Raw genomic sequence first — 111,759 nt, 5'->3', positions numbered from 1 at the left:
ACTCGACCGTCCGGCTGGCGCTCGGGTTCTACGGCCACAACCAGACTGTGAGCGCCGCCAAGGCCGCGGACGAGCTTGGCTGGACGATGCGCCCGGTCCGGGAGACCATTGTGGACGCCGCGGAAAGCCTGATCCGCCACGGGGTCGTCACCGCCAAGGGAGACCCGCGCCCGTCTACAGTGGACGGATCGTCGCTCCCTCAGCGGTCCAGGCGTTGATCCCGCCCCGTCACCGTGCTGGCGGCGCCGTCCCCAGCAGGGGAGAGGTGTCGATGTACCTGACCTGGTAGATGCGGCTGGTGAACTTCCAGCCTTCGGGTGTGCGCCGGTATTCGTCGTGGTACAGCGCGTAGTTCTGGTGCGAACTGCCGTCGCGCAGGCGGCCGAGCTCCGAGACGTAGGTGCGGCCGGACGCGGTGTCGCCGTCCACCCGGATCGAGCCGGCGTGCGTGTTCTGGATGAAAACCTCCCAGAACCCCTGCGCCCGCTCGACTCCGGCGCGGATGTCCGCCCGGCCGGTGAACTCGAGCCCGGCATCGGGGATCTGCCACGTGCCGTCTTCGGTGAACAGCGCCGTGAAGCGGTCGAAGTCGCGCATCGTCGCCGCGTCGGTGAACTCGCCACGCAGCGCGTCGATCTCGAAACGGTCCGCAATGGACTGGAAGTCGGTCATCGGTTTTCTCCTCGTCACATCGAATACGGGCCGAAGCGGCCCCACGCCACGACCGCGCCCAGCGCGAGCAGCACCAGCGTCACGACGATCCCCTGGGTCTCGCGGCGCCGAAGGTGGGTGAAGCACGCGCCCGCCATCAGCAGCGCCACGCCGATGGCGGCGAGCGGCACCAGCACCTCGGCGATCCCGAGCGCGGCGGGCAGGATCAACCCGATCGCGCCCAGCACTTCGAGCGCGCCGATGAGCCGGAGGGTGCCGGGGCCGAAATCCTTGCTGGAGGCGGCGAGTTTTTCCTTGGGCTGCGCCAGTTTCGTGGCGCCGCTGGCGAGGAACACGGCGCCCAGCAGGCCGGCGATGATCCACAGCGTGATGTTCATGGTTTTCCCGTTCGCTGGAGGGTGTCGTTCTCGGCGATATGACGAAGCGGCCCGCCGTAATGTGAGGCGCCGTGCCGCCCTCACAAACCGGTGCGGTGTTTCGTCGGACCGGTGCTGGGCAGTGCTGAGCAAAAGGGAGTCTGCGGGATGAGCGGTCAACCGGAACCAGGCCTGGACGTGATCATGAGCGAGCGGCGTCAGCTCATCAATCTCGCGTACCGGCTGCTCGGTTCACTGGCCGAGGCCGAGGACGTGGTGCAGGAGACCTACGCCCGTTGGTACGCGATGACCCGGGCACAGCAGGAAGCCATCGAGACGCCCGGCGCCTGGCTGACGAAGGTCGCCAGCCGGATCTGCCTCGACCTGCTCGGCTCGGCACGCGCCCGGCGTGAGCGCTATGTCGGCGAATGGCTGCCGGAGCCGTTGCCCGAACGCACGGACGTCAGCGTGGCCGACCCGGCCGACCGGGTCACCCTCGACGAGTCGATCAGCATGGCCTTCCTCGTCATGCTCGATTCGATGACCCCCGCCGAGCGGGTCGCGTTCATCCTGCATGACGTGTTCCGCTATCCCTTCAAGGAAGTCGCCGACATCGTCGGCCGCACCCCGGCGGCCTGCCGCCAGCTGGCTTCGTCGGCCCGGCGCCGCGTCCGCGAAGGGCGGACTCCGACGGAGCCGCGCGCCGACCTCGTCCGGGAGTTCAAGCGGGCCTGGGAAAGTCAGGACATCAACGCGCTCATCGGCCTGCTCGACCCGGACGTGACAGCGGTCGGCGATGGCGGCGGCCTCGTCAACGCCGCACTGCGCCCGGTGACCGGCCGCGACCAGGTGGCGGACTACTTCGCGATGCTGAGCGGGCTGGCCACCCATGCGACCATCGAGGAACGGCTGGTCAACGGCAGGCCGGGCCTGGTGTCGCGGCAGGACGACGACATCACCGTGCTGGCTTTCGACTTCGTCGGCGATCGCATCACCCGCATCTGGGCGGTGCGCAACCCGGAGAAGCTCCGGCCCTGGCTGCCAGGCTGATACGCCCGTTTCAGTGCCCGTGGAAGGCTTCGGCGAGCCACCACGAGCCGCCGTCGTCGGTGATCTTCGCGTCGATCACCAGCGGGGCGTCCCGTGGCCCGTCGAGCCATTCCCCGACGGCGGCGAGATCCGCGACCGTGCGCACGGTGACGCCGGTGCACCCGAACCCGCGTCCGATGGCGGCGATGTCGGTCGGCGGGAACCGCACTGTGGCGTGGTTGCCGCGGAAATGGTGCACCTCGGCGCCGTATGCGGCGTCGTTGTAGACGATCACGACGAGCGGGAGGTGGAGCCGGACGGCGGTCTCCAGATCGGCGACGGCCATGTGGAACCCGCCGTCGCCGAGCGCGGCGACGGGAAGCCGGTCCGGCTGGGCCAGCGCGGCGCCGAGCGCCGTGGCGAGGCCGAGCCCGATCGACTGGAATGCTTGCGTGAAACAGAAACCGCGCTCGTCCGGCACTCGCAGGTAGGCGCTGGGGTAGCCCATGAAGTTCCCGGAATCGACCGAGACGACGCGCTCCGCCGGGAGAATCCGGTCCAGTTCGGCGCTGAGCGTCCGCGGGTCGATCTGCGTTTCGGTGGACTCGTCGGTGTACTCGGCCGGTGACCAGCGAGCCCTGGCCGCGATCTCGTCGCGCAGCCCGGGGGAGCGGTAGCCGTCCGCGCGTTGGCCGAGCCTGCCGAGTACGGCGGATGCGGTGAGCCCGCTGTCGCCGAGCACGCCGACGTCGATCGGCCGCTGTTCACCGAGCGCGCGCTGCTCGACGTCAACCTGGGCCAGGCGTGTGCCGGGGCCGATCAGCTTGCCCTGCTTGGTGGTCCACCGGTTCAGCGCGCAACCCCAGCCGACGATCAGGTCGGCTCCGGTGATCAGTTCCGCGGTCAGGGGCGAGGCGAAGCCACCGGAAATCCCCAGCGACCACGGGTTGTCGTGGAACAGTCCGTTGGCGACCGCCGACGTGGCCAGCAACGCGCCACAGGCGTAGGCCAACGCGCCGATTTCGGCGGCCGCGCCGCGCGCCCCACGCCCGGCGATGAACACCGGGCGTTCGGCGGCGCGGATCAGGTCGGCCAGCGCGGCCACGCCGTCCTGGTCCGGTTCGACGGCGGGAGCGGGCTGGACCGACACCGTGCCGGGCTCGGGTGCCTGCATCGCCTGGACGTCGAGCGGCAGGTTCAGCACCACCGTCCGGCGCTCGTGCAACGCCGTGCGGTAGGCGTGCAGCGTCTCGGCCACGGCTGTCTCGGGGGAGCGGACGCGGTGTGAGAGCGCGCCGACCGAGCGCACGAGCGCGTCCTGGTCGATGCGGAAGTTGTTCAGGGGATCGGATTCCGGCGTGTCCGCGGTGAGCACGAGCATCGGGGTGCGGCTCTTGGCGGCCTCGCCGATCCCGGTCATCGCGTTGGTCAGCCCGCAGCCCTGGTGGGTGGACACGATGGTCACCCGGCCGCTCATCCGCGCGTACGCGTCGGCCGCGGTCGCCGCCGCGCATTCGTGCCGGGTGGCGTAGAACTCCACCCCGCCGGCCCGCAAAGCGTTGGTGACGTGGAAGTTTCCGCTGCCGATGACCCCGAAGACCGGGCCGGCGCCCAAACGCGCCAGCACCGTCCCGGTCAGCTCCGCGACCAGCACGCTCACACCGCCCGTTCCACCAGTGCGTAAACCCGCGCCGGACTGCCCGAACCGCCCACGATCGGCAGCGGCGACACGACGAGCAGCGCACCCGTCGGCGGCACCAGCGCGAGGTTCCGCAATTGCGTCAGGCCACATTTCCCGGCACCGAGAATCCGGTCGTGGCAAGGGAAAATCGGGTCCAGCTCGGCGGCACGGCCGGCGTCGGTGCCCACCGTCTCGACCCCGAACCCGGCGATGGGGGCCTGCTCGGCCAGCCACTGGGCACAGTCCGGCGAGACACCGGGCGTGTGCGACGCGCCGTCGGCCACGTTGAGGAACTCGTCCTGGCTCGCGGAGCGGGTGTCCCAGCCGGTGCGGTAGAGCAGCCAGCCGCCTTCCGGGAGCGGCCCGTGCTCGGCCTCCCACGCCTGCACGTGCTCGATCTCCAGCAGGAAGTCCGGGTTCCCGGCGACCTCGCCGGACGCGTCGAGTACGGCGGCCGGCGCGACCAGTGTGCGCAACGGGATCTGGTCGACGCTGGCCCCGTCCTTGCCGGACAGCCAGTGGTTCGGCGCGTCGACGTGCGTGCCGACGTGTTCGCCGGTGTGGATGTCGTTCCAGTACCAGCGCGGCCCGCGGTCGTCGTACCGGCTGATCTCTTCCAGCCGGAAGTTCCTGGTGTTCGCGAACGGCGGCGGCAGCTGCAGAATCGGGGTGGACTCCGACAGTGGCGCGGTCAGGTCCACCACCTCCACCCGCTCGTCGCGCAACGCGGTCAGGAGTTCGGGCAGTACGGGCACGGTGACCTCCTCGGCACTCGGACCCCGCACTCTATAGCCGGTGACCGCGCTCTCCCAGCACGCTGCGTCGGCACCGCCGGCCATGGGCACCCGGGTGATGAATCGTGCAAGGCGGGTCACTTCGATTGACGCAGTGACAGCGGCGCCCGTACTGTCAGCTCCGCGTGACGGTTCCGGGAAGCTGGTGAGAATCCAGCACGGTCGCGCCACTGTGAGCCCGCGTAGCCGGGCGAGTCAGGTCCAGGAGCCGTCACGATGCCCAACTCGAAACGGGACGCGTGATCCCTGAAGGAGGCTTTCCAGCCATGACTGCCATCCCCGCTGACTCCACCACCGCCACCCCGGTCGTCCTGCCGGTGACGAAGGCGGTGCTGTGGCTCGCCGGAACCGTGTTCCTGGCGCTGGCGCTCTACTACTTCATCGGCGTCGACCAGGGTGCCGTGTCGGTGTTCGGCAGTGACACGCACATCCACGAGTTCGTGCACGACGCGCGCCACTTCCTCGGCTTCCCCTGCCACTGATCCGCGGGGAGAAAACCGAACATGGAAACGAAACTGATCCTGCGCGGCGTGCTCGCGGGCGCGCTGGCAGGGCTGCTCGCGTTCGTCTTCGCGCGCGTTTTCGCCGAATCGCCGATCCAGGCCGGGATCGACTACGAATCCGGGCGGGAAGCCGCCGAGCACGCGCTGGAGAACGAGGCGGCACACGAGCACGCGGAGCTGTTCAGCCGCGCGGTCCAGGGCAACCTTGGCATCGGGCTCGGCATGGTGCTGTTCGGCGTCGCGATGGGCGCGCTGTTCTCGGTCGTGTACGCGGTTTGCCTCGGCCGGACAGGCAAGTTGCGGCCGCGCCCGCTGGCGCTGCTCGTGGCCGGCGCCGGGTTCGCCGCCATCTACCTGGTGCCGTTCGTAAAGTACCCGGCGAACCCGCCGGGCATCGGCGGCTCGGACACGATCGGCGAGCGCGGCAGCACGTACCTGGTCATGGTGCTGGCGTCTGTCGTGTTCCTCGGCCTGGCCCTGTGGCTCGGCAGGCGACTGCAGCCGAAGCTGGGCAACTGGAACTCGACGCTGGTCGCGGGCGCGGCGTTCCTCGTCGCGATCGGCATCGTGATGGCGCTGCTGCCGTCGTTCGCCGAAACCCCGGAGCCGCTCCGGGACGAGGCCGGCGCGATCGCCTTCCCGGGATACCCGGCGGACGTGCTGTTCCAGTTCCGGCTGTACTCGGTTGGCGCGCAGATCGTGCTGTGGGGCGTGCTCGGGCTGGTCTTCGGCCCGCTGGCCGAGCGGCTGCTCACGAGCCGGAAGGTGGCCGGGGCGGCCGTCTGATGCTGGAATCGCTCGGCCCGTTCTTCGCGGTGGAAACCCATACCGCGGCACCGGGGGCGCCCTGGCGGGAGTTCCACGAACCGGACCTGACAGCGCGAGTGCGTGCGGTGCGGCGGCACCTGGCTCGTGACCGGCCCGAGGAGGCTGTGGAGCTGCGTGTCGCCGCCTCGGTCGCGCATCTCGGTCTGGCCGCGCGGCTGCTCTCGCCCGCGCTGGCGCTGAACGCGTCGTGCGGGCAGGTGCCGGCGGACGTGTGGTGGCAGGACGTGGTCGGCGGCGCAGTGCCGCTGTCGGTACGGCCGGTGACGGGGGAGCTGACCGTCAGGCTGCTCGACGGGCTCGGGGCGGCGGTCCGGCCGTTTTCCGTTTCGCCACAAGTGTTGTGGGGCAACGTCGCGTCCGCCGTCAACGGTGCCGTCACGATGATCGACGCCGCGGCCCCCGACTGGGCGGGTCGTGCCCGCGAACTGGCGGCGGAGCTGCTGGCGCGGCCGCCGTTGCGGGGTACGAGCACGGTCGTCGGCGGGCGGTTCCGGCGGCGCAGCTGCTGCCTCATCTACCGTGCCGCGCCTGGGGGAACGGGCCCCGTTTGCGGCGACTGTGTCCTGCAGGACGCGGTTAGCATGCGAAGGTGAGCAATGTCGAGCGTGATCCGGCGGAAGTGGTCTGCGTCGCGGGGGAGAACCCGGCCGCCGTGGAAATACTGGAGCCGCGCGAAGTTCCGCTCGGCGGGCCGCGCGCGCTGAAGGTGCGGCGCACGCTGCCGCAACGCAAACGCAGCCTGGTCGGCGCGTGGTGTTTCGTCGACTCCTACGGTCCGACGCCGTCGCTCGCCCCGCGCACGATGGACACCCCGCCGCATCCGCACACCGGATTGCAGACGGTGAGCTGGCTCTATGCGGGCCGGATCGAGCATCGCGATTCGGTCGGCACTCTCGCGCACATCACGCCCGGACAGGTGAACCTGATGACCGCGGGCGCCGGGATCCAGCATTCCGAGGTGTCCACGGCGGACGCCCGGCCGCTGCACGGGGTGCAGCTGTGGGTCGCGCTGCCGGACGAGCACCGGCACGTCGCCCCGTTCTTCGAGCATTACGTGCCGGAGCCCGTGCGGTTCGGCGACGCGACGCTGCGGGTGTTCGTCGGCGAACTGCTCGGCTCGAAGGCCACCGTGACCGGTTTCACGCGGCTGGTCGGCGCCCAGCTCGACCTGCCGGCCGGGGCGAGTGTCCGGCTGCCGATCGAGCGTGAGTTCGAGCACGGGCTGGTCGTCGACGCCGGTGCACCCACGTTGCAGGGCGTGCCGGTGCCGGCCGCGCGGCTCGGCGTCGTGGGTACCGGACTGTCCGAACTGGACATCGAGGCAGGCACGGAACCGTTGCGTGCCTTGCTGATCGGCGGCGAACCGCTCGGCGAGCGGATCGTGATGTGGTGGAACTTCGTCGGCCGCGACCACGACGAGATCGCCGCGCTGCGCGAGCAGTGGCAGGCCGAAGTGATCCACGGCGGCACCCACTCGGGGCGGTTCGGCCGCGTGGACGGCTACGACGGCGAGCCGCTGCCCGCGCCCACTCTGCCGAACGTTCGGCTACGTCCCAGAGACTGACCCTGTAACGTGTGCATATAAAGTAGAGGCATTGCAATATATGCAACGGAGGCGTGCGTAGGTGTCGCAGACAGTGGCCCGCGCGATCGAGATCATCGGGTTCGTCTCCCGGCAGCACCGTGCGCTGGGCGAGGTCGCCGACCACCTCGGCGTACACAAGTCCAGGGCGCTGCGGCTGTTGCAGACGTTGGAGGAGAACGGGTTCGTGCGGCGGGTACCCGAAGGCGGGTACGGCATGGGTTTCCAGCTCATCGCGCTCGGCCAGCTGGCGCTGGAGCAGGTGGAGGTGCGCTCGCTCGCGCAGCCGGTGCTGCGTCGGCTGCGCGAGGAGCACGGGCACACTGTGCACCTGGGTGAGCTGGCCGGCGACAGGATCGTCTACGTCGACAAGATCGACGGGCGCGGCACCGTCGCGATGGGCTCGCGGATCGGCCTGCCCGCGCGCACGCACACCGCCGCGGTGGCCAAGGTGATCACCGCGTGCCAGGACGAGGCCATCCGCGCGCGGATCCTCGACGCCGCGGAGTTCACCCGCTTCACGCCCGCGACGATCGTCGATCGCGCGGCGCTGGAACGGGAACTCGTGGCGACGCGCGAGCGCGGCTGGGCCGAGGACGACGGCGAGCACGAGGACTACATCAACTGCGTCGCACTGCCGATCTTCGACGCGCGCGGGCAGGTCACGCACGGGATTTCGGTCACCGCGCTGAAAGCCGTCGCGCCGTTGTCGCGGCTACGCGCGGAGATCGGGGATTTCCGTGCTGCCGCACAGGAAATATCGCAGAGCCTTGGGTGGCGAGGAGACGAACATGGACAGCGCTGAGTTCTTCGAACAGCGGCTCACCGGCAGCCCGGTGCTCGGGATCTTCCGGGGCTCGGGCCCGGCGGAGACGGTCGAGGCCTGCGAGCGGGCCTGGGATTTCGGCGTGGAGCTGGTCGAAATCCCGGTGCAGTCGCCGGACGCGATGCCGTCGCTGCGCGCGGCTTTGGAGGTGGCGCGGGCGAGGGGGAAGGCCGTCGGCGCGGGCACGGTGACCATGCTTTCGCAGCTGGCCGAGGTGCACGAACTGGGTGCGGCGTTCACCGTCGCGCCCGGGCTGCACCCCGAGGTGGCGGAGGAGTCCCGGCGGATCGGGCTCCCGCACCTGCCCGGAGTCGCGACGTCGACGGAGATCGCGTCGGCGCTCGCGCGAGGTTACACGTGGCTCAAGGCATTCCCGGCCGCGCAGCTCGGTTCGGAGTGGATCACCGCGCAGCTGGCGCCTTTCCCGACGGTGCGTTTCGTTGCGACGGGCGGGATCGGCGCGGCCAACGCCGCTGAGTTCCTGGCCGCGGGCTGCCGCGGTGTGGCCGTGGGTTCCGCGTTGTCGGACCCCGCTTCGCTGCCCGCCCTTCGTGCCGCCGTGTCCACTTAGGACTTACGGCATTCGGCAAGGTCGGTGTAGAGCGAAGCGCGGGAGATACCGAGCCGGGCCGCGATTTTCGGCGCCGCGCCACGGACCGCGAAGACGCCGCGCTCGTCGAGGGCCTTCAGCAGCGGCAGGCGTTCGCGGCGGCTCAGGGTGCCGACCGGCTTGCCGAGGGTGCGTTCCTCGGCCCGCACCACGGCTTCCACGACTTCGTCGAAGTCGTCGGTGAACGTGGTCGACGGGACCGGCGGCGCGGCCAGGCCCGCCAGCCCGGCCAGGTCCGCCAGCATGTCCCCGGCCTGCTGCAACGCCGTCACGTCGAGGTTCACGCACAACGCACCCACGAGGGCGCCGTCGTCGTCGCGCAGGGGGAGCGTGGACGATTTGACCGTGCGGCCCGAAGGCGTCCTCGTCACGTAGTTCAGCTCCGCCGTCGCGTCCTCGCCACGCGCCAGCATGCCCAGCCCGATCTCGCTGATCGCCCCGCCGAGGTGCCGCCCGGTGACGTCGCCGCCCACCGCGACCACGGACCGCTCGCCCAGCCGGTAGTCGTGCAGCACGACCTCGCACGAGCGCCCGAACGTCGCCGCGAGCCCCGGCACCACCTGTTTCAGCGCCTCGATCACATCCACCGGCTCACCATAGTGAACCGGTCAGGTCTCCAGCAGCGCCTTCAGCGCCGCCAGCCGCTCCTGCCACAACGCCTTCGACCGGGCCACGGCGGCGGTATCGGCGAGCTTTTCGTGCGCCAGCGCGACCTGTGCCTTCCCACCGCCTTTGGACACGAAGCCGACGGCGAGCCGCGTCCCGTCCGGCCAGTCCGCACGCCAGCTCTTCGGCGGTGTCGCTGTCCGGACCGTGGCGCCCGCATGCACGGCGTCGGCGGTGAACGCGTCGTACAACCGCTCGATCGACACGGCGACGGTTTTGCTCGCAGTGGCGGAAAAACCGCCGCCGCGCGCCTGGTTCGGCGCGCGCAGCCCGCGCGCCCGCTCGTATTCCACGGTCACGTGCTGCGCCCACCAGTTGCCGATGCCCTGCGTGCCCAGCCAGTCGACGATCTCGCCGTGCGAGCGTTCCGCGGCGCCCCACTCGTCGAGCGCCGCGAACCAGTCGTCCCAGTCGCGTCCCGTGCGTGCCCGAACCGTTGCCATCGCGATCACCTCACCGGAGTAGACCGCCCGTCGAGGGCAAAGTCATCGCCTCAGGCGGAACGCACGCGCAGCCCGTGGAAAGCGACCGTGGCGACCGTCTCCGCCAGCTCCTCCGCGGAGGCGCCGCCGCGCGGGCGGTACCACTCGATGAGCGAGTTCACCAGACCGAACAGCAGCCGCGCGGCGGTGGCCGGTTCGATGTCCGGCCGGAGATCGCCCTCGGCCACCGCGTCGGTGACCAGACCGGTCACGAAGTGGTCGAACTGCCGCCGCCGCGCCAGCGCGTCCCGCTCGACCTTCGTGTTCCCGCGCACCCGCAGCAGCAGCGTGACGAACGGCAGCCGCTCCACCAGTACCACCACACTGCCGCGCACGAGGTGCTCCAGCCGCTCCACGGCACGGCCGTCCATCGCGGCCAGCTTGTCCACCTCGCCGAACAGCCCGTCCAGCGCGCGGTTCACCGACAGCCGCAGCAGCTCCTGTTTGCTCGGCACGTGGTGGTAGATGGCGGATTTCGTGATCCCCAGCTTGCGCGAGAGATCCTCCATGCTCGTGCCGTCGTACCCGCGTTCGTTGAACAGCTTGACGGCGACCGTCAGCAGTGACTCGAGGTCGTAGCCCGGCCTGCCCCGGCGGGCTGGAGGTGCGCTCGTCATGATCCGAGTATCGCAAGCACGCTCAGGCGGGCGGGCGCCGGTCGATGACGCGGCGCATCTTCCCGACCGAACGTTCGAGCGTGCCGGGGTCGAGCACCTCCACCCCGACGTTCACCCCGACCCCGTCCTTGACCCGCACGGCGATCTCCGCGGCGGCGCTGCCACGGCGCTCCGCCGGGGTGTCCGAACGCGCCTCGACCAGCACGGTCAGCTGGTCCATCCGGTCCTCGCGGGTCAGCCGGAGCTGGAAGTGCGGGGCGAGCCCGCCGGTGGCGAGCACGATCTCCTCGATCTGGGTGGGGAACACGTTCACCCCGCGCAGGATGATCATGTCGTCGCTGCGCCCGGTCACCTTGTCCATCCGCCGGAACGCCGGCCGCGCGGTGCCGGGGCGCAGCGCGGTCAGGTCGCGGGTGCGGTACCGGATGACCGGCATCGCCTGTTTGGTCAGCGACGTGAACAGCAGCTCGCCGGTTTCGCCTTCGGGGAGCACGTTCTCGTCGACCGGGTCGATCACCTCGGGGTAGAAGTGGTCCTCCCAGATGTGCAGCCCGTCCTTGGTTTCCACGCATTCCTGCGCCACGCCGGGGCCCATCACCTCCGAGAGCCCGTAGATGTCCACCGCGTCGAGGTCCATCCGCTCCTCGATCTCCAGCCGCATCTGCTCGGTCCACGGTTCGGCGCCGAAGATGCCGACCTTCAGCGAACTGGCGCGCGGGTCGACGCCCTGGCGCTCGAACTCGTCCAGCAGCGTCAGCATGTACGACGGGGTCACCATGATGACCTCGGGCCGGAAGTCGGTGATGATCTGCACCTGCCGCGCGGTCATCCCGCCCGAGGCCGGAATCGCCGTGGCGCCGAGCTTTTCCACGCCGTAGTGTGCGCCGAGCCCGCCGGTGAACAGGCCGTACCCGTAGGCCACGTGCACCTTGTGCCCAGGGCGGCCGCCCGCCGCGAAGATCGAGCGCGCCATCACCGTGGCCCAGGTGTCGATGTCCCGCTCGGTGTACCCGACGACGGTGGGCTTGCCGGTGGTGCCGCTGGACGCGTGGATGCGGCGCAGCTGCTCCTGCGGCACGGCCAGCATGCCGAACGGATAGTAGTCGCGGAGGTCGTGTTTGGTGGTGTACGGGAACTTCGCCAGGTCGGCCAGCTCGCGGCAGTCCTCCGGGCGCACCCCGGCCTCGTCGAACTTCTTGCGGTAGCAGGGCACGTTCTCGTACGCGTGCTTGAGTGTCCACTGTAGACGTTCCAGCTGCCGGGCGCGGAGCTCGTCGACGCTGATCCGTTCGTCCGGCGACAGGTCGTCGGACGCCGGTGCGGTCCCCAGTCGCTTGGCGTGCGGCACTTCGCTGTGCGTGGTGGTCATCGGGGGACTCCTCAGTTCTTCGTGCGTTCGATGGTGCGGCTGCGGCCACGGAACTCGGCGATGACTGCCTCGCCGCGGCGCACGGTCACGTCGTAGATCCCGTTGCGGCCGTACCGGGTCCGCTCCTGCGCCTCGGCGATCAGCTCGTCGCCAAGGCGGGCGCTGGCCACGAACGAGACCTCCGCGCCGGAGGCGACGGTGACCGGTCCGTGGCTGTTGCAGGCACAGGCGAAGGCGGTGTCGGCCAGCAGGAACAGGTAGCCGCCATGGGCGATGCCGTGCCCGTTGACCATCTGGTCGGTGATCGTCATCCGGGCCGCGGCGCGTCCGCCGGACGCCTCCAGCAGCTCGATACCGAGCGCCTTGGAAGCGACGTCGTCGTCGAACATCGCCTGCGCCGCCGTGGACCGGGACACTCGTTCACCACCTTGTGACTGACCGAATGGACGGTTAATAAAGTGACCCTTCCGGCGGGCGCTGTCAAGGGCGGGCGACTTCCGTGATCCGCCCCGACGCGCTACCATGACTTCCTGAACGTTCGGTTGGTAATTATGAGGAGGATCGATGACGCTCCTGCGGAGCCATGTCAGCGGCAGCTGGCATACCGCCAGTGACGAAGGCACCCCGTTGCGCGATGCCGTCACCGGCGAGGAGGTCGCCCGGATCTCCTCCACCGGGGTGGACATGGCCGCCGCGCTGGACTACGGGCGCCGCGTCGGCGGGCCCGCCCTGCGGGAGCTGACCTTCCACCAGCGCGCCGCGCTGCTCAAGGCGCTGGCGTCGCACCTGCGCGAGCACCGCGAGGAGCTGTACGCGCTCTCGGCGCGTACAGGCGCCACGCTCGGCGATTCGAAGTTCGACGTCGACGGCGGGATCGGCGTGCTGTTCGCCTACTCCAGCAAGGGAAAGCGCGAACTGCCGAACGACACGGTGTACGTCGAGGGGGACGTGGAGCCCCTCGGCAAGGGCGGCACGTTCCTCGCCCAGCACATCGCGACCCCGCTGCGAGGCGTCGCGGTGCAGATCAACGCGTTCAACTTCCCGGTCTGGGGCCCGCTCGAGAAGTTCGCCCCCGCGTTCCTGGCCGGGGTGCCGAGCCTCGTGAAGCCCGCAAGCCAGACCGCGTACCTCACCGAGAAGCTCGTCGAGCTGATCATCGATTCCGGGCTGCTCCCGGACGGTTCGCTGCAGTTCGTCTGCGGCAGCGCGGGCGACCTGCTCGACCACGTCACGGGCCAGGATCTGGTGTCCTTCACCGGTTCCGCCTCCACCGCGCAGAAGCTGCGCGCGCACCCGGCGATCGTGCGCAACTCGGTCCGGTTCAACGCCGAGGCCGATTCGCTCAACTGCTCCATCCTCGGCCCGGACGCCAACCCCGGCACGCCCGAGTTCGATCTCTACGTCAAGCAGCTCGTCACCGAGATGACGGTGAAGGCCGGGCAGAAATGCACCGCGATCCGCCGCGCGTTCGTACCCGCCGAGCTGCTCGACGACGTCGCCGAAGCGGTCAGCGCGCGGCTGGCGAAGGTCGTGGTCGGCAACCCGTCCAGCGAAGGCGTGCGGATGGGCGCGCTGGCCAGCCTGGAACAGCGCGAAGAAGTGCGCCGTTCGCTGAAGGCGTTGCAGGCGGCGGGCAGCATCGTCTTCGGTGACCCGGAGCGCGTCGAGGTCACCGGTGCCGACGCCGAGCGCGGCGCGTTCATCTCGCCGATCCTGCTCAAGGGCGATCCCGAGCGCGCCGAGCCGCATGAGGTCGAAGCGTTCGGCCCGGTTTCCACGCTGCTGCCATACACGTCCGTCGAGCAGGTCATCGGCTACGCGGCCCGCGGCGAGGGCAGCCTCGCCGGTTCGATCGTCACTGGGGACACGGAGTTCGCGCGCGAGATAGTGCTCGGCGTCGCGCCGTGGCACGGCCGGCTCCTGGTACTCGACACCGACGACGCCAAGGAATCCACCGGGCACGGTTCGCCGATGCCGCAACTGGTCCACGGCGGTCCCGGCCGCGCCGGCGGCGGCGAGGAAATGGGTGGCATCCGGGGCGTGCTGCACCACATGCAGCGCACCGCCGTGCAGGCGAGCCCGCGCGTGCTTTCGGCCGTCACCGGCCGCTGGGTCGTCGGCGCGCCGCGCGCGGAGGGTGTGCACCCGTTCCGGAAGTCGTTGGCAGAACTGAAGATCGGCGACTCGGTGGTCGCGGGGCCGCGGCAGGTGACCAAGGCCGACGTCGACCACTTCGCCGAGTTCACCGGTGACACCTTCTACGCGCACACCGATCCCGAGGCGGCGGCCGCGAACCCGCTCTTCGGCGGCATCGTCGCGCACGGCTACCTGGTCGTGTCCTTCGCCGCCGGGCTGTTCGTCTCACCCGAGCCCGGCCCGGTGCTGGCCAACTACGGCCTGGAGAACCTGCGCTTCCTCACTCCGGTCAAACCGGGCGACGAGCTGACGGTGACGCTGACGTGCAAGCAGATCACGCCGCGGGAGAACGCCGACTACGGCGAGGTCCGCTGGGACGCCGACGTGACCAATGCCACCGGGGACTCGGTCGCCAAGTACGACGTGCTCACCCTGGTCAGCAAGGAGGACTCGTGACCTCGGCACTGTCCGAAAAGGACCTGCAAGCGCATTTCGAGCGCACCATCGAAAAGGACCAGCGCGTCGAGCCGCGGGACTGGGTGCCCGAGGGCTACCGCAGGACCATGATCCGGATGATCGCCCAGCACGCGCATTCGGAGATCATCGGCATGCAGCCGGAGGGCAACTGGATCACTCGCGCGCCTTCCTTGCGGCGCAAGGCGATCCTGCTGGCCAAGGTGCAGGACGAGGCCGGGCACGGGCTGTACCTGTACTCGGCGACCGAGACCCTTGGCGCCGATCGCGGTGACCTGACCGAACGGTTGGTCACCGGACGGCAGAAGTACTCCTCGATCTTCAACTACCCGACGCTGACCTTCGCCGACGTCGGCGTGATCGGCTGGCTGGTCGACGGTGCGGCGATCTGCAACCAGGTTCCGTTGTGCCGCAGCAGTTACGGGCCTTACGCGCGGGCGATGATCCGGATCTGCAAGGAGGAGTCCTTCCACCAGCGGCAGGGTTTCGAGCTGCTGATGACGATGATGCAGGGCACCGCGGCGCAGCGGGAGATGGTGCAGGAGGCGGTGAACCGCTGGTGGTGGCCGTCGCTGATGATGTTCGGCCCGCCCGACGGCGACTCGCCGAACACCGAGCAGTCCATGGCCTGGCGGATCAAACGGCACACCAACGACGAGCTGCGCCAGCGTTTCGTCGACATGTCGGTACCGCAGGCGGAGATCCTCGGTGTCACGTTCCCGGACCCGGACCTGAAGTGGAACGCCGAACGCGGTCACTACGACTTCGGCGAGGTCGACTGGAGCGAGTTCAAGCAGGTGGTCTCCGGCAACGGGCCGTGCAACGCCCAGCGCGTCGAGCACCGCCGTCAGGCACACGAGAACGGGGCGTGGGTTCGCGAAGCCGCGGCAGCGCACGCGCGGAAAGTGAAGGTGGCGGCATGACCGAATGGCCGTTGTACGAGGTGTTCGTGCGGGGCAAGCGCGGCCTCAACCACGTGCACGTGGGTTCGCTGCGCGCGGCGGACGACCAGATGGCCGTGCACAACGCCCGCGACCTGTACACCAGGCGCAACGAGGGCGTGAGCATCTGGGTGGTCAAGTCCGCGGACATCACCGCGTCCAGCCCGGACGAGAAGGACCCGTTCTTCGCGCCCAGCGCGGACAAGGTGTACCGGCACCCGACGTTCTACGAAATTCCCGACAACGTTCCCCACATGTGAGCTGACGATGTCCAGTCCTGATCTTTCTGCCAACGCCACTGAGACTCCTTACGCGGCGCTCGCCGACGCCCAGGACGACTCCCGCTGGGCGTTCGGCACCGGCTTCGCCGACCCACTGTCCGGAGTGGACACTTCGGTGCCGCCGGGGATGGCCGGTGCCGACCTGTCGACATATTGCCTCATGCTCGGTGACGACGCGCTGATCTTCTCCCACCGGCTCCAGGAGTGGTGCACCAACGCGCCCGAGCTGGAGGACGAGGTCGCGATCGCCAACATCGGACTGGACCTGCTCGGCCAGGCGAGGCTGTTGCTGGCCAGGGCGGGGAAGGCCGACGGCAGTGAGCGCTCCGAGGATTCCTACGCGTTCTTCCGCGCGGAGAACGAGTTCCGCAACGTGCGGCTCGCCGAGCTGCCGCGCGGGGACTTCGCCAGGCTGATCGCAGCGCTGCTGGTGTTCTCCACCTGGCGGCTGGCGTTGCTGCAGCGGCTGCGCGACTCCCGCGACCCGGTGCTGGCCGCGATCGCGGACAAGGGGATCAAGGAAGTCGCCTACCACCGCGATTACGCCGCGCAGTGGGCGGTCCGGCTCGGCGACGGCACCGAGTACTCGCATGAGCGGATGCGCGTCGGCCTGGAGGATGTCTGGCCCTACGTGGACGAGCTGTTCACGCCGCGGCCGGTCGAGCTGCGCGTCGGTGTGGATCCGTCCACGCTGCGCGCGGAGTTCGACGAAGTGCTCGCCCAGGTGCTGTCGGCGGCAACGCTGCAGGTGCCCGGAGTCCCGGCGCGCGCCGGGGTTTCCGGGCGCACCGGCCGCGACGGTGTGCACACCGAGGCCATGGGCTACCTGCTGGCGGAACTGCAGAGCGTGGCCCGCGCACATCCGGACGCGACATGGTGACCGCGCTCGAAGTCGCCGGCACGGTGACGGATCCGGAACTGCCCATGCTGACGCTGGCCGACCTCGGCGTGCTGCGCGAAGTGTCCGAAAAGGACGGACGAGTGGTCGTTTCGATCACCCCGACCTACACCGGCTGCCCGGCGATGGACACGATGCGGGACGACCTGGTGCACGCCCTGGAGCACGCCGGGTTCGGCGAGGTCGAGGTGCGCACCGTGCTGCGCCCGGCGTGGTCCAGCGACTGGATCACCGACGACGGCCGCCGCAAGCTCGCCGACGCGGGCATCGCCCCGCCAGGAAAAGCGCCGAGAGGTCCCATTCCGCTCCGCCTCGGGCCCGCGGTGCGCCGAATCGCCTGCCCGTTGTGCGGCTCGGCCGACACCGTGGCGGTGTCGGAATTCGGGCCCACCGCGTGCAAGGCGCTGCGCCGCTGCCGCGAATGCCACGAAACCTTCGAGCACGTCAAGGAGATCTGAGTTGACCACACGTGTGCGGGGCAGTTTCCACTCGCTCGCCGTCGCCGGGGTCGACCGGCTGTGCGACGACGCGGTCGCGGTCACCTTCGACGTGCCCCCCGAACTCGCCGGCAGCTACGACTTCCGCGCCGGCCAGTCCCTGACGCTGCGGCGCACCATCGATGGCCGCGAGGAACGCCGGTCGTACTCGATCTGCGCGCCGGAGGGCGCCAAGCCCCGCATCGGCGTGCGCGAGGTGCCGGACGGACTGTTCTCCAGCTGGCTGGTGCGGCAGGTGCGGCCCGGCGACGAGATCGAGGTCGGCACTCCGGCCGGCGCTTTCACCCCGGACAAGGCGCCGGGCCACCACGTACTGATCGCGGCCGGTTCGGGGATCACGCCGGTGCTGTCCATCGCGGCGACCGTGCTGCGCGAGGAAAAGACCACCGTCACCCTGCTCTACGGCAACCGCCGCACGGACACCGTGATGTTCGCCGACGAGCTGGCCGATCTGAAGGACCGCTACCCGGCCCGGCTGGAACTCGTGCACGTGCTTTCCCGCGAGCCGCGCGAGGCCGAGCTGTTCACCGGACGGCTGGACGCGGCGAAGCTGCGCGCGCTGATGGCCTTGTTCCCGGACGTGGCGGCGGTGGATCACTGGTGGCTGTGCGGTCCGTTCGGGATGGTCACCGAAGCGCGGGACCTGTTGCGGGACAACGGGGTCGGCGCGGAAAAGATCCACAAGGAACTGTTCTATGTGGACGATGTGTCGCCCGCGCCGGTGCGGCACGAAGAGGCCAAGGCCGAGGGGCTCACCAGCGAGGTGACGATCGTGCTCGACGGCCGGTCCACCACCACCGCCCAGCCGCGCGACCTGCCGATCCTCGACGGCGCCCAGCGGGCCAGGCCGGACCTGCCGTTCGCCTGCAAGGGCGGCGTGTGCGGCACCTGCCGGGCGAAGATCACCAGCGGCGAGGGGGACATGCGGCGGAACTTCGCACTCGAAGAAGCCGAAGTGGCGGCGGGCTTCGTGCTCACCTGCCAGACCCTGCCGGGCAGCCCGGCACTGACGGTCGACTACGACGCCTAGACGATCCGCCCGACGCCGGCGACACCCATCTGCCGGGACGCGTCCTCGTCGTCGGGCAGGTAGCTGGGGTCCTCCGGGCGCCAGTCGGGCAGTAACACCAGCCCCGGCGGGACCAGTTCCGCGTCACCGAAGAACTCACGCACCTGCGCCCGGCTGCGGATCGCGAGGTTCTCGGCCACCGAGCTGTTGTAGACCTTGTTCGTTTCCCGTTGCAGCGCCAGGCTCCGGTCGGAGTTTTCGGGCGGGGCCAGGTGGCTCAACGCGAAGTAGCTGCCCGGCACGAGCCGCGAAGTGTAGCGCCGCACGACTTCCAGCGCTTCGGCGTCGTCGGTGACGAAATGCAGCACGGACACCATCAGCACCGCCACCGGCTTGCCGAAATCGAGCAGCCCGCTCACCTCGGGGCTGTCCAACACCGCATCGGGTTCACGCAGATCCGCGTGCAGGACCCGGGTGTCCGCGTCACCGGCCAGGATCTCCCTGCCGAACGCGACCGCATCCTCCTCGTAGTCGACATACACCACCCGCGAACCGGGCGCGTCGGCCTGCGCGATCTCGTGCACGTTGCCCGCGGTCGGGATTCCCGAGCCCAGATCGAGGAACTGCCGGACCCCGGCACCGGTCAGGAAACGCACGGCCCGTTGCAGGAACTCGCGGTTGTAGCGGGCGACGAGCGTGGCGAGCGGGAACGAGCGCAACGTCTGTGCCCCGGCCGCCCTGTCGACGGGGTAGTTGTGCGTTCCACCAAGCATGTAGTCGTACACGCGGGCGGCGGTCGCCACCGTCGGGTCGGAGGCGTGCGGGCCGTGCGGCCTCGAATCAGGCTCGGTAGGCATGGTTTCGCTCCCTGCTCGTGCGGCCGTAGTCGCGGTTCACGTCACGCAGGAACCGCCGCGTGCGTTCGGGGTCGAGGCCGGCGCCGCTGGCGCTGCGCCAAAGGTCTTCGTAGGCATGGATGTCCTCGTTGGAGGTGAGTCGTCCGCCGACCCTGGTGAACACGAAATCGAGGTGCTGCTGGAAATCGCTGATCAGGATGGGCGCGCCGAGGCGCAGTAGGACGAACCGCTCCAGCAGCCCGGCGGCCGAGGAACCCGGCCGCATCCGGAACGGCACGACCTGCAGCGTGAGGTTCGGCAGCCGGGACAACTCGATCAGGTACTTCAGTTGCTCGTGCATCACCTCGTCGTTGCCCCGCACGCGGCGCACGCAGGATTCGCTGAGTACGACGTAGATCTCCGCCCGTCGGCCGGGCCGGAACACCTTTTCCCGCCGGGCCCGCACGGCTTGGACGGCGGCGTCCACGATGGCGGGCGAGGTCGTCATGCCGAACTCCGCGCGCACATAGGATTCGCACTGCAGGAGGCCGGGCAGCTGCTCGCTGCTCACGATCCGGATCTGTTCGGCGTCCTCCTCCAGATCGATGTACGGCCACAGTTCCTTGGGGTAGTGCGCGCGATACCCGTGCCAGCGGCCGCGCTGGGAAGTGCCTTCGCACAGCTGCGACGCGAGCCGCACCGTGGCCGGGTCGACCACTTCGTAGATCTCCAGCAGTGTGGTCAGATCCCGTTGGTCGAGCGAACTGTTGCCGTTTTCCAGCCTGGTCAGCTTGTTCTGCACGGCACGGGTGCGTGGCCAGAGCAGCCGGCCGACCTCTTCCTGCGTCATCGACCGGTTTTCGCGCAGATGCTTGAGGAGCGCCGCGAGCTGGAAGCGGCGTCCCGTCGGGGTTCCTGCCACCGGGGGTGCGTTCACCTGAGTTCTTTCGGTCGCTGGCTGACCTCTACCCGATGCTGCCTTCGAAACTAGGGGCAGACTCGCCGGCAAGGCAAGTCCGTTCCGGGTGCGGGCCCGGTGAAAAACTGTCCGGCAATCGGTGGAATTCGCCTCTGCTTCGCCAAAAGTGGCTCCCCGCCCCGGTTGGCGGTAAGCGGGGCGTTCGCCGGGTTACGCTGAGCCGTGCTCAGCCAATTCCGGCCACGCACCTTGCGATGGCGGGTCTATCTGCTTGTCGGTGCGCTGCTGGTGCTGGTGCTCGTCACAGCGACGGCGGCGACGCTGACGTGGCTGCACGCCAGCGACATCGGCGCGAACGTGCGGATGGTGTTCCGGCCTGCCCAGCAGTCGGTCGCCGCGCTGAGCAAAAGCTACGTGGACATGGAATCGGGCGAACGCGGTTTTCTGCTCACCCGGAACGAAGAATTCCTCCAGCCGTACGTCGAAGGCGAATCGGATGCCGCCCGGCAGACAGAGACACTTCGCACGCTGCTGGCCGGAGAGCCGGTTTCGCTCGGCCTGCTGGACGAAGTCGACGCGGCGTTCGCCCAGTGGCTGAACGGTTCCGCGGCACCGGAGGTCGCCGAAGCCCGCGCCGGCCCTGCCGATCCGGTGGACCTCTCGGCAGATCTGGCCGACAGCAAACAGCGTTTCGACGTGCTGCGCGCGCGGACGACGGCGCTGCAGTCCCGGATCGGCGATCTGACCGCGGCCGGGCTGGAGTCCTCGACCAGTGCACAGGCCACCGCCCGCACGGTCACGATCTCGTGCGCGGCACTCGCGCTGTTGCTCGGCGCGGCGACGATCTTGATCCTGCGCCGTTCGTTCGCCGCCCCGCTCACCCGGCTGGTCGAACAGGTGCGCCGGGTCGCCGACGGGGAGCTGGAGACGACGGTGGACGCCACCGGGCCTGCCGAACTGGCCGAGCTGGGGCGCGCTGTGGAGACCATGCGGGTGCGCACCCGCGCCGAAATCGACCTCACCGCGGAGAAGACCGAGCAGCTGGTCCGGCTGGAGGAAGCCGACCGGCTCGCCCGTGAACTGGGCGACACGGTGATCAAACGACTGTTCGCGATCGGGCTGAAGACTGTTCGCGATCGGGCTGAACCTGCAGTCCGGGGCGGCCCGGCATCCCAGCGCACGGGTGTTGCTCACCCGCACCATCGACGACCTCGACCAGGCCATCAACCGGCTGCGCGCCGCGCTGTACGGCAGGATCCCGCAGGCCGAGTCGCTCGGCGTCGCGGTGCAGAACCTCGTCGACGACCTGGAGGCCCGGCACGGCGTGGTGCCCGAGCTGCTGCTGGCCGGCGACCTCGACCACGACCTGCCGGACTGGGTGGCCGCCGAGGTGCCCGGGGTGCTGGGCGACGCGCTGCGCGCGGTGATGCCCACCGATTCGGCCGGGCCGATCGAGATCTGCCTGACCAGGGACGACTCGCGGATCCGGCTACGGGTGAGCGCGCCGGCCACCGGAAACGGCCTGGACCGGCAGATCGCCGCCGAACTGCTGGAGCGGGCCCTGTTGCATGCCGGCGGCAGCGAGGCCGGTCACGAAGAGGAGCGGGTCGTCATCCACTGGTGGGTGCCGGTGTAACCGAAAGCGGCAAGCCGGCGCAGCAGCTCGGGCCCGGCCGGGAACTCCGGTGGCGTGATCATCCCGGGCTGCTTGTCGGCCAGCAGCTCGTCGACGAACTGCGCCACCTGGTGCGGCGCGGGCACCGGATCGATGCCGAGATAGGCCACCACGATCAGGTCCTCGCCGCAGTGCGTCTCGATCGCCGCGGCCCAGCCGCGGGTGTCCTCCCAGATCAGCGCGAGATCGCGGTCGGGGAAACCGGGCAGCCGCGCTTCGAGCGCGAGGTAGCCGGTTGCCGGGCGATCCATCGAGCAGCAGGTGGAATCCGGAGGTACGCCGAGCGCTTCGGCCGTGGCGGCGAGGTACGCCCGCAGAGCCGATTCCGCCGCGTCCCATCCGTGTATGTCCACGCCTGCCCCTTGCTTCCCGTCGTCGATTGCCCGGACGGAGTACCCCCGATACGGCGATCCAATCGCGGTTCTTGGAGTATCTTCGTTCTTCGGTAAACCTGAAAATACGAGGTCGCGAGTTCATGAGTACCAAAGTGAGCGCGGAGGAGACCCGCCGGAAGCGGCGGCTGGCCGCCGGCATCAAGGAGTCGCTGCGCGAGCTGAACATCCAGCTGTCGCTGCTGAACCACCAGGTGGGCGGCCATGCCCGGCTCAAGGACGTCGACCTCGACTGCCTGGATCTGATTACCCGGCACGGGCCGCTCGGGCCCAGCGCGCTGGCCCGGCTGGCGGGGCTGCATCCGGCCACGATCACCGGCATCCTCGACCGGTTGGAGCGCGACGGCTGGGTGGCCAGGGACCGCGACCCGGAGGACCGGCGCGCGGTGCTCGTGCGCGCGCTGCCCGATCGGGCCGGTGAGCTGTTTCGGCTCTACGCGGGCATGAACGGCGAAATGGACGACATCTGCGCCGGTTACGACGAGGCCGAACTCGGGCTCTTGGCGGATTTCCTGGGCCGCGTGTCGGACGCGAGCCGCCGCTCCAGCGCGCGGCTCGCGGAAGGCTGAGCGGGCCTCAGTCCAGGACGAGCGGCTCCAGGAGTCGATGGCCATTGCGCAGCGCCTGTTCGACCGGCTCCGGCGGCCCGGGTTTCCGTGCGCGGCCGGGGCCGGGACGGTATTCCACCTCGGCGGGTCCGGGGAGCCTGCGGCACTTGGCGCAGAAGCCGCCGGCCTCCAGCAGGCTGCCGCATTCCGCGTGCAGGTAGTACGAGCGCGGGCCGTCGGGGGAGAGGTTCTCGTTGCCCCACCGGTTCAGCGCGTGCAGCGCGGGCCAGAGGTCCAGACCTTTCTCGGAGACCAGGTACTCGTGCCGCCCCGCGCGGTACTCGTGCCGTTCCAGCACACCTGCCTCGACGAGGGTCTCCAGGCGGGCGGTGAGCACCGCCTTCGGGATGCCGAGGTGCCGCTGGAAGTCGCTGAACCGGCGTAGCCCGAGGAAGCAGTCGCGCAGCAGCAACAACGTCCATCGCTCGCCGATGACCTCCAGGGTGCGGGCGATCGAGCACTCCTGGGTGGCGTAGTCGGACTTGAGGGCCATGCGACCAGGATAACCTTCGGTTCAATGAACGAACCAACTCGTGCTACCGTCGCCACATGGTTCATTCACCAGACCGAGTGGTGTCGGTCGCCGCGTTCGGCACTTTCCTGGCGATGATGAGCTTCACCGCGCCACTGGTCACGGCGCAGCGGACCGCGGCCGACTTCGGCGCCGGGGCGTCCGGGCAGACGTGGCTGCTCAGCTCGATGAGCCTCGGCCTCACCGTCGCGATGCTCACCTGCGGCACACTCGGCGACGACTACGGCCGTCGTCGCGTGTTCGTCGCCGGGACCGGGGTTTTCGTTGTGGCGTCAGCGGTTTCCGCGCTCGCGCCGTCCGTGGCGGTGTTCGTCGTGGCGCGGGTGCTGGTGGGGGCCGGCGCCGCCGCGATGATGGCGTGCGGCCTGTCGATGCTGGGTCACGCGCTCCCGCCGGGCCCCGGTCGCGCCCGCGCGAGCGCGTTGTGGGGCGCGAGTATGGGCGTGGGCCTGGCGATCGGCCCGGTGCTGGCCGCGCTGTGCGCGCGGTATCTGGACTGGCGGATCGTGTACTGGGTATATGCGGCGCTCGGCGTCGTGCTGGTGTTGCTGGCCCGGGCGCTGCTGTCGGAGTCGACCTCGGGACGGCGCAGCCGGATCGACGTGCCCGGGGTGGTCCTGCTGGCGGCGGGCCTGACGTGCGTGCTCGCCGGATTGACCGAGGGGCGCGGCGGGTGGCTTTCGCCGGAGGTGCTGGGGTTACTGGTGGTGGGAGTGCTGGCGCTCGGCGGATTCCTCGTCGCGGAGCGGCGCTCGAAGGCGCCGATGGTCGATCTCTCACTGTTCCGCCGCCCGGCGTTACTGTCCGCGACAGCGGTCGGTTTCGCGTCCGGGGCGGGGATAAACGCGCTCATGTCGTATCTGCCGTCGCTGCTGCAACGTGGTCTTGGCTATTCGACACTCGCCACCGCGGGCCTCCTGCTCGCGTGGTCGGCGCCGAGCGTGCTGACCTCGTTCGCGGCGCGGTACCTGAACCCGGGTTTCCCGCCGAGGGCGCGGATGGCGGTGGGGCTGGTGCTGATCGCGGCCGGGCTGCTGGTCACCGGCGGGTTGTCGGACGGGGAGCTGTGCACCGGGCTGATCGTGGCCGGTGTCGGCACCGGGCTGGTCAACGCGACGATCGGCGGTGAGGCGGTCACGAGCGTGCCGCCGGAGCGGTCGGGGATGGGGAGCGGGATCAACAACACCAGCCGGTACCTCGGTGCCGCCGTCGGAGTGACCGTGGTGTTCGTGCTCGGTGTACACAGTGGACACTCAGGCTGGGCGGCGTCGGTGATCCTCGGCGCCGCGGTCTCCCTGGCGGGCGCGCTGGCGGTCGTGACGCTCCGTCCGGTGCGGGAAGTGGTGTGATGCGGGTGTTTCCGGACCTGGCGCGGGCCAGGCTTTCGTAGCGCGCCGACCTCTCGGACTCGGCCGATCCCACGTGGACGCCCGCCTGGCTCAAGCAGGCCTCGATCCCGCGCCGTCTTCCTGCGCGCCCCGAATCACCTCTCGGCTCGCCCCAGCCGCCTGCCGTCTTGGCCCGGCCGCCTCCTGGATCCCCCAATCGCCTCCCGGCCGGCCGCAACCGCCTCCCACCTCGCCAAATCCGCCTGCCGTCTTGCCCCAATCACCTGCCTCCTTGCCCGAATCGCCGCCTCCCCACTCACCCCAGCCATCCCTCCCAACTCACCCCAGCCACCTCCCCACTCACCCCGATCACCTCCCGACTCACCCCCGGCCCCCTTCCGCCCCACCCTTGCGCCCCTACACCCGCCCACGTATATTCGCAGACGAGTATTCGCGAGCGAGGTGAGCGACGATGGCGAAACGGCGCAAGGTGGGCAACCTGCTGGCACTCGCCGTGCTGTCCACGGTCGTACAGCGGCCGATGCATCCCTACGAAATGGCGTCCATCCTGCGCGAACGCGGCAAGGACCGAGACATGCCGTTCAAATGGGGCTCGCTCTACACGGTCGTCGGCAACCTGGAAAAGCACGGGATGCTCGAAGCCGCCGAGAGCCGCCGCGAGGGTGGCCGCCCCGAGCGCACGGTCTACCGGATCACCGACGCCGGCCGCGCGGAGCTGGTCGACTGGACGCGTGAGCTGGTCGGCTCCCCCGAGCCGGAGCAGCCGCGGTTCCAGGCGGGTCTGTCCGTGGTCGCCATCCTCGCCCCGCCGGACGTGATCGGCCTGTTGCGGCAGCGCCTCGACGCGATCGGCGAACAGCTTGCGGCACAGCGGAAAATCCTCGCCGACGCCGGCGCCCAGATCCCGCGCCTGTTCCTCGTCGAGGACGAATACGAACTGGCCATGCGCGAGGCCGAGGCGAACTGGATCAAGGCCCTGCTCGGCGAACTGACCGAGGGCACCTTCCCAGGCCTGGACCAGTGGCAGGCCTACCACGACACCGGGCGGCTCCCGCCGGAGATGACGGAGATCGCCGAAAGGGGGAGCACGCCCGGGTAAGCGGGCCCCGGCGGAGGTGCGGCAACACCGCCGCCGAGGCCCTGATCACGCTCGAAACCGAACCCGCACGAGACGGCTCCCGGCCACGAGGTGGCACTCCCAAGATAACCGGGCAGCAGTCCGTCGGGCCGGTTCGGGTCAAACCGGATGAGGAGAAACCCATGACGGAAACCAGAACCGCGCTGATCATCGGCGGCGGTATAGCTGGCTCGGTGACGGCGATGGCGTTGCACAGGGCCGGGATCGAAGCCACGGTCTACGAGGCGTACGACTCGGCGGCCGATGGGGTCGGCGGCATGCTCGGGCTGGCGCCCAACGGGGTGCGGGCGCTGAGCGTCCTCGGCGCGGACGAGGCGGTGCGCGGAGTGGGCGACCCGGTCACGTCCATGATCATGCGGAGCTGGACCGGTAAGCGGCTCGCCGAGTTCGGCGGGCAGGGCGGGGCGCCGGTGTTCCACGCCGTGTGGCGCGCCGATCTCTACCGTGCGCTCAACGAGGAAGCCGCGCGGCGGGACCTGCCGACCGTGTACGGAAAGCGCTTACAGAAGGCCGGGGAAACCGCCGACGGAGTCGTCGCCACCTTCACCGACGGCACCACCGCGAGCGCCGACGTGCTCATCGGCGCGGACGGGATCCGTTCCACGGTAAGGAAGATAATCGACCCGAGTGCGCCGGAGCCCCGTTACAGCGGGCTGCTCGGGTTCGGCGGGCTCACCCGGACGAATCTGCCTTCCACCAACCATTCCATGCACATGATCTTCGGCAAACGCGCGTTCTTCGCGTACCAAGTGGACGAAGACGGCCGCACCGGCTGGTTCGCGAACCTGCCCCGGCGCGAGCCGCTCACCCGCGCCGAAGCACGAGCGACAGATGCCGCGGAGTGGCTGCGGATCATGGCGGACGTGTTCGCCAAGGACCGGATTCCGGCGCTGGAAATCCTCCGGAACGTCGACCCGGAGCAGCTGGTGAACGTGGGTGCGCTGGAGGATCTGCCGAAGGTGCCGGTGTGGAGCCGGGGCCGGATGGTGCTGGTGGGCGATTCCGCGCACGCGACTTCGCCCAGTTCCGGGCAGGGCGCTTCGCAGGCGATGGAAAGCGCTGTCCAGCTCGCGCGCTGCCTGCGTGATCTGCCGGTGCCGGAAGCGTTCGCGGCCTACGAGCAGCTGCGCCGGGAGCGGGTGGAACGGGTCATCGCCTCGGCAGAGAAGACGAACAGCGACAAGGCCGCCGGCCCGGTGGCGCGGGTGCTGCGGGACCTGCTGATGCCGGTCGCGATGAAACTGCTGGCGAAACCGGAGAAAATGGCCTGGCAGGTGGATTACACCATCGACTGGGACGCGCCGGTCGAGCGCGTGGCCCCGCTCGCAGCCGCGCACTGACGCGGAACCGCCCGCGGGAAAACGGTGCTTTCCCGCGGGCCGTTCCGCGTTTCACGGCTTGCGGGCGACGATCCCGCCGATGCAGTGGGCGGCGCCGCTCAGCGGCGAAAGCCGCGGGCCGTCCGGCCACCACTCGTCGCACGGCACCAGATCGGGCCCGGTCGTCGCGTTCGGCTTGATGATTTCCAGGCCGGGCAGCATGGCCACGATCTCGTCACGGGTGCGGAACCGGCCCGCGCCCATCGGACCCTGCACGAGAATGGCCTCGATCTTCTTCGCGATCTCGGTCAGTTCCGGGGTTTCGGGGTCGAGGAAATGCGAGAACACCACGTACGAACCCGAAGCGAGCGCGTCGATGTACTGCTGCATCACCGCCGGGCCGCCGTCGCCCTCCAGGTGGTGCAGGGTGCCGACGTGCAGCAGCACCGCCGGCTCCGACAGGTCGAGGTGCGCGCTGACGACCGGGTTCTTCAGCACCGTGGCCGGGTCGAAGATGTCGGCCTCGGTGATGTGGACGTTCTCGTTCTCCTCCAGCAGCGCGCGGCCGTGCGCCAGCACCACCGGGTCGTTGTCCACATAGACCACGCGGGCGTCCGGGTTGGTCCGCTGCACGATCTGGTGGGTGTTCTCCGCCGTCGGCAGCCCGGAACCGCAGTCGAGATACTGCTCGATCCTGGTCTGGGCGGACAGGAACCGGCAGGCGCGGTTGAGGAAGCCGCGGTTGCCGCGGGCGATGTCGACCGCCTCGGGCACCGCCTCGTTGATCTTGCGCATCACGACGCGGTCGACCTCGTAATGGTCCTTGCCACCGAGGAACCCGTCATAGATCCGCGCGATACTCGGTCTGGTCGGGTCCACTCCGACCGGAACCTGGCTCGGTGAATGGGTGGGCGGTGCACCGGACATTTGCGGCCTCGCAGAACGTGATGGGCGGCTGACCGACCCAGGGTAATGCTCCCCCTCCACCGCGTAAACGCGACAGTGCCTCAGTTCGGCAACGGCCGCTGTGGGTCGTGCCGGGCAGTAACATCGCCGACGTGTATTTCCGTGCGCACGATGGTGTTGAGCTGGCTTTTCGCGAGATCGGGGAGGGTCGGCCGGTTGTCCTCCTGCACGGTTACATTTCCACCGCACGAGTGAACTGGCTGACGCCCGGTCATGCGGCGAAACTCGCCGCCGGTGGTTTTCGCGTCATTCTGCCCGATCTGCGTGGGCACGGGGACAGCGCGAAACCGCACGACCCGGACGCGTATCCGCCCGATGTCCTCGCGGATGACGGGTTCGCGTTGCTCGAGCATCTCGAACTCACCGATTACGACCTGGCAGGCTATTCGCTCGGTGGCCGCACGGTAGTGCGCATGCTTGCCCGCGGCGCGCGCCCGGGCCGCGCGATCGTCGCCGGCATGGGGCTGAGCGGGATCACCGAGGTCGATCCGGCCGAGCGGTTCCGGCGTGTGCTGGCGAATCCCGGGATTTCCCGCCGTGGTTCGGCGGACTGGCGGGTCGACCGGTTTCTCCGTTCCGTCGGCGGGGATCCGGTGGCACTACTGCGCATTTTGGACACCGGAGTCGGCACCGCGGCCGATGACCTGGCGCGGATCGAAGCGCCGGTCCTGGTGGTGACGGGGGACGAGGATGCTTACCACGCCTCGGCTCCGGCACTCGCCGCGTCATTCGCGCACGGCGAAGCCGTAACCGTGGCGGGTGATCACATGAGCGCGGTGGCCAACCCGGAACTCGGCGCGGTGATGGCGGAGTTCTTGTCCCGCGTTACCTTTCGTAGTTTCTGATCAAGGAGCTGTGGTCGCCAGGTTCGGCATGACTGACGCCCCCAGTGGAAGGCATGATCCGGGAGGGTGGTGTCACCGAGCCTGGCGGCTCGATGCTCGACCGGCGACCACCCGCGACAAACGAATGGCATAGCACCTGACCGGCGTTTACGGGCTGTCTCCCGGCCTCGACATCGGTAAGGATGCCCATCACGCCGTCGGCCTGGATCCTGCGGGAAAGCGGTTGCACGACGGTCCGCTGCCCACCAGCGAACCCAGGTTGCGGGCATTGTCCGACAAGCTCGCGGTGCAGGGACCGCTGCTGGTCATGGTCGGTCAACCAGCCACAATCGGCGCGCTGCCGTCGCCCGCGCCGCCGGTCACCAGGTGGCTTATCTGCCCGGCCTGGCAATGCGCCGTATCGCCGACCTCTCCCCGGCAAGGCCAAGACCGACGCCCGGGACGCGTTCATCATCGCTGACGCGGCCCCTCGTTGCCGCACACGCTGCGCCCGGTCGACGTCGGTGACGAGACGCCGGCCGAGTTGGACGTACCGGTCGGATTCGACGACGATCTGGCCGGTGAGGCCACCCGGCTGGGCAACCGGATCCGCGGGCTGGTCGCTGGCGTTCACCCTGCCCTGGAACGCGCCATCGGACCCGCATCGCGCATCCGGCGGTGCTGGAGATCCTCTCCCGCTGCGGCGGCCCCACCGGCATCCGCAAAGCTGGACGCCGCAAGCTCACCACCATCGTTCCGGGCACCACGGCGGCGGACACCGTGCTGCCCCGCCTGGCCGACAGCCTGAAAACCGTTCCCCTGCAACGCAAACAGGTCGCTGCCGGAGTCGAGGAGATACTCGATGCGCACCCGCTTGCCGGGGTCCTGACCTCAATGCCCGGCATCGGAGTCAGGGCCACTGCCCGCATCTGCCTGGCCCGTCGCCGCTGCGACGTCCTGTTCGCGATGCTGCGCAAACAGACGCACTACCGGCACCCCGAACCCGCAACAGCACCCGCAGCGGCTTGACAACCACATAGGACCCCGCCGCTGTGTCGGGCAATCCCCGCCGCCCTGGTAGGCAAGCCCGCCGACCAAGCAGCCACCACTCCACTGGTGCCTGACCGCGCGCCACCTCGGTCGCCAACCCGCCACCGCAAAGCGTCAACAGGCCGACCAAGGCGTTAAACACCCTGCGGCGCAAGGCAACCACACCGCCCACCGCGGGCGTGGGGGACTCACGCCCGCGGCGGCAGGAGGACTACGCCGTCGTCGTCGGCGTAAAGGAAATCGCCGGGGTGGAACATGACGCCGCCGAAACCGACGGCGGCGTCCACGGTGCCGACGCCGCTTTTGGTGCTCTTGCGCGGGTTCGTGCCCAACGCCTTGATCCCGATCGCAAGCCCCGCCAGTACCGCGCTGTCCCGCACCGCCCCGTTGATCACCAGGCCGGCCCACCCGTTCTCCACCGCCGCGCCGGCGATCAGGTCGCCGGTCAGCGCGGTGTGCAGGGACCCACCGCCGTCGACAACGAGCACGGCCCCCTCGCCCGGGGTATTGAGCAACTCCCGAACCAGACCGTTGTCCTCATAACAGGACACGGTGCGAACCGGACCGGAGAAGGAACGATGCAGGCCGAACTGACGGAACTGGGTGTCGCACACCCGGAGCTTGTCCCCGTGCTCGTCCACCAGATCCGCTGTGCTGAAAGAACTCGTCACCGGGCCATCATGCCTCACACCCGCGCTCCGCCAAGGTGTCCGTCCACACAGGAGCTCTACGCCGGCAACCCGAAAAGCTCCCGGTACAGGGCGATCCTCAGGTCGGCGCCCTTCAACTGTGACGTCTGCTCCGGGCCGAAAATCCCGTGCTCGGCGCTGTAAGACGCGCCACCGGAGGGCCCCAGCGGCAGTGAGATTCCCGGGGGTCCCGGCCGGTAGGTGCGCAACTCGGTCCCGCCCGCGATGAGGGTCGCGATGTTGTCCGCCACCACCACGGCGTGCTCGCCGGCGGCCTTCGCCATCTTCGGCTCGGCGATCGCGGTCAGGTCCCCGAGCGCGAACACGCGTTCCTGGCCCGGCAGCCGTAGCTCGTCGGTGACCTCCACCTGGCCGTTCGGCCGGCGCGCGGACGCCAAGGGGCCGGCAAGGTAATCGCTGACGGGGGAGACGCCGTAGCAGCGGAACCAGATGTCCGCGGTCACTTCACGGCCCTGTGTGGTTCGCACTGTGAAGGACTTCGCCTCGCCTGGCTCCGAGGGCGGGTGCTCGGCGAGCCCGGCGCCGGTCAGCGCTTCCACGCCTAGCGCGGCCAACTGATCGCGCAACTCCGTACGGAACTCGTCGGGGTAAGCGCCGGCCAGGATGTCCTCCGCCGGGTCGACAACCGTCACCGCCTTCTCCGGCCACGCTGCCTTGATCTCACCGGCAAGCTCCAGCCCGGCCGGCCCGGCGCCGAGCAACAGGACGCTTTCGGCCCGCGTCAACGCGTCGTGCGTGGCCCGGATCTTGGCCTTCGCGGCCGCGCTGTCGAACACATCGATCTTCGCCGGAAAGGGGTAGCTGGAACCAGACGCGAGCACCAGGTAATCCGTGCCGAGCACCTCGCCCGAGGCCAGGGTCACCGAATCGGCGTCAGCCGCGAGGGCCCTGTCGCGCACCACTCGGCCGGCAGTCAGCAAGCCGTCGTAAGGGAGGAAGATCCGGTCCGTCCACTGTGGATCGACCAATGCGCGTAGCGCCGCGACCGTGTGCACGAACGTGTCCCGTGGCTCGACGAGCACCACGTCGGCCACCTTGTCGAGCTGTTTTGCCGCCGCCACCCCGCCGTAACCGCCGCCGACGACCGTCACCGTGGCCATGACACCATCCTAGTTCGTAGTGGGCACTGTTCGTACTGCGAACCAAACTAGTTCGTAGTACGAAGGGTCGTCAAGTACACTCGGGCCATGACCACGGGCACCGACCTCGGCTTCGCCGCCGCGCTCGTCCGCATGACGCACTTCGTGCAGCGGGTGTTCGGCGAGGTCAGCCGCGAGCACGCACTCACCCCGCAGCAGGCGCAGCTGCTGTGTCAACTCGTCGCGGGCCCGGTCGGCATGAAGGACCTGGGGCATCGGCTGAACCTGGAGAAGTCCAGCCTCACCGGGCTGGTCGATCGGGTGGAGAAGCGCGGTCTCGTCGAGCGCGTCGACGACCCGGGCGACCGGCGTGCCTGTCGTATTCAGCTCACCGGTGAAGGCGCGAGCCTGGGTGTGAAGGTCCACGACCTCATCACGGCGCGGCTCGAAGAACTGGCAGGTGACGTCACCGCCGGCGACCGGAAACGGCTCGCGGCAACGATTTCCCGGCTACTCGCGGTGCAGGGCTGAGCCCGGCTCGTCGCGACAAGCGTGCCGTCCGTAGCCGTCGAATGTGAGGGTGCGACTCGGGGCGAGCGTCACGTGCCGGCGGGGGCGGATACGCCGGGGAACAACAGCATTCCCACCAAACCCGGCCACCACGGCGGCGTAGCGCGGGCCGCGCAACGCGAGCACCGTCGTCACGGCGACCACATCGGCGGCCGGAACCAGGACAGGGAGGGGACGCGGACGACAGCGAGGAATGCTTCCGCCCCCGAGCGTTCGAAATCGGAAAGCTCCGGGCCACTTGTGCCCGGTGCAACCTCGCCGGTGACCGTCGCCCGTCCCGTCCGGAAATCAACTACCGCGTAACGTGATCAACGGGAGAACAGCCGCGCCACCAGGCCGGTGACCACCAGCCAGAACACGGCTGCCAGTCCGTAGTTCACCAGCACGGACAGCTGGAAGTTGGCGATCGGGAACAAACCCGGGAAGAACAGCGCCAGCGGCTCCGCGATGGAGCGGATGAAACCGACGAAGGCGTTGCCCGCGTTGGCGCCCAGCAGAATCATCAGAATGTAGATGACTTCGACGAGTGCGAACACCGCCCCGATGCCGGTGATCACCCTGGCGGCGGTCGCATGGCCACGGTAGATTCGTGTTCTGGTCATGGCCGGAGAATTCCTCTTTCCGGAGTTCGAAAACCCCGCGCCGGGCAATTACTCCATTCGCCCGTTTTCGTTACGTCGTTCGCCGGGGCGGCCGGGGCGACACGGGTCCAAAGACTCTCGACCGGCGCCGCGAGTCGCCGGAAACTCTGGGTATTGTTCAACCACCTGGCAGCGAGCACCAAGGCGGTACCAGGACATGAACGAGAACAGGGCGGCCGGGGTCTGGGCAGCCATCGCGGCGGCCGCCCGCGACGAAGCCGCCCCGGTCGCGCTCCGGCACGTGTGCCTGGCCTGCGCGGACGCGGTGTCGGCCGATGACGCCGCGCTTTTGCTCGCCAGTACGCTGCACACCTGGGAAGTGGCGTATGCCATGAACCCACTCGGCGAGGAGCTGGTGGAGCTGCAAACCACATACGGCGAAGGGCCCGCGCTCGACGCGGCGGCCGGGTTCGACCCGGTGCTGGTGCCGGAACTGGGCTCGGCCGCGAGCAACAGCCGCTGGCCGGCCTACGGGCCCGACGCCGTACGTGCCGGTGCCGCCGCGCAGTTCTCGTTCCCGTTGCGGGTCGGCGCAGTCCGGCTCGGCGCGCTCGAGCTTTACCGCAGGCGCCCGGGTTCGCTCACGTCCGCGGAGCTGGCCGACGCGACGATCTACGCGGACGCCGCGCTGGCGATCGTGCTGAACACGCGGGCGGGCAGCGTCGACGGGCAGCGTGCCACGGAGGCGGATTTCCTGTCGCGCGGCGCGGAACTGCATCAGGCCGCCGGCATGGTTTCCGTTCAGCTGGGGGTTCCGGTCGGGGAAGCGATGGTCAGGCTGCGGGCGCACGCGTACCGGCACGGTGAGCGCCTGCGGGACGTGGCGCACGCCGTGGTGGCGCGCCGGCTCCGGTTCGAGCGCTCGCAGGCCGGCGGGGACGGCCGGGCGGAAGGGGAAAGGACATGAGCGTGCCCGACGAGCGAGTTGTCCGTACGTTCGTGGAGCTGGCCGACACGCTGGTCGCCGACTTCGATCTGATCGACTTCCTGCACGTGGTCTCGCACCGGTTCGTGGAGCTGCTCGGCGTCGACGCCGCCGGGTTGCTGCTGGCCGACACCAACGGCCTGCTCAGCGTCGTGGCCGCGTCCGATGACCAGGCGACGCTCGAACAGCAGCAGTTGCAGGATCAGGAAGGCGCGGCGATCGACTGTTACCGCACCGGGAGTGCGGTGCTCTGCGACGATCCCGCCGAACTCGCCCGGCGCTGGCCCGGTTTCGCCGAAGCGACCGAAGCGGCCGGGTTCACCGCGGTCGCGGCGGTGCCGATGCGGCTGCGGGACGACGTGATCGGCGCGGTCAACCTGTTCGGCACCAACGCGATCGAGCTGACCGGGGAACGGCTCGGGGTGGGCCAGGCGCTGGCCGACATCGCCACCATCGGCATCCTGCACGAGCGCACGTTCCGGCGGCACGAGGTGCTCGTCGGACAACTGCAGACGGCGTTGAACAGCCGGATCATCACCGAACAGGCCAAGGGCGTACTGGCCGAACGGCTCGGTGTCGACATGACGGAGGCGTTCGCCGTGCTGCGGTCCTACGCGCGCAGCAACAACCGCCGCCTCATCGAGGTCGCGACCACGGTGGTGGAAGGCGGCCCCGAAGCCGATTCGGTGGCGGCCAGGTACCGGCGGCCCGGTCAGTGATCCCCGGTGAACTCGCGGATCAGGGCCACGCTCCGGTCCAATGACGTGAGCGCGGCCCTGATCCGCCCCTCCACCCTCGGGTCTTCGGCGAGTTCGGCCGCCCCGGCCAGCGTCACCCCGGCCGTGGTGACCAGCTCCAGCAGGCTGTCGGCGAACTCGCTCACCGCCGGCCACTCGTCCAGCACCATCGCGACCTGCGCCGCGTAGCTGTGCACCAGCACGCTGCTCATCCTGTCGAACGGCGGCCGGGTTTCGCCGCGTGCCAGCAAGATCACCGCGTGCACCCGGCCCGGCAGCAGGCCGACCGGCACCACCAGGGCGGCCCCGCCCGCGACCACCGCGGGCAGCGCCGTGCGGCGCGCGGTGGCCGCCGCTCCCTCGCCCGTGCGCCAGCTCGGGCCCGCGGTGTTCCCTTGTGACAGGAGCGTGCCTTCGGGCGTCTGAACCGCGACCGCGTCCGCGCCGACGAGCGCGCGCACTTCGCGCGCGGCAGCAATGAGTGTCTGCTTTGGATCCTCGCGCGGCGCGACCCGCAGGCAGGCGTTCAGCCACCGCTCGGCGGTGGGAAGTTCGTTCGGTGGTGCGTTCTCGTGCATCAATCAGTCCCGGAAGCAGTGCGTGGTCAAGCCACCGGGGTCTGGGGCGACAGAGCAAGAACGATAGACCTCGCCCGCTGTAACGGGAAGAGCGGTCACCCGCGCGTTCCGCTACGCCCCGAGGTCGGCAACCAGCGCGCGCCACTGGGTTTCGTTGAAGAAGCCCGCGCCGAGGTCGGGAAGTTCGACCTGATCGGCTGCCGGTACTTCCGGCACGTCGGTGCCCACCTGCAAGGTCACGCGGGCGAGCGTTTCCAGCGCGAGCGTGCGCACCACCGCTTCGGCCACGGTTTCGCCGGTCACTGTCACGCCGTGGCCGCGCAGCAGACACACCGGTTTCCCGGCCATCGCTTCGAGCATCTCCTGCGCGAGTTCGCGCCGGCGGATCAGCACCGAACGCGGATACACCGGAATCCCGGCGGCCGCGAGCCGCATCCCCGGGATGTCGAACGCGCCGTAGACCGGCCGCAGCGGCAGCCCCTTCAGCCCGCAGACCAGCAACGCCGGCGGATGCGCGTGCACCACCGCGCCGACTTCCGGCCTGGCCCGCAGTACCTCGGTGTGGATCGGCAGTTCGTTCGGCACGGTCCATTCGCCGAGGTCACCGCGACCGTCGAGATCGACCAACCGGATGTCCTCGGGCGTGGTGTGCCGCAAGCCTTTCTCGCGCGGGCCTCGGGTACGCACCAGCAGGCCACCGTCGACGCGGGCACTCACGTGGCCGAGGATCCCGCTGACCACGCCGTGCGCGGCCAGCACCCGGCAGGCGTCGGAGACCGTCTGTCGCAGACTGTCCATTCGGGACCTCACAACCGGAATTCGTCGGACGCCGACGCGAGCACGATCTCCTCCGCCGTGCGCACTCGCGAGGCCAGACCCTGCTCGTGCGAATAGCGGGCGAACGTCTCCAGCACGTGCCTGTTCCGCTCCAGGCCGTAATCCCAATAGCCCGGACCGAGGGCGTCGAGCGTCTCCGCGAGATGGTGCTGCAACCACGGCAACATCACCTTCAACGCGTTGCGGTGGGTCAGATCCTCGTAGGCCAGCCGCAGCGATCCGGTGAACGCCTTGGTCAGCGAGCGGGCCAGCCACGGGTGGCGTTCGTGCAGTTCGCGGCGGAGCACGACGGTGTGCATGATCGGGAAGATCCTCGTCCGCCGGTAGTAGTCCTTCTCCACGGCGGTGAAATCCTGGAACAGGTGCTGCACCTGCGGCGAGCGCCCGAAACACGACGGCTGGGAGGCGCTGTAGATCGCGTCCAGCTCACCGGCGGCCACCATCTCCGACAGAGTCTTGCCGGGCTCGATCGGGGTGACGCTGATCGAGTCCGGGAGGTTCAGCGCGATCTTCTCGGCCCGGCCGCTTTCCTCGATCCCGCCGGTGAAATAGCGCACCGAGTCCACCGGCACCCCGTGCTCGTCGGCGAGGATCCCGCGCTGCCACACGCCGGCCGTCATCTGGTACTCGGGCGTGCCGACGCGTTTGCCGACCAGATCGGCGGGTTCCCTGATCCCGCTTTCGGTGTTGACGTAAATGGACTGGTGCCGGAAGAACCGTGAGGGGAACACCGGCAGCGCGACGAACGGTGGTTCTTCGGAGTCCAGGGTGAGCAGGTAGGACGACAGGCTCATCTCGCTGACGTCGAACTCGCGGTGCCGCAGCTGCCGGTAGAACGTCTCCTCGACCGGCAGCGAAAGGAAGTTCAGGTCGGCGCCCTCCGGCCGGACCCGCCCATCCTGCAACGCTCGCGTCCGGTCGTAATCCCAGCAGGCGAAGGACAGTTGGAGACGGTTCACGCGGTGGCTCCTTCCAGGTGCGTGACAGCGGAACGGCGGCGCGCGAGCGGGATGCAGGCGGCCAGCGCGGCGAGGGAACACAGCCCGCAGACGGCGAAGCCGACGAGGTACGAGCTGAGCGCGGGCTGGCCGGCCGGGGTGGTGAGGCTCGCGAAGAACACCCCGGCCACGGCGCTGCCGACCGAGTTGCCGACCGCGTACATCACGACCGAAAGCCCGAGTGCGATCCCGGATTCGGCCGCGGGCACGGCGCGCAGCACCAGCAACTGGGTCGCGGCCAGTGCGACGGCGAGTCCCATCGAGTCGAACCCGAGCGCGATCAGCTCGACGACCGGGATGGCGTGCCCGAGCGCGAAAGCAAGGAAGCCGAGGGTGATCGACGTGAACCCGATCGCCGAAGTCAGCACCAGACCGCGTGGCCGCGCGGTGCGCAGCACGACGATGCCGAGCACGCTGCCGACCGCCTGCGGCAGCGCGAACCAGCCCGCCGTCAGGCTCGACCAGCCATAGCCGAATCCGGACGCCACCGGGGTTTGCGCCAGTCTCGTGACCGCCGACAGCGAGCCGTAGATCCCGAACGCGATGAGGAACGTCATCAGATACGGGAGCCCGACTTCGGGCCGCAGCAGGTAGGACACGTCGATGAGCGGGGTGTCCGCGGTGCGTTCGCGCCACCACCACAGGGCGCCGAGCGCGAGCCCGCCGATCAGCAATCCCAGTACAGGAGCCGAACTCCAGCCCCAAGAAGGTCCCTGGCTCAGGCCGAGCAGCAGCGTTACGAGGGACAGCGTCAACAACACGGCGCCCGGCACGTCGAGGCCGCCGCCGGCGCGGGCGGGCGAGTCGCGCACGAACACGGTCGTCGCGACGAGCCCGATCAGCGCGGCGATCGCGCAGGCCACGAAGAACAGATGCCAGTTCGCGGGATGGATGCCGATGACCGCGCCGAGCAGCAGACCACCGGCGATACCGAGCCCGGTGCCGACGTGGATCGCGCTGATCGCGGTGTGCGCGCGGGCGGGCGGCAGTGTGTCGCTCGCGATCGCCTCCGGCAGCGCGAGCATCGGCAGCTGCGCGCCGATCAGCACGCGGCCGACGAGCACGAGCGGGAGCGTGTTCGCGAAACTGGTGATCACGCAGCCGGCCAGTACCAGCGCCATCGCCAGCAGGATCACGGGTTTCTTGCCGATCAGATCGGCCAGCCGGGTGAGCACGGCGAGGAAGACCGCGCCGGAAAGCAGGCCGGACGTGAGGATCCAGGACGTGCCGGCCGCGGTGGCGTGCAGCTGGCGGCCGATCGCCGGCAACAGCGGCAGCAGGCCGACCTGCACCATCTGCAGCGCGAAACCCAGGTAGGTCAACACGATCACGGCCGCGCGGCCGTTGGCGGGGGTGTTCATGGGGGACTCCGATCGTCGCTGACCGAGCGAGGACGTACGCTAGCGGCGTTCGGAAAAGTATGTCAACGTTTACGTATGTAGTTACATATTGGAGAACGGATGTCCCTGCGGCACGCGTTGCTGGCCCTGCTCGACGCGGGCCCGATGACGGGTTACGAGCTGGCCAAGCAATTCGACCAGTCGGCCGAGCGCGTCTGGCACGCCCCGCACCCGCAGATCTACACCGAGCTGCGGCGGCTGGAGGCCGAGGAGTTCGTCGTCGCCGACGAGCGGCCGCGCGGCACCAAGGCGGTCAAGCGCGCGTACCGGATCACCGGGGCCGGTGGCGCGGAGCTGCGGCGCTGGGTCTCCGAAGTCGAGACGCCCCAACGGGTTCGCGACGTCGCGTACCTGAAGGCGACGTATTTCGAATACATCGCGCCGGAAACCGTGCGCCGCCAGTTCGAGCTGCACAAGGCCCACCATCAGGAACAGCTGCAGCGCTGGGAACGGCATGTGGCGCAACTGCGCGCGCACGAGACGGAGTTGCTGCAGCGCAGGCTCGCGTCCGCGCCGGAAAGCAGACACGAGGCGATCGTGGCCTACAAGGTGCACGTGTACGAGGGCATGGCCGCGCGGGCGCGGACCGAGATCGAATGGGCCGAGCGCGGGCTGGGGCTCGTCGCCGATCTGGAGGGGTGACCGGCGTCACTCCAGCTCGCTGTCACGAAAAGGCTGTCCCCGTAGTCCTGGGTTCGAGATCCTGACGAAGGGACTGAACATGACGACGCAGATCGTGGTCGCGGGCGCGGGCTACACCGGACTCGGCGCGGCGAAACTCGCCGCCCGCTGGACCGATGCACACGTGACGCTGATCAACGCACACGACCGGTTCGTCGAGCGGGTTCGCCTGCACCAGCTGGCCAGCGGCCAGACACTGCGCGACCTGCCGCTGGCCGGGCTGCTCGAGGGCACCGGGGTGGACCTGGTCGTCGACCGGATCACGGGCATCGACGCGGACGCGCGGACCGTGCACACGGCGGGTGGCCGGGAAGTGCGCTACGACAAGCTGATCTACGCGCTCGGCAGCCAGACGGACACGTCTCGCGTGCCTGGCGTCGCGGAGTACGCGCACACGGTCGCGGGCCTGGACGAAGCGCGCCGGCTGCGCGAACACCTCACGGGCAGCAGGGTCGTCGCGGTGACCGGTGGCGGGCTGACCGGGATCGAGGCGGCGGCCGAACTGGCGGAGGCGTACCCGGAGCTGAAGGTGCGGCTGGTGACCAGCGGGGCGTTGGGCGGCGCGCTTTCCGAGAAGGCGCAGCGTTATCTGCGCCGTACGTTCGACCGGCTCGGCGTCGACGTGCGCGACAACGTGCGCGTCGCCGAAGTGCGTGCGGACGGCCTGGCGTTGGAAGACGGCGCGCACATCGCTGCCGACACAGTCGTGTGGACGGCCGGATTCACGGTGTCGCCGCTGGCGCGCGAAGCGGGCTTCGAGGTGGACAAGGACGGGCGGATGGTCGTCGACGAGACGCTGAGGTCGTTGTCGCATCCGGACGTCGTGGCTGTCGGAGACGCTGCGGCGATGCGTACGCCGGACGGCCGCGAGCTGCGGATGGCGTGCGCCACCGGCCTGCCGACGATGCAGCGCGCGGTCCGCGGCGTGGCCGCGCGGCTGGCGGGCAAGGAGGCGAAACCGTTGCGGTTCAAGTATTTCAACCAGTGCATCAGCCTGGGCCGGAAGGATGGGCTGATCCAGTTCGTGCACGGCGACGACACCCCGCGCGAGGCCATCCTCACCGGCCGCGCCGCCGCCCGCTACAAGGAGACCATCGTCCGCAGCACCGTCCTCTTCGAACGCCACCCCACCATCCCCGCCGGCTGACACTTATTCGAACTCGGCGGCGCGCCGCCGGGCCCTCTCGGCGGCGCGTTGGGCGGCGGTCAGCTCTTTCCGCGCGTTCGTGACTTCGGTGTGCTTCTCGCGCTTCGCCTCGACGGCCTCGTCGAGGCGGGCGCGGAGATCCGCGACCGCGGCATCGGCTTCGTCTGCTTCGCGTTCGGCGTCGCGCAAGGCTTGCTCGGCGGACTCCTCGGCTTCGTCGGCTTCTTCCGCTTCGCGCTGAGCTTTCTCCCGCTCGGCGCGAAGGCGCTCCTCTTCACGTCGTTGCCGCTCGCGTTCGGCCTTGCTCGGCGCCGGCTTCTTCGCACTCTCCGGCGCTTGCTTCGGGCGCGGCTTGGCGCTTTTCCGCTCGGGCATGACCGCCGCGGTGAGCCACTGTTCCGGAGACCCGGGCGTCAGCGCCGCGCTCAACCTGGCCGCGCGGACCGCCTCCAGCGCCTGCGGATCCGAGACCGCGGCTTCGAAGGTGTCGGCGATCTGCCGTTCCGCCGCGTCGCTGAAGGCGTACCCCGCTTTGCGCGCGAGCCATTGCGCCCGCTTCCCCAGCCGGTCGATGACTTCGTGCCGCTGCCGGGACAACGAGCGCAGGTCCGCCCCGGACAGGTTCTGATGCGCCCGGCGTAGCGCTTCGCCCAGCTCGGCGAGCTGTTCGATCTCCTCTGGGCACACGCGGCTGACCTGGTTCACCAGCCAGGCCGCGACGGTGGGCTTGCGCAGCCCGGCGATCCGGTCCGCCAGCGCGCGGTCCGGCCGGGCCTGCTTGGCCCGCTCGTCACGAAGTGCCGTGAACTCCTCGCGCTTGGCGCCGAAGAGCTCGTCGGACACCGCCTCGAACTCCATCGCACTCAGTGAAGCACGATCTTCGCGGCCGGACCGGTCAGCGGTTGACGCCGGTGAGCGCGAAGAACTCCTGGCGAGACCGGGCGTCGTCGCGCAGGGTGCCGAGCAGCGTGGACGTCACCGTTGTGGAGCCGACGGCCTGCACCCCGCGCAGCGTCATGCAGGTGTGCTCGGCCTCGATGACCACGCCGACCCCCTTGGGCTGCAGCTGCTCGGCCAGCCAGTCGGCGATCTGCTTGGTCAGCCGCTCCTGCACCTGCGGCCGCCGGGCGAAATGCTCGGTGATCCTGGCCAGCTTCGACAGCCCGAGGATCCGCTCGCCGGGCAGGTAGCCGACGTGCGCGATGCCGGTGAAGGGCAGCAGATGGTGCTCGCACACCGACCGGAGCGGGATGGACCGGGCCAGCACCAGCTCGTCGTAACCCTCGTCGTTGGGGAACGTCGTCAGGTCGAACGGCCGCGGGGTGAACAGGTCCGCGTACGCCTTCGCCATCCGGCGCGGGGTGTCGCGCATGCTCTCGCCGTCGGTCTGCACTCCCAGCGCGTGCAAGAACTGGCCGGCAGCCTGCTCCGCGGCGTCGAGGTCGACGTCTTCCGGGGTGTGCACCACGTGCAGCGCCGTGTTGGAGTACACCGCTGGCTCCTCGCTCTTCAACCGCTATTTCACCAAAAACTATAGGCGTTATTCTTGCGAAGGTGGATGCGAGCCTGAGCACCTCGATCACCGCCGTGGCCGCGCTGGAGGACGAGCTGCGCGGCGCCATGTATTTCTACATCCGGCGGGCGCGCCGTCCCATCACCCGGGACGAGGCGGCCGCCAGCGTGGGTATCTCCCGCAAGCTGGCCGCCTTCCATCTGGACAAACTGGTCGATGTCGGGCTGCTGCGCGCGGATTACCAGCCACTGCCGGGTACCCGTCGCGTCGGGCGCACGCCGAAGGTCTACCGGCCGACCGAACTGGAGATCCGGGTCGCGATCCCGCGGCGGTCGCGCGACGTGCTGACCGAGATCCTGCTGGAGACCGTGCTCACCGGCGCGAAGGGCGAGCAGGCGCGCGATGCGGCGGTCCGGGTCGCGCGGGAACTGGGTGAAAGGGCGTGTTTGCCCGATGACGAAACCGCACCGGCTCGGGCTGAGCGGTTTCTCGAGGAGCACGGCTACGAGCCCGAGCGCGAACCTGGCCGGATCCGGTTGCGCAACTGCCCCTTCCACCCGCTCACCACGCGTTCGCCGGAGCTGGTCTGCCGGCTGAACCACGCGTTCCTCAGCGGTTGCGTCGAAGGCACCGGGATGCGGGCGGTGCTGAGCCCGCAGGCAGGCGAATGCTGTGTCGAACTCCGGCCGGTTCAGACCACTGAGCGGGATGGTCGGCGGAAATCCACCCGTTCGAGTGAGGGGCCGATCTCGGCCCGGCGGGCGGCCGGGAAACCGGAGCCACGATTGTCCTGAAGGACAATGAATACTGGCTCAGTGAATTGGTGTGTGAGAAATTGGCAGACTGCTAACGTCGCGGAATGACTGAGCAGACGGTGCGGGTGGAACGGCAAGGCCCGGTGTACACGGTGATCATTTCCCGGCCTGCGGTCCGCAACGCGGTGGACGGCCCGACGGGGGAGGCCCTGTTCCGCGCGTTCGAAGAATTCGACGCGGACCCGGACGCCGCCGTCGCCGTGCTCTGGGGCGAGGGCGGCGTCTTCTGCGCGGGTGCCGACCTCAAGGCGTTCGGCACCGAACGCGCCAACCGGCTGGCGCCGGACGGCCGCGGTCCGATGGGCCCGACCAGGATGCGCCTCACCAAGCCGGTGATCGCCGCCGTCGCAGGTCATGCGGTCGCGGGCGGGCTGGAACTGGCTTTGTGGTGCGATCTCCGGGTGCTGGCCGAGGACGCGGTCTTCGGCGTTTTCTGCCGCCGCTGGGGTGTTCCGCTCATCGACGGCGGGACCGTCCGGCTGCCCCGGCTGATCGGCGAGAGCCAGGCGATGGACCTCATCCTCACCGGCCGCCCGGTCGGCTCCGCGGAGGCGCTCCGGATGGGGCTGGCGAACCGGGTGGTCCCGGCGGGCACGGAACGCGCGGCGGCGGAAGATCTCGCCGCGGAAATAGCGCGATTTCCGCAAACGTGTCTTCGCAATGACCGGCTTTCCGTGCTCGGCCAATCCGGCCTTTCCGAAGAAGAGGCGTTTTCGGCGGAATGGAAATTCGGAATGGCTTCACTCGCGGCCGATGCGGCTTCGGGGGCGCGGCGGTTCGCCGACGGCGCCGGTCGCGGCGGCTCCTTCGACTGAACCGGCGACCATTCGCATTCCCCCTTTCACGGCGAGTAGAGCAACCCGTCGCGGGTCACGGTCCGTCACTCCGAAGGGGCCAGGTTTTCGGCTTCGTTGAGCCATTTGTGCCAGCCGGGGCGCGGTCGTGGTCACCGGCCGCGTTCGTGTCAGCATGGAGTTTCCGTGCGAGCGCGGCAAAAACCACGTTGTGACCAGCGGCTCACAGCGGTCTTGGTCTCCTTCACGAGCCAATTCGGGTGCCGACGGGCAAAGTGGGTATGCAACGTTCGTGATCGTCACGTGAACTGAAAGGGGGACTCCGGCCGTGAACGGACCATTCGGGCGCGCAGCCCGATTCTGGCGCCGTATCCACCTAGGTCGTAACCCACTGGCCAGACGCTCGGACCGGGTCGAGGCGGCGATGCTCCTGGTCGTCGTGCTGGGTCTGCTGATCGCACTCCCGCTCGCCGGGATCGTGGGGGCCCACACCTATTCCGGGCAGCTCGCGGCTTCCGCCGAGCAGCACCAGACGCGCCACCTCGCCACCGCAACCCTGCTCCAGGACGCTCCGACCCCCGTGCCGGCGTCCGACAGCGCGTATCTGGGCAGCGGCACCGGTTCCGCCGGCACCGCCGCGCACTGGACCGTCGCCGGCGGGGTCGAACGCTTCGGCACGATCGCCGCCGACCCGGGCACGGCCGCCGGGACGAAGGTGCCGATCTGGCTGTCCGCCAACGGCGACCCCGTGCCCGCCCCGCTGTCCGGGGCGGACGCCGCGACCACGAGCGTGCTCGCCGGGGTGTTCTCCTGGCTGGTGGTGGCGCTCGCGCTGGCCGGCCTGTACTGGATCGCCCGCTTCGTACTGGACCGGCGGCGTGCCACGCGCTGGGACCGCGAGTGGGCGCACGTGGGGGATCGCTGGGCGCGCGGCCGTAACTGAGCCGCCCGGCGCCGTGGGGACGGCGAGCGCGGCGGGCCCGGTCAGCGGACGCCCTGGGGGCGGAACTGGATGCTGATCCGCGGGCCCAGCGGTTTGCCGCTCTTGGGGATGGCGTGTTCCCAGGTGCGCTGGCACGAACCGCCCATGACGATCAGGTCGCCGGGGCCCAGTGACTGGCGCACCGTGGCCCCGCCGCCGCGGGGCCGCAGCAGCAGCGGGCGCTGCGCGCCGACGGAGAGGATGGCGACCATCGTGTCCTCGGTGGAGCCACGGCCGATCGTGTCGCCATGCCACGCGACACTGTCCCGCCCGTCGCGGTAGAAGCACAGACCCGCCGTCACGAACGGCTCGCCAAGCTCGTCGGCGTAATGCCGGCTGAGCGCCGCGCGTGCGGCGTCCAGCGAGGGGTCGGGGAGCCGGTCGTGCTCGCCGTAGAAGCTGAGCAGCCGTGGCACGTCGACCACCCGGTCGTACATCCGGCGGCGTTCGGCATGCCACGGCACGTCCCGCGCGAGCCGTTCGAACAACCTGTCCGCACCGGCGAGCCAGTTCGGCAGCACGTCGATCCAGGCGCCGTCGCTCAGCGGCGTGCGCCGGAGCGCCGTCAACGGGGCGAGCGCGATCTCCTCGGTCTGGCCGAAGAGCGACCCCTGCAGTTCTACGCTCATGCCCCCAGTTTACCACCCTGATCGAACATATGTTCGCTATCAGCCCTTCACGCAGACCACCTGCTTCAGGTGCGCGACCACCTCGACCAGATCGGTCTGCGCCGCGATGACCGAGTCGATGTCCTTGTAGGCGGCCGGGATCTCGTCCACCACGCCGGCGTCCTTGCGGCATTCCACCCCGGCCGTCTGCGCGGCGAGGTCGGCCGCGGTGAACGTCTTGCGGGCCTTGGTCCGCGACATCCGCCGCCCCGCGCCGTGCGACGCGGAGTGGAACGAAGACGCCTCGCCGAGTCCGCGCACGATGTACGAACCCGTGCCCATGCTGCCCGGGATGATGCCGAGATCGCCCGCGCCGGCCCGGATCGCGCCCTTGCGGGTCACCAGTACTTCCACGCCGTCGTAGCTTTCCTCGGCGACGTAGTTGTGGTGGCAGGAGATCGGCTCGTCGAACCGGGTGCCCGGCAGCTGTTCGGCCACCGCGCGCTGCACGAGCGCGACCATCGTCGCCCGGTTGCGGGCCGCGTAGTCCTGTGCCCAGAACAGGTCCCGCCGGTAGGCCGCCATCTCCGCGGTGCCCGCGACGAACACGGCGAGATCCCGGTCGGGCAGATCGGCGTTGTGCGGCAGCCGCCGCGCGATGTCGATATGCCGCTTCGCCAGCTCGTTGCCGATCCCGCGCGAACCCGAATGCAACATCAGCCACACGCGCCCCGCGTCCGGGCCACCCTGTTCGAGACAGATCTCGATGAAATGGTTGCCGCCGCCGAGACTGCCCAGCTGCGCCCGCGCGCGCTCCCGCATTTTCTGGACGCCGTCGTGAAGTTCGCCGAAGGCCGACCAGAACGCGTCCCAGCCGCCGAGGCCGGGCACCCGCGCGGGCGGCACCGGGTTCTGGTGCATCGAGAAGCCGACCGGTACCGCCGACTCGATCCGCCGGCGCAGCGAACCGAGGTCGTCCGGCAGTTCGTTCGCGGTCCGGGAAGTGCGCACCGCGCTCATCCCGCACCCGATGTCCACCCCGACGGCCGCGGGGGACACCGCGTCACGCATCGCGATCACGCTGCCGACTGTGGCGCCCTTGCCGTAGTGCACGTCGGGCATGACCGCCAGCCCGTGCGTCCACGGCAGGTTGGCGACGTTGCGCAGCTGCCGCATCGCCGCTTCCTCGACCGACGACGGGTCGGCCCACATCCGGATCGGCACGCGTGCGCCCCGCAGTTCGGTGTGCATGTCCAGATCATCGCGCGCCGCCGGGACGCGGCGCCACCGGATTAATTCGGTGTCCGAAAAGGACAGTCCGGTTAGGACGCTGAGATCGAGTTTCGGGTTGAAGTGGCAACAGGTGCGGACCTTCGCCTCTGTCTCACGCGCGCCGGCCCGGTGTGTGCTCCCTGCGGGGACGCGTGAACACGAACTCAGGGAGGGACCCATGACTTCACCGGCGACCGGCGTGCTGCGGGAGCGAATCCGCGGCACGGTCATCACCCGCGAGGACGCGGCCTACGACGAGGCCCGCAAGGTGTACAACGGAATGATCGACCGCAGACCGCTCTTCGTGGTCCGGCCCGCCGACGTCGAGGACGTGCGGGCGGCGGTGAACTTCGCCCGGGACAACGGCTTGGACCTCGCGGTGCGCGGCGGGGCACACAGCGTGCCCGGGTTCGGCACCGTCGACGACGGGCTGGTCATCGACCTGTCGGGGATGCGAGCGGTCGAGGTGGACCCGAAGCAGCGGACGGCGACCGCGCAGGGTGGCGCCACCTGGGGCGATTTCAACGACGCGACCCACGAATTCGGCCTCGCCACACCGGGCGGGATCATCTCCACCACCGGCGTCGCCGGGCTCACCCTCGGCGGTGGCATCGGCTATCTCAACCGCGCCTACGGGCTTTCCTGTGACAACCTCCTTTCCGCACAGGTGGTCACGGCCGACGGCGGGCTCGTCACCGCGAGCGAGCGCGAGCACCCCGATCTCTACTGGGCGCTGCGCGGCGGCGGCGGGAACTTCGGGGTGGTCGTCTCGTTCGAGTTCGCGGTGCACCCGGTGGCCGAGATCTACGGCGGCCCGATGTTCTTCGAACTCGACAAGGCGGCCGACCTCCTGCGGTTCCACCAGGAGTTCATGATGGACGCTCCCGAGCAGTTCGGCGGCTTCCCGGCCTTCCAGATCGCGCCGCCGCTGCCGTTCATCCCCGAGGAACGGCACGGGGAACCGTTCGCGCTGTACGTGCCCTGCTGGGCCGGGCCCATCGAAGAGGGCGAAGCGGCGCTCAAGCCACTGCGTGATCTGGCACCCACCGTCGCCGAACTCGTCGGCCCGATGCCTTATCCCGCACTGAACAGCGCCTTCGACGCGCTGCTCCCCCCGGGACTGCAGCACTACTGGAAGGCGAACTTCGTCACCGAACTGACCGAGGACGCGATCGCCGCGCACGTCGAGCACGGCCCGAAACTGCCCGCGGTGAACTCGACCATGCACATCTATGCGATCAACGGCGCCTGCCACCGGGTCGGCCCGCAGGACACCGCGTTCGCCTACCGGGACGCGAACTTCGCCACCAACATCGCCGGGATGTGGCCCGATCCGGCGGACAACGAGGCCGGCAAGGCCTGGGTGCGCGAGTACTACGACGCCACCGCCCCGCATTCCGAGTCCGGCGGCTACGTCAACTTCATGGCGGGTGACGACCAGGACCGCATCCGCGAGAACTACCGCGGGAACTACGACCGGCTGGTGCAGGTGAAACGCGCCTACGACCCGGACAACCTGTTCCACCTCAACCAGAACATCAAGCCCTGATCGCTCTCACGATCCACGTTCGTGAGTCGAACAGCACACCGTTCTCAGTGGCGTGACCGGCGAGGGTGCTGCGTAACCGTGCGAGCGCACCCCGCCGGTCCTCGCTGGCCGCGAGCGCTTCCTTCGGGCCCTGCAGGCCCAGCAGGAAACCCTCGGCGGTGGCCGGGTCCGGGCCGAAGTAGACCGGTGCCCGCACCTCGGTGAACCGCGGTTCGCCGAACCCTGCCCCGGTGAGGATTTCCGTCACCGGGCCCGGGTCGGCGAACGAGAACGCCGAAGGCGGCGGCGGGAGTTCCTCGCCGGGCGCGAGTGCTTCGTGTGGCGCCGTGGACCATTCGTTGTGGTCGCGGTCCTGCCACACCAGGATCGCGAGCCGCCCGCCGGGCCGGAGCGCGCGGGCGAGATTGGTGAACGCGGCAACGGGATCCGCGAAGAACATCACCCCGAACCGGCTGACCACCAGGTCGAACGCGGCTTCGGGGAACGGATGCGTCTGCGCGTCGCCCTGTTCGTAGCGCACGTTGGGCAGTTCGCTGCTGAGCTTCCGCGCGTGTTCGAGCATCACGGCGGACACGTCGATGCCGACCACTTTCCCCGCGTACGGGGCCAGATCGCGGGTCGAGACTCCGGTGCCGCAGCCCACGTCGAGTACCGACTCGTCCTCGCGCACGGCGGCCAGCGCCCGGAACCGTCCGTCGATCGCCCGGGTTTCGGCCTCGAAGATCTCCGCGTACCGGACACGGTGCGCGCCCGCGTCGGCGTTCCAGAACGACCGGTCACTCATTCTTTCACGGTATCCGCATACCGCCGGTGCTTTGCTTCGATCTTGTGAGCGCGTCTCGATCGGCGAAAATCACGGGCCGGACCGTGATCGCGCTGGTGTCCCTGCTGGTGTTCGGCGGCACACTGGTGGCCTGGACCCAGGTCAGCAGGCTCAACGGGCTGTCCACCGCGGACGTGATCGACGCCGGTGCGGCCGCCGGGCCCGCCGAGGCACAGAACATTCTCCTCGTCGGCCTCGACACCCGCACGGACGCGCAGGGCAACGAACTGCCGCAGAGCATTCTGGACCAGTTGCACGCCGGGGATGCCAGTGACGGCGGGGACAACACGGACACGATGATCGTGATCCACATCCCGGCGGGCGGGAAGAACGCCTCCGCGTTTTCCATTCCGCGCGATTCCTACGTCCAGCTCGCCGGCGGCTACGGCAAGCACAAAATCAACTCCGCCTACACCTACGCACAGGTGGCGGCGGCGAACAAGCTGCGCGCGCAGGGAGTGAGCGGCGCGCAGCTGAACGTGCAGGCGGCACAGGCCGGGGCGAAGAACGCGATCCAGACGGTGCAGCAGTTCACCGGGCTCACCATCAACCACTTCGCTTCGGTGAACCTAGTCGGGTTCTACGACATCAGCGAAGCGATCGGCGGGGTGCCGGTCTGCCTCAACACCGCGGTGCACGATTCGTTCTCCGGAGCCGATTTCCCGGCGGGGGAGCAGACGCTCTCGGGCGCGCAGGCACTGGCCTTCGTGCGGCAGCGGCACGGGCTGCCGGGCGGTGACCTCGACCGGATCCGGCGGCAGCAGGCGTTCATGGCGAGCATGGCGCACACCGTGCTGTCGGCGGGCACCCTCACCGATCCCGGCAAGCTGAGCGGTCTCATCGACGCGGTGAAGAAGACCGTGGTGATCGACCAGACCTGGGACGTCTTCTCGTTCGCGCAGGAGTTGCAGAACCTGGGCTCGGGCCGGATCCAGTTCCAGACCATCCCGGTCGGCAACCCCGCGCTGCAGACCTCGGACGGGGATGCGGTGCAGGTGGACCCCACACAGGTCCAGTCCTTCATCCGGCAGGCGATCGGCGGCACCGGTCCGTCCACAGTGGCCACCCCGACCACCACACCGACGGCGAACTCGAACGCGCTCGTCGATGTGGAGAACGCCGGCGGCGTCACCGGGCTCGCCGCGCGAGTGGCCAGGGAACTGACTGACCAGGGCTACCGCACGGGCGATGTGGGCAATGTCTCGTCCCGCAAGACGACCGTGGTGGACTACCCGCCAGGAGAGCGGGCGGAGGCGGAAAGCATCGCGCAGGTACTGGGTTCCTCGGTGGGCACGGCCCTGGATTCCGCACTGCGCTCCAGACATTTCCGGGTGTACCTCGGCACCGACTACGCGGGGCCGGGCACCGTGACGCCGGCGGCGGTCACCTCGTCCGCCCCTGCCACGCCGGCCATCACCGCGGGCGGGACGAACTGCGTCAACTGACGTCCTTTGTGTCCGTCTCCGGCTCCGAGGAAGCCCAGCAACGCGGTGGTCAGCTCGGCCGGGGCGTCCTCCTGCACGAGATGACCGGCGCCGGGGATCAGCTGTAGTTCCGCGCCGGGGATGGCATCGGCGAGCGCCTTGCCGCGTTCGACGGGGATCCACTCGTCTTCCAAGCCCCAGCAGACCAGTGCGGGCAGGTCGATCTCGCCGTACCGGCCTTCGATCTCGTCGGTGTAGCGCTGGTCGGCCTGCGCGATCTGGCGGTAGAAACCAGCCTGCCCCTGCTCGCCGAGCCACGGTTGCACCAACCTGTCGGACACCGCGGGCAGCAGGCCGCCGTGGCTGGCTGACGAGATGTACTCGCGCAACAGAGCCGCGTGCAGCGCGGGCGGAATCTGCTCGAACACCGCCGGGTTGTCACGGACGAGCCGGAAGAACGGGCTGCCCCACGGGGCCAGTGCGACCGGGTCGACGAGCGCCAGCCGGGAGTACGCGGCGCCGTGCAGCAGATGGGCGCGCAGCGAAACAGCACCGCCGAAGTCGTGTGCGACGACGGCCGGCCGTGGCAGATCCCAATGCTGTAGCAGGTCGGCGAAGATCCGCCCTTGCGTCGCCGGCGAAACGTCGTCGGCGTGGTCGGAAAGCCCGTAACCGAGCATGTCCCAGACGTAGACCTCGTGGTGGCGGGCCAGCGACCGGGCCACGGCGCGCCACACCACCGACGAGAACGGGGTGCCGTGCAACAGGACCACCGGGGGCCCCGCGCCGATCCGGTCCCAGCGCACGGTTCCGCCCGGGGTCGCGAACTCCTCGCGCAATGTCCACTCCACCACGGCGAACTCCTCTCGTTACCGACTTAAGGGTTTAGATGGTAACGTAGTTGTATGCCGTTCGCCCGGGTCGCCGCCCCCGATTCCCTTGTGCGGTTGGAGACGTTTTGTAACTCGGCGCGGTTTCTGTACGGGGAGGACGCCTTCGGTGACGTGGCCGGCGCGGGCAAGTGGTTGCGCGCGCACGAGATGCCGGTGCGCGGGCTGGATGAGTGCGGACTGGCCCGGCTGACCGAGGCGCGCGAGGCGATCCGCGACCATCTCGGCGGCGAGACCGGAGCGACCTTGAATCGTTACACCGCCGAGGTTCTCACCGGCCCCGTGTGGGCGCCGGACGGGCGCGCGGTGCTGGAACCGAAGGTGGGCACGGGAGTCGACGGCCTGCTCGGGGAGTTGCTGGCAGAGCTGTGCACGGCCGCGCTTCGCGACGAGACGGCACGGCTGAAGGTCTGCCGCGCGCCGGAATGCCGGTGGGTGTTCTACGACCGCTCGCCGGCGGGGAACAGCGTGTGGTGCTCCATGGAGATCTGTGGCGCCCGGCACAAGATGCGCGCGTATCGAGCGCGGCGTTGAGGTGTGGGATGGCTGTGTCCGCTGGTGCCCGGCGTTGAGGTGCGGCGCGGCTTTATCCACTGGTGCCCGGCGCAAGATGCGCGGCCACCGAGCCCGGAAACAGTGATGGGGCGCGGCACCCCGGCCACGCCCCATCCTCAAAACCCCTAGAGCCGTTCCTGCAGCGCCTCCGCCGCGGCCAGCAGGTCGGCGGCCCAGCGGGCGCCCGGCTTGCGGCCGATCCGTTCCACCGGGCCGGAAACCGACACCGCCGCGATGACCGTGCCGGAGGAATCCCGCACCGGAGCCGAAACACTGGCTACGCCCGGCTCGCGTTCGGCCACACTCTGCGCCCAGCCACGACGACGGACCTCCAGCAGTGTGCGCTCCCCGAACACGGCATCCGCCAGAATCGCCCGTTGCGTGTGCGGATCGGCCCACGCGGCAAGGACCTTCGCTCCCGAACCGGCCGTCATCGGCAGCCTCGAACCGATCGGCACGGTGTCGCGCAGCCCGCTCGTCGGCTCCGAAGTCGAGACACAGACCCGCTGCACGCCGTCCCGCCGGTACAGCTGCACGCTTTCGCCGGTGATGTCGCGCAACTTCGGCAAAATCGACCCAGCGGCGTCCAGCAGCGGATCCGTGGTGCCGCCCGCCAGTTCGGAAAGCGCGGTGCCGGGGCGCCAGCGGCCGTCGGGGCCGCGGCGCAACAACCGGTGCACTTCGAGGCCCACCGCGAGCCGGTGCGCGGTCGCCCGGGGCAGTCCGGTGCGGGTGCACAGTTCCGCGAGCCCGCAAGGATCTTCGGCGACGGCTTGGAGAACGGCCACGGCTTTGTCGAGAACGCCGATACCGCTGTGCTGGTTGGAAGGGCTATGCTGTCCCACGACGCGATACTAGCTTCCCGAAGAATGGGAAGTCCACAATCTGGGAAATATCGAACTCGAGTTGCGGACGACCGCGCTCGCGGCCGGGCTCCGTGATCGGGTTCCTTTGCTCCCAACCAACCTCTTTGGGAGGAGCGCAGATGACCGCGACACGGCCCCGCACGCTGGCCGAGAAGGTGTGGGAGGCGCACACGGTGCGCCGCGGCGAAGGCGCGGAGCCCGACCTGCTCTACATCGACCTGCACCTGGTGCACGAAGTCACCAGCCCGCAGGCGTTCGACGGGCTGCGGCTGGCGGGGCGCCCGGTCCGGCGGCCGGATCTCACCATCGCCACCGAGGACCACAACGTCCCCACGATCGACATCGAGCTGCCGATCGCCGACCCGGTGTCCCGCACCCAGGTCGACACCCTTCGCCGCAACTGCAAGGAGTTCGGCGTTCGGCTGCACCCGATGGGCGACGCCGAACAGGGCATCGTGCACGTGATCGGCCCGCAGCTCGGGCTGACCCAGCCGGGGATGACCGTGGTGTGCGGCGACAGCCACACCTCCACGCACGGCGCCTTCGGCGCGATGGCCTTCGGTATCGGCACTTCCGAGGTCGAGCACGTGCTGGCCACCCAGACGCTGCCGCTGAAGCCCTTCAAGACGATGGCGATCAACGTCGAGGGCACGCTGCGCCCCGGCGTCACGGCGAAGGACATCATCCTCGCGGTCATCGCGAAAATCGGCACCGGCGGCGGCCAGGGGTATGTCCTGGAGTACCGCGGCAGCGCGATCCGCGCGCTGTCGATGGAGGCGCGGATGACCGTGGCCAACATGTCCATCGAAGCGGGCGCCCGCGCCGGGATGATCGCTCCGGACGAGACGACCTTCGCGTACCTCAAGGATCGTCCGCACGCGCCGAAGGGCGCCGACTGGGACGCCGCGGTGGAGAACTGGAAGTCGCTCCCTACCGACGAGGGCGCGGAGTTCGACGCCGAAGTGAGCATCGACGCCGACGAGCTGACCCCGTTCGTCACCTGGGGCACCAACCCCGGCCAGGGCCTGCCGCTCGCTGCCGCGGTGCCGGACCCGGAGCAGATCGCCGACGAGAACGAGCGCTTCGCCGCCGAGAAGGCCCTGTCCTATATGGACCTGAAGCCCGGCACGCCGCTGCGTGAGGTCGCCGTGGACACCGTGTTCCTCGGTTCCTGCACCAACGGCCGGATCGAGGATCTGCGGGCCGCGGCGGACGTGCTGCAGGGCCGCAAGGTGGCCGACAGCGTCCGGATGCTCGTCGTCCCGGGCTCGATGCGGGTCCGCCAGGCCGCCGAAGCCGAGGGGCTGGACAAGGTCTTCCTCGACGCCGGCGCGGAATGGCGCCAGGCTGGCTGTTCGATGTGCCTTGGCATGAACCCGGATCAGCTGAAGCCGGGCGAGCGCAGCGCCTCCACCTCGAACCGGAACTTCGAGGGCAGGCAGGGCAAGGGGGGCCGGACGCACCTGGTCTCCCCGCTCGTCGCCGCTGCCACGGCAGTGCGCGGCACCCTGTCCAGCCCCGAGGACCTCTGAACTGACAAGGAGCTCACCCACCATGGAGCCGTTCAAGACACACACCGGCATCGGCGTCCCGCTGCGCCGGTCCAACGTGGACACTGACCAGATCATCCCCGCCGTCTACCTCAAGCGGGTCAGCCGCACCGGTTTCGAGGACGGGCTGTTCGCGGCCTGGCGCGGCGACGAGACCTTCATCCTGAATCAGGAACCCTTCAACGCGGGCACCGTGCTCGTCGCCGGACCGGACTTCGGCACCGGCTCTTCGCGCGAACACGCTGTCTGGGCATTGATGAACTACGGCTTCCGGGTCGTCATCTCCGCCCGCTTCGCGGACATCTTCCGTGGCAACTCGGGCAAGCAGGGACTCGTGGCCGCCCAGTGCGAGCAGTCCGACGTCGAGCAGCTGTGGAAGATCCTGGAAAACGAGCCGGGCACGGAGGTCACGGTCGACCTCGAGGAGAAGACCGTGCGGGCCAAGGACTTCGTCGCGCCCTTCACGATCGACGACTACACCCGCTGGCGGCTGCTCGAGGGGCTCGATGACATCGCTCTCACCCTTCGACACGCCGAGGAGATCGACAACTTCGAGGCCAACCGTCCCAACTGGAAGCCGGTGACCACCTCCCCGGCCGCCTGAAAAGCACAGATTCCCTGCTCAGCAAGGGAATAGCGGACTAGCGCAAGCACGCCGGACGGCGCGCGGAAGACCCGCAAAGGGTCGCTCGGAGGGCGGAAACCATGCCCCGGGCGGTAAAAAATTCCGCGCGCCGTTTGGAATTTCCGGGCAGTTGGTAATACCGTGTGCGCAAGTCGGCCGATGTGGCCGTGTGACAAGTAGTTCTTCATGGAGGACTGGAATGGCCAACAAGGCCCAGCTGATCGAGGCGCTCTCCGAGCGTTTGGGCGACAAGAAGGTTGCGTCGGAAGCCGTCGACGGTCTCGTCGACATCATCATCCGCACGGTGAACAAGGGCGAGAAGGTGAACATCACCGGCTTCGGTGTGTTCGAGAAGCGCGCTCGCGCCGCCCGCACCGCGCGCAACCCGCGCACCGGTGAGACCGTGCGCGTGAAGAAGACGAACGTGCCCGCCTTCCGCGCCGGCACCACGTTCAAGGACGTCATCAGTGGCGCCAAGAAGCTGCCGAAGGCCACCGCGGTGAAGCGTGCGACCACGTCCTCGTCGCGCGCGACCACCACGCGTGCCACCACGACGCGGGCCACCGCCTCGCGTGCCGCCGGCACCCGGACCACCACGCGTCCGACCGCCACCCGCAGCACCACGGCCCGCGCCACCACCACGCGTACGCGTGCGGCGGCCGCCACCAAGGCAGCGCCGAAGACCGCGGCGAAGACCACCGCGGCCAAGGCCACCACGGCGAAGAAGGCCACCACCAAGGCCGCGCCGAAGACCGCGGCGAAGGCCACGGCCCCCAAGGCGGCGGCGAAGAAGACCACCGCCGCCCGGAAGAAGAAGTAACTCCGTTCACTCGAACGGCTCTCGGCAGGGCCCCCGCGAACACCGCGGGGGCCCTGCCGCGTTTGCGGTGTGCGGCGGCTCAGGCGCGAAAGTGCTTACCTGGCCGAAGGAGCCGGGTGCGGAAGCGCTGTCGGGTAGTAGTCCGCGGCCGCCAGCCGGGGGCCACCGTTGCCCGCGCCGCCCCGGAAGGACAGCACCCACAACGAACCCTTCTTGCTCGGCGCGAGCCCGCCCTTGCCCGCGGGCAACGTCAGGCCGGACCGTTCCGCCAGTGTCGTCACCACATCGGGGATGACGCCGCCCTGGCTGGACACGATCGGCGTGCCGCCGCCGGCGACGAAACCGAGCAGCCGGGCCAGCCCGCGCGCGGGATCGGCCCAGTAACCCTCCTCGGACAGCAACGGTTCCTGGGTGATCTCGACGCCGAGGACCCCGGCGAGCTCGCGCACCGTCTGCACGCAGCGCAGCCGCGGCGCGGAGAACACCCTGTCCACTCCGAACAACGGGGCCAGTGCCGCCACCGCGCTCGCCTGCCGCAGCCCGGCGGGGGAAAGCGGCCTCAGATCGTCGTCTCCGGTCCATTCCTCGCGCTTGCCCGCCTTGGCATGGCGGACCAGCACGAGCTTGCTCAGCGGCACAGCCACGGCGGTGAACGCGCGCAGCACGTCGACGTCCGTCGGGTAGCTCAGAACTTCCGCGGCCTCGCCGGGAGCCAGCCAGCGCAGCCGGTCCACCTCGTCGTTCGGCCGGAACTCACCGGGGCCGGCCTTCGCGGCGAAGTAGTCGACCACCTTCCGCCCGTCCGGCACCTGGTACTCCACGGTGCGCAGGTGCCTGCCGAGCACGGCGTGGAAACCCGTCTCCTCCAGCACCTCGCGCACCGCCGTGGCCGGGATCGTCTCCCCGGCGTCGTGCTTTCCCTTGGGCAGCGACCAGTCGTCGTAGCGCGGCCGGTGCGCGACCGCGACTTCCGGTCCGTGCCCGCTTTCCCGCCAGAGCACCGCACCGGCCGCGCGGATCGGATCCTGGCTCACCCGTTCGTCCCGTGCAGTTTCAGCAGTTCGACCTGGTGGTCGCGGACCTTGGTGCCGTCCGCGGGCGACGGCGACCATTCCCCGGTGGCGGTGAGCACCCAGCACCGGGTCTCCGGATCGAGCGCCGAATCGAGTATGGAATCGAGCTGCGCGGTCAATTTCGGGTCTTTGACGCAGACCAATGCCTCGATTCGCCGGTCCAGATTCCGGTGCATCATGTCGGCACTGCCGATCCAATGGGATCCGCCCGCCCGGAAATGGAAGATCCGGGAATGCTCCAGGAACCGTCCGAGAATGGAACGGACCGAGATGTTCTCACTCAAACCAGGCACCCCCGGCTTGAGTGCGCAGATACCCCGGACGACGACCTCCACCGGCACGCCCTGCTGTGAAGCGCGGTAGAGCGCGTCGATGACCTGTTCGTCCACCAGCGAGTTGCACTTGATCCGGATCGCGGCCGGTTTGCCCGCGAGCCTGTGCTCGATCTCCTCGCCGATCATCCGCAGGATGCCGCGCCGGATCCCGTTGGGGGAGGTGAGGATGTTGCGGTAGGTCTCCTGCCGCGAGTACCCGGTGAGCACGTTGAACAGATCGGTCACGTCCGCGCCGATCGCCGGGTCGGCCGTGAGCAGGCCGAGATCCTCGTACAGCCGCGCGGTCTTCGGGTTGTAGTTGCCGGTGCCGATGTGGCAGTAGCGGCGGATGGTGGCGCCTTCCTGCCGCACCACCATCATGATCTTGCAGTGCGTTTTCAGGCCCACCAGGCCGTAGACCACGTGCACGCCCGCGCGTTCCAGCGTGCGGGCCCAGGAGATGTTGGCCTCCTCGTCGAAGCGGGCCTTGATCTCCACCAGTGCCACGACCTGTTTGCCCGCCTCGGCCGCGTCGATGAGCGCGTTCACGATCGGGGAGTCACCGGAGGTGCGGTACAGCGTCTGCTTGATCGCCAGCACCTTGTCGTCGTGCGCGGCCTGCTCGATGAAGCGCTGCACGCTCGTGGAGAACGAGTCGTAGGGATGGTGCACCAGGACGTCCGCCTCGCGCAGCGCGGCGAAAACGCTCTTGGGCGTCTCGCGTTCGCCGAAGGCCGGATGCGTGGCAGGCACGAACGGCCGGTCCTTGAGCTCCTTGCGGTCCAGCCCGGAAAGCTGGAACAGGCAGGTCAGATCGAGCAGCCCCGGCACCTCGACCACGTCGTGCGGATCCACTTCCAGTTCGCGCAGCAACAGATCGAGCATGTGCTCGCTCATGTCCTGCGCGACCTCGAGGCGCACCGGCGGGCCGAACCGCCGTTGCGCCAGTTCGCGTTCCAGCGCCTGCAGCAGATCCTCGTCGCGGTCCTCCTCCACCTCGAAGTCCGCGTTGCGGGTGACCCGGAAGACGTGGTGCTCGGTCACCTCCATCCCGGTGAACAGCTCGCCGAGGTGCGCCGCGATCAGTTCCTCCAAGGGAAGGAAGGTGGCCGTGCGGGTTTCCCGTTGGGGCTCCACGCGAATCAGCCGCGGCACGTTGTTCGGCACCTTCACGCGCGCGAACCGTTCCGTGCCGCCCTCGGGATCCCGCACCGTGACGGCGAGGTTCAGCGACAGCCCGGAGATGTAGGGGAACGGGTGCGCGGGGTCGACGGCGAGCGGGGTGAGCACCGGGAAGATCTGCTCGCTGAAGTAGTTCGACAGGCGCAACTGATCGGCCGCGTCCAGATCCGCCCAGCCGACGAGGTGGATGTCGTGCTCGGTGAGCTCGGGCCGCAGGTTTTCCTCGAACGCCAGGGTGTGCCGTTCCACCAGATCCTGGTTGCGCTTGGCGATGTAGGCCAGTTGCTCGCGCGGGGTGAGCCCGTCCGCGCTGCGCACCGGCAGTCCGGTCTCGTCGCGGCGTTTGAGACCCGCGACCCGGACCATGTAGAACTCGTCCAAATTGGACGCGAAGATGGCGAGGAACTTGGCCCGCTCCAGCAACGGCTGTGACGAGTCCTCGGCCAGCGCGAGCACGCGCGCGTTGAAATCCTGCCAGGACAGCTCGCGGTTGAAGTAGCGGTCGTCGGGCAGGGACTCGGGGGAGGCCACCGGCGCCGGGGTGGTCACCGCGGGCGGCGCCGACGGCACGGCACGGAACTGCTGCGGGGGCTTGGCGTCGCCGCCGGTGCCCTCGGACTGGGCGGTCTGGTCCGGGATGCTCGTCTCGTCGCTGCTCACCCGGCCATTGTTCCTCACTTCGGGGGCGGTTGCCGATACTCCGATCGCCGCCGTGATCAAGGCGCCGGTGGTGCGCCCGAGGATCCGGAGAAATTGACCCAGCGGACGCCCGATGTTCACGCGACGCGCTCCTGGAGAAGCAGTTCCGCGGTGCGCGCGCCGAGCCCGAGCTGCCGGGCGTGCGCCAGGTCGGCTGGGCTGTCCACGTCCCGGCGCAGACCCGGCGCCGCCAGCCGGAGCGGGTGCGCGCCCGACTCCGTGTGCGCCGGCGCGGAACCCACGCCGAACCTCGGGTCCAGCGCCGCGCCCCGAGCGGATAACAACAGTGTGGTTCCGGTGCCTTCCCAGTCCGCGGTGAACGCCCGCCGCCCGTCGGCTTCGGCGATCGCGGCGGCCAGTTCGCCGGCGCGCAGCGCGGGCAGATCCGCCTGCAACGCACCGATCACCGCGTTCGGATAGTCCGCCCGCAGCCGTTTTTCCCCCTGCCGCAAGGCGGCGTTGAGACCGTGCGGACCCTGCTCCGCGACGATTTCGACGCCCGTGCGGCGCAGCCGCTCGACCGCGGGCACGTCGCTCGCCACCACCAGCACGCGCTCGACCACCTCCACCGCGGCGCTCAGCGTGTCTTCGGCCAGCGCCAGCACGAGTTCGGGATGCGCGGCTTCGGTGACGGCCCCGCGCAGCCTGGACTTGCCGGCGCGCGGAGGCTTCAGCGGGACGACCAGGACTACCGGTACGGGCACGCCACCATCTTCCCTGATCCCGCCCCCTAGGATCATCGGGAGGCAATGGAGAACACAAGTGGAGGAGCCTTGGCCGGTCGTGAGAAGGGCGGATTCTGGGTCGGAGCCGCCGCCGCCCTGTTCTACCCCGTGAGCTTGATCGGCAGGCGCGTCTACACCGGCGCGGAGCGGATCCCGCGCGAAGGCGGGGCCTTGCTGGTGATGAACCACGTCTCGCACATGGACCCTGCCGTGGACGCCGTGTTCGTGCACCGCAACAAGCGGGTGCCGAGGTTCCTGGCGAAGGACAGTGTGGCCAAGGCGCCCATCTTCGGGCGCATCTTCCTCGGCTCGGGCGGTATTCCGGTATACCGGGGTTCGGCCAGCGCGGGCGACAGCCTGCGCGCGGCGCATCAGGCGCTCGCCGAGGGCAAGGTCGTCGTGATCTATCCCGAGGGCACCATCACCAAGGACCCAGACGGCTGGCCGAAGCGCGCGTTCACCGGTGCTGCCCGGCTCGCGATCGGCAACGACGTGCCGGTCATCCCGATCGCGCGCTGGGGCACCAACGAGATCCTCGACTTCTACCACAAGAAGCTGCGCTTCCTGCCGCGCAAGACGGTCACGCACGCGGTCGGCGAGCCCATCGATCTGTCCGCGTACCGCGACAAGGAGCCCACCGCGCCGGTGCTGCGCGAGGTGACCGAACTGATGATGGGCCGGATCACCGACCTGCTGGCGGAAGTCCGCGGGGAGGCCCCGCCCGCGAAGAAGCCGGAGCCGGCGGACGGCGAGTGATGGAGCCACAGCGCATCACGGTGCTGGGCGCGGGGTCGTGGGGCACCGCGTTCGCCAAGGTGCTCGCCGACGCGGGCCGCGACGTGACGATGTGGGCCCGCCGGCCCGAGATCGCCGCGGAGATCTCCGGCGAGCACACCAATTCCGGTTACCTGCCCGGGATCGTGCTGCCCGGCAGGCTGACCGCGACGTCGGATGCCGCGGCGGCGCTCGATGGGGCGCAGGCCGTGGTGCTGGCCGTGCCGAGTCAGAGCCTGCGCGCGAATCTCACCGGCTGGCGCGATCTGCTGCCGCCGGACGCGACGCTCGTGAGTCTCGCGAAGGGCGTGGAGCTCGGCACGCTGAAGCGGATGAGTGAAGTGATCGCGGAGATTTCCGGTGCGGGCGCGGGCCGCATCGTCGTGGTGACCGGTCCGAACCTGGCGCGGGAAATCGCACAGGAACAGCCTGCGGCGGCGGTGCTGGCGTGCGTGGACCATGAGCGCGCGGTGGCGATCCAGCGTGCCTGCTCCACGTCCTACTTCCGGCCGTACACCAACACCGACGTGGTGGGCGCGGAACTCGGCGGCGCGTGCAAGAACGTGATCGCGCTGTCGTGCGGGATGGCGTCCGGGCTCGGCTACGGCGCGAACACCCTGGCGACGCTGATCACCCGCGGGCTCGCGGAAACCGCCCGGCTGGGCGCGAAACTGGGCGCGGACCCGCTCACGTTCGCCGGCCTCGCGGGAGTGGGGGATCTGGTCGCGACGTGCTCTTCGCCGCTCTCCCGTAACCGCGCTTTCGGCGAACGGCTCGGCCGCGGGGAGACGCTGGCGCAGGCGCAGGCGGCTGCGGGCGGACAGGTCGCGGAGGGCGTGATGTCGTGCTCGTCCATCCGCGAACTCGCCCAGACCGCGGGCGTCGACATGCCGCTGACCGATGCCATGCACCGCGTCTGTCACGAGGGCGTCGACCCGCGCCAGGCCGGGGCCGCGCTACTGGGCCGCGAACGCAAACACGAATGGTCCTGAGTCCGCGCCGCTCGTCGTGACGTGGCGCCCAGTTCGTGGGATCGGGTTGACGCGGCCGGTGCGTGCTGGTTCGCTTGGCGGCATGTTCACGCGTGGCATGCCGGAACGGCGGGGCGAGATTCGCCTCCGTCGCGTTGCCAGCGCGCTGTGTCCTTGTCGGTGACCTGCCCCAGCCGACCTTTTCCCTTTCTTTCCCAAGGACACCTGTATCCATGTTCGCCGTTCCGGACAACACCGTCGCCCTGACCGAAAAGCCCCTGCTGCGCCACCCGGTGCGTGTCGCGCTGCAGTACGCCGTCGACCGCGATCGCTGGCGGCACCTGCTCCGCTACGACCTCGACCAGCGCTTTTCCGCGCTCATCACCGCCGACGCCCAAGAAGAGGTGTGGCTGATGGGCTGGCTGCCGGGCCAGCACACCGATCTGCACGACCACGCTCTTTCGACGGGCGCGTTCACCGTCGTCAGCGGCTCGCTGTCGGAAACGGTGGCGCGGCGCGCCCCCGGCGGTCGCGCCGTCACCGAACTGCATGCGCTCGCGGCCGGGCAGTCCCGCGTGTTCGGCCCCGGCTACGTGCACCAGGTGCGCAACGAGGGCCCGGACCCGGCTGTCAGCATCCACGTCTACCGTGCCGGTGGCCGCGCGATGCGCGCCTACCACCTGGACCCGATCAGTGGGCCGGTTCGCGATTACTCTGCCGATCGTTACTAATCCGACCACAGCCACGGCGGAAATGGGTTTCTCCGAGCTAGTCCGCCGCGGTTGGTGTCCGCCGACTTCCGGTCGGATTGGCAACGTGCGCCGGGATCGGCGCGCCGTCGGGCATGTAGGCCGCCGGCACCGGGGTGCCGAAAGTGGTCTGGACCGGTACCACGCCCGCCCAGACATGGTTGCTGGCAACGTCTTCTGGCTCCTCGACCGGCTCGCCGGCGCGCACCTTCACCGAGGCCTCGCCGAGGTCGAGCGCGAGCACGCCGACCGACGCGAACTCCTTGGCATTGACGCCACGCGCGTGTTCCCATGAGCCGGGCGCCAGGTGTCCGGTCACCACTTCGAGCCCGCGCATCTTTTCGTCGGCGTCGTCGACGAACCGGGCGCGGCCGTGCACGACGGCGCTGCGGTAGTTCATCGAGTGGTTGTTCACCGAGCGCGCGTAGACGATCCCGTCGACGAGCGTCACGGTGACGCAGATGTCCGCGCCGGTCGCCGCCGCGCGCAGGTTGCCCGAGCCCGTCGAACCGTGCAGGTACAGGGTGTCGCCGTCGCGTCCGTACCCGGTGGGCAGCACGACCGGGGAACCGTTGAGCACGAGCCCCAGGTGGCAGATCAGCCCGGCGTCGAGGACTTCGTACAGCTTGGTGCGATCCGTTGCCGCCCGGTCCTTCTTGCGGGTCAGCGTGCTGCGCGGGGTGGGTGAAAGGGTCGTCATGTACTCAGGATGGGGCCTATAGTGGACTTGTTGAATAGCCACTATTGAGACGTTTCAGAAGGCCACTTCGGATGACCCACTCCGGCACCGCCCTGCCCGTGACGCTCGACCGGGAGTCCCCGGTGCCGCTTGCCGTGCAGCTCGCGGACGCGTTGCGCCAGTCCGCCTCCACCGGGCACTTGCGTGGCGGCGACCGCCTGCCGTCCACCCGCGCGCTGGCCGAACGGCTCGGCGTGAGCCGCACGGTCACTTCCGCGGCGTACGAACAGTTGCACGCCGAGGGCTGGATCGCCGGGCGGCACGGCTCCGGTACCTATGTCACCACGTCGCCGCCCACCGGAAGGCCGGTCCATCGCACTATCCCAGGTGAACAGACCGAACCCGAAAGCATTCTCGACCTCACCCCGGGAACGCCGTGGGCGGCGGGGCTGGACAGGGCGGCATGGCGCAGGGCGTGGCGCGCGGCGGCGGACGCGGCCCCGCTGGCCCGCGCGCATCGCGCTGGGCTGCCCGACTACCGCGCCGCGATAGCCGAACATCTGTTGCGGCACCGGGGTCTGGCCGTCGGCACCGACTTCGTGCTCGCCACCGGCGGCACCACGGGCGCGGTCGTCGAGCTGGCAGGCGCGGTGTTGTCGGCGGGCGACCTCGTGGCAGTCGAGGAGCCCGGCTATCAGCGCGCGGTGCAGGCGTTGCGGGCCAGTGGTGTCCGGGTGGCGGGGATCCCGGTGGACGACGAGGGCCTGCGCCCGGATGCGATTCCGGCCGGAGTGCGCGCGGTCTACTGTTCCCCGGCGCACCAATATCCGATGGGCAGCCGGATGAGCGCGGCCCGCCGGGTCGAGCTGGTCGAACGGGCCCGCCGCGAAAACCTGCTGATCATCGAGGACGACTACGACGGCGAGCTGCGGTTCGACGTCGCGCCGCTGCCGTTGCTGGCCGCGCTCGCGTCCGACGTCGTGGTGCACTTGGGGACCACGAGCAAGATCCTCACCCCGACGCTCGGCGCGGGCTGGATGGTCGCCCCGCCCGCCGTCAGCTCCGCCGTGCTGGCCTACCGCGAACGAACCGGGACGAGGCCGTCGCCCGCGGGCCAGCGGGTGCTGATCGAACTCGCCCGGCACGGGGATCTCGGCCGCCATCTGCGGAAACTCCGCCGCGAACTGTCCGAGCGCCGGGCCCTGCTCGTCGACGCGCTGCGCGCCGGCGATGTGCCGGTGGTCGGCGACGAGGCGGGCGCGCATCTCGTCGTCCCGTTCGCTTCCGCGGCGGGTGAACAGGAATGCCTCGCCAGGGCGGAGGCCCGCTCGATCCGCTTGGACGGTCTCGCGCGGCATTTCGCGGACGAGCCCACTGCGTTCGGCGTGGCGATCGGTTACGCGGGCTGCTCCCGCGAAGCGCTCCGCGAATCACTCGACGTGCTGGTCGGGCTCCTGCGTGAATACTGCGGCGGGCGGCCGGGGACAAGCGCCCGGTAGGGTGACCGGCCATGAGCGCACGCAAGACGCGGGTGGCCGTGGTGTTCGGCGGCCGCAGCACCGAACACACCATCTCCTGTGTCTCGGCCGGCAGCGTGCTGGCGAATCTCGACCCGGAGCGGTTCGAGATCGTGCCGATCGGCATCACCCGCGAAGGCGGCTGGGTGCTGGGCCCGTCGGACCCGGCGCAGCTGGCCATCCAGGGCCGTGAACTGCCCGTGGTCGAGCAGAACGACAAGGCGCTCGTGCTGGCGGGCGACCCGACGCGGCGCGAGCTGGTCGGCATCGGCCCCGGCACCGGCGCGCTCGGCGGCGTGGACGTCGTTTTCCCGTTGCTGCACGGTGCCTTCGGCGAGGACGGCACCATTCAGGGCCTGCTCGAACTGGCCGGAATCCCGTACGTCGGCGCCGGTGTGCTCGCGAGCGCGGGCGCGATGGACAAGGAGTACGCGAAGAAACTCCTTGCCGCGGAAGGGCTTCCGGTCGGCACCTACGTGTCGCTGCGCCGTAACCAGTCCACTTTGGACGACGCGGACCGCGAGCGGCTGGGGCTGCCCGTGTTCGTCAAACCGGCCCGCGCCGGCTCGTCCATCGGCATCAGCAAGGTCACCTCGTGGGACCAGCTGGACGCCGCCATCGCGCTGGCCCGCGAGACAGATCCGAAGGTGCTCATCGAGGCCGCGGTCGTCGGCCGCGAGGTCGAGTGTGGCGTGCTGGAGTTTCCGGACGGCCGCGTCGAGGCTTCGCTGCCGGCCGAGATCCGCGTGGTCTCCGAGGCCGAAGGCGCCTGGTACGACTTCGAGGCCAAGTACCTCGGCGAGGACGCGGAGCTGGACATCCCGGCGAAGCTCGACGACGCGATCACCGAGAAACTACGGGCCACCGCGGTGCGTGCCTTCGAAGCGCTCGACTGCCAGGGCCTGGCGCGGGTGGACTTCTTCGTCGGCCAGGACGGCGAGCTCACCATCAACGAGGTCAACACGATGCCCGGCTTCACCACCACCTCGGCCTACCCGAAGATGTGGGCCGTCACCGGCGTCGACTACCGCACGCTGTTGTCCACCCTTGTCGACACCGCGATCGCCCGCGGTGTCGGCCTGCGCTAGAAGCGAAGCGGCACAGCGGGCAGCTTCGCCGCGACAGTGTCCGAGATCTCCTGCAGCGGTCCCGTGCCCGCGGTGTCCGGCACGGTCAGGCCGAGGTAGACGTTCCGATCGACCACGTACCAGGTCGACGCGCCTTCGCCCTCCACCGGCAGCCACTGCACCCCGGACACCACCCGCAGCTGCGCCGTCGGGTTCAGCTCCGGGGGCTTGTCCAGCCCGCAACGCAGCACGATGGCGTCGGGCTCGCCCCAGGCGACGGTGGCTGCCGGCGCCGGTTGTGCCAGCTCGCGGCGGGTGAGTTGCGCGCCGTTCGATACGAGTTCGTTCGGCAGCGCGGCGATCAGGTTCGTGCAGTCCGCCGAGCCTGCCTGCGGCGCCGGCACCGGAACCAGGGCCAGCGGTCCGTTGTGCTGGTCGTCCTCATTGGACCCGGCGCGGATGCCGAGCACCGCGACGACGGCGGCGAGTGCGACGGCGAGCACGGCGGCGATGAGGATCAAACGCCGGGACGGGGCCCCGGTCGGGTCGGCTTCGGGCACGTTCTAAAGGTGTACCACCGGGCAGGTCAGGGTCCGCGTGATCCCCTCCACGCCCTGTACCTTGGCGACGACGAGCTGTCCGAGCTGGTCCACGGTTTCGGCCTCGGCGCGCACGATGACGTCGTAGGGACCGGTCACATCCTCCGAGCTGGTCACCCCGGGAATGCCTGCGATCTCCCCGGCGACCGCGGCGGCCTTGCCGACCTCCGTCTGGATGAGGATGTATGCGTGAACCACGGCGCGCCCCTTCGTCTCCGTCGTAGAACTCAAGGTAGGAACGTGGGAAGAACCTACCCCACCCGGGGACGATAGGTGATCCGACCATTGCCGATCAGACCAAAAAGCAGGCGGAGCCGGTCCGCGGCCGACAGCTGAGCGCAGCCCATTTCCGCCGTGACTGTGGTCGGAACGGCAGTGAATGGCACAGTCGACGTACGAGGGACGGAGGTGGCGAGTGTCGTCACAGAACGTGCCGGAAATCGGCACGGTCGCCGAACTGGGTGAGTTCGGACTGATCCGTGCGGTCACCGAGAACCGAAGACAACCCGAGGCCACCCTGCTCGGTCCCGGCGACGACGCGGCGGTGGTCGCGATGCCCGACGGCCGGGTCGCGGCCAGTACCGACGTGCTGGTGCAGGGCGTGCACTTCCGGCTGGACTGGTCCACTCCGGAACAGGTCGGGCGCAAGGCGGTCGCGGTGAACCTGGCCGACATCGCCGCGATGGGCGCCGAGCCGACGTCGATCCTCGTCGGGCTCGCCTGCCCGGCGGACACCCCGGTGCAGGTGATCACCGAGCTGGCCGACGGGATGTGGGCCGAGGCGGAGTCCGCCGGTGCCGGGCTCGTCGGCGGGGACATGGTGCAGGCGGACCAGATCGTGGTGAGCATCACCGCGCTGGGTGACCTACGCGGACGCGCACCGGTGACCAGGGCCGGTGCCCGGCCCGGTGATCTGCTCGCGATCTGCGGCAGGCTCGGCTGGGCGGCGGCCGGGCTTGCCGTGCTGCACCGCGGTTTCCGGTCGCCGGTCACGGTGGTCAACGCGCAGCGCTACCCGGAGCCGGCGTACGCGGCCGGTCCCGCCGCGGCCGAGGCTGGGGCCACCGCGATGATCGACGTTTCGGACGGGCTGCTTGCCGATCTCGGTCACCTCGCCGAAGCCTCCGGTGTCGGCCTCGACGTGCGCCGCGAATCCCTGGAGTTGCCCAAGCGCCTCGTCGAGGTCGGTACCGCGCTGGGCGTCGACCCGTGGCGCTGGGTGCTCACCGGCGGCGAGGACCACGCGCTGGCCGCGACGTTCCCGTCGTTTGTCGATCTGCCCGAGGGCTGGCGCCAGATCGGGGTGGTGACTATGCCGGACTCCGGGGTCACCCTCGACGGTGAGACCTATCACGAGGAACCCGGTTGGGAGCATTGGCGCTGACGACTGTGTCATTGGTTACCGAGCCGACGGCAGCCACGGCGGAAACGGATTTCTACGAGCGGATCGGCTGCGGACCGCGTCCGCCTGCTTTCGGTCGGATCGGTAACGTGCGAGGGTGGAGTTGCGCGTGCTGCCGTTCGATCACCCGGATTCGGGCAAGTTGATCGAGGCCGTCCAGCAGGAGTACGTGGTCCGGTACGGCGAACCGGACGCGACCGAGGTCGATCCCGCGCAGTTCGCGCCGCCGCAAGGACTGTTCCTGATCGGCTATGCCGAGGATGTGCCGGTCGCCGGCGGCGGCTGGCGGACGCACGAGGAACCGCCGGAAGGGCTGCGCGCCGGTGACGCGGAGCTGAAGCGGATGTACGTCGTGGATGCCATGCGGGGCAAGGGTTTCGCACGCGCGATCCTGGCGGAGCTGGAGCGGACGGCGCGGGCCGCCGGGCATCGGCGGGTGGTGCTGGAGACGGGCTTGAAGCAGCCCGAAGCGATAGCGCTGTACCGGTCCTCTGGCTACACCGACATCCCGAAGTTCGGGCTGTACAAGGACGACGCGCTGAGTGTGTGCCTGGCCAAGGAGCTCAGCGCGGAGTGAGCCGCAGCAGCACGGCCCCGTGCGCGGGCACCTCCGCTTGCAGCGTGCCGTCGCTGGTCCCGGTTTCCGTGTGCTGCCAAAGGTCCCGCACGGTCCAGCGTCCCGGCACGTCGGCGGAAACGGTCGCGGGCGAGTCGCCGCGGTTGAGCAGCACGACGGCGTAACCCCCGCCGGACAACGGTTTTCCCCACACGTCGGTGCTGGCATCGACGGCAAGCTGTTTGCCTTGGGTACCGGCGAAATCCTGGTCCACGGCGATCACCTCGCGGTTGAGCAGTGTGCCCAGGTCCGCGGCGGTGGGCGAGGTGCCGGTGAACAACGGCGCGTTGAGGATCGCCCATATGCTGAAATGCGCCCGCGCCTCGGTTTCGCTGAGCGTGCCGTTGCCGATCTGCAGCATGTCGGGGTCGTTCCAGCCGCCGGGGCTGCCGGTGGTGACCGCCGCCTGCTGCTCGATCGTCGAGGACACCGAGGCCCAGTCCGCGCTGAGATCGTTGGTGGTGCGCCACATGTTGGCCACCGGCCGCGCCCACTCCCACGGTTTCCGCGCGCCGTACTCGGAAATCGCGTACAGGATCGGCCGGGGCAACCGCTGCAGCTCGTCGCGCATCCTGGCGAACGCCGTCTGTTCGTCCAGGCCGTCGTGGGTGTCGGCGTAGCACCAGTCGTACTTCAGGTAGTCCACGCCCCAGCTCGCGAACGTTTCCGCGTCCTGGCGTTCGTGCCCGAGCGAGCCGATTCCCGTGGCGGGGTAACCGGAGTTGTACATCGCGCAGGTTCCGCTGCCGGGCGTGGCGTAGATCCCGAACAGCAGCCCGCGCGAATGCACGTAGTCCGCGAGCGCGGCCATGCCGTGCGGGAATCTGTCCGGGTTCGGCCGCAGCGAGCCGTCGGCGGCTCTGGTCAGTGCCTGCCAGCAGTCGTCGACCACGACGTAGCGATAGCCGGCGTCGCGCATTCCGGTGCGTACCAGCGTATCCGCCGCGTCGCGCACCACCTGTTCGTTCAGGCCGGCGCAGCCGACCTGGTTCCAGCTGTTCCAGCCCATCGGCGGCGTCGCGGCCAAGCCGTTGCGCAACTCGCCGCTCGGTCCCGAGGGCCAGATCATCGCGGCCGCGAGCGTCACGGCGGCGAGGACTATCCGGCCGAGCATGGCCGTGATCCAATCAGTGCCGGGGATGGGTCGCTGTGAAGGGGCCCGCACCGGACACAGATTGGAGCACTCGTGCCGATTTACGCGCTCGGCGACCGCGAACCGCGGATCCATCCGCAGGCCTACGTGCATCCGGATGCCACGGTGATCGGGGACGTCCGGATCGGCGCGCACGCCTCGGTGTGGCCGCAGACCGTGCTGCGGGGTGACAACGGTTACATCGAACTCGGCGAGCGCGCCAACATCCAGGACGGCTGCGTGGTGCACTGCACCAAGGAGGATCCGACGATCCTCGGCTCGTCCTCGGCGATCGGGCACGCGGTACACGTGGAGGGCGCGAAAATCGGCACGGGCTGCCTGATCGCCTCGGGTTCGGTGGTGCTGAACGGAAGCGTGCTCGAAGACGGCGCGATGGTCGGCGCCGGTGCGGTGCTGTCGTACAACTCGCACGTGCCGGGCGGGCACATCGCGCTGGGCGTACCGGCGAAGACGCGGCCGAACAGTTCCTTCGGCCCGGACCAGATCGCGCGGGTCGTGGATTCCTACGTCGAGCGGGCCCGGTACTTCCGCGCCGAGCTGCGGCGCCTGGACTGAGTGCCAGTCCCGGCCGCTGCATACAGCGGCCGCGCGGACCGCTAAAGTCGCGGGCCGTGACCGGAAAACCGTTGCGGGAAGTCGTGGAAGCCGGCTGGGCCGAGGCACTGGCGCCGGTCGCCGACCGGATCACGGCGATGGGGCAGTTCCTCCGCGCCGAAATCGCGGCGGGACGCCGGTACCTGCCGGCGGGCGAGAACGTGCTGCGGGCATTCAAACAGCCGTTTTCCGAGGTCAAGGTGCTCATCGTCGGGCAGGACCCGTACCCGACCCCCGGGCACGCGATCGGCCTGTGCTTCGCGGTCGCGCCGGAGGTGCGTCCGATCCCGAAGAGCCTGCAGAACATCTATCGCGAGTACTGCGACGACCTCGGCCATCCGATGCCGGCGAACGGCGATCTCACGCCGTGGACCGAGCAGGGTGTGCTGTTGCTGAACAGGTCGCTCACCGTCCGGCCGGGCTCGCCGAACTCGCACAAGGGCAAGGGCTGGGAAGAGGTCACCGAGCAGGCGATCCGCGCGCTGGCCGCACGCGGCGGGCCACTGGTGGCGATCCTGTGGGGCAGCAACGCGCGCAGTCTGAAGCCGCTGCTCGGCGGGCTGCCGTCGATCGAGTCCGTGCATCCGAGCCCGATGTCCGCACACAACGGTTTCTTCGGCTCGCGTCCGTTCACCAGGGCGAACCAGCTGCTGGCCACGCAGGGCTGCCCGCCCATCGACTGGAAGCTGCCCTGAGCCCGGCAGTTGTCCACATGGGGTGGGTTGTCCACAGGCAGGGCAGATGAGGGTCGCGCTCCGGGTGTGAGCTGCGCCAGCATGGGTGCATGGAAAACAGACGAACCCGTCGGCAGCACACCGGTACATCCGCGGACGAACCCCGCGCACGACAAGAGGCCCGGGCGACACGAAGTCCGCCCGGGCCCGAGAAGTTCGGGATTCAGCCGCGAACGACCTTGCCGGCCTTGAGGCACGAGGTGCACACATTCAGGCGCTTGCGCTGGGACAGACCGATCTTGGCGTGCACGGTCTGAATGTTCGGGTTCCAGCGGCGGTTGGTACGCCGGTGGGAGTGCGAGACCGACTTGCCGAAGCCCGGTCCCTTGCCACAGACGTCGCACACGGCAGCCACGTCGAACTCCTTTGACAATCAGGGAAGACAAAACACGCTCAGCGTGGAGCCGAGCAACTCGACCATAGTAACGACTGTCCGCGCGCCGCCCGCGGCCGGGTCGATACGCTGCGACGAACGCGAGGAGGTCGGGCGAGTGCGGGCGTTGGACGAGGCGGCGGTGGTGGCCTGGGCTTCGGCGTGCGTACACAGTCTGGACGTGCTCCGGCCCGCCATCAACGGCATCAACGTCTACCCGGTCGCGGACGCCGATACCGGCTCCAACCTGCTGCACACGATGACGGGTGCCCGTGACGAACTGGCGACGGAGGGTGAGATCTCCGGTGCCGGGCAGGCGCTGGCGCTGCTGGCCCGTGGCGCGGTGCGCAACGCGCGCGGCAATTCCGGCGTCATCCTGTCGCAGGTGTTGCGCGGGCTCGCCGATTCGGCAGGCTCGGCGCCGGAGCTGGACGGGCCCGCGCTGGCGAAGGCGCTCGTCCGTGCGGACAAGGTGGCGACGGAGGCGGTCGCGCGGCCGGTTGCGGGCACCATGCTCACCGTGCTGCAGGCCGTCGCGCAGGCGGTCGGCGGGCAGCAGCCGTTGGACGAGGTCGTGCGAAGCGCGGCGAAGGCGGCTTCGGCGGCGTTGGAACAGACGCCGCAGCAGTTGCCGGTGCTGGCGTCGGCGGGAGTGGTCGACGCGGGCGCGCGGGGGCTGGTCGCGGTCCTCGACGCGCTGGCGGGTGTGGTGACCGGCGCCGTCACCGAGCCGGTGCATTCCTGCGAAGCGCATACACAGAGCCCGTCGACGGAGCCGGCGCCGTACGCGTGGGAGGTCATGTACCTGCTGGAAGGCGTCACCGAGCCGGATCTCCCGCCGTTGCGCCGCACGTTGAGCGGGCTCGGGGACAGCGTGACGGTCGCGGGTGACGGCTCGGGCGCGTTCGCGGTCCACGTGCACTGCGCGGACATCGGCGCGGCGATCGAGGCCGGGCTCGACGTCGGCCGTCCGCGCCGGATCCGGGTGGAGCCGCTGGTCACGCCGACGCCGCTGGAGGCGCCGGCGGGGCCGGACAGGGCGGTGGTCGCTGTGGTGCGCGGCGAGGAGCTGGCCGGCTTGCTGCGGGACGAGGGCGTCGCGGTGCTCGCGGTGCCGTCCGGTGCGCGGCCGAGCGTGGAAGAGATGCTGGGCCTGATCACCGAGCGCGCGGTGGGGCACGTCACGGTGCTGCCCGGAGACGTGCGGCTCACCGCGGCCGCGGACGACATGGCCGGGCACGCGATGATCGGCGACCGCGACGTGGTGGTCATCCCGTGCGCGTCGCCGGTGCAGGTGCTGGCCGCGCTGGCGGTGCACGACGCCGCCCGCCGCGCGAACGACGACGTGGTGGCGATGGCCGAGGCGGCCGCGGCCACCCGGCGTGGCGAGCTCGTGGTCGCCGAAGAGGAGTCGATAACCTGGGTCGGGCGGGCGCACGCCGGTGACCTGATCGGTTTCGTGGACGGCGAAGTCGTCCTCGTCGAGCCGGCTTCGGAGGAGAACCTGGTCGCCGCCGCGCTGACGGTGCTGCGGCGGATGCTGGCCGTCGGCGGCGAACTGGTCACGGTGCTGACCGGGGTGGGCGCGCCCGCCGGGGTGGAGCACGAGCTGGCCGGCCGGCTGCGCGAGGAGCGGCCGGAGGTCGAGTTCGTGAGCTATCCCGGTGGCCAGACCGAGGCCGTGCTGCTGATCGGCGTGGAGTGAACGAATGACTGTCCTTGGTGACAAGCTGACCCCGTTGCTGGGCGGGAAAACGGCCACCGCGCTGGCCGAGGCGCTGGACATCCACACGGTCGGCGACCTGCTGCGGCACTATCCCCGGCGGTATGCCGAGCGCGGCGAGCTGACCGACATCGCGGGGCTGGAGATCGGCGAGCACGCCACCGTGATGGCGCGGATCGAAAAGGTCAACAAACGCCGGATGCGCAACAAACCCGGCTGGATCCTGGAAATGACGATCACCGACGGCCACCGCCGGCTGTCGTGCGCCTTCTTCGGCAATGCGCACCAGCGCGAGCGTGAGCTGAAACTGGGCAAGACCGGCCTGTTCGCGGGCAAGGTCACCGCCTTCCGGAACACCCTGCAGCTGTCCAACCCCGAGTACCAGATGCTCGACGAGGATTCCGAGTCCACTGTGGACGATTTCCTCGGTGCCATCATCCCGGTCTACCCGGCCGCGTCGGGGATGCCTTCCTGGTCGATCGCGCGCTGTGTGCGGCAGGTGCTGGACACCCTGGAGCCGGAGCCGGACCCGATGCCCGCCGAACTGCTGGCGTCGTACGGGTTCGTCGGCCTCTTCGACGCGCTGCGGCACATCCACCGCCCGCCGGACCAGGGTGCGCTGGACGCCGCGCGCACCCGGTTGAAGTGGGACGAGGCGATGGCGATCCAGCTGATCTTCGCGCAGCGTCGGCATTCCGCGGGCGCCCGGCCCGCGCCCGCCTGCCCGCCGAAGGAGAGCGGCATCCTCGCGGCCTTCGACAAGCAACTGCCTTTCGACCTCACGGATGGGCAGCGCGAGGTCGGCGAACACATCGCCGCCGACCTCTCCACCGAGCATCCGATGAACCGCCTGCTGCAGGGTGAAGTCGGCAGTGGCAAGACGATCGTGGCCCTGCGCGCGATGCTGCAGGCGGTCGATGCCGGGCGGCAGGCCGCGATGCTCGCCCCCACCGAGGTGCTGGCCGCGCAGCACGCGCGTTCCCTGCGCGAGATGCTCGGTGAGCTCGGCCAGGCCGGTGAGCTCGGCGCGGCCGAGGAAGCCACGAAGATCACGCTGCTCACCGGGTCCATGCCCGCCAAGGAACGCAAGCAGGCGCTGCTGGACGCGGCGAGTGGCGCGGCGGGCATCGTGGTTGGTACGCACGCGCTGATCCAGGACTCGGTGTCCTTCGCCGAGCTGGGTCTCGTGGTGGTCGACGAGCAGCACCGGTTCGGGGTGGAGCAGCGGGACGCGCTGCGGTCTCGCGGGGCGAACGACACCAGCCCGCACGTGCTGGTCATGACGGCCACCCCGATCCCGCGCACGGTGGCGATGACGGTCTACGGCGACCTGGAAATCTCGGCGCTGCGCCAGATGCCGGTCGGCCGGTCCCCGATCGCGACCACGGTGGTGCCCGTCGCGGAGAAGCCGGCGTGGCTGGATCGCGTCTGGCAGCGCGTGCGCGAAGAGGTCCAGAAGGGGCACCAGGCGTACGTCGTGTGCCCGCGGATCGGTGATGAGCCCGCCTCGGACAAGAACGGCAGCGACCGCCGCCCGCCGCTGGCGGTGCTCGAGGTCGCCGAAGAGCTGTCCGGCGGGCCGCTGGCCGGGCTGCGGCTCGGGATACTGCACGGCCGGATGCCCGCGGACGACAAGGACGCGGTGATGCGTGCCTTCGCGGCGGCGAAGGTCGACGTGCTGGTCGCCACCACGGTGATCGAGGTCGGCGTGAACGTGCCGAACGCGACCGCGATGGTGATCCTCGACGCCGACAGGTTCGGCGTGAGCCAGCTGCACCAGTTGCGCGGCCGGGTCGGCCGGGGTTCCGTGCCGGGGTTGTGCCTGCTGGTCACCGAGACCATCGACGGCACGTCCACCCGTGAGCGGCTGGCCGCGGTGGAGTCCACAACGGACGGTTTCGAGCTGTCGAGGCTGGATCTGGAGCTGCGCCGCGAGGGCGACATCCTGGGCGCCGCGCAGTCGGGCAAGCGGTCCGGGTTGAAGCTGTTGTCCCTGTTGCGTGACGAGGACATGATCGCCGAAGCCCGTACCCGTGCGCAGGAGGTCGTCGAGGGCGACCCGTCGCTGGACGAGCACCCTGGCCTGCGGCAGATGGTGGCGTCCGTAGTCGACGACGAGCGCGCCGAATTCCTGGAGAAGTCGTGAGTCCGCACCGTCTGGGCGATCGGAAGCTTTGTCCTTTGTGGACTCGACGGTGGCCGGCTGGACAAGGGTGAGCGAGTCGATGCTCGCTCGATAGTGGGACAGCGTTTGTCCCGCCGTGGGCGCGGCGTCACCGTGAATCGTGCTCAAGTTTCCCGCGCGAATCCTCACCGTCCTGTTCACCGCCGTCGTGGCCGGCTCCTTCGCGGCCCCGGCGCTCGCCGATCCGATGAGCCAGGAGAACCCGCCGAACTGGGGCCTGGACCGGATAGACCAGCGTGACGGCGCCACTGATCACCTTTATCGCTATGACACGACCGCCGCCGACGTGACGGTGTATGTCATCGACACCGGTGTCGACGCGAAGCAGCCCGATTTCGAAGGCCGTGTCGAACCGGGCAAGAACTTCGTCGAGGGCAACGACGACGCGAGCGACGGCAACGGTGACGGCACCCGGCTGGCCAGCATCGTCGGCGGCAAGGACTACGGCGTGGCCAAGGGTGTGCACATCGTGCCGGTGCGCGTGCTGGACGACAACGGGTCCGGCGACCTCACCAACATCGTTTCCGGCCTGGACTGGGTGGCGAAGAACGCGAAGCAGCCCGCGGTGGCCGTGCTCGGTATCGGTGGCCCCGCCAACGACCAGCTCGACGCCGCCGTGCGCGCGCTGACCGCGGTGATGCCGGTCGCCGTCCCCGCGGGCTGGTCTGCCGTCGACGCCGCGAATTCCTCGCCCGGCCGCGTGGCCGAAGCGCTGACAGTCGGCGCCGTCGATGCCGAAAACAAGATCGCCGCCAAGTCCAATTTCGGCGCCGCGGTCGATGTGTTCGCACCCGGTGTGGACGTGGTTTCGGCGACCAACACCAGCCCCAGTGCCGCTTCGGGCGCCAACATGGCTGCCGCCTTCGTCGGGGGCGCCGCAGCTCTCTATCGCTCCGAACACCCATCGGCCACTCCGGCGGAGATCACGCAGGGAATCGTCACGAACGCGACGCAGAACGTGCTCACCGGCCTGCCCGACGGCACCGCGAACCGCCTGCTCTGCACCGTCTCCGGCGACTGATCCGGACCGAGCCCGTCCCCGCGGGCGAGCCAAACCTGCGTACCGCGATGATGTCCATCACCCGGAACGGAACTCCCGCCGTACGGGATCGGCAAGGTAACGTCATCCATCCACCGATCCGCACGTAACAGGAAGGACCGGGCATGTTCCGGAAGGTACTGGTCGCCAACCGCGGCGAGATCGCCATCCGTGCGTTCCGCGCCGGCTACGAGCTCGGCGCCGGCACGGTAGCGGTGTTCCCGTACGAGGACCGCAACTCGCTGCACCGGCTCAAGGCCGACGAGGCTTACGAGATCGGCGAGCAGGGTCACCCGGTGCGCGCCTATCTGTCCGTCGAGGAGATCGTGCGCGCGGCCCGCAAGGCCGGCGCCGACGCGGTCTACCCGGGCTACGGCTTCCTCTCCGAGAACCCCGATCTCGCGCTCGCCTGCGCCGAAGCGGGTATCACGTTCGTCGGTCCGAGCGCGGAAATCCTGGAGCTGACCGGGAACAAGGCCCGCGCCGTCGCGGCCGCGCGGGACGCCGGGGTGCCGGTGCTGGGCTCGTCGCGCCCGTCCACCGATGTGGACGAGCTGATCGCGGCAGCCGACGAAATCGGATTCCCGGTGTTCGTCAAGGCGGTCGCCGGTGGTGGCGGGCGCGGGATGCGACGGGTGGACGACCCGGCGAACCTGCGCGAGTCCATCGAGGCCGCCGCGCGCGAGGCGGAGTCCGCGTTCGGCGACGCGACCGTGTTCCTGGAGAAGGCCGTGGTGGACCCGCGGCACATCGAGGTGCAGATCCTCGCCGACGGCGAGGGTAATGTCATCCACCTTTTCGAGCGCGACTGTTCGGTGCAGCGGCGGCACCAGAAGGTCATCGAACTCGCGCCGGCCCCGAACCTCGATCCCGCACTGCGGGAAAAGATCTGCAACGACGCGGTCGCGTTCGCCCGCAAGATCGGTTACCGCAACGCCGGCACCGTGGAGTTCCTGCTCGACAAGCAGGGCAGGCATCACTTCATCGAGATGAACCCGCGGATCCAGGTCGAGCACACGGTGACCGAGGAGATCACCGATGTGGATCTGGTGCAGTCGCAGTTGCGCATCGCGGCCGGCGAGTCGCTGGCGGATCTGGGGCTGAGTCAGGACAGCGTGTCGATTCACGGTGCCGCGCTGCAGTGCCGGATCACGACCGAGGATCCGGCCAACGGATTCCGTCCCGACACCGGCCGCATCACCGCCTACCGATCGCCCGGCGGCGGTGGCATCCGGCTCGACGGCGGTGCGAATCTCGGCGCCGAGGTCGGCGCCCACTTCGACTCCATGCTGGTCAAGCTGACCTGTCGCGGCCGCGACTTCGGCGCGGCGGTGGCGCGGGCCCGGCGCGCGGTGGCGGAATTCCGCATCCGCGGCGTGGCCACCAACATCCCCTTCCTGCAGGCCGTGCTCGACGATCCGGATTTCCGCGCCGGACGCATCACCACCTCGTTCATCGACGAGCGCCCGGAACTGCTGACCCAGCGCGGTTCGGCCGACCGCGGCACCCGCATCCTGCGCTATCTGGCCGACGTGACCGTGAACAAGCCGCACGGTGAGCGGCCGACGGCGGTCTACCCGCACGACAAGCTGCCGGCGATCGATCTGAGTGCGCCGCCGCCGGACGGCACCCGCCAGCGTCTGCTCGAACTGGGACCCGAGGGTTTCGCGCGGTGGTTGCGGGAGCGCGACGCGGTCGGCGTCACCGACACCACGTTCCGCGACGCCCATCAGTCGCTGCTCGCGACGCGGGTGCGCACGCGCGGACTGCTGACCGTCGCCGGGCACGTGGCGCGGATGACCCCGGAACTGCTCTCGGTCGAATGCTGGGGTGGCGCGACCTACGATGTGGCGCTGCGCTTCCTGTACGAGGACCCGTGGGAGCGGCTGGCCGCGCTGCGGGAGGCGATTCCGAACATCTGCTTGCAGATGCTGCTGCGCGGGCGCAACACCGTCGGGTACACGCCGTATCCGGAGCAGGTGACGCGGGCGTTCGTGCGAGAAGCGACCGGTACCGGTATTGATATCTTCCGGATCTTCGACGCGCTGAACAATGTGGATCAGATGCGGCCGGCGATCGACGCGGTACGCGAGACCGGCACCGCGCTGGCCGAGGTCGCGATGTCCTACACCGGTGATCTGTCGAATCCGGACGAGAACCTCTACACCCTCGACTACTACCTGAAGCTCGCCGAGCAGATCGTCGAGGCCGGCGCGCACGTGATCGGCATCAAGGACATGGCCGGGCTGCTGCGGGCGCCGGCCGCGCACACGCTGGTGACCGCGCTGCGCAGCAACTTCGATCTGCCGGTGCACGTGCACACCCACGACACTCCGGGCGGGCAACTCGCCACCTACCTGGCCGCCTGGCAGGCCGGCGCCGACGCCGTGGACGGGGCGAGCGCGCCGATGGCAGGCACCACGAGCCAGCCCGCGCTCTCGGCGATCGTCGCCGCGGCCGCGCATTCGCCCTACGACACCGGGCTGAACCTCGATGCCGTCTGCGACCTCGAGCCGTACTGGGAGGCACTGCGAAAGGTCTACGCGCCCTTCGAGTCCGGGTTGCCGGGGCCGACCGGGCGGGTGTACCACCACGAGATCCCCGGCGGGCAGCTGTCGAATCTGCGGCAACAGGCCATCGCGCTCGGGCTGGGCGACCGGTTCGAAGAGGTCGAGGCCAAATACGCGGCCGCCGACCGGCTGCTGGGCCGGCTGGTGAAGGTCACCCCGTCCTCCAAAGTGGTCGGCGATCTGGCCCTGTCGCTGGTCGGATCGGGCGTGGACGTGGACGATTTCGCCACCGACCCCGCGCGCTACGACATCCCGGACTCGGTCATCGGTTTCCTGCGTGGCGAACTCGGCACCCCGGCGGGCGGCTGGCCCGAACCCTTCCGCAGCCGCGCCCTCGAAGGTCGCGGCCCGGCGAAGCCGGAAGTGCCGCTGACCGCGGAAGACGCCGCGGCACTGGACGGTTCGTCACAGCAGCGCCGAGAGACGTTGAACCGATTGCTGTTTCCCGCTCCGACCGCGGAATTCCTGGCGCATCGGGAGAAGTACGGCGACACCACCGGATTGTCGGCGAACCAGTTCTTCTACGGTCTGCGCCACGGTGAGGAACACCGCGTCGAACTGGAGAAGGGCGTCACCCTGCTCATCGGCCTCGAGGCGATCTCGGAGCCGGACGAGCGCGGCATGCGCACGGTGATGTGCATTCTCAACGGGCAGCTGCGTCCGGTGCAGGTGCGCGACCGCTCGATCGCCAGCGAGGTTCCGGTGGCGGAGAAGGCCGACAAGAACAACGCCGGCCACATCGCCGCACCCTTCGCCGGTGTCGTCACCCTGACCGTCGGCGAGGGCGACACGGTCGCCGCCGGTGACACGGTCGGCACCATCGAGGCCATGAAGATGGAGGCCGCCATCACCGCACCCCGCGCCGGAGTCGTCGCCCGGGTGGCGATCGGCACGGTGCAGCAGGTGGAAGGCGGCGACCTGCTGGTGGAACTGCGCATGAACGAGACATCGGCCGAATGACGATGCCGGTCAGCCACATTCGCTCGCGAGGCGAGGGCCGGCCGTGATCGGTCACGGACCGGCTCGCGCTTGCCCTCGGCTTGCCGTGGCGGAGGGATCGCGGTGACCCGGATCGTCGCGGGCGCGGCCGGTGGTCGCCGGCTGCGGGTTCCGCCCGCGGGAACCAGGCCGACCTCGGACCGGGTGCGGGAAGCGCTGTTCAACGCGCTTTCCGCGCGCATGGATTTCGACGGCATCCGGGTACTCGACCTCTATGCCGGGTCGGGGGCCCTCGGTCTGGAGGCGCTGTCGCGCGGTGCGTCCCATGCGCTGCTGATCGAATCCGATCGCAAGGCGGCCGCGGTGATTCGCGGCAATATCGCGGATCTGGATGTGCCCGGCGCCGAATTGCGCCTGGGCACAGTCGCTTCCGTGCTGGCGACAGCACCCGCCGAACCGTACGACCTGGTGCTGTCCGACCCGCCCTACGCGGTCGCCGACGCCGCTGTCGAGGCCGACCTGCGGGCGTTGTCGGCCAACGGCTGGTTGTGCGGGGACGCGCTGATCGTCGTCGAGCGGTCGGCGCGATCACCGGAAACGGCATGGCCCGCAGGCTATTCGGCGTTGAAGTCGCGCCGATACGGCGAAACTCGCGTCGATCTGGCGGAATACCACGGATAATCCCGGCCTCGGGCTCGGTCGACGGTCGTTCCGCCGGCAAGGCCTGCCGCCGCGGTGGCTCCCGCCGCCACGGCGACCGACTCAGCCGCGGCGTTCGGCGATGCGGGCGAGCAGGCGTTTGTGCACGGCCGGCGGCAACATGCCGGTGACGTCGCCGCCGAAGGTCGCCACCTCCTTGACCAGGGAGCTGGACAGGAAGCTCAGCGCCGGGTTGGTGGCCAGGAAGTAGGTGTCGACGCCCGAGAGGTGCTTGTTCATCTGGGCCATCTGCATCTCGTATCCGAGATCGGTGGCATCGCGCAGACCCTTGACCATGGCGGTGATGCCCTGTTCGCGAGCGAAATCGACCAGCAGCCCGTACCAGGATTCGATCCGTACGTTGGGCAGATCGGCGGTCGCCTCGCGCAACATCTCGATCCGCTCGTCGACGCTGAACATGCCCTGCTTGCTCTTGTTGATCATCACGGTCACGACGACCTCGTCGAACTGCGCAGCCGCGCGCGAGATGACGTCGATATGCCCGTTGGTCACCGGATCGAAGGACCCGGGACACAGTGCTCCAGCCATGCAGCGACGCTAACAGGTCGGGGCGGGCCGAGCCGATCGTGGTCGTCACAGCGCACGCAGCCGCAGTGGCGTCGGCGGCGGGAGGGGCGCGGGGCGGATGTAACCGCGGGGGCGCTGCTCGCGGGACCGGCTCAGCGCAGCGTGCACGCGTTCCGCGGTGCCTCCCGTACTCAAACCGCGCCAGGTGGTGCGGACCGGCTGAAATCCGTAGCGCCGCAACACCGCATCCGGCGGGCGGCGCGACGGACCGCCATGCGCCCCCGCTCTGCTCGGGCGGTGCCCATCGACCTCGAGCACCACCCCGGTTCGGCCGAGATACAGGTCGGCCGTCCCCAGCACTCTCCCGTCCTCGGCATGGATCACCCCACCCGCGGACGCCGGCGGGAAGCCGAGCAGCCGCAGCAACACCCGGATCCGGGAGTGGTCGACTCCGGCGCTGCGCGGATCGAGGAAACCGACCACGTGCCGGGCGCCGTCGACGCCGCGCCGGCCCCGGGCGCAGGCCAGTTCGCGCGCCAATGCCGGTGCGGTGATGCCGAATTCGCGAGCGAGGGCATCGCCGACGACGACCGCCGATTCGAACGGAAGGGTGCGAGCCAGATCGATGACCGTGCGGGCGGGACTGGTGACCAGCAGCCCGTGCCGTTCGGCCACTACGGGGACGGGCGCGCAATGCACCTGCAGATTCGGTTTGATGCGCCCGCCGTGGCGTCGATTGCGTGTCACGTGCACGCGGTCCAGCAGTGCCGGCGACATCGGCGCACCCAGCACGACCGCCGCCGATTGGTGGCTCACCACGGCATCGGCCGCCATCTCCGGCAGCAGTGCGGCCACCGCCAGCCGGTGCCGTGCCACGCCGTCCAATTCCGCGAGTAGCGAGGCCTCGGCGTACGCCCCGCGCCGCACCCGCCGCCAGCTCCCGATCGCGCACCGCCGCCGGATCTCGTCGTCGCCGACCCCCGCCGAGACCGCGTCTCGGCGCCGGTGCAGTCCGGCGACCCCGCCCTGGACCGTTGACCGGCTTGCGCGGCACAAGGTTTCGGCACGCGTGTCGCGGTGCGTCATTGCGGGTCCTGATACGGCCGGGTGCGGCGCGGGCGAGGGAGAAGAGGACAGGGGACCGGTACCCGCGGGCGCGGGGAGGTGGCCGAGCGCAGACCGGCCCGCCAGATGATGGGGCTTCCCGGACAGTGGTTCTCCGAACGGTGGTGCATTGCCGAACCTCCCACGATGAGAACTCGCAACGACGTTTGCTGAGTTAGGACGTGGGGTAAGGAGACTCGGTTCCTTGCACAGATGACCAGGTTGCAGCCGCACCCCGTCCAGGAAGGCCCGGCGATCGGAACACCGCGATCAGAACAGTCAGAACACCCAGAGCCGCAGCGTGAGGAAGCGCAGGGTGCCGACTCCGGCGGTGATGCCGATGACGGCGATCGCCTCGGCGACGTCGTCGAGGCCGGGCGCCGCGATGTCGAGCACCGCCAGCGCCCCCGAGGTGATGGCGAGTCCGGCCAGCGCCAGTCCACCGCCCTCGAGTTGGGCGGCGAGCCAGCCGACCCGGTCGGCGGCGTGGAAGGTGAGGCGGCGGTGCAGTTCGTTGGCGAGTGCCGTGCTGACGATGGATCCGGTCAGGTTGGCCAGCTGCGGCCCGCCGCTGTAGCAGGCCAAGAAGAGCAGGAAGTAGCCGATATTGCTGAAACCGCCGACCAGCGCGAACCGGACGAGTTGCGACAGCCAGTGGTCCCCGCGCAGATAGTCGGCGAAGCGCGAGGCGAGGCGGCCGGCAACGGGCGGGGACTGCTGCGGCTCCGGCGTCTCGGCCGGCAGTTCGCTGCGAACGATGGATACGCCCGGATCGGGCTGTGGGTTCACCCACATACCCGGAGGTGCCGGATAAAGGACAACCATTGTCGTTCCGATCGCACAGTGCCGGACGCCGAGGGTGACGGGTTCCGGCTGGTCTACCGCTCAGTAGAAAAAGATAGCACCAAGCGGAGAGATTTCCTCCACTTGATTTGTGTGGGATAGGAAACACCATCCGACACACCGAAGGTGATCTGGGCAGACACGCGGGATGCGGGCACACTGGGCCGAGAGCAGTAGTTCGGCACGAGAGTGGGGTCAGCAGGATGTATCGCGTATTCGAGGCACTCGACGAACTGGTCGCGATCGTCGAAGAGGCGCGGGGTATCCCGCCGACTCGCAATTGCATCGTGCCTCGCGGTGATGTGCTGGAACTGCTCGACGACGTGCGTGAGGCGCTGCCCGGCGAACTCGACGACGCCCAGGACGTGCTCGACCACCGCGACAAGATCGTCTCCGATGCCCGCAATACCGCCGACGCCACGGTGACCGGCGCGAACGACCAGGCCGAACAGACCGTCGCCGGCGCCCGCGAGGAGGCCGACCGGCTGCTGGCCGACGCCAAGGCCCACGCCGACCGGATGGTCGCCGAGGCCCGCGCGCATGCCGATCACCTGGTCGCGACCGCACAGGCCGAGGCCGATCGCATCGTGACCGACGGTAAGGCCGAGTACGAGGCGCTCACCGGCCGCGCCCGCACCGAATCGGAGCGGATGATCGCGGCGGGCCAGGCCTCCTACGACCGATCGGTGGCCGAGGGGCAGGCCGAACAGGAGCGCCTGGTCTCGCAGACCGAGGTGGTGCGGGCCGCGCACGCCGAATCCGCGCGCCTGATCGACGCCGCGCAGACCGAGGCCGACCGGCTGCGCGAGGAATGCGATCACTATGTCGATTCCCAGCTCGCCGATTTCGAGGAGACGCTGCACTCGACGCTGCGGACGGTGGGCCGTGGTCGCCAGCAATTGCGTTCGGGGACCGGCATTCCGGACTACGCCGCCGACTTCCGGCGCTGATCTGCCCGCGCTCGTTCCGGGATTTGGGGGGATCGGCGCAGTTCGCGTACTGTGGAGTGGTTGCCCAAACCCCCTCGAAACGTGAGTGAGTGTCCGATGTCCGCCCAGTCCGGTCCCGGTTCGCGTCGTCGTCAGACCGACGCGGATTTCGTGCTGGACACCCGCAGTCTGGGGCGCGCCCCGGGCTCGATCCGGCGGGTGCATCGGGTCGTCACCGCCCCCGAGAAGATCGGCTTGGACCTGATCGCGATCCCGGCCGGTGCCGAGATCGACCTCGATCTGACCCTGCAGGCGGTCTCGGAGGGCGTGCTGGTCACCGGTTCGGTGTCGGCGCCCATCGAGGGGGAGTGCTCGCGCTGCCTGGAGTCGTTCACCGACGATCTGGAACTCGAGATCACCGAACTGTTCGCCTATCCGGACAGCGCGACCGAGCAGACCACCGAGGAAGACGAGATCTACCGGCTCGTCGACGACATGATCGACATCGAGCCGGTGGTCACCGACGCCGTCGGTCTGGAATTGCCGCTGCAGCCGCTGTGCGAACCCGATTGCGCCGGGCTGTGCCCGGAATGCGGTGTCCGGATGGCGATTGCGGGTCCGGATCACACGCATGAGATACTGGACCCTCGCTGGGCGGGGCTTGCGAAATTCGCGAGCGAAACCCCCAGCTCCGGCGTCTCCGACGCCCCATCAGACGTAGACCGATCTCTTGCCGACCGCCATGGTTCGGCAAGTTCGACGACAGAGGAGAAGTAGTCGTGGCCGTTCCGAAGCGCCGGATGTCTCGTGCCAACACCCACTCGCGGCGCAGCCAGTGGAAGGCCACCGCGCCGACCCTGATCACCTGCCCGAACCGGGCGTGCGGTCAGAAGACCCTCCCGCACATCGCGTGCCCGAACTGCGGTACCTACAAGGGCCGCCAGGTCACCTCGGCCATCTGATCTGCCGATCGGGTAGCCGCGAAGTGACCGCCGGTAAGGACGAAGCGGACGCACCCGCAGCGGGCGATGCCGCTGACCACGCCAGCCTTCTGGAAGCGCTCGGCGTGGAGGTGCGTCCGGACCTGCTCCGGCTGGCGCTCACCCACCGTTCCTACGCCTACGAGAACGGTGGGCTGCCGACCAACGAACGCCTGGAATTCCTGGGCGATTCGGTTCTCGGTCTGAGCATCACCGAGCGCCTGTACCTCGAGCATCCGGAGAAATCCGAAGGCGAGCTCGCCAAACTGCGCGCCAGTGTGGTGAACATGCATGCCCTGGCCGAGGTCGCGCGCGGCCTGGGTGAGGGCGGCCTCGGCCGTCATCTGCTGCTCGGTAAGGGCGAGGAACTCACCGGCGGCCGGGACAAGGCGAGCATTCTCGCCGATGGGATGGAGTCGCTGCTGGGTGCGGTCCATCTGCAACACGGCATCGAGGTCGCGCGCGGAGTCGTGCTGCGGCTGTTCGCCGAACTGCTCGAACGCGGTCCCCGGATGGGCGCCGGCCTGGATTGGAAGACCAGTCTGCAGGAGCTCACCGCGGAACGCGGCATCGGCGTGCCCAGCTACGAGATCACCTCGACCGGTCCCGACCACGACAAGGAATTCACCGCCACCGCGGTGATCGGTGGCCAAGCCTACGGGCAGGGCGTCGGCCGGTCGAAGAAGGAAGCCGAGCAGAAGGCCGCGGGCGCTGCGTGGCAGGCGCTCACCGCGGACGGTTCCGCCGAAGCCGGTGACTGATGCCCGAACTGCCCGAGGTCGAGGTGGTCCGGCGCGGACTCGAGGAGCACGTCGTCGGCCACGTCGTGGAATCGGTCCTGGTCAAACATCCGCGGTCGGTGCGCCGCCACGAACTCGGCGGTGACGATCTCGCCGGCCGGATGGCGGGCCTGCGGATCGAATCCGCCCGCCGCCGCGGCAAATTCCTCTGGCTGACCTTCGACGATCCCGATGCCGCACTCGTCGTCCACCTGGGGATGAGCGGGCAGATGCTCGTACAGTCCGCGCAGGCGCCGCTGGAGAAGCACGCGCATATCGTCGCCGGACTCGACAACGGCACCCAGCTGCGCTTCATCGATCAGCGCACCTTCGGTGGCTGGGCGCTGAACCGGCTCATCGCTCTCGACGGTGAGGAACTGCCGGAATCGGTCGCCCACATCGCGCGCGATCCGCTCGACCCCCGTTTCGACACCGAGGCCGTGGTCGCGCGGATGCGGACCAAATCCTCCGAGATCAAGCGGGTGCTGCTGGATCAGACGGTGGTCTCGGGTATCGGCAACATCTACGCCGACGAGGCGTTGTGGCGAGCCCGCATCCACGGCGAACGCCCCGCCGCGGCGCTCACCCGGCCCGCGCTGCGGCGGCTGCTGAGCGAGGTGCAGGCGGTGATGGGTGCGGCCCTCGACGCCGGCGGCACCTCCTTCGACGCGCTGTATGTCAACGTCAACGGCAATTCCGGATACTTCGAGCGGTCGCTGGCCGCCTACGGCCGCGAGGACGAACCGTGCCGTCGCTGCGGCGCGCCGATCCGCCGCGAGAAGTTCATGAACCGCTCGTCCTACTCCTGTCCGCGCTGCCAGCCGAAGCCCCGGCGATAGCGGCGAGCACGCGCTAAATTTGCGGTGTGTCCGATAAAGCCACTTCGTACGAAGGGAGAGCGGATGCGCAAGCTCACCTACTTCGTGGCCTCGACCATCGACGGGTATATCGCCACCTCGGACGGATCGGTCGACTTCTTCCCGGTCGGCGGTGACCACGGCCCCGCCATCACCGCGCAGTATCCGGAGACGTTACCGACCAAGATCCGGGAATCGCTCGGGATCGACAGTCCGGGCGAAAGTTTCGACACCGTGATCATGGGTCGCAAGACCCACGATTTCGGGGTGCGGACCGGCACGTCGAGCCCGTATTCACATCTGCGGCAGTTCGTCGTGTCGACCACCCTGCCCGGCGATCCGGATCCGGACGTCGAGCTGATCTCCTCCGACCCGCTGGGGCGCGTGCGCGGGCTCAAGCAGGAGAAGGGCTCGGGTATCTGGTTGTGCGGCGGCGGTGAACTGGCACAGGCGCTGCTGCCGGAGATCGACCAGATCTTTCTCAAGTTGTATCCGATCGTGCTGGGGCACGGCCGGCCGCTGTTCGGCGCGGGACCGCGGCTGCCCGAGCCGGCGCTGTTCCGGGTGCTCACCGGCCGGGTGTTCGAGGACGGAGTGTCGTTCATCAAATACAGCCGGTTGCCCTAGTGGGCGGCCAGGTTCCGGATCCGGTGGCCGCGCTGCGCGAGATCGCGTTCTGGATGGAACGCGATCGCGCGCAGACCCATCGCGTCAAGGCCTACCGGCGGGCGGCCGATGTGGTGGCCGACCTCTCGGACGCCGATTTCGAGCGTTACCGCGAATCCGGTGCCTGGCAGGAACTTTCGGGCATCGGCCCGAAGACCGCGGCGGTGATCGAACAGGCGTCCGCCGGCGCCGTACCGCAGCGACTGACCGAATTGCGTTCCGCCGCAAAGCCGATCGCACCCGCCGGTGGCGAGGTCCGCGCGTTGCTGCGGGGCGATCTGCACACCCACTCCGACTGGTCCGACGGCGGCAGCCCGATCGAGGAGATGATGCGCACCGCGCAGGCGCTGGGCCACCAATACTGTGCGCTGACCGATCATTCGCCGCGGTTGAAAGTCGCCAACGGACTCTCCGCGGAGCGGTTGCGCCGCCAGCTGGACGTGGTCGCCGAACTCAACGAGCGGCTCGCGCCGTTTCGCATTCTCACCGGTATCGAAGTCGACATCCTCGACGACGGCACCCTCGACCAGGAGGCCGAGCTGCTCGCTCGCCTGGATGTCGTTGTGGCCAGCGTGCATTCGAACCTGCGCGCCGACTCGGCGACCATGACCAAACGCATGGTGTACGCGGTGGCGAATCCGAACGTCGACATCCTCGGCCACTGCACCGGGCGCTTGGTCGCCGGTAATCGCGGCATCCGGCCGGAATCGTCGTTCGACGCCGAACTCGTCTTCGAGGCTTGCCGCCGTTACGGGACGGCCGTGGAAATCAACAGCCGTCCCGAACGGCTCGATCCACCGAGCCGGCTGCTGCGCCTGGCCGTGGAGATGGGCTGCTACTTCAGCATCGATACCGATGCGCACGCCCCCGGCCAGCTGGATTGGCAGGGCTACGGCTGTGAACGCGCCGAGGCGAACGAGGTCCCGGCCGATCGCATCATCAACAGCCTGCCGTTGGATGAACTCCTGGCGTTCACCGCGCGGTGACCCCTCGCGGCGAACCGGGCCCGCTCAGAGGATCGCGAATGCGACGACCATGCCGATCGCCAGATGCGCGGCGGCCACCAGCAGCGACTGAATCTGGTAGCTGGACGATTTCAGCAGATCGCCGATGTGCAGGCCGACCAGCCATTCCAGCAGCCGGATGGAGACCACCTGCGCGATGATGCCCACCAGCCCGTAGATGCCGGTGGCGATCAGGCCCTCGACGAGCCGGCCGCCGGAGGAGTAGATCGCCAGCACCACGATCAACGCCATACTCACCATGCCCGCGGAGGCGATGACGACCGCGTTCGGATTACCGGCGGCGACCATCTTGCGCAGCGGTCCGGGCGTGGAACTGTCGATGGCCTGGAATCCGATCAGCATCAGGGCCAGACCCAGCACCGCGTACAGCGCGATCGCGCCGACGCCGTGCCCGACGGAGCTCCAATACCCTGATTCGAGCGCGAGGGTGGACGACACAGATTCCTCCGGTGATGTTGATCGAGTCGCTGAATGCTACTTGGTCGGAATGCGATGCGGAACGAAGGTGGAGCCGTCGTCGGTGATCAGGCCGGGGGATTCGCGGATGCCGAGACCGGCCGAGGTGTCGCCGACGATCCAGGCGCCCAGGACCGGCCGCAGGCCGTCGAAATCCGGTAGCGGATCGAGAAGTTGGTAGACGAACCCCTCCTCGCCGTACACGCCGCCGGTCGAGGTCTCCATCCCGGCGCCGACGATGGTCATATTGGCGCCCTCGCGGCCCAGCTTCGGTTTGCGGATGTACTCGGTGAGCTCGTGCGGGTCGTCGAGATAGGCCGGCAGCAGATTCGGATGCCCGGGATACATCTCCCACAGCACCGCCAGCAGCGCCTTGTTGGACAGCAGCGTCTTCCAGAGGGGTTCGACCCAGGCGGTCTCGGGGATGGAGTCCACCACGCGCTTGCCGAAATCGTCGTCGAGCGCCCACTCCCACGGATACAGCTTGAAGATCGAACCGATCGGCGCCTCGGCCAGATCGACGAAACGCTCCAGCTCGGTATCGAATCCGATCTCCTCGATCGGCAGCGCGATGGTGTCGAAACCGGCCTCGGCGGCGGTCTCCTGCATATACGCGGTGGTCACGTTGTCCTCGCCGGAGGCGTCGGCCGAGGACCAGGTGAAGTGCAGCTGATTGGTGGGCAGCTGGTCGAGCAGCTCGCCCCAGCGCTCGACCAGGCGCTCGTGCAGCGAATTCCACTGGTCGTCGTCGGGGTAGACGTCGGTGAGCCAGTGCCACTGCACGATGGCCGCTTCCAGCAGCGAGGTCGGCGTATCGGCGTTGTACTCCAGCAGTTTCGCCGGACCGCGGCCGTCGTAGCGCAGATCGAAACGCCCGTAGACGTACGGGTCGCTGCGATGCCACGACTTCTTGATCGGCTCCCAACTCCATTCGGGCAGGCCGAAATCGGCGAAGCGCTCGGTGAGCACGATCTGCTCGACCGCGTGCAGGCACATCGAATGCAGCACCTCGACCTGGGCCTCGAGCGCGAGGATCTCGTCGAGATCGAATTCGTAGTGCACCGATTCGTCCCAGTACGGGCGCGACTGTCCGTTCGCGTCGCGGCCGGGCGAGCCGAATACCAGCCCTTGATCGGCGATGATCTTCTGCCAGCCGGTACGTTGCCGGTTGCGCATCCGACGCATCTAGGAGCCTCCACTGGTGGAACCGGATTTACTGCCGAGACCGCCTCGTACGACGGTCCCGCTCTTGGTGCTCACGGTGGCCTTCTTCGGCGCGACCGTGCTGCCGCCGACGGGCGCACGCCCGACGGTGTTGTTGCCGCCGTAGTAGTAGCGGTACTGGTGGCCGTTGTAGAGGAAGATGCCCGGTCCCAGGCCGCCACCGCCGTAATAGCCGCCGGTACTCGCGTAGGACTGGGCGCGCACACAGTCGTCGTCGGGTACGACCTGCTGTTGCCCGTTGTCGTCGGTGATGCAGTAGGCGGTCACGTTCGCGGGCCGGTGTGCGGCCTGGTAGGCGAGATATCCGGTACCCACCACCGCGGCGATGCCGGCCACCGCCACGCCGCCGATGAGCAGCCGTTTGCGCTTGCGCCGCTTGGTTTCCGCGGCCTCCGCCGCGGCCCGTTCCGCCTCTTCGGCGCGTTTGCGGGCCTTGTCGCGCGCCCGCGCCTCGGCCACCGTCGGCGGACGGGGCTGGGTGACGCCGGCCTCCTGCCGCTGCATACTTCCGCGCAGGCGCCGGGGTCTGTCGGATTCGCCTGCGGCACCGGAATTTTCACCCTCGGGATCGGCCGGCCCACCGGCATCGGCGCCGAAAGCGTTGTCCGACAGCGGGTTCGGCGCACCGGGGGTAGCCGGGCCGGGAATCGTCGAGGCCGGGTCGGGGAAGCCGGGCAGGATGGGCGTGCCGGGGAGAGTCGGCGCGGTCCGCGGATTCGGGAGGGTGGGGTCCGGTTCGCCCAGGCGTCTCGTCGGTTCCGCCTCGGATGCGCCGGTTTCGCGCTCGCCTTCGGGCCGCGCGCCGAAACGCACCGTCGGATCCGAGGCGCCGATTCCCTTCGACTCGCCGGATTCCGTGCCGCCCCCGGTGCTGTCTTCTCCCGCGGACGGGGTGTCGCGGGGGTCGTGCGAATCCCGATCCCCGGGTCCGCCGCCCGGCTCATGTGTTGCCAACGATCGACTCCTGTATCCCCGCCGCTACCGTTCCTCGAAGCCTGTGATTCCGCCGAGGGCGGCGCCCCAGTTTTCCACAACCAGGTCGACTCGACCAGGCGTGTCACCCGACCGCAACAATGCCAGCAAACGCTCGCACGCCGGTCGCGGACCCTCGGCCACCACGTGCACGCGCCCGTCCCGGGTGTTGCGGGCGTGGCCCACCAAACCGAGCTCCAGCGCCCGCGCTCGCGTCCACCAGCGGAACCCGACGCCCTGAACCAGGCCGTGCACCCAGGCGCTGAGCCGGACGGGGTCGGGGCTCACGAGTCGATCTTGTCGATCTGGAACGTCAGATTCACCGTGGTGCCCGCCTTCAGCGTCCGTCCCACCGTGCACACCTTGTCGATGGCGCGCTGCACGGTGACCAGCAGGCGCTGGCGCCCGGCCTCGTCGAGTTCGGACAGGTCCAGTTCGACGATCTCGTTCAGTTCCGGATACACCTCGTTCTCGCGGTCGGCGTCGCCGGAGACGCGGATCGTGGTGTCGTAGGTCTCGCCCAGCCGGTTGGACAGCGGGAAGTCCGAACTCATCCCGGTGCAGGCGGCCAGCGCGATCTTCAGCAGCTCGCCCGGGGTGAAGACGCCCTCGACGCCGTCGGAGCCGATGAGTACCTCGGCTCCGCGCGAGCTGCGCCCGGTGTAGCGGCGGGTGCCGGTCCGCTCCACCCACAATTCGGTCACCGGCTTCGGCGCCTTGGCCTGCGGGGCGGCTGCGACGGTCGCGGGCTGCGCAGCGGCGGCGGTGGGTGCGGCGGAGTTGGCGGTCTGTTCGGACATACCGTCGATCCTGCCATCGTGCCCGGCGTATCCGCACCGCACACCGGCTTTCACCACGGCGTGTGGAGGCCGTTGTGTCCGATATCACCGGTTCTGCCGGGCGTGGCCGGGCTCGGATCAGGCTTGGAATCGGTACCCCATACCGGCCTCGGTGAGCAGATGTTTCGGCTGGGAAGGGTCGTCTTCGAGCTTGCGCCGCAGCTGCGCCAGATACACCCGGAGATAGTGGGTTTCGGTCGCATACGTCGGGCCCCACACCTCGCGCAGCAGTTCCCGGCGGCCCACCAGTTTGCCCTGATTGCGCACCAGCATTTCCAGCACACCCCATTCGGTGGGCGTGAGGTGGACATCGCGGCCGCCGCGGATGACCTTCTTCGCCGCGAGATCGACGGTGAACGAGGACGTTTCCACGATCGGCGCCGACTCCTCGGCCGTCGAGGCGGAACGCCGCACCGCCGCCCGCAGGCGGGCCAGCAGTTCGTCCATGCCGAACGGTTTGGTGACGTAGTCGTCTGCGCCGGTGTCGAGGGCCTGCACCTTGTCCGAGGAATCGGTGCGGGCGGACAGCACGATCACCGGCATCGAACTCCAGCCGCGAATTCCGGCCAGTACCTCGACACCGTCGATATCGGGCAGGCCGAGATCCAGCACAACCACGTCGGGGTGTTTCTCCGCGGCCGCCCGCAGGGCCGCAGCGCCGGTGGCGGCGGTGATCACCTCGTAGCCACGCACCGACAGATTGATCCGCAGCGCGCGCAGGATCTGCGGTTCGTCGTCGACGACCAGCACGCGGGTCGCGGCCGGCGGTCGTTCGGCCGATGTCACGACGCCTCCTGTGTCTTGCGGGACACCCGCACCCGGTCGGCGGCGCGAGCGGGCTGCGCAGTGTTGCTCACGACGCCTCCTGTGTCTTGCGGGACACCCGCACCCGGTCGGCGGCGCGAGCGGGTTGCGCAGTATCGCTCACGACGCCTCCTGTGTCTCTCCTGCCGGCAACTCGATCACCATGGTCAGCCCACCTCCCGGCGTCGGTTCGGCGTGTACGGTCCCGCCCATCGCCTCGACGAATCCGCGGACCACCGACAGGCCCAGGCCCACACCGGTCGAATTGTCGCGGTCGCCCAATCGCTGGAACGGCTCGAACATCTGGTCCTCGAGTCCGGTCGGAACGCCCGGACCGTAGTCGACCACTGTGATGGATACCCGGCCGCCGTCGCGTTCGGCGCCAACCCGCACCGGTGTGTCGGGGACCGTCGTTCCGGCCGGCGCCGAGTAGCGCAGCGCGTTGTCGATCAAATTGGCCAGCACCCGTTCCAGCAGGCCGCTGTCGGCATAGACCGACACCTCGCCGACTTCGACCTTCACCCGGTCCATCGCCGCCTGCCGCACACCGCGGGTCCCCATCCCGACGCCGACGACCGCGCGGTTGACCACCTCCTCCAGGTAGACCTGTTTGAGGTTGGGTTCCACGGCGCCGGCCGCGAGCCGCGAGGAGTCGAGCAGATTGCCGACGAGCGCGGTGAGCTGATCGGTGGATTCCTCGATGGTTTCCAGTAATTCGGCGGTATCTGCGGGGGAGAACTGCACGTCCTCGCTGCGCAGACTCGATACCGCCGCCTTGGCCGCGGCCAGCGGCGTGCGCAGGTCGTGGCTGACCGCCGACAGCAGTGCGCGGCGCAGCCGGGCGGCCGCCATCACACCGGCGGCCGCCTGGGCCTGGTCGGCGAGTTCACGCTGGCGCACGAGCCCGGCCGCCTGCCCGGCCACCGCGGCGAGCACCCGGCGGTCCCCGGGTGTCAGCGCGCGCCCACTGAGCAGCAGCCAGTGTTCCTCGTCGCCGGCTCCGATCGCGGTATCGGCGGCGCCGGGGGTGCGCGCCGGATCGTCACCGACGCAGGCGATCACCTCGGCGTCGCTGACGAAACTCACCGCCCGCTGACGGTAGATCTCGCGGGCGCGCTCGAGCAGATCGGGCAGGTCGGCGCCGTGCAGGATCGCGCCGGCGAACAGGGTCAGCAACTCGGCTTCGCGCGAGGCCGTGCGTGCCTCGCGGGTGCGATTGGCCGAGATGTCGACCAGCGCCGCGACCGCCACGGCAACCCCCGCCATCACGACGATGGTGAGGAAATTGTTGGGTTCGGCGATGGTGAGGCTGTGGCGTGGGGTGGTGAAGAACCAATTCAGCAGCAACCCGCCCAGCACCGCCGACAGCGCGGCCGGCGCGACACCGCCCAGCAACGCGACCGCGATCACGCCGATGAAGTACATCGCGCTCTCACCGGCCAGATCCAGTCGCGAATCCAGCCACAGATAGCAGACCAGGGTGATCAGGGTGGGCACGACCAGCGCGGCCAGCCACGACACGGTCGGTCGCTGCCGCCGCAGCAGGGCCGACCAGCGCAGCCCTCGTTGCGCTTCCTCGTGGGTGACCATGTGGACGTCGATGGTTCCCGAGCGCTGCACCACGGTCGCGCCGATGCCCTGGTCGAGAATCCGCGCCCACCGCGAGCGCCGTGAGGTGCCCACCACCAGCTGGGTGGCGTTGACCTGCCGGGCGAAATCCAGCAGGGCGTTCGGCACGTTCTCGCCGGTCACCGTGTGCAGGCTGGAACCGAGCCCGGCGGCGAGCTCACGCAACCGGTGCAGCCGTTGCGCCGACACCCCGGCCAGCCCGTCGCCGCGCACGACGTGCACGACGATCAGCTCGGCACTGGATTTGGTGGCGATGCGGCTCGCGCGGCGCACGATCGTCTCCGATTCCGGCCCGCCGGTCACCGCGACGACCACGCGTTCGCGCGCCTCCCAGGTCGCGGTGATCTTGTGGTCGGCACGGTATTTGGCCAGCGCCGCGTCGACCTGATCGGCCAGCCACAACAGGGCCAGTTCGCGCAGCGCGGTGAGGTTGCCGGGCCGGAAGTAGTTGCGCAGCGCCGCGTCGACCTTGTCGGCGGTATAGACGTTGCCGTGGGAAAGCCTGCGCCGCAATGCCTCCGGGGTGATGTCGACCAGTTCGACCTGGTCGGCGCCGCGTACCACCCAATCCGGGACGGTTTCGCGTTGCACCACGCCGGTGATCTGCTCGACGACGTCGTTGAGGCTGTCCAGATGCTGGACGTTGACCGTGGAGATGACATCGATACCGGCGTCGAGCAGTTCGTGGACGTCCTGCCAGCGCTTCTCGTTCTTCGATCCCGGCACGTTCGTATGCGCGAGTTCGTCCACCAGGGCCACGGCCGGCGCCCGCCGCAGCACCGCGTCGAGATCCAGCTCGGGCAGGGTCGTGCCGCGGTAGGTGCGCATCGCCGGCGGTATCCGTTCGATGCCCTCGAGCAGTTCCGCGGTCTTGCTGCGGCCGTGGGTCTCCACCACCGCGGCGACCACGTCGCGGCCACGGCTTATCCGCCGATGCGCCTCGCCGAGCATCGCGTAGGTCTTTCCCACGCCGGGCGCGGCCCCGAGGTAGATGCGTAGTTGTCCGCGCTTCACAGGTCCATCATCGCGCGATTCGGACGACGTGGACGGCGCGAAACCCGGACGACCCGGGTGGTTCGCCCGCCGGCAACGCGCAGACCCAGCGCGCAGCTGACGAAGACGATGATCACCATCGCCGCGACCGCGAAATCCGGCACTGTCTTCTCCTCACGACCCCGATGATTGCCGATGTGCCGGTCGACTGGGCGAACCGGACAACACACTGTGCACCTGCGCGGGCGATCGTTCGCCGATCTTGACGCTTTCTTGACGAGGCCGGTGCTGACTTTGACGGCGCGTTCGCGGACGCTGGAGGGACGTAAGCACCTCGTCAAAGCCGTCGTCCGCGCCGCTAAGAAGCCGTCAAGGCCGTCGAGAACGGACCGTTCGAGACGCTTGACTCTCTGGCGGCGCATCCGCTCCGGATGCCGTCAACAGAGAGGTTTGCACTTATGTCTGTCGCGGTGTTCACCGTCGTGACCGTGGCGATCTTCGCCCTGCTCGGCCTGCTCCAACGGGGGGTGGAACGGCTGTGATCGAGAACATCGTCGGTCTGATCCTGGCGCTCGGCGTCGCCGTCTACATGATCGCGGCGCTGCTGTTCCCGGAAAGGTTCTAGGTGAGCACAACCACTGCCGGGGTCGTCTTCGTGGCGACCCTGATCATCGCGCTCGCGGCGGTCCACCTCCCGCTCGGCGACTACATGTACCGGGTGTATTCGGGCACGAAACAGTCGCGTGCCGAACGCCTCCTCTATCGCGCCATCGGGGTCCAGCCCGGAGTGGAGCAGACCTGGGGCGTCTACGCCCGCAGCGTGCTGGCCTTCTCCGCGGTGAGCGTTCTGGCGCTGTTCTTCCTGCAGCTGATTCAGGGCCACCTGCCGTTGCATCTGCACGAGCCCGGGACCGAGATGACCGCGGCGCTGGCGTGGAATACCGCGATCAGCTTCGTCACCAACACCAACTGGCAGAACTACGCCGGTGAGTCGACGCAGGGACATCTGGTCCAGATGGCGGGCCTGGCCGTGCAGAACTTCGTCTCGGCCGCGGTCGGGATGGCGGTCGCGGTCGCGCTGGTGCGCGGGTTCGCTCGCCGCCACACCGGCGACCTCGGCAACTTCTGGGTCGACCTCGTGCGCGGCACCCTCCGAATCCTGCTGCCCATCGCGTTCGTGTTCGCGATCGTGCTCGTCGCCGGTGGCGCGATCCAGAACTTCCACCTGCACGATCAGGTCGCGCAGACGATCACCGGTGCGACGCAGACGATTCCGGGCGGGCCGGTCGCCTCGCAGGAAAGCATCAAGGAGCTGGGCACCAACGGTGGCGGCTTCTTCAACGTCAACTCCGCGCACCCGTTCGAAAACCCGACGGCCTGGACCAACTGGGTCGAGATCTTCCTGATCCTGCTGATCGCCTTCTCGCTGCCGCGGACCTTCGGCCGCATGGTGGGCAGCACCAAGCAGGGTTTTGCGATCGCGTCGGTGATGGGCGTGCTCGCGCTGATCAGCGTGACGCTGACCAACTTCCTGCAGTTGCGCCATCACGGCACCGTGCCGACGGCGGTCGGCTCGGCGCTCGAGGGCGTCGAAACACGGTTCGGCGTAGCCGATTCCGCGACCTTCGCCGCGTCCACGACGCTGACCTCCACCGGTGCCGTCGACTCCGCCCACGATTCCTACACCAGCCTCGGCGGCATGATGACCATGGTGAACATGCAGCTGGGCGAGGTCGCGCCCGGCGGTGTCGGATCGGGTCTGTACGGGATGCTGATCCTGGCGGTGATCACCGTATTCGTCGCCGGGCTGATGGTCGGGCGCACACCGGAATATCTCGGCAAGAAGATCACCCCGCGCGAAATCAAGTTCGCCGCATCGTATTTCCTGATCACTCCGCTGATCGCGCTGGTGGGTACCGCGATCGCGATGGCGTTGCCGGGCGAGCGCGCGGCCATGGCGAACTCCGGTCCACACGGCCTGTCGGAGGTGCTCTACGCCTTCACCTCGGCCGCCAACAACAACGGCTCGGCCTTCGCCGGGCTCAGCGGCAACACCGTCTGGTGGAATACCGCCCTCGGCCTGGCGATGGTGTTCGGCCGGTTCGTTCCCATCATCCTGGTGCTCGCGCTGGCCGGATCGCTGGCCGCCCAGGGCCATACGCCCGAATCGATCGGCACGTTGCCGACGCACCGGCCGCAGTTCGTCGGCATGGTCGCCGGCGTGACGCTGATCCTGGTCGCCCTGACCTTCCTGCCCATGCTGGCGCTCGGGCCGCTCGCCGAAGGAATCCACTGACATGACCGCTCCGACAACCGATTCCGTGGCCACCCCGCGCGGTGCCGAGCCTTCCTCGCGCCGGAAGTCCCGGGGCATGTTCGATCCGGCGCTGCTGGCGCGGTCGCTGCCCGAGGCCCTGCGCAAACTGGATCCGCGCACGCTGTGGCGCAATCCGGTGATGCTGATCGTGGAGATCGGCGCCCTGTGGTCCACGATCCTCGCCGTCGCCCATCCCACGGTCTTCGCGTGGGCGATCGTGATCTGGCTGTGGCTGACGGTGATCTTCGCCAACCTGGCCGAGGCCGTCGCCGAGGGCCGCGGTAAGGCCCAGGCCGATACGCTGCGAAAAGCCAAGACCGACACCGTCGCCCGGCGGCTGGTGAACTGGCATCCGGGCGCCGAGGCGCCGGTCGAGGAGCGGGTTCCCGCACCCGAACTGCGGCGCGGCGACTGTGTCGTGGTCGAGGCCGGGCAGGTGGTGCCGGGTGACGGCGACGTCGTCGAGGGCATCGCCTCGGTCGACGAATCGGCGATCACCGGGGAATCCGCGCCGGTGATCCGCGAATCCGGCGGCGACCGGTCCGCGGTCACCGGCGGCACCACCGTGCTCTCGGACCGTATCGTCGTCGAGATCACCCAGGAGCCGGGCGGCAGTTTCATCGACAAGATGATCGCGCTGGTCGAGGGCGCCAGGCGGCAGAAGACACCCAACGAGATCGCGCTGAACATCCTGCTGGCCGCGCTGACGATCATCTTCGTGTTTGCGGTCGTGACGTTGCAGCCGCCGGCGATCTTCTCCAAGGTGAACAATCCGGGGGTCGGCGACAGCGCGGCGCTGAACGCGCACGGCATCACCGGCATCGTCATGGTGTCGCTGCTGGTCTGCCTGATTCCCACCACGATCGGCGCATTGCTGTCGGCGATCGGCATCGCGGGCATGGACCGCCTCGTTCAGCGCAATGTGCTGGCGATGTCGGGTCGCGCGGTCGAGGCCGCCGGCGATGTGAACACGCTGCTGCTCGACAAGACCGGCACCATCACCCTCGGCAACCGGCAGGCGTCGAGCTTCGTCGCCATGCCGGGCGTCACCGAGGACGAGATGGCCGACGCCGCACAGCTTTCCAGCCTTGCCGACGAAACACCCGAGGGCCGCTCGATCGTGGTGTTCGCGAAATCCGCATACGGCAAACGCGAACGCACCCCTGGTGAGCTCGCGGGCGCGAACTGGGTGGAGTTCACCGCCCAGACCCGGATGTCGGGGGTGGATCTGCGGGACGGGCATCGGTTGCGCAAGGGCGCCGCGAGTGCGGTCACGGAATGGGTTCGGGTCCATGGTGGTTCGGTGCCGGAGGACGTCGGGCGGACCGTGGACGGCATCTCCGCCTCCGGCGGCACTCCGCTGGTGGTCGGCGAACTGCTCGACGGGAACGCCCGGCTGCTGGGTGTGGTCCATCTGAAGGATGTGGTGAAACAGGGCATGCGGGAGCGCTTCGACGAGATGCGCCGCATGGGGATTCGCACCGTGATGATCACCGGCGACAACCCGCTGACCGCCAAGGCGATCGCGGACGAGGCCGGAGTCGACGACTTCCTGGCCGAGGCCACTCCCGAGGACAAGCTGGCGCTGATCAAGAACGAACAGGCCGGCGGGCGCCTGGTCGCCATGACCGGCGACGGCACCAACGACGCTCCGGCGCTGGCGCAGGCCGATGTCGGCGTCGCGATGAACACCGGAACGTCGGCGGCCAAGGAAGCCGGCAACATGGTCGATCTGGATTCGGATCCGACCAAGTTGATCGAGATCGTCGAGATCGGCAAACAGTTGCTGATCACCCGGGGCGCGCTGACGACCTTCTCCATCGCCAACGACATCGCGAAGTACTTCGCGATCATTCCCGCACTGTTCGTGGCGTTGTTCCCCGGTCTGGACGTGCTCAACGTGATGCGGTTGCACAGTCCGCAGTCGGCGATCCTGTCCGCGGTGATCTTCAACGCGATCGTCATCGTGGCGCTGATCCCGCTGGCTCTGCGCGGCGTCGACTATCGCCCCTCGAGTGCGTCGAAACTGCTCAGCCGCAATCTCGCCATCTACGGGGCGGGCGGCATCGTCGCCCCGTTCATCGGCATCAAACTCATCGACCTTGTCGTCCGATTCCTGCCTGGGATGTCCTGATATGCCTTCGTTCTCGATGCGATACACCACCTGGTTCCGTCAGCATCTGGCCGCCGTGCGGGCACTGCTCGTGCTGACGGTGATCACCGGAATCGCCTATCCGCTGGCCGTATTCGCGGTCGCGCAGTTGCCGGGCCTGCACAACAGGGCCGAAGGTTCGCTCGTCCACCGCGACGGGAAGCTGGTGGGCAGCAGCCTCATCGGTCAGGCGTTCACCGACGGCAACGGCACGGCGCTGCCGCAGTACTTCCAGACCCGCCCCTCGAATTCCGCCCCGGCCGACGGCAGCCGCCCCGACGGCTACGACCCCACCAACACCGGCTTCGGCAACAAAGGTCCCGAGGACGTCGTCGACACTCTGGCCGCCGACCCGTCGCAGACGAAGACCGGTTTGCTGACCACGGTCTGCACGCGCAGCAAACAGGTCGGCGAGCGCGAGGGCGTCTCCGGGGCGCGACCGTTCTGCACACCCGGCGGGGTCGGTGCGGTGCTGGCGGTCTTCGGCCCCCGCGACATCCACGGGCAGGTCACCGCCCCCACGAAGGTCGTCAGCGTGAACGAGGCGTGCCCGGCGACGCCGTTCCAGGACGCCTACCGCGGGGTCCGGGTGGACTGTGCCCAGCCCGGAACGGACTATTCGGCCGGGCTGATCGTCCCCGTCCGCGGTGACGCGCCGGCCGATACCCCGGTGCCCTCCGACGCGGTCACCGCGTCGGGGTCCGGACTGGATCCGCACATCTCACCGCGCTACGCGCAGATCCAGAGCGCGCGGGTGGCGGCCGCCCGGGGTGTCACGGCCGAACAGGTCGCCGCTGTGGTGGCGGCACATACCGACGGTCGGGACCTGGGCTTCCTGGGAGAGCCCAGGGTCGACGTCCTCGGCCTGAATCTCGAGCTGGACCAGCGCTACCCGGTGCGGCGCTGAGGCTCGGCGCCCGCGAACACGACGTGCCGTGGCGATCGGTGCCGGTGGCGATCAGGAGTGCAGCGCGCTGCCGGCCACCCACTGATCCCACGGCACGATCCAGTCGCCGTTGTTCCACGACGGCAGCGGCGGGCCGCTGGTGTTGCGAACCTCGACCACATCACCCGGAACCGCGAAGTTGTAGAACCAGCGAGCGTTGTCGAGGTTCAGGTTCAGACATCCGTGCGAGGTGTCGGTATTGCCCTGCGCCCAGACCGTGGAGTCGAGCTGGTGCAGGTAGATCCCGTCGCCACTGATCTGGGTGGCCCAGCCGATCGCCTCCTTGTAACCCAGGCGCGAGTTCACCGGCAGGCCGTAGCTGGAGGAATCCATGATCACCGGATTGCCCTTGCCCATCACGGTGTAGATGCCCGCGGGGGTGTTGAAGTAGATCGTCTTGCCGCCGACCTGCTCGCTGCCGCCGCGTCCCATCGAGGTGGGCATGGTGCGGATCAGTTTGCCGTTCTCGAACACCTGCACTTCGTGGGTGTTGTCGTCGGCGATGGAGACGTGCGAGTCGCCGATGGTGAAGCTGGTCTTGGAGTCCTCCTGGCCGAACAGGCCGGGACCCAGCTGCGCGCCGAAGATGTTCGCCGCGACGGTGACCTTGGTGCCGGGCTGCCAGTACTGCTGCGGGCGCCAGTGCGCGTTCTTGTCGTCGAGCCAGTACCACGAACCCTGGACCTGCGGTTCGGTCGTGACCGAGAGCCGCTTCTCGGCCGCCGCGCGGTCACCGACCGCCTCGTCGAAGTGGGCGACGATGACCGTGCCCACACCGTAGGTTCCGCCCTCGGCCAGCGGCTGTCCGCCGGTGGTGGTCAGATACGCCTTGACCTGGTTGCTGGGAGTGAGCGTGGTGAACGACGACGTCATCGGACCGCTGGGTCCGGTGACGGTGATGCCCTTGGCGGTCATGGTGTAGTTGTGCCCGTAACCGAGCGGAACCTTCGGTTTCCACGCGGTCCGCTCCGGATTGAGCGTGCCGTCGACCTGTTTGCCTTCTTCGTTGGTCAACGTCACATCCGTGAGGATGCCGTCGGTTGCGCTCACCTCGATGGTGCCGAGCGGATCGACGTCGGCACTCCCCGTGGCCGGGACCATCGCAATGGCCGGCGCGGCGGGCCCCGGGGTGCCCCGCGTCGGATTCGACGCGGGATCCGGGGATGACGAGCACGCGGCCATCAGCGTTGTCACCAGGGCGATAACCCCGAGCGCAACACTGAATCGGCAGCGGCGAGTGGACATGGTGTCTCCTGCGTTAGCCGTGCGCCTGGGCAAGCCCCCGCAGCGCACCAATCGCCTTACTGTCTCGGTACGTAGTTTACGGGGCTTTTTCAGGTGCTTGCACCTCGGTGGTGTTGCCCCGTGTTTACGCATCGTCGCGCCGGGTACTCCAGTTACTGTTGTGTGCCCAGTGGGCGCTCAGTGACCGATCGACCGGCGTGCCCGGCGTCGTGTGGTCCGCCACCGATGTCTGTTAGGGATGTGTGGTTATGAGAGAACGGTGCGAGACCACAGGCTGCGCGGCCGCTCGCACTGCTGAGGAACGGACGGGTCGGGGAACCACGCTCCGATGACGCGCAGCTGGACGAGGTGTGACGATGAGTGCAAATTTGATGATCGTAGAGGACGACGACCGGGTCCGCAGTGCGCTGCGGCTGGCCATGGAGGACGAGGGCTACGACGTCGCCGAGGCCGAGGAGGCCGAGGATGCGCTCGAACATCTGCGTGACAACGGCGCACCGGATGTGATGATCGTGGATCTGATGCTGGGGGAGATGGACGGATTCACCTGTATTCGTGAGATTCGTCGCGATCACGACGTGCCGATCATCGTGGTCAGCGCGCGTGACGACACTCACGACGTGGTGGCCGCCTTGGAGGCCGGCGCCGACGACTTCGTCACCAAGCCGTTCGAGATCAAGGAGATCACCGCGCGGATGCGGGCGCTGCGCCGCCGCGCCCAGCAAACCGTGGAGCCGCCGGCCCCGCAGGAGGTCGTGCTCGACGCCTATCCCGAAGCGCCGCTGGTGCTTTCGGCCGACGGCGGCACCGTGCACCGCGGCGACGAGGAGTTGCACCTCACCCTCACCGAATTCCGGCTGCTGTGCGAACTGGCCGAGACTCCCGGGCGGGTGCTGTCGCGCAGCGTCCTGCTCGAAAGGGTCTGGGACCGTGGGTTCTTCGGTGACGAGCGGATCGTGGACGTGCACGTCCGGCGGCTGCGGACCAAGATCGAGCGCGACCCGTCGGAGCCGGCGATCGTGGTAACCGTGCGCGGGCTCGGCTACCGCCTCGATGTGCAGCGCTAGATTTCCGCGCCTGCCCCGCCGCCAGATTCTGCGCGGTCGCGTGATCGTCGCTTTCACCGTCACGGGCCTGGTCTCGGCCTTGCTGGCGGTGTTGATCGCGAGGATCGACGGCGGCGGATGGGGCACCGCACTGGCCTGCGCGCTCGGCGGCACCGTGATCGGCGCGATCTTCGGAATCTGGCTGTCGCACCGTTTGCTGGAACCGTTACGCCAGGTCACCGGCACCGCGGCCAAGATCGCCTCCGGTGAGCTCGGCACCCGGTTGCCCGATACCGACGATCCCGATCTCGCCCCGACCGTGGACGCGTTCAACACCATGGTCGACTCGCTGCAGAACCGCATCGATCGCGAGCGCCGGCTGGTCGGTGACGTGAGCCACGAGCTCCGCACCCCGCTGACCACGCTCACCACCAGCGTCGGAGTGATGTCGCGCTACGAGGATCAACTGCCGGAACGGTCGCGGCGGGCGCTGGAGCTGGTCCGCGCCGAACTCGACCATCTGCGCAGACTGCTCGACGATCTGCTGGCGCTGGCCCGGGCCGAGGCGCGGATGCACGGCGCCGACGCCGAACCGCTGTCGGTGCGCGAACTGCTCACCCACACCCTCGCGGAAATGCATTATTCACCGGAACTGCTGACCGTCGCCGACGACGGAATCGTGACCGGGCGAAAGCTCGAACTCGAGCGTGCCCTGGTGAATTTGCTCGAGAATGCGCAGCGGCACGGTGGCGGAGTGATCGCGGTGGGCGTCGCGCGCGCCGGCGACGAAATGGTGATCACGGTCGACGACGCCGGTCCGGGAGTCGCCCCGCAGGATCGGCAACGCATCTTCGAAAGATTCGTGACCGTCCGCCGCGGGAAACGGTCGGGCACCGGCATCGGATTGGCTTTGGTGGCCGAAACGGTGGCCGCCCACGGCGGCCGCGTGAAATGTGACGACCGTCCCGGCGGCGGGGCGCGATTCATGGTGTGGTTGCCCACCGTGACGAAATTCACCGATCATACTTCTGTAACACAACCGTAAAGTAGTCGCACGATAGACCTCAACGTTCGCGGGCAATTCTGAAGAGGTGATGCAGACCCGAACGCGGAGTATGTCATTCAGTTCTCCGGCAACCGACGAGCGGAACGGCCGTCGGAACGTTTCGACCCAGACGCTGATTCGTCGGCCGCGGGTGGACGACGGAGCGCGGATGTGGCGAATCGCAGTGGATTCCCAAGTGCTCGACGCCAATTCGAGTTACGCGTATCTGCTCTGGAGTCGTGACTTCGCCTCGACCACCGTCGTGGCCGAAATCGACTCGGAGATAGCAGGATTCGTCACCGGATATCTGCGCCCGGAATCGCCGGACACACTGTTCATCTGGCAGGTAGCCGTCGATCACGCCTTCCGCGGCCGCGGAGTGGGCGTAGCAATGCTGGATCGGCTCGTCGAAGACGTTGCCGACCAAGGTGTTTCGAAGTTGGAGACAACCGTTTCGCCGGACAACGAAGCCTCGCTGGCAATGTTCGCGTCACTGGCCCGGCGCCGTGACGCGGAAATGACGCGGGAGACGTTGTTCGAGCCAGAAGATTTTCCGGACGGGCACGAATCGGAGGACCTGTACCGGATCGCGCCACTGCAGAGTGACGCAAAACGATAGGAAGGATCATCGATGACCACCGCTGAGATGACCGTTTTCGAATCGCTCGAATCGAATGTCCGTGGATATTGCCGTTCCTGGCCCACGCTGTTCGACACCGCCTCCGGCGCTTGGCTGCGCGACGGTAGCGGACGTGATTACCTCGATTTCTTCGCGGGCGCCGGAGCGCTCAACTACGGGCACAACAATCCCGTTCTCAAAGAAGCATTGATCGATTACATCGCCCGTGACGGAATTACGCACGGACTCGATATGTCGACCGTCGCGAAGCGTGAATTGCTGGAGACGATCAACAAGGTTCTGCTGGATCCGCGCGGCCTCGATTACAAGGTCCAGTTCCCCGGCCCCACCGGTGCGAACGCGGTGGAATCGGCGCTGAAACTGGCCCGCAAGGTGACCGGCCGCACGTCGATTCTGAATTTCACCAACGCATTCCACGGCATGACCCTCGGTGCGCTCTCGGTGACCGGTAACGCGACCAAGCGCGCGGGCGCCGGAGTACCGTTGAATCACGTGAATCCGATGCCCTACGACGGGTATCTGGACGGCACCGACGATCTGGCATGGATGGAGCGGGTCCTCGATGACAATTCCTCCGGTGTGGACAAGCCCGCGGCGGTGATCGTGGAAACCGTGCAGGGTGAGGGCGGCGTGAACGTCGCTCGGGCGCAGTGGCTTCGGCACCTGTCGGAGCTGTGCGCCGCGCGCGGAATTCTGCTCATCGTCGACGACGTGCAGATGGGCTGCGGCCGGACCGGCCCGTTCTTCTCCTTCGAGATCGCCGGCATCACCCCGGACATCGTCACGCTGTCGAAGTCGATCGGCGGCTACGGCCTGCCGCTGGCGCTGGTGCTGATGAAGCGCGAGCTGGACCAGTGGGCGCCCGGTGAGCACAACGGCACCTTCCGCGGCAACAACCCGGCGTTCGTGACCGCCCGCGTGGCGCTCGAGCACTACTGGACCGACGACCGTCTCGAGGCCTCCACCGCCGCCAAGGGCGAGAAGATCCGAAAGTCGTTCGAGGCGCTCTCGGAGAACTTCGAGGGTGTCTCGACCCGCGGACGCGGGCTGGTGCAGGGACTGGTGTTCGACGACGCCTCGGAGGCGGGCAAGGTCAGCAGCATCGCCTTCGAGGAGGGCCTGCTGGTGGAGACCTCCGGCGCCGAAGACCAGGTGGTCAAGCTGCTGCCGCCGCTGACCATTACCGACGACGAACTCGACCATGGCCTGGGCATCCTGGACCGGGCGGTCGACATGGCCCGAGGAGGCAACTGACCATGATCGTGCGTACCACTGCCGAGATCACCGGAACCGACCGCGACGTCGCGGCCGAGGACTGGCGCAGCAAGCGGATCATCCTCGGCGGCGACGGGGTGGGTTTCTCCTTCCACGAGACGACGATTCAGCCGAACACCGTGCACGAGTTCCACTACCAGAACCACGTCGAAGCGGTGTGGCTGGTGGAGGGCGAGGGCACGCTCACGGATCTGACCAACGACGTCACCTACGACCTGGCGCCGGGAACGATGTACCTGCTCAACGGGCACGAGCGGCATCGGGTCGAGACCCGCACGCTGATGCGGATGCTGTGTGTGTTCAATCCGCCGGTCACGGGCAAGGAAGTTCACGACGAGAACGGTGTCTACCCGTTGGTGGCCGTAGGCGAGTAGTGATGTAGTGAGGAGGACGACGCCGCGATGACGTTGGCGGAGAGTCGAATCGACCGCTATCGGACCAGAACGGCCGTAGCGGTACCGCCGGTGGAGCGCACCGACCCCACGGTGTGGGGCACGGTGACCTCGCCGGAGCTGCAGAATTTCGATGCCGATGGGTACGCGATCCTCGACGAATTGCTGACCCCGATGGAGGTGGCCGATATCGCCGCCGACATCGATCGGCTGGCCGCCGATCCGGTGTTGCGTGCCGACGAGCGGGTGATCATCGAGAAGAAGTCGAACAGCGTCCGCTCGATCTTCGAGGTGCACAAGATCAGCGCCGTGGTAGCGGAGCTGGTGCGTGACGAGCGGATCGTCGGGATGGCTCGCCAGATTCTCGGTTCCGAGGTCTACATCCATCAGAGCCGGGTCAACTACATGCCCGGATTCGAGGGTGCCGGTTTCTACTGGCATTCGGATTTCGAGACCTGGCACGCCGAGGACGGGATGCCCTCACCGCGTGCGGTGAGCCTGTCGATCGCGCTGACCGACAACTACCCGTTCAACGGCAGCCTGATGCTGCTGCCGGGCTCGCACCGGCAGTTCATGCCGTGTCAGGGTGAGACTCCCGACGAGCACTACCGGGAATCGTTGCGCGAGCAGCAGATCGGGGTGCCCGCGCAGGAGGATCTGGCCCAACTGGCCGACAAGTACGGCATCGCGCAGTTCACCGGCGCACGAGGTTCGGCGCTGCTGTTCGATTCCAACATCATGCACGGCTCCTCGAACAACATCACCCCGTTCCCGCGGTCGAACGTCTTCCTGGTGTTCAACAGCGTGGAGAACACCCTCGAAGAACCGTATTCGGCCGGGCATCCGCGGCCGACCTACATCGCCTCGCGCGATTTCACCCCCGTGCGCTGAGCGGGGGTGACCCGATCACGTCGGGACCGATGATTGGCACGGGTTCGCTCCCGACGGTGGCGGGGCGAGCCCGGCATCCCCGGCGCGTTTTCGGCCGGAATCCGATTCGGATTCCGGCCGAAAACATGTCCGGGGCGCGGCGGTATGGGACCGCGCCCCGAAGATCGTGCGCGCCGCTCAGGCCCGCGTCAGCGCGGCGTAGCGGGCGATGTGCTGGTCCGCGGAACCCCATTCGGTGCGAATCGCGGTGAGCCGCTTGAAGAAATGCCCGATCGCGAGTTCCTCGGTCATGCCCATCGCGCCGTGCAGTTGCACCGCGTGCTGGCCGATGAAGCCGGCGGCGCGGGCGACGGTGGCCTTGGCCGCGGCGGCGGCCCGGGCGCGGACCTTCGGTTCGGCGTCGAGTTTCAGCGTCACCAGATAGGTGGCGGCCACGGCCTGTTCCAGCTCCAGATGCATATCGACCATGCGGTGTTGCAGCACCTGGAAACTGGCGATCGGCACGCCGAACTGGCGGCGCTGCTTGCTGTATTCGACGGTGTCGGCGAGTACCCGCCGCATGCCGCCCACGGCCTCTGCGCAGATGGCGGCGATCGCCTCGTCGATCGAGCGCTCGACCGACGCGTCGGCCGTTCCCTCGTCGCCCAGCAGCGCATCGGCGGGAACCCGGACGGCGTCGAGAACCAGATCGGCCGCGCGGCGTTCGTCGATCGTGCGATACGGATGCTGCGTCAGACCGGCCGCATCGGCCGGCACCAGGAACAGCGACAGCCCCGCCGCGTCGGAGGTGCGTGCCGTCACCAGCAGGTGGGTCGCCAGCGGCGCAGTGGTCACCACCGCCTTGGCGCCGTCGAGGACCCAGTCGTCGCCGTCGCGGCGAGCGGTCGTGGCGACGCGCGCGGGGTCGTAGCCGGAGTCGGCTTCCAGGGCGGCGAAGGCCGTGATCACGGAACCGTCGACGATGCCGCGCAACAGTTCCTCGGCCCGGGCGCCACCCGCGCGGCGCAGCAGTCCGCCGCCCAGGACGGCGGTGTCGACATAGGGTTCGACGACCAGGGCGCCGCCGAGCGCCTCGGCGATGATCATGGTCTCGATGGGGCCGCCGTCGAATCCGCCCACGCTCTCGGGCAGGGCGGCGCCCAGGATGCCGACCTCCTCGGCGAAGCCGCGCCAGATCTCGGGCTGGTGACCGGCGCCGACCCGTGCCGCGGCCCGGCTTTTCTCCAGATCGTAACGGGCGGCGAGAAATTCGGTGACCGTGTCACGGAGCAGTTGCTGTTCGGCAGTGAATTCGAAGTCCATCTCTCACAGTCCCAGGGTTGCCTTGGCGATGATGTTGCGCTGAATCTCGTTGCTGCCCGCGTAGATCGAGCCCGCGCGGTCGTTGAAGTACCGCAGCGGCGCGACGGCCTGCCACGGTTCGCCGCTGAGATATCCGTCGGCGGGAGCGACGAAGTCGGCGACCGGACCGCCCGGCATGGCAGCGTGCGGCTGATAGGCACGCCCGCGCGGACCGGCGGCCTCGAGGGCCAATTCGGTGAGCCGCTGGCTCAGTTCGGTGCCCAGGATCTTGATCGTGGAGGCGGCCGGGCCCGGATCCTTACCCCGCGAAATCGCCGACATCGTGCGGTATTCCAGGATCTCCAGCACGTCGGCGCGGATGCGCGCGTCGGCCAGTTTCGCCGCGAAGGCCGGTTCGTCGAGCAGACTGCCGCCGGCGAAGCCGAGCTGTCCGGCGGCGTGCTCGGCCAGCGATTCGGCCAGCACCTGCAGCGCGGGACCGTAGGCCGAACCGCCGCGCTCGAAGTTCAGCAGGTGTTTGGCGACCGTCCAGCCCTCGTCGATGCGGCCGATGACGTTGGTCTTCGACACCCGCACCTGATCGAAGAACACCTGGTTCTGGACCTGTTCGCCCGAGGTCATGACCAGCGGCCGGATCTCGATGCCGGGGGTGTCCATCGGGATCAGCACGAAGGTGATGCCCTGCTGTTTGCGTTCCAGTTTCGAGGTGCGGACCAGGGCGAAGATCCAGTTCGCCTCGGTGGCGTGCGTGGTCCAGATCTTGGAACCGGTGCACACCAGATCGTCACCGTCGGACACCGCGGCCATGGTCAGCGAGGCCAGATCGGAACCGGCCTCGGGCTCGGAATAGCCCTGGCAGAAGAACACTTCGCCGGTGAGGATGCGCGGCAGGAAGTAGTCCTTCTGTTCGGGGGTGCCGAAGGCGATGATCGCGTGCGCGACCATCCGGATGCCCATGGGCGAGAGTGCGGGCGCGCCCGCGAGGGTGGATTCACGATCGAAGATGTAGTGCTGCGTCATGCTCCAGTCACAGCCGCCGTGGGCGACCGGCCAGGCCGGCGCGGCCCAGCCACGGGCGTGCAGGATGTGCTGCCACTGCATGCTGGCCTCGTGATCCGGGTACACGCTGGTGGCGAGCTGACCGGCGCGACGTAGTTCCGGGGTCAAATTCTCGTCCAGGAAGCGCCGCACCTCGTCGCGAAACGCCAGATCGGTGGGCGACCAGTCCAGATTCACGAAGAACTCCTTGTGCGATAAACGGGCCTCTACCTTCTCATTTACTTCGGGTCGAGCGCAAATGGTCGTTAACTTATTGCGATTGCGGGCGGTGTGCCGGGGCGGTGGCGGGCTGGTGGGCGACGGCGTGTCGGAACGCGAAACCCGTGCCGGGACTTGCGATCTTGCGCATGGTGTGAGGAAAGATGTGGGTCCATGTACGCATCTCGAGTACTTCGTCTGTTCGTGCGCGCCGTTCCGGCCGTGCTCGTCACGCTGATCGCCGCGGCCACCTTCGCGGTCGCCGGTGGCGTCGCCTCCGCTCAGCCGCTGCCGGGCGTGCCCGCGCTGCCCGGCGCCGTCACCCGACTGGTGATCGCCCCCGGCCAGAACAGCACCGGCGGCAGCGGCACCGTGGCCGAGGGCAAGTTGGACAACTACTCCATCGCGTCCGCGCAGGGGCAGAAGCTGATCTTCGACGTCACCTCGAACAACGGCAACGCCCGGGTGACCGTCGGCCCGCTGGTCGGCCCGATGGCCGCCACCGAGGTTCCGCACGCCGAGATCGTCGCCGACGGCCTCGACTACCAGATCACCGTCACCTCCGCCGACGGCTCGCCCAGCGACTACACGCTGACCGTCACCGCCGCCTGATTCCGGCCCCGATTCGACGGATGCCGGGCGAACACGTTCGCCCGGCATCCGTCCGGCAACGAGGCCCGACCGGGTAGCCTGACCGACTGTGCACCTGAAGAGTCTGACGCTGAAGGGATTCAAATCCTTCGCGTCCGCGACGACGCTGCGGCTCGAGCCCGGCATCACCTGTGTGGTGGGGCCGAACGGGTCCGGTAAATCGAACGTCGTCGACGCGCTGACCTGGGTGATGGGGGAGCAGGGCGCAAAGGCGCTGCGGGGCGGCAAGATGCAGGACGTCATCTTCGCCGGGACCGCCGGACGGGCGCCGCTGGGCCGCGCCGAAGTCACGCTGACCATCGACAATTCCGACGGCGCACTGCCCATCGACTACTCCGAGGTCTCGATCACCCGCCGGATGTTCCGCGACGGCGCCGGTGAATACGAGATCAACGGCAACTCCTGCCGGCTGATGGATGTCCAGGAACTGCTCTCGGACTCCGGCATCGGCCGGGAAATGCACGTCATCGTCGGCCAGGGCCAGCTGTCGGCGATTCTGGAATCGCGCCCCGAGGACCGCCGCGCCTTCATCGAAGAGGCCGCGGGCGTGCTCAAGCACCGCAAGCGCAAAGAGAAGGCGGTGCGCAAACTCGATGCGATGCAGGCCAACCTGGCTCGTCTGACCGACCTCACCACCGAACTGCGCCGTCAGCTCAAACCGCTGGGCCGCCAGGCCGAGGTGGCCCGGCGCGCGGCCACCGTCCAGGCCGAATTGCGCGATGCCCGGCTACGACTGGCCGCCGACGATCTGGTGGCGCGCCGGCGTGAACTGGAAAGTCAGCAGAGCAAGGAAGCCTTCGCCCGCGAACAGCAGATCAACGTGCAGGCGGAACTGGATGCCGCCAATGCCGCGCTGGCGCAGCAGGAATTCCAGCTCTCGCGGCTCACTCCCGGCGCCGAGGCGGCCGCGCAGACCTGGTTCCAGCTCTCGGCGCTGGTGGAGCGGGTCAACGCGACCATCCGGATCGCCCGGGACCGGGCTCGCAACCTCACCATCGAACAGCCCACCGGGACCGGCCGCGATCCGGAACAGCTCGAGGCCGAGGCGGATCGGGTGCAGGCCGAGGAGGCCGAACTGCTCGAGGCGGTCGAGGTGGCCACGGCGACCCTGGAGGCCGCTCGCGATCAGTTGCTCGATCGTGAGCAGGCCGCCAAGGCCGCCGAACAGGCCCACCTGGCCGCGGTGCGCGCCATCGCCGATCGGCGTGAGGGCCTGGCTCGTCTTGCCGGTCAGGTGGATACGCTGCGCCACCGCGCCCAATCGGCCGACGGCGATATCGCCCGGCTGTCGGAGTCGCTGGCCGCCGCCCGGCAGCGCGGGGATGCCGCCGAGGCCGAATTCGAGGCCGTGCAAACCGAATTGAGCGAACTCGACGCCGGTGAGGAAGGGCTCGACGCCGCCTACGAACACGCCGCCCAGGCGCTGGAACTGGCCGATGCGCGGGTTACCGAACTGCGCGAACGCGACCGCGAGGCCGGGAAGAAGGTCGCCTCGCTGACCGCCCGCATCGAGGCGCTGACCATGGGCCTGGCCCGCAAGGACGGCGGCGCCTGGCTGCTGGACAACCGCGCCGACGGTTTGCAGGGCCGGCTGTCGGCGATGGTGCGGGTGCACAGCGGATTCGAGGCCGCCGTGGCCGCCGCGCTCGGGCCGCTGGCCGACGCTATCGCCGCCGACGCGCACCCCACCGCGCAGGCGGCGGTGCGGGCGCTGAAGGAGGCCGACGGTGGCCGCGCGGCCGTTGTCTACGGCGGTGCGGCGCAACCCGGTGGCGAGATCGGTGATCTACCCGCGGGAGTGCGCCCGCTCGTCGAGGTGGTCGATTGTCCCGACCGGCTGCGGGGTGCGGTCGCGGCCCTCACCGCCGGCACCGTGGTCGTCGACGATCTGGCGCAGGCGGCCGAAGTCCTCTCCGCCCGGCCGGAATTGCGGGTGGTGACCCGCGACGGGGATCTGAGCGGTTCGGGCTGGGTGCTCGGCGGCTCGGACCGCGCGCCGAGCCAGATCGAGGTGCAGGCCGAGATCGACGCCGCCGCGGCCGAACTGGTGTCGTGGCAGCGGCAGGCCGAGGAGGTCGAGGCCGCGCTGTCGGGTGCGCTGGCCGAGCAGAGCGATCGCAAACAGGCCGTCGACCAGGCGTTGCTGGCCTTGCACGAATCCGATCAGGCGTTGGTCGCGATCTACGACCGGCTGGGTCGCCTCGGCGCGACGGCGCGCAGCGCCCAGTCCGAATACGAGCGGCTGCTGACCCAGCGCGCCGAGGCCGAAACCGCGCGCGACCAGAATCTGACGGCCCTGGCCGAACTCGAGGGCCGGCTGCGTCATGCCGAATCCGAACAGTCCGATC

The 111,759-nt window shown here is 69.1% G+C and carries 117 protein-coding genes, 2 pseudogenes and 1 riboswitch (1 of these 120 only partly in view); of the genes and pseudogenes, 69 read left to right on the top strand and 50 right to left on the bottom strand.

Features of this window, described 5'->3' with window-relative positions:
* Positions 1–218: the 3' end of an aldehyde reductase gene (locus VHD82_RS11380; RefSeq protein WP_325700842.1), read on the top strand. The gene continues 853 nt to the left of window position 1, outside the view; the window shows 218 of its 1,071 coding nt (coding positions 854–1,071); its start codon lies off the left edge, out of view; its stop codon occupies positions 216–218.
* Between the two features lie 10 nt (positions 219–228).
* Here VHD82_RS11380 and VHD82_RS11375 read toward each other — a convergent pair whose 3' ends face one another.
* The gene (locus VHD82_RS11375; RefSeq protein ID WP_325700839.1) at positions 229–672 is read right to left on the bottom strand and encodes a nuclear transport factor 2 family protein; all 444 of its coding nucleotides are present in this window, start codon (positions 670–672) and stop codon (positions 229–231) included.
* 14 nt (positions 673–686) lie between these two features.
* Positions 687–1,049, bottom strand: coding sequence for a DoxX family protein (locus tag VHD82_RS11370; RefSeq protein ID WP_325700836.1), 363 nt, complete (start codon positions 1,047–1,049; stop codon positions 687–689).
* 147 nt (positions 1,050–1,196) lie between these two features.
* Between VHD82_RS11370 and sigJ the strand changes: the two genes are divergently transcribed.
* Positions 1,197–2,078 carry an RNA polymerase sigma factor SigJ gene (gene sigJ / locus VHD82_RS11365; RefSeq protein ID WP_325700833.1) on the top strand — a complete coding sequence of 294 codons (882 nt, stop codon included), beginning with the start codon at positions 1,197–1,199 and terminating at the stop codon, positions 2,076–2,078.
* 10 nt (positions 2,079–2,088) lie between these two features.
* Here the strand turns inward: sigJ and VHD82_RS11360 are convergent, their stop codons facing one another.
* Together VHD82_RS11360 and VHD82_RS11355 are read right to left on the bottom strand one after the other, a co-directional pair.
* Entirely contained in the window at positions 2,089–3,711 is a 1,623-nt protein-coding gene (locus VHD82_RS11360; protein WP_325701254.1) for a thiamine pyrophosphate-binding protein, read from the bottom strand.
* 2 nt (positions 3,712–3,713) lie between these two features.
* A complete protein-coding gene (locus VHD82_RS11355; RefSeq protein WP_325700830.1) occupies positions 3,714–4,493 on the bottom strand; it encodes a cyclase family protein in 780 nt (259 codons plus the stop codon).
* Positions 4,494–4,642: 149 nt separating this feature from the next.
* Positions 4,643–4,791: riboswitch (adenosylcobalamin (AdoCbl) riboswitch) on the top strand.
* Positions 4,792–4,798: 7 nt separating this feature from the next.
* Between VHD82_RS11355 and VHD82_RS11350 the strand changes: the two genes are divergently transcribed.
* From VHD82_RS11350 to VHD82_RS11325, 6 genes are all read left to right on the top strand, one after another.
* Positions 4,799–5,014, top strand: coding sequence for a CbtB domain-containing protein (locus VHD82_RS11350; protein ID WP_325700827.1), 216 nt, complete (start codon positions 4,799–4,801; stop codon positions 5,012–5,014).
* Positions 5,015–5,035: 21 nt separating this feature from the next.
* Positions 5,036–5,821 carry a CbtA family protein gene (locus tag VHD82_RS11345; protein WP_325700825.1) on the top strand — a complete coding sequence of 262 codons (786 nt, stop codon included), beginning with the start codon at positions 5,036–5,038 and terminating at the stop codon, positions 5,819–5,821.
* A complete protein-coding gene (locus VHD82_RS11340) occupies positions 5,821–6,456 on the top strand; it encodes a (2Fe-2S)-binding protein (protein WP_325700822.1) in 636 nt (211 codons plus the stop codon). Before VHD82_RS11345 ends, VHD82_RS11340 begins: the two co-directional genes overlap by 1 nt.
* On the top strand, positions 6,453–7,427 hold the full coding sequence (locus tag VHD82_RS11335) for a pirin family protein (protein WP_325700820.1): 975 nt from the start codon (positions 6,453–6,455) through the stop codon (positions 7,425–7,427). Before VHD82_RS11340 ends, VHD82_RS11335 begins: the two co-directional genes overlap by 4 nt.
* 61 nt (positions 7,428–7,488) lie before the next feature.
* Entirely contained in the window at positions 7,489–8,250 is a 762-nt protein-coding gene (locus tag VHD82_RS11330; RefSeq protein WP_325700817.1) for an IclR family transcriptional regulator, read from the top strand.
* Positions 8,237–8,842, top strand: a complete 606-nt coding sequence (locus VHD82_RS11325; protein WP_325700814.1) for a bifunctional 4-hydroxy-2-oxoglutarate aldolase/2-dehydro-3-deoxy-phosphogluconate aldolase — start codon at positions 8,237–8,239, stop codon at positions 8,840–8,842. The genes VHD82_RS11330 and VHD82_RS11325 overlap by 14 nt, the downstream gene beginning before the upstream one ends.
* Here VHD82_RS11325 and VHD82_RS11320 read toward each other — a convergent pair.
* Genes VHD82_RS11320 through paaI form a run of 5 tightly spaced genes read right to left on the bottom strand, consistent with a single transcriptional unit; the run spans position 8,839 to position 12,404 of the window.
* Positions 8,839–9,468: a helix-turn-helix transcriptional regulator gene (locus tag VHD82_RS11320; protein ID WP_325700811.1), complete on the bottom strand. Its 630-nt coding sequence runs from the start codon at positions 9,466–9,468 to the stop codon at positions 8,839–8,841. The two genes, VHD82_RS11325 and VHD82_RS11320, sit on opposite strands and share 4 nt — an antisense overlap.
* Positions 9,469–9,489: 21 nt before the next feature.
* Complete coding sequence (locus VHD82_RS11315) at positions 9,490–9,990, bottom strand: hypothetical protein (protein WP_325700808.1); 501 nt, start codon at positions 9,988–9,990, stop codon at positions 9,490–9,492.
* A gap of 50 nt (positions 9,991–10,040) precedes the next feature.
* Positions 10,041–10,646: a TetR/AcrR family transcriptional regulator gene (locus VHD82_RS11310; protein ID WP_325700805.1), complete on the bottom strand. Its 606-nt coding sequence runs from the start codon at positions 10,644–10,646 to the stop codon at positions 10,041–10,043.
* 22 nt (positions 10,647–10,668) lie between these two features.
* Positions 10,669–12,015, bottom strand: a complete 1,347-nt coding sequence (gene paaK / locus VHD82_RS11305) for a phenylacetate--CoA ligase PaaK (RefSeq protein WP_325700802.1) — start codon at positions 12,013–12,015, stop codon at positions 10,669–10,671.
* A gap of 11 nt (positions 12,016–12,026) precedes the next feature.
* Positions 12,027–12,404 carry a hydroxyphenylacetyl-CoA thioesterase PaaI gene (gene paaI, locus VHD82_RS11300; RefSeq protein ID WP_325701251.1) on the bottom strand — a complete coding sequence of 126 codons (378 nt, stop codon included), beginning with the start codon at positions 12,402–12,404 and terminating at the stop codon, positions 12,027–12,029.
* A gap of 175 nt (positions 12,405–12,579) precedes the next feature.
* Here paaI and paaZ point away from each other — a divergent pair, with 175 nt between their 5' ends.
* The 6 genes from paaZ to paaE are packed head-to-tail and all read left to right on the top strand — an operon-like array spanning position 12,580 to position 18,272.
* The gene (paaZ, locus tag VHD82_RS11295) at positions 12,580–14,607 is read left to right on the top strand and encodes a phenylacetic acid degradation bifunctional protein PaaZ (RefSeq protein ID WP_325700799.1); all 2,028 of its coding nucleotides are present in this window, start codon (positions 12,580–12,582) and stop codon (positions 14,605–14,607) included.
* Positions 14,604–15,548 (top strand): 1,2-phenylacetyl-CoA epoxidase subunit PaaA, encoded by a 945-nt coding sequence (paaA, locus tag VHD82_RS11290; RefSeq protein ID WP_325700796.1) that lies wholly within the window; start codon positions 14,604–14,606, stop codon positions 15,546–15,548. The genes paaZ and paaA overlap by 4 nt, the downstream gene beginning before the upstream one ends.
* On the top strand, positions 15,545–15,826 hold the full coding sequence (paaB, locus tag VHD82_RS11285; RefSeq protein ID WP_325700793.1) for a 1,2-phenylacetyl-CoA epoxidase subunit PaaB: 282 nt from the start codon (positions 15,545–15,547) through the stop codon (positions 15,824–15,826). The genes paaA and paaB overlap by 4 nt, the downstream gene beginning before the upstream one ends.
* Positions 15,827–15,833: 7 nt before the next feature.
* Positions 15,834–16,727, top strand: a complete 894-nt coding sequence (gene paaC / locus VHD82_RS11280; RefSeq protein WP_325700790.1) for a 1,2-phenylacetyl-CoA epoxidase subunit PaaC — start codon at positions 15,834–15,836, stop codon at positions 16,725–16,727.
* The gene (gene paaD / locus VHD82_RS11275) at positions 16,721–17,203 is read left to right on the top strand and encodes a 1,2-phenylacetyl-CoA epoxidase subunit PaaD (RefSeq protein WP_325700787.1); all 483 of its coding nucleotides are present in this window, start codon (positions 16,721–16,723) and stop codon (positions 17,201–17,203) included. Before paaC ends, paaD begins: the two co-directional genes overlap by 7 nt.
* A gap of 1 nt (position 17,204) precedes the next feature.
* Complete coding sequence (paaE, locus tag VHD82_RS11270) at positions 17,205–18,272, top strand: 1,2-phenylacetyl-CoA epoxidase subunit PaaE (protein ID WP_325700784.1); 1,068 nt, start codon at positions 17,205–17,207, stop codon at positions 18,270–18,272.
* Here the strand turns inward: paaE and VHD82_RS11265 are convergent.
* Both VHD82_RS11265 and VHD82_RS11260 read right to left on the bottom strand, forming a co-directional pair.
* A complete protein-coding gene (locus VHD82_RS11265) occupies positions 18,269–19,108 on the bottom strand; it encodes an SAM-dependent methyltransferase (RefSeq protein WP_325700781.1) in 840 nt (279 codons plus the stop codon). The genes paaE and VHD82_RS11265 overlap by 4 nt on opposite strands.
* Complete coding sequence (locus VHD82_RS11260) at positions 19,092–20,024, bottom strand: helix-turn-helix transcriptional regulator (RefSeq protein WP_325700778.1); 933 nt, start codon at positions 20,022–20,024, stop codon at positions 19,092–19,094. Before VHD82_RS11260 ends, VHD82_RS11265 begins: the two co-directional genes overlap by 17 nt.
* 345 nt (positions 20,025–20,369) lie before the next feature.
* On the opposite strand from VHD82_RS11260, the pseudogene VHD82_RS36770 reads away from it, so the two are divergent.
* Together VHD82_RS36770 and VHD82_RS11250 are read left to right on the top strand one after the other, a co-directional pair.
* A pseudogene (locus VHD82_RS36770) lies at positions 20,370–20,951 on the top strand (CHASE3 domain-containing protein); the annotation flags it as partial.
* 238 nt (positions 20,952–21,189) lie between these two features.
* Positions 21,190–21,642 (top strand): hypothetical protein, encoded by a 453-nt coding sequence (locus VHD82_RS11250; RefSeq protein ID WP_325700773.1) that lies wholly within the window; start codon positions 21,190–21,192, stop codon positions 21,640–21,642.
* On the opposite strand, the gene VHD82_RS11245 is transcribed toward VHD82_RS11250, so the two are convergent.
* Positions 21,597–22,034: a DUF6292 family protein gene (locus VHD82_RS11245; protein WP_325700765.1), complete on the bottom strand. Its 438-nt coding sequence runs from the start codon at positions 22,032–22,034 to the stop codon at positions 21,597–21,599. The two genes, VHD82_RS11250 and VHD82_RS11245, sit on opposite strands and share 46 nt — an antisense overlap.
* A 122-nt stretch (positions 22,035–22,156) precedes the next feature.
* On the opposite strand from VHD82_RS11245, the gene VHD82_RS11240 reads away from it, so the two are divergent.
* Positions 22,157–22,642, top strand: coding sequence for a MarR family transcriptional regulator (locus VHD82_RS11240; RefSeq protein WP_325700762.1), 486 nt, complete (start codon positions 22,157–22,159; stop codon positions 22,640–22,642).
* Positions 22,643–22,649: 7 nt separating this feature from the next.
* On the opposite strand, the gene VHD82_RS11235 is transcribed toward VHD82_RS11240, so the two are convergent.
* On the bottom strand, positions 22,650–23,174 hold the full coding sequence (locus VHD82_RS11235; protein WP_325700759.1) for a helix-turn-helix domain-containing protein: 525 nt from the start codon (positions 23,172–23,174) through the stop codon (positions 22,650–22,652).
* A gap of 56 nt (positions 23,175–23,230) precedes the next feature.
* On the opposite strand from VHD82_RS11235, the gene VHD82_RS11230 reads away from it, so the two are divergent.
* From VHD82_RS11230 to VHD82_RS11220, 3 genes are all read left to right on the top strand, one after another.
* Positions 23,231–24,562 (top strand): MFS transporter, encoded by a 1,332-nt coding sequence (locus tag VHD82_RS11230; protein WP_325700756.1) that lies wholly within the window; start codon positions 23,231–23,233, stop codon positions 24,560–24,562.
* A 451-nt stretch (positions 24,563–25,013) separates the two neighbouring features.
* Positions 25,014–25,661, top strand: a complete 648-nt coding sequence (locus VHD82_RS11225) for a PadR family transcriptional regulator (RefSeq protein ID WP_325700753.1) — start codon at positions 25,014–25,016, stop codon at positions 25,659–25,661.
* A gap of 161 nt (positions 25,662–25,822) precedes the next feature.
* Positions 25,823–27,040: an NAD(P)/FAD-dependent oxidoreductase gene (locus VHD82_RS11220; protein ID WP_325700750.1), complete on the top strand. Its 1,218-nt coding sequence runs from the start codon at positions 25,823–25,825 to the stop codon at positions 27,038–27,040.
* Between the two features lie 51 nt (positions 27,041–27,091).
* Here VHD82_RS11220 and VHD82_RS11215 read toward each other — a convergent pair whose 3' ends face one another.
* Positions 27,092–27,946, bottom strand: a complete 855-nt coding sequence (locus VHD82_RS11215; protein WP_325700748.1) for an SAM-dependent methyltransferase — start codon at positions 27,944–27,946, stop codon at positions 27,092–27,094.
* 107 nt (positions 27,947–28,053) lie between these two features.
* Here VHD82_RS11215 and VHD82_RS11210 point away from each other — a divergent pair, with 107 nt between their 5' ends.
* Positions 28,054–28,830: an alpha/beta fold hydrolase gene (locus VHD82_RS11210; protein WP_325700746.1), complete on the top strand. Its 777-nt coding sequence runs from the start codon at positions 28,054–28,056 to the stop codon at positions 28,828–28,830.
* 136 nt (positions 28,831–28,966) lie between these two features.
* Positions 28,967–29,745, top strand: a pseudogene (locus tag VHD82_RS11205) (IS110 family transposase); the annotation flags it as partial.
* 302 nt (positions 29,746–30,047) lie between these two features.
* On the opposite strand, the gene rraA reads toward VHD82_RS11205, so the two are convergent.
* Together rraA and VHD82_RS11195 are read right to left on the bottom strand one after the other, a co-directional pair.
* On the bottom strand, positions 30,048–30,530 hold the full coding sequence (gene rraA / locus VHD82_RS11200; protein ID WP_325700743.1) for a ribonuclease E activity regulator RraA: 483 nt from the start codon (positions 30,528–30,530) through the stop codon (positions 30,048–30,050).
* Between the two features lie 56 nt (positions 30,531–30,586).
* The gene (locus VHD82_RS11195; protein WP_325700740.1) at positions 30,587–31,669 is read right to left on the bottom strand and encodes an FAD-dependent oxidoreductase; all 1,083 of its coding nucleotides are present in this window, start codon (positions 31,667–31,669) and stop codon (positions 30,587–30,589) included.
* An 87-nt stretch (positions 31,670–31,756) separates the two neighbouring features.
* Here VHD82_RS11195 and VHD82_RS11190 point away from each other — a divergent pair, with 87 nt between their 5' ends.
* Positions 31,757–32,179: a MarR family winged helix-turn-helix transcriptional regulator gene (locus tag VHD82_RS11190; protein WP_325700737.1), complete on the top strand. Its 423-nt coding sequence runs from the start codon at positions 31,757–31,759 to the stop codon at positions 32,177–32,179.
* Positions 32,180–32,526: 347 nt separating this feature from the next.
* Here the strand turns inward: VHD82_RS11190 and VHD82_RS11185 are convergent, their stop codons facing one another.
* A complete protein-coding gene (locus VHD82_RS11185) occupies positions 32,527–32,820 on the bottom strand; it encodes a hypothetical protein (protein ID WP_325700735.1) in 294 nt (97 codons plus the stop codon).
* A gap of 196 nt (positions 32,821–33,016) precedes the next feature.
* On the opposite strand from VHD82_RS11185, the gene VHD82_RS11180 reads away from it, so the two are divergent.
* Positions 33,017–33,766 carry an ANTAR domain-containing protein gene (locus tag VHD82_RS11180; protein ID WP_325700732.1) on the top strand — a complete coding sequence of 250 codons (750 nt, stop codon included), beginning with the start codon at positions 33,017–33,019 and terminating at the stop codon, positions 33,764–33,766.
* Positions 33,763–34,503: a GAF and ANTAR domain-containing protein gene (locus VHD82_RS11175; protein ID WP_325700729.1), complete on the top strand. Its 741-nt coding sequence runs from the start codon at positions 33,763–33,765 to the stop codon at positions 34,501–34,503. The genes VHD82_RS11180 and VHD82_RS11175 overlap by 4 nt, the downstream gene beginning before the upstream one ends.
* Here the strand turns inward: VHD82_RS11175 and VHD82_RS11170 are convergent.
* The 4 genes from VHD82_RS11170 to VHD82_RS11155 all read right to left on the bottom strand — a co-directional run bounded on the left by VHD82_RS11170 (position 34,497) and on the right by VHD82_RS11155 (position 38,295).
* The gene (locus tag VHD82_RS11170) at positions 34,497–35,099 is read right to left on the bottom strand and encodes a hypothetical protein (RefSeq protein WP_325700726.1); all 603 of its coding nucleotides are present in this window, start codon (positions 35,097–35,099) and stop codon (positions 34,497–34,499) included. The genes VHD82_RS11175 and VHD82_RS11170 overlap by 7 nt on opposite strands.
* A gap of 111 nt (positions 35,100–35,210) precedes the next feature.
* Complete coding sequence (locus tag VHD82_RS11165; RefSeq protein ID WP_325700723.1) at positions 35,211–35,897, bottom strand: class II aldolase/adducin family protein; 687 nt, start codon at positions 35,895–35,897, stop codon at positions 35,211–35,213.
* An 8-nt stretch (positions 35,898–35,905) separates the two neighbouring features.
* Entirely contained in the window at positions 35,906–36,895 is a 990-nt protein-coding gene (locus VHD82_RS11160; protein ID WP_325700720.1) for an ABC transporter substrate-binding protein, read from the bottom strand.
* Complete coding sequence (locus tag VHD82_RS11155) at positions 36,892–38,295, bottom strand: MFS transporter (protein WP_325700717.1); 1,404 nt, start codon at positions 38,293–38,295, stop codon at positions 36,892–36,894. The genes VHD82_RS11160 and VHD82_RS11155 overlap by 4 nt, the downstream gene beginning before the upstream one ends.
* 99 nt (positions 38,296–38,394) lie before the next feature.
* Here VHD82_RS11155 and VHD82_RS11150 point away from each other — a divergent pair, with 99 nt between their 5' ends.
* Together VHD82_RS11150 and VHD82_RS11145 are read left to right on the top strand one after the other, a co-directional pair.
* Positions 38,395–38,976, top strand: a complete 582-nt coding sequence (locus VHD82_RS11150; RefSeq protein ID WP_325700714.1) for a PadR family transcriptional regulator — start codon at positions 38,395–38,397, stop codon at positions 38,974–38,976.
* Between the two features lie 79 nt (positions 38,977–39,055).
* Positions 39,056–40,162 carry an NAD(P)/FAD-dependent oxidoreductase gene (locus VHD82_RS11145; RefSeq protein ID WP_325700711.1) on the top strand — a complete coding sequence of 369 codons (1,107 nt, stop codon included), beginning with the start codon at positions 39,056–39,058 and terminating at the stop codon, positions 40,160–40,162.
* 3 nt (positions 40,163–40,165) lie between these two features.
* Here the strand turns inward: VHD82_RS11145 and VHD82_RS11140 are convergent, their stop codons facing one another.
* Both VHD82_RS11140 and folE read right to left on the bottom strand, forming a co-directional pair.
* Positions 40,166–41,020, bottom strand: a complete 855-nt coding sequence (locus VHD82_RS11140; RefSeq protein ID WP_325700708.1) for a hypothetical protein — start codon at positions 41,018–41,020, stop codon at positions 40,166–40,168.
* 37 nt (positions 41,021–41,057) lie between these two features.
* Entirely contained in the window at positions 41,058–41,654 is a 597-nt protein-coding gene (gene folE / locus VHD82_RS11135) for a GTP cyclohydrolase I FolE (RefSeq protein WP_325700705.1), read from the bottom strand.
* Between the two features lie 62 nt (positions 41,655–41,716).
* Here folE and VHD82_RS11130 point away from each other — a divergent pair, with 62 nt between their 5' ends.
* The 3 genes from VHD82_RS11130 (at position 41,717) to VHD82_RS11120 (ending at position 44,227) form a co-directional block, all read left to right on the top strand.
* Positions 41,717–42,469, top strand: coding sequence for a transcriptional regulator (locus VHD82_RS11130; protein WP_325700702.1), 753 nt, complete (start codon positions 41,717–41,719; stop codon positions 42,467–42,469).
* A 65-nt stretch (positions 42,470–42,534) separates the two neighbouring features.
* The gene (locus tag VHD82_RS11125) at positions 42,535–43,305 is read left to right on the top strand and encodes a crotonase/enoyl-CoA hydratase family protein (RefSeq protein WP_325700698.1); all 771 of its coding nucleotides are present in this window, start codon (positions 42,535–42,537) and stop codon (positions 43,303–43,305) included.
* Between the two features lie 403 nt (positions 43,306–43,708).
* The gene (locus tag VHD82_RS11120; RefSeq protein WP_325700695.1) at positions 43,709–44,227 is read left to right on the top strand and encodes a hypothetical protein; all 519 of its coding nucleotides are present in this window, start codon (positions 43,709–43,711) and stop codon (positions 44,225–44,227) included.
* 41 nt (positions 44,228–44,268) lie between these two features.
* On the opposite strand, the gene VHD82_RS11115 is transcribed toward VHD82_RS11120, so the two are convergent.
* On the bottom strand, positions 44,269–44,895 hold the full coding sequence (locus VHD82_RS11115) for an alpha-ketoglutarate-dependent dioxygenase AlkB (RefSeq protein WP_325700692.1): 627 nt from the start codon (positions 44,893–44,895) through the stop codon (positions 44,269–44,271).
* Between the two features lie 39 nt (positions 44,896–44,934).
* On the bottom strand, positions 44,935–46,125 hold the full coding sequence (locus tag VHD82_RS11110) for an RtcB family protein (RefSeq protein ID WP_325700689.1): 1,191 nt from the start codon (positions 46,123–46,125) through the stop codon (positions 44,935–44,937).
* Positions 46,126–46,324: 199 nt separating this feature from the next.
* On the opposite strand from VHD82_RS11110, the gene VHD82_RS11105 reads away from it, so the two are divergent.
* The gene (locus VHD82_RS11105) at positions 46,325–47,695 is read left to right on the top strand and encodes an FAD-binding oxidoreductase (protein ID WP_325700686.1); all 1,371 of its coding nucleotides are present in this window, start codon (positions 46,325–46,327) and stop codon (positions 47,693–47,695) included.
* Here VHD82_RS11105 and VHD82_RS11100 read toward each other — a convergent pair.
* Entirely contained in the window at positions 47,685–48,479 is a 795-nt protein-coding gene (locus VHD82_RS11100) for a class I SAM-dependent methyltransferase (RefSeq protein WP_325700683.1), read from the bottom strand. The genes VHD82_RS11105 and VHD82_RS11100 overlap by 11 nt on opposite strands.
* Positions 48,480–48,523: 44 nt before the next feature.
* Here VHD82_RS11100 and VHD82_RS11095 point away from each other — a divergent pair, with 44 nt between their 5' ends.
* Positions 48,524–49,963 carry an LCP family protein gene (locus VHD82_RS11095; RefSeq protein WP_325700681.1) on the top strand — a complete coding sequence of 480 codons (1,440 nt, stop codon included), beginning with the start codon at positions 48,524–48,526 and terminating at the stop codon, positions 49,961–49,963.
* On the opposite strand, the gene VHD82_RS11090 is transcribed toward VHD82_RS11095, so the two are convergent.
* Positions 49,867–50,796 (bottom strand): alpha/beta hydrolase, encoded by a 930-nt coding sequence (locus VHD82_RS11090; protein ID WP_325700678.1) that lies wholly within the window; start codon positions 50,794–50,796, stop codon positions 49,867–49,869. The two genes, VHD82_RS11095 and VHD82_RS11090, sit on opposite strands and share 97 nt — an antisense overlap.
* A gap of 51 nt (positions 50,797–50,847) precedes the next feature.
* On the opposite strand from VHD82_RS11090, the gene VHD82_RS11085 reads away from it, so the two are divergent.
* Positions 50,848–51,366, top strand: a complete 519-nt coding sequence (locus VHD82_RS11085) for a CGNR zinc finger domain-containing protein (RefSeq protein WP_325700675.1) — start codon at positions 50,848–50,850, stop codon at positions 51,364–51,366.
* Positions 51,367–51,512: 146 nt separating this feature from the next.
* Here VHD82_RS11085 and VHD82_RS11080 read toward each other — a convergent pair whose 3' ends face one another.
* On the bottom strand, positions 51,513–52,232 hold the full coding sequence (locus VHD82_RS11080) for an IclR family transcriptional regulator (RefSeq protein WP_144751402.1): 720 nt from the start codon (positions 52,230–52,232) through the stop codon (positions 51,513–51,515).
* A gap of 140 nt (positions 52,233–52,372) precedes the next feature.
* Here VHD82_RS11080 and leuC point away from each other — a divergent pair, with 140 nt between their 5' ends.
* The 3 genes from leuC (at position 52,373) to VHD82_RS11065 (ending at position 55,248) form a co-directional block, all read left to right on the top strand.
* A complete protein-coding gene (leuC, locus tag VHD82_RS11075) occupies positions 52,373–53,785 on the top strand; it encodes a 3-isopropylmalate dehydratase large subunit (RefSeq protein ID WP_325700670.1) in 1,413 nt (470 codons plus the stop codon).
* 22 nt (positions 53,786–53,807) lie between these two features.
* The gene (gene leuD / locus VHD82_RS11070) at positions 53,808–54,407 is read left to right on the top strand and encodes a 3-isopropylmalate dehydratase small subunit (protein ID WP_325700667.1); all 600 of its coding nucleotides are present in this window, start codon (positions 53,808–53,810) and stop codon (positions 54,405–54,407) included.
* Between the two features lie 220 nt (positions 54,408–54,627).
* Positions 54,628–55,248 carry an HU family DNA-binding protein gene (locus VHD82_RS11065; protein WP_325700664.1) on the top strand — a complete coding sequence of 207 codons (621 nt, stop codon included), beginning with the start codon at positions 54,628–54,630 and terminating at the stop codon, positions 55,246–55,248.
* Between the two features lie 95 nt (positions 55,249–55,343).
* On the opposite strand, the gene VHD82_RS11060 is transcribed toward VHD82_RS11065, so the two are convergent.
* From VHD82_RS11060 to cofC, 3 genes are all read right to left on the bottom strand, one after another.
* Positions 55,344–56,282, bottom strand: coding sequence for an NUDIX hydrolase (locus tag VHD82_RS11060; protein ID WP_325700658.1), 939 nt, complete (start codon positions 56,280–56,282; stop codon positions 55,344–55,346).
* Positions 56,279–58,456, bottom strand: a complete 2,178-nt coding sequence (locus VHD82_RS11055; RefSeq protein ID WP_414637490.1) for an RNA degradosome polyphosphate kinase — start codon at positions 58,454–58,456, stop codon at positions 56,279–56,281. Before VHD82_RS11055 ends, VHD82_RS11060 begins: the two co-directional genes overlap by 4 nt.
* A 137-nt stretch (positions 58,457–58,593) precedes the next feature.
* Positions 58,594–59,256, bottom strand: a complete 663-nt coding sequence (gene cofC / locus VHD82_RS11050; RefSeq protein ID WP_414637486.1) for a 2-phospho-L-lactate guanylyltransferase — start codon at positions 59,254–59,256, stop codon at positions 58,594–58,596.
* A 33-nt stretch (positions 59,257–59,289) separates the two neighbouring features.
* Between cofC and VHD82_RS11045 the strand changes: the two genes are divergently transcribed.
* From VHD82_RS11045 to VHD82_RS11035, 3 genes are all read left to right on the top strand, one after another.
* Positions 59,290–59,997, top strand: coding sequence for a lysophospholipid acyltransferase family protein (locus tag VHD82_RS11045; protein WP_325700650.1), 708 nt, complete (start codon positions 59,290–59,292; stop codon positions 59,995–59,997).
* On the top strand, positions 59,997–61,007 hold the full coding sequence (locus VHD82_RS11040) for an NAD(P)H-dependent glycerol-3-phosphate dehydrogenase (RefSeq protein ID WP_325701248.1): 1,011 nt from the start codon (positions 59,997–59,999) through the stop codon (positions 61,005–61,007). Before VHD82_RS11045 ends, VHD82_RS11040 begins: the two co-directional genes overlap by 1 nt.
* A 212-nt stretch (positions 61,008–61,219) precedes the next feature.
* Entirely contained in the window at positions 61,220–61,717 is a 498-nt protein-coding gene (locus tag VHD82_RS11035; RefSeq protein WP_325700647.1) for a cysteine dioxygenase family protein, read from the top strand.
* Positions 61,718–61,754: 37 nt separating this feature from the next.
* Here VHD82_RS11035 and VHD82_RS11030 read toward each other — a convergent pair whose 3' ends face one another.
* On the bottom strand, positions 61,755–62,435 hold the full coding sequence (locus tag VHD82_RS11030) for a pyridoxamine 5'-phosphate oxidase family protein (protein ID WP_325700644.1): 681 nt from the start codon (positions 62,433–62,435) through the stop codon (positions 61,755–61,757).
* A 71-nt stretch (positions 62,436–62,506) separates the two neighbouring features.
* Here VHD82_RS11030 and VHD82_RS11025 point away from each other — a divergent pair, with 71 nt between their 5' ends.
* Positions 62,507–63,913, top strand: a complete 1,407-nt coding sequence (locus VHD82_RS11025; RefSeq protein WP_325700641.1) for a PLP-dependent aminotransferase family protein — start codon at positions 62,507–62,509, stop codon at positions 63,911–63,913.
* An 11-nt stretch (positions 63,914–63,924) separates the two neighbouring features.
* The gene (locus VHD82_RS11020; protein WP_325700638.1) at positions 63,925–65,019 is read left to right on the top strand and encodes a D-alanine--D-alanine ligase family protein; all 1,095 of its coding nucleotides are present in this window, start codon (positions 63,925–63,927) and stop codon (positions 65,017–65,019) included.
* Here the strand turns inward: VHD82_RS11020 and VHD82_RS11015 are convergent.
* A complete protein-coding gene (locus VHD82_RS11015) occupies positions 65,016–65,558 on the bottom strand; it encodes a DUF3515 domain-containing protein (RefSeq protein WP_325700636.1) in 543 nt (180 codons plus the stop codon). The genes VHD82_RS11020 and VHD82_RS11015 overlap by 4 nt on opposite strands.
* Positions 65,559–65,561: 3 nt before the next feature.
* Positions 65,562–65,795 carry an Lrp/AsnC family transcriptional regulator gene (locus tag VHD82_RS11010; RefSeq protein WP_144751370.1) on the bottom strand — a complete coding sequence of 78 codons (234 nt, stop codon included), beginning with the start codon at positions 65,793–65,795 and terminating at the stop codon, positions 65,562–65,564.
* 217 nt (positions 65,796–66,012) lie between these two features.
* On the opposite strand from VHD82_RS11010, the gene VHD82_RS11005 reads away from it, so the two are divergent.
* Positions 66,013–66,981, top strand: a complete 969-nt coding sequence (locus VHD82_RS11005) for a thiamine-phosphate kinase (protein WP_325700630.1) — start codon at positions 66,013–66,015, stop codon at positions 66,979–66,981.
* A 115-nt stretch (positions 66,982–67,096) separates the two neighbouring features.
* A complete protein-coding gene (locus VHD82_RS11000) occupies positions 67,097–67,576 on the top strand; it encodes a GNAT family N-acetyltransferase (RefSeq protein WP_325700627.1) in 480 nt (159 codons plus the stop codon).
* Here VHD82_RS11000 and VHD82_RS10995 read toward each other — a convergent pair.
* Positions 67,563–68,729, bottom strand: coding sequence for a glycoside hydrolase family 27 protein (locus VHD82_RS10995; protein ID WP_325700624.1), 1,167 nt, complete (start codon positions 68,727–68,729; stop codon positions 67,563–67,565). The genes VHD82_RS11000 and VHD82_RS10995 overlap by 14 nt on opposite strands.
* Positions 68,730–68,801: 72 nt before the next feature.
* Here VHD82_RS10995 and VHD82_RS10990 point away from each other — a divergent pair, with 72 nt between their 5' ends.
* Both VHD82_RS10990 and VHD82_RS10985 read left to right on the top strand, forming a co-directional pair.
* Positions 68,802–69,323, top strand: coding sequence for a gamma carbonic anhydrase family protein (locus VHD82_RS10990; RefSeq protein ID WP_325700621.1), 522 nt, complete (start codon positions 68,802–68,804; stop codon positions 69,321–69,323).
* 56 nt (positions 69,324–69,379) lie between these two features.
* Positions 69,380–70,057: a uracil-DNA glycosylase gene (locus VHD82_RS10985; protein WP_325700618.1), complete on the top strand. Its 678-nt coding sequence runs from the start codon at positions 69,380–69,382 to the stop codon at positions 70,055–70,057.
* Between the two features lie 202 nt (positions 70,058–70,259).
* Here the strand turns inward: VHD82_RS10985 and rpmB are convergent, their stop codons facing one another.
* Positions 70,260–70,451, bottom strand: a complete 192-nt coding sequence (gene rpmB, locus VHD82_RS10980; protein ID WP_112272104.1) for a 50S ribosomal protein L28 — start codon at positions 70,449–70,451, stop codon at positions 70,260–70,262.
* A 136-nt stretch (positions 70,452–70,587) separates the two neighbouring features.
* On the opposite strand from rpmB, the gene VHD82_RS10975 reads away from it, so the two are divergent.
* The 5 genes from VHD82_RS10975 (at position 70,588) to rsmD (ending at position 79,606) form a co-directional block, all read left to right on the top strand.
* Positions 70,588–72,174: a DAK2 domain-containing protein gene (locus VHD82_RS10975; RefSeq protein ID WP_325700608.1), complete on the top strand. Its 1,587-nt coding sequence runs from the start codon at positions 70,588–70,590 to the stop codon at positions 72,172–72,174.
* A 4-nt stretch (positions 72,175–72,178) separates the two neighbouring features.
* On the top strand, positions 72,179–74,338 hold the full coding sequence (recG, locus tag VHD82_RS10970; protein WP_325700605.1) for an ATP-dependent DNA helicase RecG: 2,160 nt from the start codon (positions 72,179–72,181) through the stop codon (positions 74,336–74,338).
* A 226-nt stretch (positions 74,339–74,564) separates the two neighbouring features.
* A complete protein-coding gene (locus tag VHD82_RS10965; protein WP_325701245.1) occupies positions 74,565–75,398 on the top strand; it encodes a S8 family peptidase in 834 nt (277 codons plus the stop codon).
* A gap of 143 nt (positions 75,399–75,541) precedes the next feature.
* Positions 75,542–78,946, top strand: coding sequence for a pyruvate carboxylase (locus VHD82_RS10960; RefSeq protein ID WP_325700602.1), 3,405 nt, complete (start codon positions 75,542–75,544; stop codon positions 78,944–78,946).
* 102 nt (positions 78,947–79,048) lie between these two features.
* Positions 79,049–79,606: a 16S rRNA (guanine(966)-N(2))-methyltransferase RsmD gene (rsmD, locus tag VHD82_RS10955; protein WP_325700599.1), complete on the top strand. Its 558-nt coding sequence runs from the start codon at positions 79,049–79,051 to the stop codon at positions 79,604–79,606.
* An 81-nt stretch (positions 79,607–79,687) separates the two neighbouring features.
* Here rsmD and coaD read toward each other — a convergent pair whose 3' ends face one another.
* From coaD to VHD82_RS10940, 3 genes are all read right to left on the bottom strand, one after another.
* Complete coding sequence (gene coaD / locus VHD82_RS10950; protein ID WP_030513019.1) at positions 79,688–80,173, bottom strand: pantetheine-phosphate adenylyltransferase; 486 nt, start codon at positions 80,171–80,173, stop codon at positions 79,688–79,690.
* 45 nt (positions 80,174–80,218) lie between these two features.
* A complete protein-coding gene (locus VHD82_RS10945) occupies positions 80,219–81,238 on the bottom strand; it encodes a hypothetical protein (RefSeq protein ID WP_325700594.1) in 1,020 nt (339 codons plus the stop codon).
* Between the two features lie 297 nt (positions 81,239–81,535).
* Complete coding sequence (locus tag VHD82_RS10940) at positions 81,536–82,045, bottom strand: GtrA family protein (protein ID WP_231983106.1); 510 nt, start codon at positions 82,043–82,045, stop codon at positions 81,536–81,538.
* Positions 82,046–82,302: 257 nt separating this feature from the next.
* Here VHD82_RS10940 and VHD82_RS10935 point away from each other — a divergent pair, with 257 nt between their 5' ends.
* The 7 genes from VHD82_RS10935 to VHD82_RS10905 all read left to right on the top strand — a co-directional run bounded on the left by VHD82_RS10935 (position 82,303) and on the right by VHD82_RS10905 (position 87,296).
* Positions 82,303–83,049, top strand: a complete 747-nt coding sequence (locus VHD82_RS10935) for a DivIVA domain-containing protein (protein ID WP_063018054.1) — start codon at positions 82,303–82,305, stop codon at positions 83,047–83,049.
* Between the two features lie 96 nt (positions 83,050–83,145).
* Positions 83,146–83,805 carry a YceD family protein gene (locus VHD82_RS10930; protein ID WP_063018052.1) on the top strand — a complete coding sequence of 220 codons (660 nt, stop codon included), beginning with the start codon at positions 83,146–83,148 and terminating at the stop codon, positions 83,803–83,805.
* 2 nt (positions 83,806–83,807) lie between these two features.
* Complete coding sequence (rpmF, locus tag VHD82_RS10925; protein WP_030513024.1) at positions 83,808–83,990, top strand: 50S ribosomal protein L32; 183 nt, start codon at positions 83,808–83,810, stop codon at positions 83,988–83,990.
* A 23-nt stretch (positions 83,991–84,013) separates the two neighbouring features.
* Positions 84,014–84,769: a ribonuclease III gene (rnc, locus tag VHD82_RS10920; RefSeq protein ID WP_063029135.1), complete on the top strand. Its 756-nt coding sequence runs from the start codon at positions 84,014–84,016 to the stop codon at positions 84,767–84,769.
* Entirely contained in the window at positions 84,769–85,626 is an 858-nt protein-coding gene (gene mutM / locus VHD82_RS10915) for a bifunctional DNA-formamidopyrimidine glycosylase/DNA-(apurinic or apyrimidinic site) lyase (RefSeq protein WP_030513026.1), read from the top strand. The genes rnc and mutM overlap by 1 nt, the downstream gene beginning before the upstream one ends.
* A gap of 63 nt (positions 85,627–85,689) precedes the next feature.
* On the top strand, positions 85,690–86,271 hold the full coding sequence (locus VHD82_RS10910; RefSeq protein WP_030513027.1) for a dihydrofolate reductase family protein: 582 nt from the start codon (positions 85,690–85,692) through the stop codon (positions 86,269–86,271).
* On the top strand, positions 86,271–87,296 hold the full coding sequence (locus VHD82_RS10905; protein WP_325700581.1) for a PHP domain-containing protein: 1,026 nt from the start codon (positions 86,271–86,273) through the stop codon (positions 87,294–87,296). Before VHD82_RS10910 ends, VHD82_RS10905 begins: the two co-directional genes overlap by 1 nt.
* Before the next feature lie 24 nt (positions 87,297–87,320).
* On the opposite strand, the gene VHD82_RS10900 is transcribed toward VHD82_RS10905, so the two are convergent.
* The 8 genes from VHD82_RS10900 to VHD82_RS10865 form a co-directional block, all read right to left on the bottom strand.
* Positions 87,321–87,773: a DUF350 domain-containing protein gene (locus VHD82_RS10900; RefSeq protein WP_063018046.1), complete on the bottom strand. Its 453-nt coding sequence runs from the start codon at positions 87,771–87,773 to the stop codon at positions 87,321–87,323.
* Between the two features lie 36 nt (positions 87,774–87,809).
* Positions 87,810–88,976: a glutathionylspermidine synthase family protein gene (locus VHD82_RS10895; protein WP_063018044.1), complete on the bottom strand. Its 1,167-nt coding sequence runs from the start codon at positions 88,974–88,976 to the stop codon at positions 87,810–87,812.
* On the bottom strand, positions 88,977–89,969 hold the full coding sequence (locus VHD82_RS10890) for a hypothetical protein (RefSeq protein ID WP_245922266.1): 993 nt from the start codon (positions 89,967–89,969) through the stop codon (positions 88,977–88,979).
* Between the two features lie 24 nt (positions 89,970–89,993).
* Positions 89,994–90,275 (bottom strand): acylphosphatase, encoded by a 282-nt coding sequence (locus VHD82_RS10885; RefSeq protein WP_030513032.1) that lies wholly within the window; start codon positions 90,273–90,275, stop codon positions 89,994–89,996.
* Positions 90,272–90,787 carry an OsmC family protein gene (locus VHD82_RS10880; protein ID WP_081879222.1) on the bottom strand — a complete coding sequence of 172 codons (516 nt, stop codon included), beginning with the start codon at positions 90,785–90,787 and terminating at the stop codon, positions 90,272–90,274. Before VHD82_RS10880 ends, VHD82_RS10885 begins: the two co-directional genes overlap by 4 nt.
* Positions 90,788–90,904: 117 nt before the next feature.
* Positions 90,905–91,612 (bottom strand): response regulator, encoded by a 708-nt coding sequence (locus VHD82_RS10875; RefSeq protein WP_063018042.1) that lies wholly within the window; start codon positions 91,610–91,612, stop codon positions 90,905–90,907.
* Positions 91,613–91,750: 138 nt separating this feature from the next.
* Positions 91,751–94,273 (bottom strand): sensor histidine kinase KdpD, encoded by a 2,523-nt coding sequence (locus tag VHD82_RS10870; protein WP_325700570.1) that lies wholly within the window; start codon positions 94,271–94,273, stop codon positions 91,751–91,753.
* Complete coding sequence (locus VHD82_RS10865; protein ID WP_156055458.1) at positions 94,270–94,416, bottom strand: hypothetical protein; 147 nt, start codon at positions 94,414–94,416, stop codon at positions 94,270–94,272. Before VHD82_RS10865 ends, VHD82_RS10870 begins: the two co-directional genes overlap by 4 nt.
* Before the next feature lie 374 nt (positions 94,417–94,790).
* Between VHD82_RS10865 and kdpF the strand changes: the two genes are divergently transcribed.
* Genes kdpF through VHD82_RS10845 form a run of 4 tightly spaced genes read left to right on the top strand, consistent with a single transcriptional unit; the run spans position 94,791 to position 99,628 of the window.
* A complete protein-coding gene (gene kdpF / locus VHD82_RS10860; RefSeq protein WP_104363013.1) occupies positions 94,791–94,877 on the top strand; it encodes a K(+)-transporting ATPase subunit F in 87 nt (28 codons plus the stop codon).
* Positions 94,878–96,548: a potassium-transporting ATPase subunit KdpA gene (gene kdpA / locus VHD82_RS10855; RefSeq protein ID WP_325700564.1), complete on the top strand. Its 1,671-nt coding sequence runs from the start codon at positions 94,878–94,880 to the stop codon at positions 96,546–96,548.
* Position 96,549: 1 nt separating this feature from the next.
* Positions 96,550–98,703, top strand: coding sequence for a potassium-transporting ATPase subunit KdpB (kdpB, locus tag VHD82_RS10850; protein WP_325700561.1), 2,154 nt, complete (start codon positions 96,550–96,552; stop codon positions 98,701–98,703).
* 16 nt (positions 98,704–98,719) lie between these two features.
* A complete protein-coding gene (locus VHD82_RS10845; RefSeq protein WP_325700558.1) occupies positions 98,720–99,628 on the top strand; it encodes a potassium-transporting ATPase subunit C in 909 nt (302 codons plus the stop codon).
* 51 nt (positions 99,629–99,679) lie between these two features.
* Here the strand turns inward: VHD82_RS10845 and VHD82_RS10840 are convergent, their stop codons facing one another.
* A complete protein-coding gene (locus VHD82_RS10840) occupies positions 99,680–100,861 on the bottom strand; it encodes a L,D-transpeptidase (protein ID WP_325700555.1) in 1,182 nt (393 codons plus the stop codon).
* A 407-nt stretch (positions 100,862–101,268) separates the two neighbouring features.
* On the opposite strand from VHD82_RS10840, the gene VHD82_RS10835 reads away from it, so the two are divergent.
* Genes VHD82_RS10835 through thpD form a run of 6 tightly spaced genes read left to right on the top strand, consistent with a single transcriptional unit; the run spans position 101,269 to position 106,201 of the window.
* Positions 101,269–101,979: a response regulator transcription factor gene (locus tag VHD82_RS10835; RefSeq protein WP_030513041.1), complete on the top strand. Its 711-nt coding sequence runs from the start codon at positions 101,269–101,271 to the stop codon at positions 101,977–101,979.
* 40 nt (positions 101,980–102,019) lie between these two features.
* Complete coding sequence (locus tag VHD82_RS10830) at positions 102,020–103,003, top strand: HAMP domain-containing sensor histidine kinase (protein ID WP_064903914.1); 984 nt, start codon at positions 102,020–102,022, stop codon at positions 103,001–103,003.
* A 49-nt stretch (positions 103,004–103,052) separates the two neighbouring features.
* Positions 103,053–103,622 (top strand): diaminobutyrate acetyltransferase, encoded by a 570-nt coding sequence (gene ectA, locus VHD82_RS10825; RefSeq protein ID WP_414637489.1) that lies wholly within the window; start codon positions 103,053–103,055, stop codon positions 103,620–103,622.
* Positions 103,623–103,649: 27 nt separating this feature from the next.
* Positions 103,650–104,897 carry a diaminobutyrate--2-oxoglutarate transaminase gene (gene ectB / locus VHD82_RS10820; RefSeq protein WP_325701240.1) on the top strand — a complete coding sequence of 416 codons (1,248 nt, stop codon included), beginning with the start codon at positions 103,650–103,652 and terminating at the stop codon, positions 104,895–104,897.
* 2 nt (positions 104,898–104,899) lie between these two features.
* Entirely contained in the window at positions 104,900–105,292 is a 393-nt protein-coding gene (locus tag VHD82_RS10815) for an ectoine synthase (RefSeq protein ID WP_030513045.1), read from the top strand.
* Between the two features lie 27 nt (positions 105,293–105,319).
* On the top strand, positions 105,320–106,201 hold the full coding sequence (gene thpD, locus VHD82_RS10810; protein ID WP_063018028.1) for an ectoine hydroxylase: 882 nt from the start codon (positions 105,320–105,322) through the stop codon (positions 106,199–106,201).
* A 177-nt stretch (positions 106,202–106,378) separates the two neighbouring features.
* Here thpD and VHD82_RS10805 read toward each other — a convergent pair whose 3' ends face one another.
* Positions 106,379–107,503 carry an acyl-CoA dehydrogenase family protein gene (locus VHD82_RS10805; protein WP_325700543.1) on the bottom strand — a complete coding sequence of 375 codons (1,125 nt, stop codon included), beginning with the start codon at positions 107,501–107,503 and terminating at the stop codon, positions 106,379–106,381.
* A gap of 3 nt (positions 107,504–107,506) precedes the next feature.
* The gene (locus VHD82_RS10800; RefSeq protein ID WP_063018024.1) at positions 107,507–108,739 is read right to left on the bottom strand and encodes an acyl-CoA dehydrogenase family protein; all 1,233 of its coding nucleotides are present in this window, start codon (positions 108,737–108,739) and stop codon (positions 107,507–107,509) included.
* 225 nt (positions 108,740–108,964) lie between these two features.
* On the opposite strand from VHD82_RS10800, the gene VHD82_RS10795 reads away from it, so the two are divergent.
* Together VHD82_RS10795 and smc are read left to right on the top strand one after the other, a co-directional pair.
* A complete protein-coding gene (locus VHD82_RS10795; RefSeq protein ID WP_030513049.1) occupies positions 108,965–109,372 on the top strand; it encodes a hypothetical protein in 408 nt (135 codons plus the stop codon).
* An 88-nt stretch (positions 109,373–109,460) separates the two neighbouring features.
* Positions 109,461–111,759 (top strand): chromosome segregation protein SMC (gene smc, locus VHD82_RS10790; protein ID WP_325700534.1); only part of this gene is annotated, 2,299 nt, incomplete at its 3' end.

Source organism: Amycolatopsis sp., from assembly GCF_035546795.1.
In the GTDB taxonomy this organism is placed as follows: domain Bacteria; phylum Actinomycetota; class Actinomycetes; order Mycobacteriales; family Pseudonocardiaceae; genus Amycolatopsis_E.
The sequence above is the reverse complement of the archived record's forward strand: the minus strand, read 5'-3'. Positions and strand labels throughout refer to the sequence as shown.

What these genes read in the sequence shown, in the direction of transcription:
- VHD82_RS11375 (WP_325700839.1), bottom strand. Translation starts at nt 672, where the DNA reads ATGACCGACTTCCAGTCCATTGCGGACCGTTTCGAGATCGACGCGCTG.
- VHD82_RS11370 (WP_325700836.1), bottom strand. Translation starts at nt 1,049, where the DNA reads ATGAACATCACGCTGTGGATCATCGCCGGCCTGCTGGGCGCCGTGTTC.
- sigJ (WP_325700833.1), top strand. Translation starts at nt 1,197, where the DNA reads ATGAGCGGTCAACCGGAACCAGGCCTGGACGTGATCATGAGCGAGCGG.
- VHD82_RS11350 (WP_325700827.1), top strand. Translation starts at nt 4,799, where the DNA reads ATGACTGCCATCCCCGCTGACTCCACCACCGCCACCCCGGTCGTCCTG.
- VHD82_RS11345 (WP_325700825.1), top strand. Translation starts at nt 5,036, where the DNA reads ATGGAAACGAAACTGATCCTGCGCGGCGTGCTCGCGGGCGCGCTGGCA.
- VHD82_RS11340 (WP_325700822.1), top strand. Translation starts at nt 5,821, where the DNA reads ATGCTGGAATCGCTCGGCCCGTTCTTCGCGGTGGAAACCCATACCGCG.
- VHD82_RS11325 (WP_325700814.1), top strand. Translation starts at nt 8,237, where the DNA reads ATGGACAGCGCTGAGTTCTTCGAACAGCGGCTCACCGGCAGCCCGGTG.
- VHD82_RS11315 (WP_325700808.1), bottom strand. Translation starts at nt 9,990, where the DNA reads ATGGCAACGGTTCGGGCACGCACGGGACGCGACTGGGACGACTGGTTC.
- VHD82_RS11310 (WP_325700805.1), bottom strand. Translation starts at nt 10,646, where the DNA reads ATGACGAGCGCACCTCCAGCCCGCCGGGGCAGGCCGGGCTACGACCTC.
- paaK (WP_325700802.1), bottom strand. Translation starts at nt 12,015, where the DNA reads ATGACCACCACGCACAGCGAAGTGCCGCACGCCAAGCGACTGGGGACC.
- paaI (WP_325701251.1), bottom strand. Translation starts at nt 12,404, where the DNA reads ATGTTCGACGACGACGTCGCTTCCAAGGCGCTCGGTATCGAGCTGCTG.
- paaZ (WP_325700799.1), top strand. Translation starts at nt 12,580, where the DNA reads ATGACGCTCCTGCGGAGCCATGTCAGCGGCAGCTGGCATACCGCCAGT.
- paaB (WP_325700793.1), top strand. Translation starts at nt 15,545, where the DNA reads ATGACCGAATGGCCGTTGTACGAGGTGTTCGTGCGGGGCAAGCGCGGC.
- paaC (WP_325700790.1), top strand. Translation starts at nt 15,834, where the DNA reads ATGTCCAGTCCTGATCTTTCTGCCAACGCCACTGAGACTCCTTACGCG.
- paaD (WP_325700787.1), top strand. Translation starts at nt 16,721, where the DNA reads ATGGTGACCGCGCTCGAAGTCGCCGGCACGGTGACGGATCCGGAACTG.
- VHD82_RS11265 (WP_325700781.1), bottom strand. Translation starts at nt 19,108, where the DNA reads ATGCCTACCGAGCCTGATTCGAGGCCGCACGGCCCGCACGCCTCCGAC.
- VHD82_RS11240 (WP_325700762.1), top strand. Translation starts at nt 22,157, where the DNA reads ATGAGTACCAAAGTGAGCGCGGAGGAGACCCGCCGGAAGCGGCGGCTG.
- VHD82_RS11235 (WP_325700759.1), bottom strand. Translation starts at nt 23,174, where the DNA reads ATGGCCCTCAAGTCCGACTACGCCACCCAGGAGTGCTCGATCGCCCGC.
- VHD82_RS11230 (WP_325700756.1), top strand. Translation starts at nt 23,231, where the DNA reads ATGGTTCATTCACCAGACCGAGTGGTGTCGGTCGCCGCGTTCGGCACT.
- VHD82_RS11225 (WP_325700753.1), top strand. Translation starts at nt 25,014, where the DNA reads ATGGCGAAACGGCGCAAGGTGGGCAACCTGCTGGCACTCGCCGTGCTG.
- VHD82_RS11220 (WP_325700750.1), top strand. Translation starts at nt 25,823, where the DNA reads ATGACGGAAACCAGAACCGCGCTGATCATCGGCGGCGGTATAGCTGGC.
- VHD82_RS11215 (WP_325700748.1), bottom strand. Translation starts at nt 27,946, where the DNA reads ATGTCCGGTGCACCGCCCACCCATTCACCGAGCCAGGTTCCGGTCGGA.
- VHD82_RS11195 (WP_325700740.1), bottom strand. Translation starts at nt 31,669, where the DNA reads ATGGCCACGGTGACGGTCGTCGGCGGCGGTTACGGCGGGGTGGCGGCG.
- VHD82_RS11190 (WP_325700737.1), top strand. Translation starts at nt 31,757, where the DNA reads ATGACCACGGGCACCGACCTCGGCTTCGCCGCCGCGCTCGTCCGCATG.
- VHD82_RS11185 (WP_325700735.1), bottom strand. Translation starts at nt 32,820, where the DNA reads ATGACCAGAACACGAATCTACCGTGGCCATGCGACCGCCGCCAGGGTG.
- VHD82_RS11180 (WP_325700732.1), top strand. Translation starts at nt 33,017, where the DNA reads ATGAACGAGAACAGGGCGGCCGGGGTCTGGGCAGCCATCGCGGCGGCC.
- VHD82_RS11175 (WP_325700729.1), top strand. Translation starts at nt 33,763, where the DNA reads ATGAGCGTGCCCGACGAGCGAGTTGTCCGTACGTTCGTGGAGCTGGCC.
- VHD82_RS11170 (WP_325700726.1), bottom strand. Translation starts at nt 35,099, where the DNA reads ATGCACGAGAACGCACCACCGAACGAACTTCCCACCGCCGAGCGGTGG.
- VHD82_RS11165 (WP_325700723.1), bottom strand. Translation starts at nt 35,897, where the DNA reads ATGGACAGTCTGCGACAGACGGTCTCCGACGCCTGCCGGGTGCTGGCC.
- VHD82_RS11155 (WP_325700717.1), bottom strand. Translation starts at nt 38,295, where the DNA reads ATGAACACCCCCGCCAACGGCCGCGCGGCCGTGATCGTGTTGACCTAC.
- VHD82_RS11150 (WP_325700714.1), top strand. Translation starts at nt 38,395, where the DNA reads ATGTCCCTGCGGCACGCGTTGCTGGCCCTGCTCGACGCGGGCCCGATG.
- VHD82_RS11145 (WP_325700711.1), top strand. Translation starts at nt 39,056, where the DNA reads ATGACGACGCAGATCGTGGTCGCGGGCGCGGGCTACACCGGACTCGGC.
- VHD82_RS11140 (WP_325700708.1), bottom strand. Translation starts at nt 41,020, where the DNA reads ATGGAGTTCGAGGCGGTGTCCGACGAGCTCTTCGGCGCCAAGCGCGAG.
- VHD82_RS11125 (WP_325700698.1), top strand. Translation starts at nt 42,535, where the DNA reads ATGACTGAGCAGACGGTGCGGGTGGAACGGCAAGGCCCGGTGTACACG.
- VHD82_RS11120 (WP_325700695.1), top strand. Translation starts at nt 43,709, where the DNA reads ATGCTCCTGGTCGTCGTGCTGGGTCTGCTGATCGCACTCCCGCTCGCC.
- VHD82_RS11115 (WP_325700692.1), bottom strand. Translation starts at nt 44,895, where the DNA reads ATGAGCGTAGAACTGCAGGGGTCGCTCTTCGGCCAGACCGAGGAGATC.
- VHD82_RS11110 (WP_325700689.1), bottom strand. Translation starts at nt 46,125, where the DNA reads ATGCACACCGAACTGCGGGGCGCACGCGTGCCGATCCGGATGTGGGCC.
- VHD82_RS11105 (WP_325700686.1), top strand. Translation starts at nt 46,325, where the DNA reads ATGACTTCACCGGCGACCGGCGTGCTGCGGGAGCGAATCCGCGGCACG.
- VHD82_RS11100 (WP_325700683.1), bottom strand. Translation starts at nt 48,479, where the DNA reads ATGAGTGACCGGTCGTTCTGGAACGCCGACGCGGGCGCGCACCGTGTC.
- VHD82_RS11085 (WP_325700675.1), top strand. Translation starts at nt 50,848, where the DNA reads ATGCCGTTCGCCCGGGTCGCCGCCCCCGATTCCCTTGTGCGGTTGGAG.
- leuC (WP_325700670.1), top strand. Translation starts at nt 52,373, where the DNA reads ATGACCGCGACACGGCCCCGCACGCTGGCCGAGAAGGTGTGGGAGGCG.
- leuD (WP_325700667.1), top strand. Translation starts at nt 53,808, where the DNA reads ATGGAGCCGTTCAAGACACACACCGGCATCGGCGTCCCGCTGCGCCGG.
- VHD82_RS11065 (WP_325700664.1), top strand. Translation starts at nt 54,628, where the DNA reads ATGGCCAACAAGGCCCAGCTGATCGAGGCGCTCTCCGAGCGTTTGGGC.
- cofC (WP_414637486.1), bottom strand. Translation starts at nt 59,256, where the DNA reads ATGATCCTAGGGGGCGGGATCAGGGAAGATGGTGGCGTGCCCGTACCG.
- VHD82_RS11040 (WP_325701248.1), top strand. Translation starts at nt 59,997, where the DNA reads ATGGAGCCACAGCGCATCACGGTGCTGGGCGCGGGGTCGTGGGGCACC.
- VHD82_RS11035 (WP_325700647.1), top strand. Translation starts at nt 61,220, where the DNA reads ATGTTCGCCGTTCCGGACAACACCGTCGCCCTGACCGAAAAGCCCCTG.
- VHD82_RS11030 (WP_325700644.1), bottom strand. Translation starts at nt 62,435, where the DNA reads ATGACGACCCTTTCACCCACCCCGCGCAGCACGCTGACCCGCAAGAAG.
- VHD82_RS11025 (WP_325700641.1), top strand. Translation starts at nt 62,507, where the DNA reads ATGACCCACTCCGGCACCGCCCTGCCCGTGACGCTCGACCGGGAGTCC.
- VHD82_RS11020 (WP_325700638.1), top strand. Translation starts at nt 63,925, where the DNA reads ATGAGCGCACGCAAGACGCGGGTGGCCGTGGTGTTCGGCGGCCGCAGC.
- VHD82_RS10995 (WP_325700624.1), bottom strand. Translation starts at nt 68,729, where the DNA reads ATGCTCGGCCGGATAGTCCTCGCCGCCGTGACGCTCGCGGCCGCGATG.
- recG (WP_325700605.1), top strand. Translation starts at nt 72,179, where the DNA reads ATGACTGTCCTTGGTGACAAGCTGACCCCGTTGCTGGGCGGGAAAACG.
- VHD82_RS10965 (WP_325701245.1), top strand. Translation starts at nt 74,565, where the DNA reads ATGAGCCAGGAGAACCCGCCGAACTGGGGCCTGGACCGGATAGACCAG.
- VHD82_RS10960 (WP_325700602.1), top strand. Translation starts at nt 75,542, where the DNA reads ATGTTCCGGAAGGTACTGGTCGCCAACCGCGGCGAGATCGCCATCCGT.
- coaD (WP_030513019.1), bottom strand. Translation starts at nt 80,173, where the DNA reads ATGGCTGGAGCACTGTGTCCCGGGTCCTTCGATCCGGTGACCAACGGG.
- VHD82_RS10945 (WP_325700594.1), bottom strand. Translation starts at nt 81,238, where the DNA reads ATGACGCACCGCGACACGCGTGCCGAAACCTTGTGCCGCGCAAGCCGG.
- VHD82_RS10935 (WP_063018054.1), top strand. Translation starts at nt 82,303, where the DNA reads ATGTATCGCGTATTCGAGGCACTCGACGAACTGGTCGCGATCGTCGAA.
- VHD82_RS10930 (WP_063018052.1), top strand. Translation starts at nt 83,146, where the DNA reads ATGTCCGCCCAGTCCGGTCCCGGTTCGCGTCGTCGTCAGACCGACGCG.
- mutM (WP_030513026.1), top strand. Translation starts at nt 84,769, where the DNA reads ATGCCCGAACTGCCCGAGGTCGAGGTGGTCCGGCGCGGACTCGAGGAG.
- VHD82_RS10910 (WP_030513027.1), top strand. Translation starts at nt 85,690, where the DNA reads ATGCGCAAGCTCACCTACTTCGTGGCCTCGACCATCGACGGGTATATC.
- VHD82_RS10895 (WP_063018044.1), bottom strand. Translation starts at nt 88,976, where the DNA reads ATGCGTCGGATGCGCAACCGGCAACGTACCGGCTGGCAGAAGATCATC.
- VHD82_RS10880 (WP_081879222.1), bottom strand. Translation starts at nt 90,787, where the DNA reads ATGTCCGAACAGACCGCCAACTCCGCCGCACCCACCGCCGCCGCTGCG.
- kdpB (WP_325700561.1), top strand. Translation starts at nt 96,550, where the DNA reads ATGACCGCTCCGACAACCGATTCCGTGGCCACCCCGCGCGGTGCCGAG.
- VHD82_RS10845 (WP_325700558.1), top strand. Translation starts at nt 98,720, where the DNA reads ATGCGATACACCACCTGGTTCCGTCAGCATCTGGCCGCCGTGCGGGCA.
- VHD82_RS10835 (WP_030513041.1), top strand. Translation starts at nt 101,269, where the DNA reads ATGAGTGCAAATTTGATGATCGTAGAGGACGACGACCGGGTCCGCAGT.
- ectA (WP_414637489.1), top strand. Translation starts at nt 103,053, where the DNA reads ATGCAGACCCGAACGCGGAGTATGTCATTCAGTTCTCCGGCAACCGAC.
- ectB (WP_325701240.1), top strand. Translation starts at nt 103,650, where the DNA reads ATGACCGTTTTCGAATCGCTCGAATCGAATGTCCGTGGATATTGCCGT.
- VHD82_RS10815 (WP_030513045.1), top strand. Translation starts at nt 104,900, where the DNA reads ATGATCGTGCGTACCACTGCCGAGATCACCGGAACCGACCGCGACGTC.
- thpD (WP_063018028.1), top strand. Translation starts at nt 105,320, where the DNA reads ATGACGTTGGCGGAGAGTCGAATCGACCGCTATCGGACCAGAACGGCC.
- VHD82_RS10805 (WP_325700543.1), bottom strand. Translation starts at nt 107,503, where the DNA reads ATGGACTTCGAATTCACTGCCGAACAGCAACTGCTCCGTGACACGGTC.